The following is a 115,343-nucleotide window of genomic DNA, read 5'->3' on the forward strand; positions in this document are numbered from 1 at the left end:
TCACTTTTAATATGCGCAGCAAGATGATCGACAAACTGGGTCGTATCAGCATCCGTCAGTATGAGACAAAAGGCAGCGGTGGCATTAATGCACACTTGATTACCGATGTTGAAACGATCGATACGTTTATTGGTTCTACACTTAGTAAATTCTTAATCAGCCTACTGACAGTGATTGGCACAGCTGTCGTACTACTTTGGATTGAGTGGCGATTAGGGCTATTCATCTTACTCGTTAACCCTATTGTGATTTACTTTTCTCGCAAACTAGGCAGTAAGGTTAAACATCTTAAGAAACACGAAAACCAATCTTTTGAACGATTTCAAAATCGCCTAGTAGAAACGCTCGATGGCATATATCAACTTAGAGCCGCTAATCGAGAACGAGAATTCTTATCTGAACTTAAAGACCATGCGAACCAAGTGCGTGTAGATGCGGATAAATATGCATGGCAATCAGAAGCAGCTGGCCGAGTCTCTTTTTTGCTCTTTTTACTCGGTTTTGAACTGTTTCGCGCAGTAGCCATGTTAATGGTGCTATTTAGTGATCTGACGATTGGTCAAATCTTTGCGGTATTTGGTTACCTTTGGTTTATGCTCGGTCCTGTTCAAGAGTTACTTGGTATTCAGTTCTCTTGGTATAGCGCTAAAGCAGCTTTAACAAGAATCAATGCTTTATTAGATTTAGAAGAAGAACATCGCCCTATCAGTAAGGTCAACCCATTTACCAACGACAAGGAAGTGGATGTCTCTATTGAGCAGGTCAATTTTTCATATAATGATGAAGTGACGGTCCTCAAAAACCTCAACTTATATATTCCTGCAGGTAAGAAAGTAGCCTTGGTTGGCGCAAGTGGTGGTGGTAAATCAACGCTAATCCAGCTTTTAATTGGCGTTTATCATCAAAACTCTGGAACCATACGCTTTAATGGTCAGACCACCGATGACATTAGCTTTGACGTCATTCGTGAACAAATAGCCGTGGTTTTACAGCAACCTATACTATTTAATGACAGCTTAAGGCATAATCTCACTCTAGGTTCAGATTATGATGATTTATCTCTGTGGCGAGCTCTTGATGTCGCTCAAATGCAAGATGTCATTAGTCAACTGAGTGACGGGCTCGATACACAGATTGGTCGTAATGGTATTCGCCTTTCAGGTGGTCAACGTCAACGCCTTGCAATTGCAAGAATGATATTGAGCGACCCAAAATTCGTTATTCTCGATGAAGCAACATCTGCATTAGATACGGCAACGGAAGCAGCTCTGCACTCTGCATTGACAACTTTCCTCAAAGGTCGAACGACATTAATTGTCGCGCATCGCCTTTCTGCCGTAAAACAGGCTGATCTGATCTACGTTTTAGAAGATGGACAAGTAACACAGGCGGGGACTCATGGTGAGCTGGTGGAGCAAGATGGTTTATATCAAACATTGTATGGGAGCATTCAATCTCACGCATAAGCGTAGTGAGAGACTTCCTCATATTTGTAATTTGTCCAAGGTTCTCTCTCATTCATGAGCACTTCACTAATAAGTCATCAGAGCACAGCTAACCACATTCGCCTATGTCAGGGATGTGAGTTGGCTGTGGATGTCGTCGACGTCAAACAAGGCCGCAGCGCGTATTGTCCGCGCTGTGGTACCCAATTATATCGTGGGGGCAAACCATCATTATCTGGTAATCTGGCTGTCGCTATTACCTGCTTGCTATTGTTTATTCCCTCTCATTTTTTTGCATTCATCAGTATTCGTTTATTTGGTGTCATGATCCCAGCAACGCTACCCTCTGGCGTTTTCACCTTATTCAACGAAGGGTTCATCTTTCTTTCTATACTGATTTTCTTCTGTAGCTCTATTGCCCCATTGGCAGTCTGTAGTTCCGTCGTTTTTGCTCATCTAGCGCTTAAGTTTAATAATTTCCGTCTACTAAAAGTATCACTAGGGTTGATACAAAAACTTAAACATTGGGTGATGATTGACGTTTTTCTAATTAGTGTCGCTATCTCATGTTTTAAGCTGCAAGATTATTCCGATATTTTTGTCGGCCCGGGTCTCTATGGCCTGATTTTATTACAACTCTTTACGGTACTTTTAATCAGTCGCGTCAGCGTACGCCGATACTGGGAAGCTTACGATAAAGAAGAGCAACATCATTTCACTAAAAAAGAAGTTCATTGTGAAAGCTGTCACCTATCTCAACCTAATGGGGATAGTTGCGTTCGTTGTCACAAAGCTCTTTATCATCGCAAACCCGATTCGCTTCAAAAAACGGCCGCTTACTTGATTGCGGCAACCATCGCGATTTTCCCTGCAAACCTGATTCCTATTTCGATTCTTCTTACCAATGGTAAGCGACTAGAAGACACGATTTTTTCAGGTGTTGCGGCTTTAGTAAAAAATGGCATGACAGGTATTGCGATTATTATATTTGTTGCAAGTATTGTGGTTCCTGTCGCCAAAATATTAGGGCTGGGCTATTTGTTGCTTGCGATTAAATTTAAACGCCAAGTTTTCCATCGCCAACGTATGACCATTTACTTTGTGGTCAAGTGGATTGGCAAGTGGTCCATGATGGATCTATTTGTTATTTCCATCATGATGACACTGGTCGATCGTGGTCAAATCCTTGATTTTACACCGGGCTACGGAGCCGTTGCCTTTGGTATTGTGGTAGTGTTAACGATGCTCGCCGCGGAAAGTCTAGACCCGAGATACATTTGGGCCAATTATCCAGAATCTTCAAATAAAAAAGAGTCTTTGAATGAGTAATACATCGTCAAGTCAAACTTCATACTCACCTGACGTTAAAAGAAACAAGGGCATATCACCGTTATGGATTCTCCCTATCCTAACGATGATATTGGCCGGTTGGCTTGTTTTTAAAGCCATTCATGATGCAGGCCAACGCATTCAAATTCACTTTTCTGATGCGCAGGGCCTCATCGCGGGCAGAACCACGATTCGCTACCAAGGGCTTGAAGTGGGTATGGTTCGTGCGATCAACTTATCTGAAGATTTAGAAAGTATTTATGTTGAGGCGGATATTTATCCAGAAGCGACCAAACTTTTGTCTAAAAACACACGTTTTTGGATGGTGAAACCGACTGCTAGTCTATCTGGAATCTCTGGCCTCGATGCGCTCGTTTCTGGTAACTACATTGCTATACAACCGAGTGACCTTGCCGCTGAGCCTGAAACTGTCTTTACCGCATTAGAACAAGCGCCTACCGATCTGTTAACTCGCGATGGGCTTAATATTACGCTTAAATCACGTGATTTAGGCGGAATATCTATTGGTTCTCAGATCGTCTATCGCAAAATTGCCATTGGTGAAGTCTATGGTTACCAGTTAGATGAAAAAGCAAAAAACGTCATTATCCATGCTTCTATCAAAGACGAATATCGCAACATCATTACCGATGAAAGCCGATTCTGGAATGTCAGTGGCATAGGCGCCAATATCGGCTTCCAAGGCGTAGATGTTCGATTAGAAAGCCTGTCGGCGCTGATTGGTGGCTCGATTGCAGTGGACTCTCCAGACGGAGGTCAACCTGTAATGGAAAACACCCACTTCAAACTCTACCCAGATTTAAAAACCGCTGGCCGTGGTATTCCGATTAAAATCACCCTGCCCGACGACAGCAAGGTCAACCCATCAGGTGCACCGATCATGTATCGTGGCATTGAAATTGGTCAGGTCACCGATTTACAGTTCAGTGACAATCGTAGCGCAATTATTGCCTCAGCTGCGGTTCAACCCGCTTTCAGTGACATGCTAAACAACGGTTCTCGCTTTGTTCTTGAAGAAGCGCAAGTATCGCTATCCGGTGTTCATAACCTGACTAACCTTATCAAAGGCAACTTCCTAACGCTTGTTCCTGGTGAGGGCGACCGTTCTCGACGCTTTACTGCGATTCGTAAAAACGAATTTAAAAAAGAGCAAGCAGGTTCGATTGATTTGCAATTGAGCGCCGATAACTCATTCGGTTTGGATGTAGGCGCGAATATCCTGTATCGCGGTATTACCGTCGGTTCTATTACTAATGTGAGTCTAAATGGTGACAGCGTTCGCTTTAATGCGCTAGTCGATAACCACTATGCAGATCTTATTAAATCCAAAAACCGATTTTATGTCACTGGTAGTGCGAGTGCTGAACTCACCGAATCAGGGTTGAGCATTACTGTTCCACCAGCAAAACAACTATTAACAGGCTCAATCAGTTTTGTCAGTGAGGGAAGCCAAGACGTTCGTAGCGAATATACTCTCTATCAAAGTAAATCACTGGCTGAATTGGCTAAATATAACCTTTCTGGCTCGCAAACCGTGGTCTTGTATGCACCAGAACTGCCTCCAATCAGTAAAGGTAGCCCACTACTCTATCGAAACCTACAGGTCGGGAGTGTTTCAGATTTCAAACTGGTTGATGGTGGCGTCATCATTACGGCGAGTATCGAAAATCAATACCGCTACCTAATCACCGCACAAACGGTGTTCTGGAACCGTTCTGGTGTTGAAGTCGATGCGAGCCTCGCTGGAATCTCTGTCAAAGCAGCGCCACTAAAAACCATGATTCAAGGCGGCATTGCATTTGATTCATTACCCGGTGTAGAGAACAAACAAGCGAACAAATGGCTATTGTACAAAGATTTCAAGAGTGCGCGTAAATTTGGTGAAGTTATCACGCTACAAAGTGTTGGTGCAACTAGCCTAACCGCAGGGGCTGCAATCAAATATAACGGCGTTAAAGTAGGTGAAGTGACCTTAGTTCTCCCTAATTTCAACAACGACAATATTGAAATCAAAGCACGAATCTTGCCGGAGTTTACCGATAAACTGGCTCGTTCAGGAAGTTACTTCTGGTTGCCTCAGGCAGAGGTTGGTCTTGATGGCGTGAAGAATATTCAAAACCTGTTAACCCAATCTATTAATGTATTGCCAGGTAAAGGAGAACGACAACGGACGTTCGAACTTAACGATAGTCCTAAAGCGCCAACCGGGACTGTTTTTACTTTGCAAAGTGAGCGTCGCGGCTCCATAAGCAAAGGAACACCGGTGCTTTATCGCGAAATTGAAGTCGGTAGTGTCCTAGACGTTCGTTTAGGCGAATTCGCCGACCGTGTCGTATCGACTATCGTTATTAAGCAGGAATACGCCTACTTGGTTCGCCAAAATAGTGTCTTTTGGAATACTTCTGGTGTCGATGTCTCAATTGGTTTATCTGGGGCAAATATAAAAGCGGGAACTCTTGATAGTATCGTTCGTGGTGGTATCACTTTTGCCACACCGGAACAATCAACCTTAGAACCTCAAGCAAAAGCTCAACAAGCATTTTTCTTATACGCGACGCCTGAAGATAATTGGCTTTCCTGGCGCACTGCGATTCCGAAACCATAAATGACACTCCAATAATAAGCGACACTCTTATGTTAAAACGCAGCAACTTTGCTGCGTTTTTTATTTCGTATGGCCAAAAAGACGAGTGACTGCAACGAAGTTGTCTTCGCTATAAGTTGATTGCCGACTGAGATCCGATATAATTTGCCCCCCTTTCGATAATCGAGATAAAACCTTGCATCAGAATGTTTATCTACCTGCTCAATTTCTTACTGAGATAGAAGCCATTTTACCGTCTTCACTTAACATGAGTGATTTCATTGCCGCATGCCAACGACCTCTTCGTAAAAGCATTCGAGTCAATACACTTAAAATCTCAGTAGCTGAATTTTTAGAACGTGCAGAGAAAAACGGTTGGGCTCTTTCACCGGTACCATGGTGTAACGAAGGGTTTTGGATTGAGGCGGACGAGTCGGTAGTTCCACTCGGCAATACCGCTGAACATATGACAGGGCTGTTTTACATTCAAGAAGCCAGTTCAATGATGCCTGTCTCTGCTCTATTTCAAGATGAATCGGAATCTTATGCCGCTGTACTTGATATGGCTGCTGCTCCCGGTTCAAAAACAACGCAGATTGCTGCAAAAATGGGAAATGAGGGTGTCCTTGTTGCCAATGAGTTTTCTGCAAGTCGTGTAAAAGTACTGCATGCTAACATCGAACGCTGTGGCGTTCGCAACGCAGCTCTGAGTAATTTCGACGGTCGTGTTTTTGGTGGTTGGTTACCAGAGCAATTTGAAGCGGTACTCATTGATGCACCATGCTCGGGCGAAGGTACTGTTCGTAAAGATGCAGATGCGATGAAAAACTGGTCTAAAGATTCGGTTATCTCTATCGCTGAAACACAAAAAGATCTGATTGAGAGTGCATTCCATGCTCTTAAACCCGGTGGTGTAATGGTTTATTCAACTTGCACACTGAGCATTGAAGAAAACCAACAAGTTTGTCATCACTTAAAAACAACATTTGGTGATGCTGTCGAATTTGAATCTCTCACTCATCTCTTCCCTGGTGCAGAAAAAGCGATCACAGAAGAAGGTTTCTTGCATATTTTCCCTCAAGTTTATGATTGTGAAGGGTTCTTTGTTGCGCGTATCCGCAAGTTATCTTCTGTTGAATCTCCTAGTGTTAAGAAGCGATTGGGGAAATTCCCATTCACAAAAGCCACCGTTAAAATACAACAAGAGATCGCTGATGAGCTTGAAAAAACGCTGCATATCTCGTTACCCAACGAGAGCTCGGTTTGGCTTCGTGATAACGATGTGTGGCTATTCCCATTAGCACTAGAACCTATGCTCGGTGAATTTAGGTTCTCACGTATGGGCATTAAAATCGCAGAAACACATAAGAAAGGTTACCGTTGGCAGCATCAGATCGCGACAACCCTTGCGACTGGTCAAGAAGAATGCGCTGTAAACCTTACTATTGAAGATGCTCGTGAATGGTTTATGGGAAGAGACGTTAGACCAAACATCACCCCGGGTAAAGGCGAAGTGATTGTTAAATTCAACGATGATGTTATCGGATTAGGTAAATGGGTTGGAAACCGTATAAAGAATGGATTACCAAGAGAATTGGTTAGAGACAAAAATCTCTTTTAATCCGGATGGTTTAGTCGAAAATTTAGAGCCTGCTAGTAAATTCAATATGATGTACTACACTTTAATAACTGAGAAGTAGATAAATTTCATTCATTTAGCGCAGGCTCTTAATGAGCTATTCCCCTAGGCCCAAAGCAGGATAAGCAATGGGCCTCTTTTTTATCGACTTCTAAGTGCTCTCTTTAAAAGTGACGCACCTTAAAGAGGTGACAGGGTCACTCAATCATTACTCTCGTTGTTCTCAACAAGACGGATACCTTCCTTTTCGATAACCAATTTGCCTTGCTTGTACAAACCGCCAATCGTTTTCTTATAGGTACCTTTACTGGTGCGAAACGCAGAGAAAATAGCTTCTGGAGAAGACTTATCATTCAACGGCAAAAAGCCACCTTTCTTCTCTAATAACTCAAGTATTTTACTACTTAAGTCATCCATCTTCGCCACACCGATTTTTTGCAAAGACAAGTCGATTTTACCATCTTCGCGAATGGCTTTGATGTAACCTTTAAGACGCTTACCGACAAACAATTTACCAAAGACATCTGAGGTAAAAATCATTCCCCAATGTGCACCCTCAACAATCGCCTTATAACCCAAATCACTTCGCTCAGCGATCAATAAGTCTACTGATTGGTTAATCTCGTAGTTTGCTGGAGTTTGATCCATCAATTTATTAAATTTAGTGGTACCAACAATGCGACCTGATGCTTTATCAGTATAAACGTAGATAAGAATTTCTTGGCCTTCACGTAAGCGCCCACGCTGCTCGCTAAAAGGAATAAGAAGATCTTTCTCTTTAATACCCCAACTGGCAAATGCACCAATGCTGTTAACACCTTGAATGGTCATCAAGCCCCATTCACCGACTTGTGCAATTGGCGTTTCTGTTGTTGCTACAAGTTGGTTGTCGGAGTCGAAATACAAAAATGCATCAATCGATTGTCCTACTTCTGTACCCTCAGGTACAAAACGTTTTGGAAGTAATGCACTTCCATATTCGCCTGCATTTAGAAACAGACCAAATTCCGTTTGCTTTACAACTTCTAAGTGGTTTATCTGACCAACTTTAATCATTATTTTTCACTCTGTGACGCCTATTATTAAAAGCGATTATAGCGAAACTCTGATATGCTTTCGCGAGATAATTCGAACTTTTTTCAGGAGCTCTCCTTGCTCACCGTTGATAAACTAGACGGCATCACGCTTAAGATCTCTCATGCGATGGCTTTAACTAAGAAATCCAACCTAGATCTTTATTTTTTCATTCCCGGCGAATTAGGTCTGACACCAGATGTTTTGACGGAAAATGAGTTCTATTACAACGCGATAACCCAAAAACGTGCTTATTACAGTGACAAGACTTTACTTCCTTTAGTTCACAGTCGACTTGCTCAACGTGGTGGCTTATCTTCAACTCAGTATCGTGTGAGTTTGAGTCTATTTGCCTATCAATATGTCATTGCACTTGATAAAGCTGTCGTGCAGTTGAACAAACACGACAATGAATCCGTCACTACTGAAGAAGTGGATGCAGTCATTGAGCTCGCTTTAGATATTCTTAAAAAGTTAAGACGGAGTATTCCGTATGAAGAAGGCCTTAAGCGGTACTATGCCAATATTGACAACTACCTCTCTTGGTATACAGGACAGCGCTTCTTATCCTTAGTGGCTCACATGCCTCGTGACGGCGAATATAAAACCCTAAAAGACCGACTGATCACCATCGTCGAAAAAGAAGTCGCTCACCGTAAGCTCAATAATTACAACTCAAAAGGTGTACGTGACGATGTCACGCGAATGAGTAACAAGATGCGTTTATTACGTAGATTGATTGAACACCCTATTATTTTGAAAGAGCGTACAACTTCGCTTGGAAAAAATGTGAAACGTATGGTGAAAGGCCTTGCCACTGGTTTAGTGATGGTATTTGTAACCATGACTGTCATTGTTGCCCGAGACTATTGGGGAGAAATTACGATTTCTTTCATTATCGCGATGTCTTTCATTTATGCTCTGCGTGAGATTTTTAAAGACGATTTACGTGATGTACTTTGGCGCTGGTTCAGAAAAAACAAACCGAAGTGGCTTAAACGCTATATTGACCCAACCACCAACAAAGCTGTGGGTCAAAAATACGAGTGGCTTGATTACACCGCGCTTAGCAAGTTACCTGACAGCATTAAACGTATTCGCAAAAAGCGTATCGTTCAACGTGAAGAGCAAATTCTTCACTATCGTTCTCAGGTTGAAATGTCGACATCAAAGTTCATGAGTGGTTATGAAGAAACTCGTGAATCTATGGTTGTCAGTTTACGTGAACTCACTCGATTAATGGATAAAGGCTCAGACAAAGTCTATATGCTCAATAATGGCCAAGTTAGCCGAGAGTCTGTTGAAAAGCGTCACTTAATCAATCTGATTGCTAAAGAAGACAACCACAATGGCGAACCAAAATACTATCGCTGGAAGATAGTATTGAATCGAAACAAGATTGTGGCTATCGAACCTATTACTGTTGAAGAAATTAACAATCCTTTCTCTTTACTGAAAGAGTAAGCTTAAATTCCGCCATTGGCTCATCACCATGCAGTGTTGGGCAAATGGCGGTAATTGACACTTCTTGATTTACCCGTTCGCCTGTAGCAATCGTTTTATCTAGCATTTGATCGATCAAATCGCCATCTCGACAAATAAAATGAACATCGGCTTCCGGTCTTTTCAAAAACTTCCCCTCTACCTCCTTAAACGCTAGAGATATTTGTTCACCCCTTTGCTCAGCTTTACTCATCGCCATAAAACCACCAGCAACATCAGCACCCACTGCTAGAACTCCAAAATACATGCTGTTTAAATGGTTCTTTGTTCTACGTCTCAAGGGAATTTTCACCTCCACGTGATCAGCGTCGAGTTTGATAATAGATGGCCTAGATAACCAAATAAAAGGCACTTTAAAAAAACCAAACAATGAGAGATAGAAATTGGCTCTTCGGATAGGATTTAGCATTTTTCGCCCCAAAATTAACTAGTCAGACCAGTTAATCAACATGCAACGCAAATGTCAAAACATTGTTAACAAAGGTAAACACCCATCTCACTATGTGACAGCGTCACCCCTTACTAACATTAACGGCATCAATGTTGTAAATTATTTAACCTAATTCTTTAAATAATTTATCTTTTACGCCAATGATTATGGAGAAACGGTTTATTCCTATTAGCGTTTCCGTTATCTTTAACGCTTCGTAATAAAAGGACAGGCTGTGGTATGCCACTCAAAACCGATGAATTAAGAACCCAAGCATTGGGACCAATGCCGACACCGGCAGAGCTGGGAACCGCTCACCCTATTACAGACGATGTAGCAGAACGAATTGCCCTTTCACGTCGTCAAATTGAAAATATTTTAACGGGCAAAGATCAGCGTCTATTGGTGATTGTTGGTCCTTGTTCAGTACATGATACTGATGCTGCACTTGAGTATGCCGAACGTCTAGCTGCTATCCAAGAACAATACAAAGATCAGCTATTTATTGTGATGAGAACCTACTTTGAAAAACCACGTACTGTTGTGGGTTGGAAAGGTTTGATCACAGACCCAAATCTGGATGCATCTTATGCACTGGAAACTGGGCTGCACAAAGCACGCAAGTTATTGTTGGACGTCAACAAACTTGGTCTTGCAACAGCGACCGAGTTTTTAGATATGATTACTGGCCAATACATTGCTGATTTGATTACTTGGGGTGCGATCGGTGCACGTACAACCGAATCTCAAATCCACCGAGAAATGGCATCTGCATTGTCTTGTCCTGTTGGCTTCAAAAACGGTACTAATGGTAATATTAAAATTGCCATTGACGCTATCCGCGCATCGCAAGCGTCTCACTATTTCTATTCACCGGATAAACATGGTCGTATGACGGTTTACCGTACCAGTGGCAACCCATTTGGTCATGTAATATTGCGTGGTGGCGAAACAGGTCCTAACTACGACGCAGCTTCTATTGAAGCAGCTTGCAATCAACTTGCTGAATTTAATTTACCGGCTCGTTTGATCGTAGATTTCAGCCATGCTAACTGTGAAAAACAACACCGTAAGCAGCTTGACGTTGCTAAAGATATCTGTGAACAGATAAAATCAGGTAGCACCTATATCTCTGGTATTATGGCTGAAAGCTTTATTGTCGAAGGCAACCAGCCGATGAATGACCTCACTAACCTAACTTATGGTCAATCCATTACGGATCCATGCTTGGGTTGGGAAGATACAGAGATCATGTTAGAAATGTTGGCTGACGCTGTAAAAGCTCGCCCTTAAAAATTAGAGGAATAATAAATGCCATCTTTTGATATTGTTTCAGAAACTGATGCAGTTGAAGTACGCAACGCAGTTGACAATGCTACTCGTGAAATCGCTACACGCTTTGATTTTCGCAATGTAGAAGCAACGTTTGAATTACAAAAAGATGACTCAGTGAAATTGAGCTCGGAAGGTGATTTCCAACTTAAGCAGATGCGTGAAATTTTACGTGCAAACTTGAGTAAACGTGGCGTTGATGCGAATGCAATGGAAACAAAAGAGCCAGAAGCTACCGGTAAGAAATGGCATCAAATCGTGTTGTTTAAACAAGGCATTGATACTGTAACAGCAAAGAAACTTGTTAAGCTTATCAAAGATGCAAAACTAAAAGTTCAAGTTTCTATTCAAGGTGAAAAAGTTCGCGTTACAGGCAAGAAGCGTGATGACTTACAAGCAACTATCGCAACAATTCGCCAAGCTGAAATGAACCAACCTTTCCAATATGAGAATTTCCGCGACTAGGTTTCACCAAGACGCGCTCAATTTCAGATATAAACCGCCTTATATGGCGGTTTTTTTATGAGCGCTCACAACTTATTATAAGAGCTCATAACGTTGGTAATAACTATCCATCGCTTTTAACGAGATACTGGGAGAATCACCTTTAACGTTATCACTAAAAACATTTAGTCGATAAGAGAGCTTTATCCTTATAAAGCCCGCTTTGCTATACGCTAGACCTGCCCCAATTTAATGTGCAAATCATCGCCTCTTAACCATTGGTATGATGTCGATTTTTCAGGAACAAAAATACAAACACGTAATCCATTCTGATTTGCTTGTTCAAGTAACGCGGCTAAATCTGCTTCATCATGAAATTGACTTCTTTCGGCATCCCGACGAACTAAATCAACAAAACTAAATGGACACTGGAAGTGAAACAGTACCAATTCAGCTTGCTGCATCATTCTAAGCGCTTTGATTGGCAACAGCTCAACGTCATCACCAAATTCAATCCAAGTCACCCTAGCCTGCGCTTTGTTATTGTTCTCAAAACATTGGGCATAATGCAGCTCTAGCGCATCGCGAGAGATTGCTAGTTCAACCACCGCTGAATCAAAGAAACGTTCCCAAAATCGGCGTCTTGAATCGACATCGGGTAGACGACTCTTAATATCATTTCTCTTAGAGGCGGCAAACTCGGCCACCAAAGCAAGATTATGTGGCAAGACAGACTCAAGTTTCTCTCTAATATTACGTACTAGTACCGGTGATGCACCGCCACTGGAAATAGCTATTTGAATTCGTCCACGGTTTACCATTGAGGGAGTAATGAAATCGCAGTACGGCAGATCATCAACCACATTAACCAAAATGCCCAACTTATGAGCATCTTGATATACTTGGTGATTTAATGATGGATTATCTGTCGTTGCCCATACTTGAACAAAACGACGATCTAACATTTCTGCTGAATAAAAATTCTGAACCCAACGACACTCTTCTTTAGCAACCAAATCCACAAGATGTGATGCAATCTTTGGTGACACAATCGTAACATCAGCTCCGGCCCGAATGAGCCCATCAACTTTACGACAAGCCACCTCTCCGCCACCTACGACAAGAATTGACTTGTCTTTCAAATCCAAAAATATCGGGAAGTATTGCATAAATTCCTTGTTTTCTAATTTATCTATGCATGTTGATAGCGGAATAGCTATTAACTCGCAACACCATTTGCTGTCACAAACTATTTACAACTGAATTATCGCTGCTCTTCAGTTAATAACACTAAATATATGACATTTAGCATATCAATAACGCCAACCGTTAAACACTCTACACAGAATACATTCTATTCTACCAATAAGGTGATTTTGACACTATTTACATTTAACTAACATTTCGTCATTCTAAAATACGTCTAGTTTGTGATTCTAATCAAAAATCTTTTTAAATTATACATTTGAGAATCATCAATTCATTACCTAGGCTTATAACTGGTTGATTTAATTGGACGCAAAATACGCCGTTTTTATCAACTGACAACAAATAAAACATAACATTTTTTTTCTCGTTGTATCAGGTGTCACCTGGTTAAACATGGATCATACAGGAAGGATACACATGGCTAATAAACTAACTCTTCTTGCTTCAGTCGTAGCGGCATCTTCTGCTCTCATATCAACGCAAACTCTTGCAGCAGATAGCACTCTAGATAAAGTAATGAAGCAAGACTTCTTAACGTGCGGTGTAAGTACTGGTCTACCTGGGTTTTCTAACCCTAACTCTAAAGGTGAATGGGAAGGTATTGACGTTGAATATTGTCAAGCCCTCGCTGCTGCTGTTCTTGGTGACAAATCCAAAGTTAAATATGTACCACTAACAGCAAAAGAACGTTTTACAGCATTACAATCTGGTGAGATCGATGTGTTATCACGTAACACGACATGGACTCAACACCGTGATACGGCTCTTGGCTTAAACTTCGTTGGCGTCAACTACTACGATGGCCAGGGTTTCATGGTGAAGAAAGATCTGGGTGTATCAAGTGCCAAAGAACTTGATGGCGCGGCAGTTTGTGTTCAATCAGGTACAACGACTGAGCTAAACCTTGCAGACTACTTCCGTAATAGCGGGATGTCATACAACCCAGTGGTATTCGATACAGCAGCACAAACGTCAAAAGGGTTCGATGCTGGTCGTTGTGACGTACTAACCACTGACCAATCAGGTCTATACGCACTACGCTTGAATCTAAAAGATCCAAGTTCTGCTGTAGTACTACCTGAAATCATCTCTAAAGAACCGCTAGGCCCTGTAGTTCGTCAAGGTGACGATCAATGGTTCAACATTGCTAAATGGACATTAGCAGCAATGGTGAATGCTGAAGAATATGGCATCAATTCAACAAATGCGGATGACATGCTGAAATCAAGCGATCCAAATATCAAGCGTATTCTTGGTGTGGATGGCCCTAAAGGTAAAGGTCTAGGTATCCGTGATGATTGGGGTTACCAAGTCATTAAACAAGTTGGTAACTATGGCGAAAGTTTCGAGCGTACCGTTGGTAATGGCTCTCCACTAGAAATCTCTCGTGGTGTTAACGCATTGTGGAATGCGGGCGGCTTTATGTACGCGCCACCAATTCGCTAAGTAACACCAATAATAATAAATGGGCGGTTTAGCCGCCCTTTTTACAATAATTGGATTGAGGTTATAGCTGTATGAAGCCTGCTAATGTTGTAGCACCTAAACCGAGTAGTGGCGGTGCTAACCTATTTTATAATCCCACCTTTCGATCAGTCATTTTCCAAATCATTGCTGTTAGTGCGCTGGTCTTTTTCATTTACACCATAGTCAATAACGCATTAAACAACCTTGACGCCAGAGGCATCGCGACAGGTTTCGATTTTCTTAGCCAGGAAGCTGGCTTTGGGATTGGACTAACCTTAATTGAATACGACGAAACCTATTCCTATGGTCGTACGTTTTTCATTGGCCTATTAAATACGGCGCTTGTTTCGTTTCTCGGAATCATACTTGCCACTGTGTTAGGTTTTTTCATTGGTATCGCAAGACTGTCATCAAACTGGCTCGTCAGCCGATTTGCAGCGGTCTACATAGAAATTTTCCGAAATATACCTCTCCTTTTACAGATCTTTTTTTGGTATTTTGCGGTACTCCAAGTACTTCCGTCACCTCGACAAAGTATGAGCCTCGGAGAAGCTATATTTCTAAATGTTCGCGGTCTTTACTTACCCGCGCCAGTCTTTGAAGCTGGTTCATCTTTCGTGGTCGCTGCTTTTTGTTTAGGTATTGTCGCATCTATCATTATCAGTATATGGGCAAAAAACCGACAAAAGCTAACTGGCCGCCAAACGAAAATGGGTCGAATTATTTTCGGGTTATGTATTGTCCTACCAGTTATCGTTTACTTTTTAGCGGGTAGCCCGATCACGGCACAATATCCAGAACTAAAAGGCTTTAACTTCAAAGGTGGCATCAGCATTATCCCAGAGCTTGCTGCGTTACTTTTGGCGCTGAGTATCTACACCGCCGCATTTATTGCTGAAATTGTCCGTTCTGGTATTAATGCGGTAAGTCATGGTCAAACAGAAGCCGCTATGTCTCTTGGCATAACTCGCTCAAAAACGCTGAAACTAGTTGTGATTCCTCAAGCGTTAAGGATCATTATTCCACCGCTGACCAGTCAGTATTTGAACCTAACTAAAAACTCTTCACTCGCCATGGCAATTGGTTATCCTGATCTCGTTTCTGTTTTTGCGGGAACAACATTGAATCAGACTGGCCAAGCCATAGAAATCATTGCCATGACAATGGCCGTTTATTTAACCCTGAGCTTATTAACGTCAGCGTTGATGAATATCTACAACCGTAAGGTTGCATTGGTGGAGAGATAATTATGCAGACACATAAATTTCAACCCGACCTACCACCACCATCAAATACGGTAGGTGTCGTCGGATGGTTACGAAAAAATCTATTTAATAATGCCATCAACTCAGTTGTGACAGTAATCCTCGGTTATTTCGTCTTTACGACCCTTTGGAGCATATTTGATTGGGCAATATTAACCGCTGATTGGGTCGGAACGACACGAGATGCATGTACCAGTGATGGGGCGTGTTGGGTATTCATTAGTGTGCGCTGGGAACAATTCATGTATGGATTCTATCCACAAGAAGAATTATGGCGCCCACGTTTTTTCTACATAACACTGGCTATTTTTACCGCTTTACTTGCCTATGAAAAAACACCAAAGCGTACTTGGATTTGGTTGTTCTTTGTTAACATCTATCCATTTATTATTGCAGCGTTACTGTATGGCGGCGTATTTGGTTTAGAAGTTGTAGACACACATAAATGGGGTGGCTTACTGGTTACCTTGATTATTGCACTTGTCGGGATCGTTGTTTCCCTACCCATTGGTGTGGCATTAGCTCTTGGTCGTCGCTCAGAAATGCCAATTATACGCAGTATTTGTACTGTTTATATCGAGATTTGGCGTGGTGTTCCACTAATTACTGTCTTGTTTATGGCATCAGTAATGCTGCCCCTTTTCTTATCTGAAGGTTCAGAGACAGATAAGTTAATCCGAGCTCTGATTGGTGTTGTCATGTTCAGCGCAGCCTATATGGCAGAGGTGGTCCGTGGCGGTTTACAAGCAATATCAAAAGGACAGTATGAAGCTGCCGACGCATTGGGTCTGAGCTACTGGAAAAAGATGGGACTCATCATATTACCTCAGGCATTGAAAATCACTATCCCATCAATTGTTAACACCTTTATCGGCCTATTTAAAGACACCAGCTTAGTATTGATCATCGGTATGTTCGACGTTCTTGGTGTAGGTCAAGCAGCAAACACTGACCCTGAATGGCTTGGTTTTGCTACAGAAAGTTATGTATTTGTCGCGTTAGTGTTCTGGGTATTTTGTTTCGGCATGTCGCGTTATTCGATATGGCTAGAAAACAAACTTCATACCGGTCACAAACGATAATTAAAGCTCGAGGACGTATTATGACGCAACAAGATTATATGATTGAAATTCATGACATGAATAAGTGGTATGGTGAATTTCACGTTTTGAAGAACATCAATTTAAATGTAAAGAAAGGTGAAAAAATCGTTATTTGTGGTCCGTCAGGTTCAGGGAAATCGACCATGATACGCTGTATCAACCGTCTAGAAGAACACCAAAAAGGACAAATTATTGTTTCTGGTAATGAACTGACTGAAGACTTAAAAAATATCGAAGCGGTTAGACGTGAAGTAGGTATGTGTTTTCAACACTTCAATTTGTTTCCGCACTTAACCGTTTTGGAGAACTGTACTCTGGCTCCTATTTGGGTAAAAAAATTACCGAAACGGGAAGCAGAAGCAATTGCGATGCAATATCTTGAACGTGTAAAGATTCCTGATCAAGCAGACAAATACCCGGGTCAGTTGTCAGGGGGACAACAGCAACGTGTGGCCATTGCTCGTTCATTATGCATGAGCCCACAAGTTATGCTTTTTGATGAACCGACTTCAGCTCTTGACCCAGAAATGGTTCGTGAAGTATTGGATGTTATGGTGGAATTGGCAGACGAAGGGATGACGATGCTATGTGTAACTCACGAAATGGGTTTCGCTAAAGAAGTGGCCGATCGGGTAATATTCATGGATGCTGGTGAAATTATTGAAGAAAATAATCCCGTTGATTTCTTTGAAAACCCACAGTCAGATAGAACTCAAAACTTCCTAGCTCAAATTCTTCATCACTAAATTAAGTAATTGAAACTTAAGGAGGACGACAGTCCTCCTTTTTCTGTTATATTGTGTTACATCTTTACAGATACATAAATGGTTAGTTCTATTATCATTCTGACAATAAACAAACACATTGAGGCTTGATTTTTAGCGCATTCGGCCTCATAAATGTAGTTATAACCATAAGCCCTTCACGAGGAAGATTATGAACAGTCCTATGTTTACCCGTACGTCCACTCAAGAGAGTGCGTTACAAACCAATAAAGTACTACGTAATACGTATGCATTATTATCAATGACTCTACTCTGGTCAGCAGGAGTTGCTGGTGTTGCTATGGCATTCAACCTACCGCATCCTGGCCTAATCATCATGCTAGTGGGTTTCTACGGCTTACTATACTTAACTGAAAAGAACCGTAATAACAGTATGGGACTTGTTTTCACTTTCCTATTCACTGGCTTTTTAGGTTACACCATCGGTCCAATGCTTAACATGTACATTGGCGTAGGTATGGGTGACATTATCCTAACGGCATTAGGCGGTACTGCGCTATCATTTATAGCGGCATCAGCTTACGCTCTGACAACTAAACGTGACCTATCTATGATGGGCGGTTTAATGTTGTCACTATTTGTTGTACTTGTTGTCGGTATGATTGCAAGCATCTTTATCCAATCAACGATTCTACAACTTGCAATGAGCAGCCTATTTATTGTGTTCTCAACCATGGCTATTTTGATGACAACACAAGGCATCATTCGCGGTGGTGAAACTAATTACATTTCAGCGACTATTACGCTTTATGTTTCTATCTACAACATCTTCATCAGCTTGCTAAGCATTCTTGGCATCATGAATGACGACTAATTCGTCACGTTGAATAAAAAAAGCCCGAAAGGACATCCTTTCGGGCTTTTTCTTTTACAACATATTGAAGAACAAGTTGCTGCTGAGCTACCCTATAAAAATCACATTTTTTTGGATTTATTGTCATGTTTGAATACAAAGGCAAACAAATTGAGACTGACGCTCAAGGCTATCTTCTTGACCATACCCAATGGGAAGAAGGTATGATTGAAATATTGGCGCAAGATGAGGGCATCGTTTTAACGGATGCTCATTTGGAAGTGGTTCACTTCGTTCGTAAATTTTACGAAGAGTTCAATACATCCCCAGCTGTTCGAATGCTTGTTAAAGCAATGGAAAAAGCGCACGGTCCAGAAAAAGGCAATAGCAAGTATCTGTTTACGCTATTCAAAAAAGGTCCAGCAAAGCAGGCAACCAAACTTGCAGGGCTTCCAAAACCAGCTAAATGCCTATAACACCTGTTCCAATCTGACTTATTAGTTCATTCAGGCCTTATCACTGTATAAGGCCTGATTTTTGTTGAGTAATAAGCATTCTTTTGATTTCATCAAATCAATATTTACGATGCTAAAGAATCTCGAATGAGATGTATTCTTTTAATGAGATCGCTTCTTTATCTACCCTATCTACTCTTGAGGTTTTTGGGCCTGTTTGTAACCATTGCTCTAATTGTTCAAGCTGTTCAGGTTCGCCACAGGCGACCACTTCAACGTCACCATTGGCCAAGTTTTTAGCATATCCTGTAAGATGCAATTTCAGCCCCTCATTGCATGTGTGATAACGAAAACCGACACCCTGCACCACCCCAGAAACCATGAATTTCACACTTTTAATTGTCATTCACTCTCCTCCCTTGACCAAAGATCACCACCAATACCCTTATCTTGGCACGCTATCTTAAGAAAAATAGCGTGAAAGCGGCGAAAGATCCGTAACCCCGTTGGTATAATTTGATTTTATCTAGCACATCAATGAGAATACCTGCCTTTATAGCAATCAATCGAGTAAACAAATGAGCCCTGCAATTTATCTGGTCAAAGGCCGTGAAAAATCACTACGTCGTAAACACCCATGGGTATTTTCACGTGGTATCAGCAAAGTTGAGGGTGAACCTGAACTAGGAGAAACGGTTGATGTGTTTACTAATGATGGACAATGGTTAGCAAAAGCGGCCTATTCCCCTCATTCTCAAATACGTGCTCGCGTATGGAGCTTTGACAAACAAGCTATTGATAAAACATTCTTCGTTAAGCGCATTCAAGACGCTAACCTGCTTCGCCAAGATATAATTGAACGTGACGGACTCACTGGTTATCGTCTAATCGCAGCTGAATCTGATGGTCTACCGGGCATTACTATTGATAAGTACCAAAACTTTTTGGTGTGCCAATTATTAAGCGCCGGTGCAGATTATAATCGTCAAACATTAGTTGAAGCACTGCGTGAGGTATTCCCTGAATGCAGCATCTACGAACGTTCTGACGTTGCTGTGCGTAAAAAAGAAGGTTTAGAGCAAACCACTGGTGTGTTGTTTGGCGATGAGCCACCAAAATCAGTGGTTATTGAAGAAAACGGCATCAAGATCAGCGTTGACATTGTAGGTGGTCATAAAACTGGCTTCTATCTAGATCAGCGAGACAGTCGCCAACAGTCGATGAAATATGTCAAAGACAAAGAAGTGCTAAACTGCTTCTCTTACACTGGAGGATTTGGCTTATATGCTCTTAAGGGTGGCGCAAAACGTGTAATTAACGCTGATGTATCACAGCCTGCATTAGATACAGCGAAAGCGAATGCAGAACTCAATGGTTTTGATATTTCGAAAAAGCGTGGCGTATTCTTGAATGCGGACGTATTCAAACTATTACGCGAGTACCGCGATCAAGGGACCAAGTTTGATGTGGTCATTATGGATCCACCAAAATTTGCAGACAATAAGTCTCAATTAATTGGCGCTTGTCGTGGTTACAAAGATATTAATATGTTGGCAATGCAAATCCTTAACCCTGGTGGCACGTTATTGACGTACTCTTGCTCAGGCTTAATGGATCAAGTTTTATTCCAGAAAGTCATCGCTGACGCAGCTGTTGATGCAAACCGCCAAGTAAAATTCGTTGAACGTTTTGAACAAGCAGCGGATCACCCAACGGACACAGCTTATCCAGAGGGTTTTTACCTAAAAGGTTTTGCCTGTAAAGTTCTGTAACACGAATCTGATGACTAATTAAGACATATCAAACCAGAGCCGGATGATATGTCTAAAAAAGGGCCTTAGGCCCTTTTTTATTTGCTAGAAGACACTTCTATTTACTACCTGCAATTAGTCCGGCAAATGAATAAAGAGAGTCTCAACTAGAGACTTAAGTTGGTCATCAGTTATGTGCCCTGTAGCGATATCATTAAACTGTTTATTGTCATCGTTCAAAATTACTGTCACATTGGTATCGCTACCCTCACTCAATGTTATTTTCACATCAGTCGCCAACTTCTCTATCTCTATATTATCTAATATGTCATCCATCGTTAGAGCATCAGAAAATAGCTCTGAGATATCTATCTTATCTTTCCCTAATTCAAAGTCCAAGATTGTATCTTCTTCCGTTCTAGGTAACGCGAGTTTCTCCCATTTGAAGATATCATTTCCTAAATCACCCAGTAGCATGTCATCACCCTCGCCCCCCGTCAAAATATCATTGCCAAGTCCACCAACGAGAGTGTCGTCTCCACGATGACCATCTAAAGTATCATCGCCATTGTTACCGCGTAGATCATCATCAACATCCGTACCGACAAGATGATCATCACCACCTCGCCCGAATTCTGCATTGATTGGATTAACCACAATCGATAATGTTGCTTCCGCAAAAGCGCCATAACCATCTGTCACCTGATAACTAATAGTGGCCTCACCCGCTCTATAATTATCCGGTGTAAAACAAACAAAGCCATCAACTAATGCAATAGTACCACTTGTATTAAGTCCTAAATTAAACGAATAGTTGGCGATATAAAGATCATCACCATCTTCATCCTCAAAATATGCAAGTAGGTCATCTGCCGGAATTTTAATCGTTTCGCCTTGATTAACGGCATAAACACCATAAGGGCTGATATCAATGCCGCCAATGTAATAGTCTGAAGAATCTGAATTTCGGTTGTCCTGCGGGCCATTCGTATACTCCTGAGCAGAAAATACAATCTCATCAAAAGCTAATCCATTTGTATCAAGAGAAAAAGCGGTTGGGCGACCACTATCACTAACTCCTACGAACTCTCCTTGAGCAACAAAGCTACCATTTAAAAAGACTTGCCAACTGCCTTTTTCATGATTGCCATTCCCCTCATTGGCGTAGAGATTAGTGACAACAAACGTACCACCCGTTCCTGGTTTTTCTAACTTGATACTGATGGTTTCTGATTCCCCTGCATCGCGGTCAAACTGTAATTGGCGTGATGGTCCATCATTTGAAACACCATTAAGCACTCCCAATCGATCGTGGTCACTTCTGTCAACAACCACACCATCTTTATCTTGAAACGAAGCAGTGATTGACGAAACGTGCTCCCAGCCCACACTATTTAATATTGAATCTGCTTCTGCATCACCTTGCACCAATCTTCCGAACGATGGCTCACCAATCAGAGTTGGTGAGTGATTGTCGATGATTTCCCCCTCAGCAACATGAGTATTATTTAAGCTTAACGTATAGCTTTCACCATCCTCATTCTCTATTGAGTCTGATAAGGTAGGCAAGTGAACATCGAACTCTCTAACACCCGCTGGAACAACAAATTGCCCATTAACGACCGTAACACCATTGGTATAATAAAGTCCGCCTAAATTTACATCGCCTTCTGAAGCACCACCGCTTGGAAGCAATGTGTAATCAAAACGTGTTTCCTTAAACGTCACTTTATCAAGTTGAACATTGAAAACGAGCTCTTCTCCCTCACGCACCGAATTATTATATAAAGAGACACTCTCAACTTCAGCTTCGTTCGGAACCGCATTCACAATGACACCTATGTTAGCGCTCGATGTACCACCCCAACCGTCAGAGATGGTATAGGTCAATGAAACATCACCGCTAAAACCAGCTTCCGGCGTAAATTCAATAACTAAACCATCAACGGGATCATTCACAACCGGAACTGTTTGGGTATTTCCGTTCCGGTCAACGTATGTCACGCTCGTTATCGTCAGCTCATCACCATTAATATCGGTATCATTTGCTAAGATTTCAGCAACTGGAATTTTAATCGTTTCATTTTCATTGGTGGCATAAGTACCATAAGAGTGAACTTCGAGTCCCGCTATATAGTAATCTGAAGAATCAGCTTCGTTATCATTCTGTAGACCAGCACTATATTCGACCGCAGAAAATACAATTTGATCAAATGCGGCGCCATCTGTCTCTAGTTCAAATTCGGTGGGGCGTCCAAGAGTGCTACTACCGACAAATTCTCCACTTGCTACTGGTTGACCATTCAAATAGGCAATCCATACACCGGCCTCATGGTTGTCGCTTCCCTCTCCTTCGTTTGCAAACAAACCTGCGACAACAAACTTCCCACCTCGTGCTGGTTTATCTAATTGAATGGTAATCTTCTCTGATTGACCAGATTCTCTGTCATATTGCAACTGTCCTGCCGGCCCTGCAGATGGCGCTCCACCAACGACTCCCAGTCTGTCATGATTCGAGCTATCAATATTGACGGTTTGGCCATTATACGTTGCTGTTAAGCTCACATCTTGCCAACCGACGCTATGGAGAATCTGATTCGGAGAGATATCACCTTGAGTCAATGTCGCCAATTGTGGATCATCGTACGCAATTGGCGCAGTATTTAGATTAACAATAACACCTTGGTCAGAGGCCTCACTTAGCCCGGAAATCGAATCTTTCACGACAAATTCGTTTGTTGTTATCGCGGTTAGTGTGACAGTTTCACTAACTTCGTTATTATTATCAGAATTGATTTTGATGAACACATCTAACGCCTGGTCACCCGCAGCTATTACTAGGTCTGCCGCCGTAGATTCTCGATACCCCCCAACACCATCACCAACGAAAATGGTGTCAAGATAGTCAACTATCGATGTCGCCGTATCACTATTTTCGCCGAGCGCCAAACTAAGAATGACATTCTCAGATACTGTCTCATCAATTGAAATTGTAAATCGAAGATAAGCGAATTCCCCCTCTTGAACTGATTCACCTGAAATGACCGCTAGTTCAGCAACTTTCGGTATTGGGTCTGGCACTAAAATTGGAGGGAATGGCGAAACTGGAGATTGAGGCACTCGCGATAAATCAAATAGCGAAAGGCTTTCTGTCTCAGATAAGTTCAACGGCGAACTAGCTTGCGTGACGAAATCAGTCGTCGCAATTGTCTCGCTAGCTATTCGTTCGATCGTCCCAGTGAGAGAGACGCTAGACCCTGCGATTCCACCTGCGGCAGGAGCGGTGTCTTCATCAAACTGAGTAGGATCTTGACCTTGTTCGATGGCTGCTATGATGCTTTCTACATCAGAGTTTAGATCATTTAATGGCTGGTTAGGTTGTAAATTGGAATCATCTGAGGAGGGTTCATTACCTATGACCACTTCACCAGGAATGAGAGCTTCCCCCGGTTTTAACAACCGAACTTCACCCTCACTATTAATTACGATAACTTGACCGCCTGCTAAATTGGCTGCCGCAACACTCGTTCCAATTGCCATATTCAAACCTCAAAATAGTTCCATTTTATTTAAGGCAAACCATTGCCTCGATCATTGATGGCACTATATATGAAGAAATTTTATAAATTAACAAGTCAAGCAAAAGTAACCCACTTTTATGCCCATAGTATTAACAATGAGAAGTCGTTATTATTAAGTAATTACACAATAACTCACCTAGTTAGACAGCGAAGAATAGAGCATATATTAATCAACCAGCAAAAAGCGGCTACCTTTTCTCGTTGATATTTTTTAAGAAAAATTTCAATTAAGTAAAAACTATGTGAATTTGAATGTTGTTTTATTAGATCATTTAATAGTACCTTAGTGCCGGAGCGAAAATAATTCTCTGAAGTGAGATTAAAAAATGAGTACTATTTCTTCGCGTAAGATATTCCCAAGGAGAAGCAAAGTGAATTGGAATAAATTCAGTGTACTAACGGTCGCGTTAGCAACTAGTTTTGGTGCGCAGAGCCAAACGCTAGAACAAGCGGTATCTTTTACCATCACGACCAATCCCAATATTAAAGCATCCTATAATGAATTTATGAGTAAGGTTTACGATGCAGAAGCTTCTTCAGGGGCCTACTTACCTAAAATTGATCTCGACGCTGGCATTGGGTATGAAGCGGTTGATTTAGCAACGAGCCCTGAAACCGAGCTAACTCGAAAAGAAGCAACATTAAGTTTAACTCAATTAATTTGGGATGGTTCAGCAACATTAAATGATATGGATCGAACCTCTGCGGATGCAGAATCTGTTCGTTATCAATTATTAGCTGACGCATCGGATATTGCGCTAGAAGTTTCAAAAATATATTTAGACTCAACTAAAGCCTACGACATTCTTACTCTCTCGGAAGCGAACTTAGCCGTTCACAAAAAAATCTATCATGATATAAAACGACGCGTTGAATCAGGTATAGGTTCTACTGCAGATTTGACTCAAGTGGAAGGCCGACTCGCTAAAGCACACGGAAATCTGCTCGCTGCTCAAAATAATTTATTTGACGCGCACACTCAGTTTAAACGCATTGTTGGTCAAGCACCTCTTGGTTTGATCTTCCCTAGAGCTGACCAAAATTTCATTCCGTTAAGTATAGATTTAGCACTTAATGACGCTTATAAAAATCACCCAGTTATCAAGATAGCGGAAGTCGACATCGACTCTGCCCGATTCCAATACGACCAAACCAAAGGCGTCAACTACCCAACGCTCTCATTTGAAGCGGCGCAGACTTGGCGAGATGATGCGGGTGGTATTGAGGGTAGTAGCGATGAGCTTTCAGCAATGCTGCGATTACGCTATAACCTCTTTAATGGTGGTTCAGACCAAGACAGAACTGAAAGTGCCGCCTACCAGCTCAACATAGCAAAAGATTATCGTGATCGTGCTCATCGCCAAGTTGAAGAAGGCTTACAGCTTTCTTGGAGCGCTTTGGATCTAACGTTGCAACAAAAAGAATTCTTAGCTGATCACGTCGACGCATCATCCGAAACTGTTATTGCGTATGAAAAGCAATACAAGATCGGCAAACGAACTTTATTGGATCTCCTCAATACCGAAAATGAACTTTTCGAAGCTCGTAAAGATTACGTTGATGCAAAATATGATGAACAATACGCGAAGTATCGTGTTATGAACGCGACAGGCAACTTACTGATGGCACTTCGTGTCGATACACCTGAAGAATGGAACGAGGCCGTGGAGTACTAATATGTTCAAGCAATTATTTTTAATCACGGCATGTGCAGCAGCGATTTCAACATACGCAAATGCTGATGAAGAACAATATGATTACATAACAACGCCCGATGCGACACAAGTGGCTGATTTACTCGATGATGACAAAGACGGTGTCATCAACGCTCGTGACTTGTGTACAGGAACGCCACGAAACTCACAAGTGGACAATGATGGGTGTGGCGAAATCATTGAACTTGAAGAGAAGCTTGGTCTGCATATTCTATTTCCAAACGATTCAAGTGAAATTGAACCTTTGTTCAAAAATCAAATCGAGCAAATGTCGCGATTTCTGAAAGAGTTTCCAAAGACTTCAATTGAGATTCAAGGTTATGCAAGTAAAGTGGGTAAAGCTGAATATAATTTGAATTTATCGAAACGACGTGCATTAGAGGTTGAGCGAGCATTGGAGCAAAATGGTATAGCTAGCAACCGTATCACCATCGTAGGCTTTGGTGCGACAAATCTAGAAGCACAAGGTGATGATGAAGTTAGCCATGCACAAAACCGTAAAGTTGTCGCATCTGTAATTGGCCATAAAGGTAGTGTCAAAGAAGAGTGGACAATTTTTACTAAGAAAGCGAAATAACACGCTGACTATAACTCACTTAAGGGGGGCGGATTGCCCCCCTTTTTCTTGGTATATTGTCGGTGTAAGTGTTACTCTTACGCGAATTTCAATTATGAGAGCTATCCAATGAGCAAACTATCTGCTGATATTCAAGCAAACCTAGAGTTATTTGTTAAAGAAACAAAAGAAACCCAGCTAGTATGGGGTCTAAGAAATGACGAAGGTTGGTTATCATGCGAATCCACAGAATTTGAAGAAAGCGAAGTCATGCCATTTTGGTCTTCAAAATCTGATGCTCAAACTCACAACGTCGAAGAATGGGCTGACTTTGAAGTACTAGAGATCCCACTAGATATCTTTGTTGAAGATTGGCTTCTAACATTAGCTGAAGATGGTGTACTAGTTGGAACCAACTGGAATGATTCTCTTGACGGCAAAGAAATGGAACCAAGTGATTTAGCAAAACTTTATTTAGCTTAATCTCTCTCAGTCATTAAAAAACGCCTTAATTGGCGTTTTTTATTACCCACTATTCATAATTATGCGAGTTTACACTCACAAATGGCACAACCATAAGCATATTAATTGTTCTGTTTCAATATGATACATAGTATGGTATTTATGTAATTAGATATAATAAAATCCTATTGACAACAATGAAGCGCTCTTTTCTCTCCTCTATTATTATCTCATCCCTTTTATTTTCTAATGTTTGCTTAGCTGAAAATAACGATTTTATGTGGGAGAAAACCTATAAAAAAACACTAGCAACTAATCCTAGTCTGGCACTATCGATGCTGCAAGACAGATATAATTCATTAGAATCAGGGACTGAAAAGTTATACGTAAGCTCAAAGATACATAACTTTATGATGTTACAGGGACAACCCTATTATGGAAGTACCTCAACATTTGATCCTGAGCATTCCAGTCGAGAAAAGTTGTTTATTGACGCCATTAACTATGAGGGAAAGCTCAAATTTGATTTGGCTAAAAATAATTACTTACAGCTCCTTTCCTATGCTAATGAAAACAAAGATATCGACGGAAAAATTCTGTTCGAATATCATATGTGTCGTTTACTTAACAGACAAACACAATACCAACAAGCCAGTGTCTATTGTGAGGCTTTGCATGAAGATATTAATAATGCAGTATCCTCTGTTCTACCTAAATACGTTGCGCTTCGCATTGTTGCGAATAATCAGGAATTTGTCGGTAACTATGATGAGGCTCTTATTACCTATAAAGAACTACTTTCTATTATCCCGGTTTTTGAAGATGCATCAGGTGTCTATAATGATGCAGGCCTACTATTAAAAACCTTGGGAAATTATGATCAGGCAAAAGAGTACATCTCTATTGCATTAAAAATGCGTGAAAACTCCCCCTTACCACTCTTAAAGGCACAAACATATCACAGTATGGGAGCTGTACTATTCGAAACCGGTGACTATCAAAATGCTTTCGATCATTTTATGCAATCAAAAATCATTGTCGAACAATATCAATACCCTTATGGCCTTATGCATGCTCAATTAGGTTTAGGTAAAGCCATGATTGCAATGAAAAAATTTGAGGACGGCATTGCTCATCTATTAGGTGGTATTGAAACTGCAACTCAGCAAGGAAATTCAAAATTACGCGGTGATATTTATTTAACTTTAGCTGAAGCTTATCGAATTCAAAATAAATACAGTGTTGCAAACGACTACGCTAATCAAGCATTTGAGCTGGGTTCTTCAATAGAAAGTGAACGACTTATCGGCAGTTCACTAAAAGTGCTCGCCTCTATCGCTGAATCTCAAGAAGAATATGGCCTAGCACTCGACTATTATCAAAAATACGCTAATTCTGAACTCGCTAGAAGAAATATGCGTCACCAAAGTGCTTATATTGAATTAGAAACTGCACGTAAAGATCACTCAGATACAAAGCAAGAGTCTAAGCTGGTCACAACTATTCAAGAGAATAAGAAAAACATCGCTTCGCTAAAAGAAAAAACGCAAATATATCAAATTTTATTGGCGGTCTTAGCTGCACTTCTTCCTGCACTTTGGTATTTACGGAAAATAGAAATCGCGAGAGTCGAACTGGACTCCCTAACCGGGTTACTTAGCCGTGCGGCAGCTATTAGAAAAATCAAAAAACAACCAGAGCTTTGCAGTCATCATTTAAATCATGTGATTATCTTACTTGATTTAGATGACTTTAAACGGATTAACGATACTTACGGCCACCCAACCGGTGACCGAGCGTTAATACATGTGGCCAATATTCTTCAAAAAGAACTGAGTGTAGGAGAAATCTGTGGCCGTCTTGGTGGTGAAGAATTTATTCTACTATTAAGAAATGTTGACGACCTCGATATTCGAGATCGTGTTGAACATTTGCACTACGTTATTGCACATCAAACATTTATAGCTGAGGACAATACTCCTCTAACCATAACAGCGAGCTTCTCATTCTTAGCGACTTATAAGGCTCTAAGCGATTTTGACGCACTCTACTCTATTTTGGATCAAGCGCTTTACCAAGCAAAAAAGAATGGTAAAAACTGTATTGTTGATGCGTTTAACGACCCTATTCTGTTTCCGCCTGCTGCTTACGAATCAACGCAGTCATAACTTCTTGGGTATTTTGTAGGTATCGTTCTAGCCCAGCTTTGCGTAAATCACACGCTGGGCAATCACCACAACCATCACCAATAATACCGTTATAACACGTTAAAGTTCTTTCCCTAACCAATGCCAATGCGCCATTTTGGTCTGCCAACGCCCATGTTTCCGCTTTATCGAGCCACATTAATGGCGTTTTTATGGCTAATTTGGGCTTATCCATGCCCTGAACAAGCGCACTATTCATCGCTTTCACGAAATCATTGCGGCAATCAGGGTAACCAGAAAAATCCGTTTCACATACACCTGTAATGATAGAGTCAGCACCGACTTGATAAGCGTAAATACCTGCAAGAGTTAAAAAAAGAATATTACGTCCCGGCACAAATGAATTCGGTAAACCATTTTCTTGAAGCTCATGAGAGACCGCAATATCGTCACGAGTTAATGAACTAATTGCGAGCTCATTCAGTAAGCTCACATCCATGACCTTGTGCGCTTTCACACCTAATTCAACCGCTAGTTTTTGCGCGACTTCAATTTCTTGTTTATGTCTCTGTCCATAATCGAACGTAATGGCATGAACTTCATCGTAATCTTTCAATGCTTGCACTAAACAAGTAGTCGAATCTTGCCCACCACTAAATACAACAACCGCTTTGTTCATGTTACATCCTATGCAATATCTAAATATTTATGAGTTTGTACGGACAGACGCCAGTTTCTCTCAATACAAGTATCAATACATAACTGCGTTGCTCGCAGTTTTTGACTAATTGGTTGTAAGGCGATAATGGTTTCAGTTGAAACCATTGCACGCTCGATCAACAGATCAAGCTGCTCAATATCTTTTTGCGTTGCTACCGGATGCTTAATTTCATTGGCTCGCTGCAATGCCGAGTCCAAAATTGGTAACTTACCTTTCATCGCCACTTTAGGTGACACTGTAACCCATGTATTCGGTGTTGCTTGAATCGCATAAGTACCACTAGTTTCTATCTGACATTGACAGCCAATGGACTCAAACGCTTCAATCAAGGATGTTAGGTCATAAATACACGGCTCACCACCAGTAATAACAATGTGTTTTGCTGTGTAACCTTTTTGATGGTATTGCACGAGGATATCTCGAGTGCTCACGCGGCTCCAAGTCGGCGAATCCGATGATTTTACGAGTACTTCATTTAGTGACACTTCGTTCTCGGGGGCGGAGTCCCAAGTCTGCTGGGTATCACACCAAGCGCAGCCTACCGGGCAACCTTGTAACCTAACAAAAACTGCCGGTACTCCTGTGAATACTCCCTCACCCTGAATAGTCTGAAACATTTCATTTATTTTGTATTCAGTCACACTAGTCTCTCTCTGTTTCATCTATTTACGCGAACCTTAACGACTTCTCGAAACAAGATCAATCCTATGACTCCAAGTAGTTTGGGTATAGAAATACATCAAAAGTTTAATATGGATCGAAACTAAAAACACAATCTAGTGAAACCAGCATCTCTTTAGATACAACTTAATGCATATTTGATAGCATTTTCGGAACGTCATACCATTAATTGGGCTATTTAACCATGCTTAAGAAGTTGTCAATAAAACAAAAAATTACGATTCCTTTTCTCATTATCATACTTTCCTTTGCCGTCAGTTCGATACTCAATATCGTAGCTTCTACTCAACAAACAAAGTTAACAGCGTCTCTAAATGGCGTAATCGTGCCAGCCCTGTTTAAAATTGAAGATGGCTATCGAGATCTCTATCAAGCGACTTCCGCTGTTCAAGCAGTTGTTCTTTCTGACTCAGTGAGTGAACTCGAACATCATGTTTTCGAATATGAAGATAATGCTTACAAAGCCCTACCTCGCATGCAAGCGACTGGGGAAACCATTAGAGCTGGATTATTACCACTTTCTTCTCAAGGCGATGTTGATAGGTTAGCCGATGCCACAAAGAAATGGCTCGACAGTTACGAATATCTATTTTCGCTCCCACGCGATCAATGGATTGGACAATACAATGCTGACAAGTTGATTTACGACCAACAATTTATTGAAGTTCGTGAGTTGCTTAACGTGGTAAAAGACCAAATCGAGTCCAAGCAAAAAGAAGTACAAAATCAAATAGCTGCAGCGGCATTTCGAGCAGAAACAACATTAGAAATTGGTACCATTCTTGTCATTTTATTTGCAATCTGTATTGTTTTCTTCTTGGTGAAATCTATCGTCAAACCTATAGAAGAAGTTAGATCTGCCATGGAGAAAATAGCGTCAGGTAATGGTGACTTGAACCAGACTTTGACTGTCTCTTCAAACGATGAAATCGCCCAACTTGCCTTAGAATTCAATAAATTTATCAGTAAAATTCGCACCACGATAGAACGAGTCATTCAAACAACCCAAGCCGTTCGCTTGGAAATGGATAAGATCACTGAGATTTCTCACACCATTGCCAATCAAACCTCGCAGCAACAGCAAGAAAGTGAAATGGTATCAACCGCTGTGCACGAAATGCAAGAAACAAGCAATGTGGTTAGTGAAAACGCATCCATTGCTGCACAAGCCAGCGAAAGTGCGAACTTAGAGGTACAAGCAACGAATACCAATCTTGTCTCAACTGTGAATTCAATTCGAAATCTGGCATCGGATATCGATAATGCACGTGAAGTCATCCACACCCTCGATTCCGATGTAAGTAATATTGCTTCGATTCTTGATGTGATTAGAGGAATCGCTGAACAAACTAACTTATTGGCGCTAAACGCAGCGATTGAAGCAGCCCGCGCAGGCGAACAAGGCCGCGGATTTGCAGTCGTTGCTGACGAGGTGCGCTCTCTTGCAAGCAGGACGCAACAAAGCACTGGCGAAATTCAAGCTATGATAGAACGTTTGCAAATAGGTGCACGTGAAGCGGTAAACGTTATGGAATCGAGTAAAAGCAGTAGCGAAAGTACTATTGAATCGGCCAGCCAAGCTACCGCTTCGCTTACTGAAATACTTAATGCAATTAGTAAAATGAATGATATGAATAGCCATATTGCGACGGCAGCAAGCCAACAAACTAGCGTCAGCCATGAAGTGAATCAAAATATACAACGCATTGCTGCCAATAGCGGAGATATCGTCACTATTGTTCACACAGCTGAGGGTAGCGTCGCAGCCTTAGCAAATCAATGTGTCGAACTTGATCAGCTAGTATCCCAGTTTAAGTGCTAATATTTAAGCACATCAATTTAAACTCTATTTGATAAATGGGCTCATCAGAGCCCATTTATCTTATCCGAAACGAGTCGCTAAGCGAGCATAAGCACTGCTAACTCTCATCGCAATAGATATGTTATTTGATGATTTTCATTTGAATAGCGAATACGAAAACAAAAATAATCACTGGGTATCGTAACAACTCGACAACCAATGAGTGCACACTGCTGTCTGTCACCAAAAGCTTCGCGTAGTTGAATATTTCATTAATCAGTAACAAGGCTAATACGATAAAGATCAAATGCTTGATATCTATAACGCTGCCTTTTCCTTTAAACAAAAAGACCACCAATGCAATGCTGATGACTGTCGTTAGCCAAGCGGTAAAAACAGGTATTGGCCATAACAATGTCAATATCACGCAGCCAACAATTAATACTAACCAGATACCTACCGATGAAAGTAAAGCATTAATATCAAAACAGTCTCTCGCTTCTAAACGAATAAGATGCCACGCACACAAACTGCCTAACAACGCGCCGCCAATACTGTCGACTAAAAATGCTCCGCCCGTATAAAATTGTTCAAATATCATCCAAGACACAAGTCCGATAAACACAGCGAAATAACGGTTGAACCCCAACTTATTAGTCGTATTAAGCAGTAAGATGCCGACACAAAACCAAATAGCAGTGGCAAGGTTTGGAAAGCCATATCCATAACTTTGTGATAATTCAACAACTGGTAAATAATCATGAGGCCTTGGCAATTCAAATCCCTGTTGTGCCACCAAACTTATTAATGATGTCACCGTCACCGCAAACAGTATTTTGTACCCATATCCGGTCCCAAATTGCCAGAAAACAATCGGGAGCAATATCAGTAATAACGCTGGTTGGGTTAGAAGTTGACCATTTAAGATCATTGACTGGAAAATAACCATTGCAACATCAGACATTTGGGCCAATGATTGCTGTAGCGCGACCATCCAACTCAACTCTACCTGATTGTAGTATGGCGCAGCTTCGATCAAATGGCTGACATAGGTAATCTCTTGAATCGATGCCTCTTGAAATAAATTCAGCACCTCTTGCCAGCGCTGTGGATAGCGATACTGTTGAGACGCTATCTCATAAGGGTTAACCAACATCGCACTGGATACTTCCACACCATAATGCGGTGCGAACCATATAGGCAGTTCAAATCCATCAAAACTATTTTGAAATTCAAAAGCGACAATATTAGAGTCAGCAACACAGTCGAAATAAACCGTTCCATTCTTACGCCCTAACTCTTTTTGTGCCGAAACAATCAGTCCGGTTTCTTCCCATGCTTCTCTTTCGGCTGAATGTTGAGCAGATTCATTGTCAATCAAGCCCCCCGCTGGCAGCGATATTTTTCCGGTAATAATCTCATTGATCATGACCAGTTTGTCTTCAGCCCGAATTAGACATGCGGCACCCTTAATGTCCTCGTTATTATTTTTTTCAGCCGCTAATACGGGTAGTGACCCAATAATAGACAGGAAAAGCACGATGAAATAGTTCATGGATTATTCGTTTACTTTCATTTGCTAATTGGCTTTCTAAGCCAGTGAATATGCTTATCAAAGCCGTATTGTTGATAAAATTGCATCGCGTCTTCATTTGAATCCCAAACTTCAACAAAGACTTCTTTCACACCATACTCTTCAAAACGAGCTTCTAGCTTCATCGCTAATTGTTTTGCGATACCATTATGACGAAAATCTGGCTGAATATAGAGTTCATCTATACTACCCATTTGAACAGGTTGACTCACCGTAGAAACCAACTCACAAAAATGCCCAGTTATAAAACCTACGATAGTTTCATCAACATGTGCGACAAAGACTAAGCACTCAGGATCATCAAGATAGCGTGCGATACTTTTCTCTTGCTCGATTTCTTGGGCCGTTTTAAATAATTTAGGGTCACGGAGATGATGCTCATGGTGCAGTTCAAACATTAAATCATTGAGCTGTTCGAGGTGTGAATGTTGGGCGGGGCTAATTAAAAACTGCATCATTTCTATTATAGGTAACGAATAAAGGCACAGTGTGCTCGGAACTAGACAATTTATCAATAAAAAAGCCCCGAAGACGGGGCTATATGACAATGGCGAAGAGGCTCTTTAACTGTGCCCAATCGCTTTTTTAATTTCATCTAAGCTGCTTGGATCATCAATCGTTGAGGGAACCGTGTACGATTCCCCATCTGCAATCTGACGAATCACTCGGCGAAGAATTTTACCCGAACGAGTTTTAGGTAAACGTTCAACAACAAGTGCGTGCTTAAAGCAAGCCACCGCACCTATTTCGTTACGAACTTTACCGACCAACTGAGCTTCAAGATCCAGATCATCAATTTTCTGTCCATCTTTGAGAACCACGAAACCAAGCGGTAACTGCCCTTTAAGATCATCGTGGATACCGACCACGGCACATTCAGCTATGGCTGGATGACCACCAACGATTTCTTCCATCTCGCCAGTAGAAAGTCGGTGACCAGCAACGTTAATAACATCATCAATGCGGCCCATAATGAATAGGTAACCATCTTCATCTAAATAACCACCGTCACCAGAAACATAATAACCAGGGAACTGACTCAAGTAACCAGATTCAAAACGGTCATGATTGCGCCATACCGTTGGTAAACAACTCGGTGGTAATGGGCGTTTTAATGATACAAAACCTTGTTCATTTGGCCCCATCACCTCTCCAAGCTCATTAAGAATTTCAACTTGATAACCCGGAATAGGTTTGGTTGCAGAGCCAGATTTGATGGGCATTTTCTCAATACCCATCGTATTTCCGGCTATTGCCCATCCTGTCTCCGTTTGCCACCAATGGTCAATCACAGGCTTATCCGTATGACTTTCAACCCAATCGAGTGTCGGCGGATCGAGCCGTTCACCAGCCATGAAAATCGTTTTTAAATTCGACAAATCATAGTTGTTGAGGCATTCACCATCCGGATCTTCTTTTTTAATCGCGCGAAAAGCAGTTGGAGCAGAGAAAAGAACGTCAACATTGTATTCATGACATACACGCCAAAATGCGCCGGGATCTGGCGTTCGAACCGGCTTACCTTCGAACAAAATAGTTGTACATCCGTGAATAAGCGGCGCATAAACAATATACGAGTGCCCAACGACCCAACCGACATCTGATGCCGCCCAAAACACTCCATCCTGAGGCATGGCATAGATAGCATTCATTGAGTACTTCATGGCAACAGCATGACCACCATTATCACGAACAACACCTTTCGGTTTTCCTGTGGTTCCAGATGTATACAAAATATACAGTGGATCGGTTGCCAATACAGGTACGCAAGCATGTGGGAGAGCAGTGTCATAGGCCACTTGCCAATCGATGTCTCTCTCGTTTGTCAGTTCAGCAGTGCATTCGTTACGCTGAAGAACAAACACAGACTCCGGTTTCCAGCGACTGTCCATGATTGCCTTGTCAACTAAAGGTTTGTAGGGCAAGACCTTATTGACTTCCACACCACAAGATGCGGTCAAAATCGCTTTTGGTTCAGCATCTTCGATACGTACGGCAAGTTCATTGGGGGCAAAGCCACCAAAAACCACTGAGTGTATCGCGCCTAAACGGGCACAAGCTAGCATCGCCATCGCAGCTTCAGGGATCATCGGCATGTATATCACGACACGATCCCCCTTTTTTACGCCTTGCTCAGCTAACATACCCGCTATTTTGGCTACTTGATCTCTTAGTTCAATGTAACTGTATTGACGTTTCGAATTGGTTACTGGCGAGTCATAAATCAACGCAATGTTATCGCCACGACCTTGTTCACAATGATAATCTAACGCTAGCCAGCAGGTGTTCAATACACCATCACTAAACCAACGTTCAATACCATTTTCATCAGTTGATAGCATGGTGGTTGGTTCAATAAACCAATCAATATTTTTCGCTTGTTCGCCCCAAAATTCCTCAGGTTGGGTCTTTGCCCATTGGTATTGTTTTTGATATTCCGACATTATCTCGTCTCCATTATCCAAGCTTAGTGAGGGACTCTTACCCAACCTTCCATTAGAACTCGTGCACTTCTACTCATGCTCGCCTTAGTAACAACCCAACCTAAAGCGGTTTGCTCAGCTTGCGCCCCGACTTTCATCGTTCCTGATGGGTGACCAAATATCACCGATGGTTTTTCTCCGCCGCCAGCGGCCAAGTTAACTAACGTTCCGGGGATACTTGCAGCAGAAGCTATCGCCACCGCCGCTGTTCCCATCATGGCATGGTGAAGTTTGCCCATCGACATAGCTCGAACCAGGAGATCTACGTCTGTACTCGCGATCTGTTTGCCGCTGGAACTTTGATAGTTGTGCGGTGGCGCAATCATTACAATTTTGGGAGTATGCTGACGCGCCTTAGCTTGTTCAACATCCTCAATCAACCCCATCTTCACTGCCCCATGAGCTCGAATCGTCTCAAGCTTTTGCAGCGCAAGTGGGTCATTGTTTATGTCATCTTGCTGCTCTGAACCACTGTACCCAATTGATTCTGCATCGATAAAGATCGTCGGAATACCGGCATCAATGAAAGTCGCATTAAAACTGCCGACTTCAGGGACATGCAGTTCATCAACAAGATTTCCGGTTGGAAACATTGAACCATCACTATTAGCGGGCTCAACGAAATCGACCTGAATCTCAGCAGCAGGAAAGGCAACACCATCGAGCTCAAACTCCCCCGTTTCTTGCACTAATCCATCCGTAATCGGCACTTGAACCAACAAGGTTTTTTGGATATTCGCCTGCCAAACAGTCACGGTCACCGTGCCGTTCTCGGGGATTTTCGATGCTGGAATTAAGCCACTGTGTATCGCAAAAGCGCCAACAGCCGCAGTCAAGTTGCCACAATTACCACTCCAATCCACGAATGGCTTATCAATCGAAACCTGACCAAATAGATAATCAACATCATGATCCGGTTGTGAACTGGCAGAAACAATCACGGTTTTACTCGTGCTTGAAGTCGCTCCCCCCATGCCATCAATCTGTTTAGCATAAGGGTCAGGGCTGCCAATTACTCTTAACAGTAAATTGTCACGTGCTTCCCCCGCGACTTGAGCCTCTAGAGGCAAATCATCAAGCTTAAAAAACACGCCTTTACTGGTACCACCTCGCATGTAAGTGGCTGGAATTTTCAACTGAGTCATCACAAGTTCCTTACTGTGCGAGAAAGTCCTGTGCAAAGCGCTGTAAAACGCCACCAGCGTTATACACATTCACTTCATCTGCGGTATCGAGTCGGCACGTCACGGCAACATCGAGTTTTTCACCATTTTGACGGGTAATCACCAACGCTAATTCAGCTCCTGGTGTAATATCACCAATCACATCGTACAGTTCGCTACCATTCAGCTCTAATGTGTTTCTATCAACACCCGGCTTAAATTGCAGAGGCAATACACCCATACCGACTAGGTTAGTACGGTGAATTCGTTCAAAGCCTTCCGCGACAATCACTTCCACGCCAGCTAAGCGAACACCTTTTGCCGCCCAATCGCGCGAAGAGCCTTGCCCATAGTCCGCACCAGCAATGATGATCAGTGGTTGTTTACGTTCCATGTAGGTTTCAATCGCTTCCCACATTCGAGTTACCTTGCCCTCTGGCTCAACTCTCGCAAGAGAACCCTGCACCACTTCGCCATTTTCTTTTACCATTTCGTTAAACAGCTTAGGATTAGCAAACGTGGCTCGCTGAGCGGTAAGGTGGTCGCCTCGATGAGTCGCGTACGAGTTGTAGTCTTCTTCTGGAAGTCCCATTTTGCCTAAGTATTCACCAGCGGCACTGCTGCCTAAAATTGCATTCGATGGCGAAAGATGGTCAGTGGTAATATTGTCACCCAGAACAGCTAGAGGACGCATTCCAGAAAGCGTGCGCTCTCCAGCAAGAGCCCCCTCCCAATATGGCGGTCGGCGAATATAGGTACTCATTTCTCGCCAATCATAAAGAGGATCGCTGCGTTCAGTCGCATCGTCTAACTTAAACATTTGAATATAGACTTGCTTGAACTGCTCTGGTTTCACATGCTGATTCACCACTGCATCAATTTCTTCATCACTTGGCCAGAGATCATGGAGGAAAATTGGATTCCCTTGTTGATCTTTACCTAATGCATCACGCTCGATGTCGAATCGAATGGTTCCTGCTAACGCATACGCGACAACCAGCGGAGGCGAAGCTAGGAACGCTTGTTTAGCATATGGGTGAATTCGACCATCAAAGTTACGGTTACCTGATAATACTGCGGTTGAATAAAGATCACGCTCAATAATTTCTTGTTGAATCTTCGGATCAAGAGCACCACTCATGCCATTACATGTTGTGCATGCATAACCAACGATACCAAAACCTAACGCTTCTAATTCTGGTAATAAATTAGATTCTTCAAGGTAAAGCTTGGCCACTTTTGAGCCCGGTGCAAATGAGGTTTTGACCCAAGGCTTTCTCACTAAGCCAAGCTGATTCGCTTTCTTCGCAACTAATCCAGCAGCCACCACGTTTCTTGGATTACTGGTGTTGGTACATGACGTTATCGCCGCAATGATCACGGCACCATCAGGCAGTTCACCCTCTTTTTCTTGCCAATCACCCGCAATACCTTGCTTTGTTAACTCAGATGTCGGTAAGCGGCGGTGTGGATTCGACGGCCCTGCCATGTTGCGTTCAACCATAGACAAATCAAACTCGAGCACTCTTTCGTAAACGGCACTTTCTAAATCATCAGCCCACAAGCCCGTTTGTTTCGCATACTGCTCAACTAAGGCAACTTGTTCAGCATCACGCCCGGTTAACGTCAGATAGTTAATCGTCTGTTGATCGATGTAGAACATCCCGGCCGTTGCACCGTATTCAGGCGTCATGTTGGAGATTGTCGCTCGGTCACCAATGGTGAGATCTTTTGTCCCCTCGCCAAAAAATTCCAAATAGCATGACACTACGCGTTCTTTACGTAAAAACTCGGTAATGGCTAACACAATGTCCGTTGCAGTAATACCCGCTTTGCGCTCTCCAGTTAGCTTAACGCCAACAATATCAGGTAAACGCATCATTGATGGGCGACCAAGCATCACAGTTTCTGCTTCTAAGCCCCCAACACCAATTGCAATCACGCCTAATGCATCCACATGGGGGGTATGACTGTCGGTGCCGACGCAGGTATCAGGATAAGCAACGCCATCTTTGGCTTGAACAACCGGAGACATTTTCTCCAAATTGATCTGGTGCATGATGCCATTGCCTGCAGGGATAACATTGACATTTTCAAATGCCGTTTTACACCATTCAATAAAGTGGAAACGATCTTCGTTTCGACGATCTTCTATTGCTCTGTTCTTATCAAATGCTTGGGTATCAAAGCCGCCATGTTCAACGGCCAGAGAGTGATCAACGATCAATTGTGTTTCCACAACCGGATTAACCTTGGCAGGGTCACCACCTTGATCGGCGATAGCATCTCTAAGACCCGCTAAATCAACCAATGCGGTTTGCCCTAAAATATCGTGACAAACCACACGTGCCGGATACCAAGGAAAATCTAGGTCGCGTTTACGCTTAATAAGCTGTTCTAAGCTTGCGGTCAGCTGCGATGGCTCGCAGCGTCGAACTAACTGCTCGGCCAAAACTCGTGATGTATATGGCAAAGTTTGATAAGCACCTGGTGCAATATCTTCAACCGCTTCACGCGTATCAAAGTAATCAAGCTGAGTGCCCGGCAACGATTTGCGATATAAGCTGTTCATTTTAATCTTCATACTACTTACTCCGACTCAACTTAATCATTAATCGCGTTGCTCAATTGGAACCCATTCCTGATGCTCTGGACCATCATAATCAGCGCTTGGACGGATAATACGGTTGTTCTCTCTTTGCTCGTATACGTGAGCAGCCCAGCCAGTTAAACGGCTCATCACAAAAATTGGGGTAAATAACTGCGTTGGGATATCCATGAAGTGGTAAGCCGATGCATGGAAGAAGTCAGCATTACAAAATAGGTTTTTCTCGCGCTTCATAACGGATTCAACACGTTCGGAAACAGCGTATAGCTGAGTGTCATTAACTGACTCTGCTAACACTTCAGACCAACGTTTAATTAACGCATTACGAGGGTCGCTTTCGCGATAAATTGCATGACCAAAGCCCATGATTTTGTCTTTATTCTCAAGCATCTGCATAATGTTTTGCTCAGCTTGCTCTGGCGTTGGCCAATCTTGGATCATTTCCATAGCCGCCTCATTTGCACCACCATGCAATGGACCACGGAGCGTACCAATTGCGGCTGTGATACATGAATGAATATCTGACAACGTAGATGCACATACACGAGCAGCAAAGGTCGACGCATTAAACTCATGCTCTGCGTAAAGAATCAATGAGCAATGCATGACTTGCTTGTGTAATTCACTCGGCTCTTTGTCGGTCAGCATTTTGAGGAAATAGCCACCAAGTGAGTCTTCAGAATGGTCTTGTGTATCAATACGTACGCCGTCATGGCTAAAACGGTACCAATAACAAATAATCGCAGGGAATAACGCTAACATGCGCTCTGTCGCATGTTCTTGCTCAGAAAAATCCATTTCCTGTTCAATATTACCCAACATTGAACAACCAGTACGCATAACATCCATTGGATGAGCGCTTGCTGGAATCAGCTCAAGTGCATGACGCAATGGAAGCGGCAGGCCGCGCAAGCCAACTAAACGTGTCTTATACGCATCCAATTCTTTTTGATTAGGCAAGTGACCGCGTAACAATAAGTGCGCGACCTCTTCAAATTCAGCGTTATTCGCTAGGTCTGTAATATCATAACCACGATAGGTCAGACCGGTCCCCGACTTCCCGACAGTACATAATGAGGTGCTTCCAGCGCTTTGACCACGTAAGCCTGCGCCACTCAAAGATTTGTTTTCGTTTGAAGGCATATTGAACTCCTTTTCAGTTTGGCATTGGCTTTCTCCGAGCCGGTGGTTTGCCAAACAATTTCTCGTTATGGATTTAAAATGTAATTGTCTATTTGCAGCTTAAACAACACGACTCATTTGTAGTCGGTGCTTTTCGCCTGAAATAGCGACTATTTATCTAAGAAGATGACTTCTCGTCTGAGAACAAGCGATCAAGTTTATTCTCGTAGTCGTGGTAATTTAGGTGATCGTACAGTTCGGCTCGGGTTTGCATTGAAGTCAGTAATGCTTCCTGATTACCTACCTCTAGCAAATGCTTGTAAACCATTTCAGCCGCTTTGTTCATCGCTCGAAATGCACTTAATGGGTAAAGCACCATGTCGACATTGACTTGTGACAATTGCTGACCACTGTAAAGAGGGGTTTGACCAAACTCAGTAATATTGGCCAAAATAGGAATGTGTTTTCCCGTGGCTTTAGCCAATTCCGTCGAAAAGTATTGATACTGTTCGAGTTCATTCATTGCTTCTGGGAAAATCATATCAGCGCCAGCTTCAACACAGGCAATAGCACGCTCTAATGCACTATCAATTCCCTCAACCGCAAGCGCATCGGTACGCGCCATAATGACAAAATCACTATCCGTTTTCGCATCAACAGCGGCTTTAACGCGATCTGCCATCTCTTGCAGACTCACAATCGCTTTATTAGGACGGTGACCACAACGTTTTTGCGCCACTTGGTCTTCAATATGAACGGCTGCTGCGCCCGCTTTTTCCATCGCTTTGACTGTTCGAGCAATATTAAATGCCCCACCAAAACCTGTGTCGATATCGACCAACAGAGGAAGATCACACGCGTTAGTAATACGCTCAACATCAACCAAAACGTCATTCAACGTAGTGATACCTAAATCAGGAAGACCGTAAGAAGCATTTGCAATACCGCCCCCTGACAGATAAATAGCTTGGTGGCCCAAGTTCTTCGCCATCATGGCGCAGTAAGGGTTGATAGTGCCCACAATTTGTAGCGGATCATTTTGTTCTACGGCGAGTCTAAATTTCGCCCCCGGTGATAAACTCATGACAGTTTCCTTCTGGTCATTTTGGTTTGCCGCAACTTATTTGCTGCAACTTACTCGTCTAGCAAGCATTAAGTAACAGTCGAATCGACTAAATTAATTGTTGTTGAATCAATGCTCGACTTCCTGAGATATGTCGACGCATTAACATTTCTGCGAGTTCTTCATCGCGATTACGAATCGCCTGAAGAATAAATTTGTGTTCGTCTAAGGCCTCGATAGGTCGAGATTGTGAACGAGGCGACTGATAACGATACATGCGTAATAAATGGTAAAGCTCATCGCACAACAGAGTGATCAGTTTGCTATTACGACTGGCTTGAATAATGCGGTAATGAAAGTCGAAATCACCGTGTTGGTGAAAATAAGATGCACCTTCGACAGCATCGATATGGCGAGAATGTGTCGACAACAAGGTTTCTAAGCCAGAAAGTTCCTCTTCGGTGATATGTCGTGCCGCTAAACGAGCAGCCATTCCCTCTAATGCTTCTCGCACTGCATAGAGTTCTATCAACTTTTCTGGTGAAAATGTGGTAGCACGAGCACCAACGTGGGGAATTCGTTCGATAAGACCTAGCCCCTCTAAACGCATCATTGCTTCACGAAGTGGGCCTCGGCTGACCTGATAATGTCGGGCTAGTTCAGGTTCAGAAATTTTACTTCCCGGTGCAATTTCGCCACTAACAATCGCTTCAACCAAGGATTCCGTTAGGTTTTCTGACTTAGTATTTTCTTTCATCTGCATCGGTGTTTTTAAATTCATTGTTGCCCCTGACAGTCATATTTTAGTGCACATAAACACACAAATTGTCAACAATTGTGCAACACAAGTTCAATATAGACCAGCAAGACACCCAAAATCAAGAAGATTGTCGACAATTTAGACTAAGGTGGTATGAATTGTGAGCAGGGAACGCTGCATTTTATAATCTTGCAGTTATTTTAGAGAGGCGCAGTTACTTTTCTCATTCGCCCAATCTTGTGAAGTGAACGACAAAAAATAAAGCCGATGCAGAAATGTGATGCTCTATTTGTCGCCATCAAGAACCTCGAACCTCCCTTTCAACATTCACGCCTGTAATAAAAGTAAATCTTTCATAACGAAGTCGATGCTCCTCTTTTTGTAACACAGCACTAGTTCGTTAATCTCGCTGTGAACTTTATGAACAAAATTCTCAGAATGTCCTTTATTGTTTTTATCGCCACATTAAAGACATTTCTTAACATTGCTGTAACTTTATATTCATCAGCTGTGTTGTTCCCTCCATCACTCCTGATTCATTGGCAAATAGTCACAACAATATGGTTTCAGTAATAACGACAGCCATATAAAAATAACGACGATTAAAAAGCTGAGTGAAACAACAAGTGGTTTGTCACCCTCAGTCTTTTAATCGTGGATAACAACACTTTTATAGAATTGCTTTATAACATTGCTTTATATCAATAAGTTAACGAAAGCATCTTACATAAGGAACGTGAATCATGTTTAAGGTACTTAAACCAACACTTGCAGCGTCAATCATCGCAGCCTCTTTCTCTTTTAGTGCTTATGCGGCTGATCTAGACAAAATCCATTTCATCATCCCTGGTGGTGCCGGTGGTGGTTGGGATATGACTGCTCGAGGAACGGGTGATGTACTCGTTAAATCTGATATTGTCGACAATGTGTCTTTCCAAAACTTGTCTGGCGGTGGTGGTGGTAAAGCAATCGCTCACCTTATCGAAACAGCAGAGCGTCAAGAAGATACTCTGATGGTTAACTCTACCCCTATCGTAGTGCGTTCACTGACTGGTGTATTTCCGCAATCTTTCCGTGATTTAACACCCGTTGCAGCGACTATTGCTGATTACGGCGCTATCGTAACAACGCCAGATTCACCATACCAATCATGGGAAGAAGTGGTTGAAGCATTCGGAGAAAACCCTCGTGACGTTAAGATTGCCGGCGGATCTGCACGTGGCAGCATGGATCACCTAGTGGTTGCAGCTGCATTTAAAGGCGAAGGTTTTGACGCTAAAAAAGTTCGCTATATCGCTTACGATGCCGGTGGTAAAGCTATGGCGGCATTACTTTCAGGTGAAACGCCGTTACTTTCTACAGGCCTAGGCGAAGTCCTTGAGATGTCAAAATCAGGACAAGTTAAGGTCCTTGCTGTAACAGCGCCTAAGCGTTTAGAAGCGGCGCCAAATATCCCAACACTAGTGGAGTACGGTAATGAAACTGTATTTGCAAACTGGCGTGGTTTCTTTGCAGCTCCTGGAGCAAGCCAAGAAAAGATTGATGAATGGAATACGGCTCTAACAAAAATGTACGCAACTGATGAATGGCAAGTCGTGCGCGACCGTAACGGTTGGATTGACAACTATAAAGCAGACAAAGAGTTCTACACATTCTTAGAAGACCAAGAAAAACAAATGGGCGATCTTATGCGCGAGCTGGGTTTTCTAAAGTAACAGCTACATAAGGTTGTAAGCGCAACCTTTCCTCTGGCTTGCTTGTTACTTAACTGATTAGTTAGTTTGCTTACGTAATGAGTCATTAAGGTCACGTAAGCCAGAAAACACCCTCTTTGCCGTATTTGGGAACAACATCTTAATCTCCTTTGTTTATTTAATTAATAAACATCTAAGTCGCGTTGACTAGCAGCAATCGACTTTTGCTCGGCTTCCTTGCCACAACAGCGTTGTTTTTGTTGGGCTGAGTTTAGCGAGTTTAGTTGATGTCAGCCTAGTGGTGACATCAGCGCCCAAATACGGCCTTTTTATTCCTTATTACCACCAATTCTGGAGTCGGGTATGTCGAACTTGCCAAACAAGTTTTTCAGCAAAGAATATCTCCTTTGCCGTGATCGCGTCGGTGCTTTAATCTTTTTGCTCGTTTGCTTATGCTACGGCTACCAAACCACGCTTATTCCCCTTTTTCCGGGCGATGAATACGAACCGTTCACTGCTCGAACACTTCCCATTTTATTAACATTTGCTGGCGTCGCACTGTCTCTCATGTTGCTGGTGACTGGGCAGCCTGATAGCGAACAAGCATCCGTAAAAGGTTTGAACTGGAAATTGCTGATTGGCTTCTTAATTCTCATGGCGTTGTATGGTGTTGGCCTAACTTATTTAGGATTTGTCATCGCCACCAGCCTATTTCTTCTAGCCGGTTTTTACATTTTAGGTGAACGTCGTAAGAAAGTACTTTTTGGTGCCTCTTTTCCATTCGTGGGAGCGTTTTACCTGCTATTAACGCAAGGACTGGATGTTTATCTAGAGCCTGGCATCATTTTCACCCTGTGGTCATAATTTAAAAGGAATCAGATTATGTTGGATGGAATCTTACAAGGTTTATCAACTGCAATCATGCCAATGAATATTATGATGGTTGTGGTGGGTTGCTTCGTCGGTACCTTTATCGGCATGTTACCTGGGCTTGGGCCTATTTCAGCAATTGCTTTAATGATACCGATTACTTACGGGTTAGATCCCTCATCAGGACTAATCCTGATGGCTGGTGTTTATTATGGTGCTGTTTTTGGTGGCTCGACATCTTCAATTCTTATCAATGCACCAGGATGTTCATCAACGGTGGTAACGGCATTTGATGGCTATCCAATGGCCCAAAAAGGCATGGCGGGTAAAGCTCTCGCACTGGCGGCATACTCATCTTTTACTGGTGGTACTCTCTCTGCAATTATGTTGTTAGTGGCGGCCCCTGCTCTAGCAACCGTCTCACTCAGTTTCCAATCTCCTGACTATTTTGCCTTAATGGTGCTAGGTCTCTCGGCGGTCGCAGCATTTGCCGGTAAAGGTCAAGTCATCAAAGCGTGGATGATGACCGTTCTAGGATTAATGATTTCAACGGTTGGAATCGACAAAGGTGTCGGCGTCGAACGCTTTACATTTGGCCTAACGGATCTAATGGATGGGTTTAGTTTCTTATTGCTTGCTATGGCGACATTTGCACTGGGTGAAACCTTAATGGGTATCTTAAAACCAGAGCAAGACACGAGTAGCGAAGAAAAAGAGCGTATGAGCAACATCGGCAGCATGAAAGTGACCAAAGAAGAGTTCAAAGAAGTCGCTCCCGTTTCAATTCGTTCCTCTATCCTTGGTTTCTTCACTGGTGTATTACCGGGCGCCGGAGCCACAATTGCGGCATTTCTAAGTTACGGTATGGAGCGTAACCTTGCGCCCAAAGATAAAAAAGAAGAATTTGGTAAAGGCAGCATCCGTGGACTCGTTGCCCCAGAATCAGCGAACAATGCGGCATCAAGTGGTTCATTTGTTCCTTTGCTTACTCTAGGTATTCCTGGTTCAGGGACGACCGCTATCATGCTCGGCGCTCTAATCGCTTATGGTATTCAACCTGGTCCACGTTTGTTTGTTGAGCATCCGGAAGTATTTTGGTCTGTCATCATATCAATGTACCTAGGTAATATCGTACTGGTTATTTTGAACTTGCCATTAATCCCTTATATTTCGCGCTTACTGGCGGTCCCAAGAACGGTTCTACTTCCTATGATTCTGTTCTTCTCGATTACTGGTGTTTATTTAGTTTCATTTAACACCATGGATGTCTTTATCATGTTGCTGGTGGCGATGGCAGCGATTGCACTAAGGTTGGCAAACTTCCCACTTGCTCCACTATTGCTTGGTTTTATATTGGGTGGGCTAATGGAAGAAAACCTACGTAGAGCCTTAATGATCAGTGATGGTGAACTGAGTTTCTTGTGGGAACGTCCTATTACATTGACCTTTACCGTATTGGCCGTGTTAGTTCTATCGAGTCCTATATTGGTAAAAATCTATCAAAAATTGCGTCCAAGCATGAAAAAAGTACCGCAATAGAATAGACTTGAATTTCCTAAACCTTTATTAAACGGAACCTTTTTAGGTTCCGTTTTGTTTTTTAATAAGTTGATAACATAATATCTAGAGTTTATACTCTAATTATTATTCTACCTCTAAGTGATTGACCATGTTGATACATCCCCGCTCTTTGCTCATTGGCTGCATGAGCCTCTACCTGCCCTTTGCACAAGGTGCAGCGATCAGCTTCGATGAAGCTTGGCTTCTACTGCAAGACAACAATAACTCTCTTGCAGCGCAACGAGCGAATCTAGACCGTTATCAACATTTAGAAAACGCCACTGATAATCTTAACTTGCCGCAAGTTTCAATTGGGGCAAATTACACTCGCTTAGATAAAGATGTCACTGTCTCTGGCAAACAGCTTTTTGATAGTACTGGAGTCCCTTTACCAAACCTCGGTCCAAAAATAGGTCAGGTTCTATCACAACTAGGTAATGTGACTTCAACTATTAGCGAACGCGATCTCTTTACCTCTTCAATCCGTGCTGTATGGCCAATCTTTACCGGTGGTCGAATCAATGCAGCTCAATCGGCTGCAGAGGGTAAAAAAGAGCAAGCGAAAAGTGAACTTGCGATGGAAACCCAAGCTCGCTACGAAGATCTCAGTAAATACTATTTTAGTGTATTGCTCGCCAAGGAAGTACTCAACACTCGCAACCTCGTTGAACAAGGTTTAACTAAACATAGAAATAACGCGGTGAAATTGGAGCAACAAGGCCAAATCGCACGCGTTGAACGACTCCAAGCCGATGCCGCTCTCGACAAAGCGACTGTTGAGCGCAAGAAAGCACAAAAAACGTTAGAAATTGTGCAGTCAGCATTGACTGAGATCCTAAGCCAAAACGAAACCGTTGAGCCTCGTGACGCACTCTTTATTAATACGACGCTTCCTCCGCTGAGCGCTTTTGTCGATCAAACTCTCAACACCTACCCTGGTCTTGATTTACTCGACGCAAAACATAAGCAAGCATCAAGCCTTATTAAAGCCGAGCAAGGTAAGTACTATCCTGAAGTCTTTCTTTACGGTAATTACAGCCTACATGAAGATGACTCTCTCGCTAGCCAGATGAAACCAGATTGGCTCGTGGGTGTGGGTGTCAACATCCCATTAATCGAATCAACAGGACGAAGCGATCAAGTCAAAGCCGCCCAAAGTGCCGTGACTCAAGTAAACTATCTTAAGCAGCAAGCAAAACAAGATTTACGCGTCTTAGTACAAAAAACCTATTTGGAAGCGCAACAGGCGCAAGAAGAAGTATTGGGACTAAAATCCAGCATTGCACTGGCTGAAGAAAATCTTAATTTACGCCAGAAGGCATTCACTCAAGGGCTATCTACCTCGACTGAGGTGGTCGACGCTCAACTCTATCTTGCCAGCGTTCAGACTCAAAAAGCTGCTGCGAGTTTTAACTACTTGTTATCGCTTTCTAAACTGCTTGCGATCTCCAATGAAATGAACGCATTCAGCCAGTATCAACATAACTCCATCACCATTTCGACATTGTAAGGTTTCAAGATGAAAAACGTTAAGCCATTAGTATTTACCGCGGCGGCCATTGCGATCGCATCTTGGGTGGGTTACAGCTTTTACCAAGCTTATCAACCAAAACCGTTACGCTTACAAGGTCAAATTGAGTCGCAGCAGTACAGTATTTCTTCGAAAGTCGCTGGCCGCATCGATCAGGTCATGGTGAGAAAAGGTGACATGGTTGAAAAAGGTCAAATGATCTTCACCCTACACAGCCCTGAAATCGAAGCCAAACTGGAACAAGCAAAAGCCGGCGAAAAAGCCGCTGGTGCTCTAGCCCTTGAAGCAGAAAAAGGTGCTCGAATCCAACAAATTCGCGCGGCGCAAGATCAATGGCAAAAAGCCAAAGCCGCTGCTGATTTAATGGAGAAAACCTACATCCGTATTAACAATCTGTACAATGATGGTGTTGTCGCAGAGCAAAAACGAGACGAAGTTAAAACTCAGTGGGAAGCGGCAAAATATACAGAAAGTGCTGCGTACCAAATGTATAAAATGGCGAAAGAAGGTGCTCGTACAGAAACCAAAGTTGCCGCGGCTGAAAAAGCACGCATGGCGGCAGGTGCGGTAGCCGAAGTGGAAGCCTATGCCAAAGACACCAAAATCAACAGCTGGTTTAATGGTGAAGTCTCACAAGTGCTGTTACAAAGCGGTGAACTTGCTCCACAAGGCTTCCCGGTTGTAACAGTCATCGATACCAAAGATTCTTGGGCAGTACTCAACGTTCGTGAAGATTGGCTAAAACACTTTAACCAAGGCAGTAAATTCAACGCTTATTTACCGGCATTAGACAAAACCATCGAATTCACCGTTACTCATGTGGCCGTGATGGGCGATTTTGCCACTTGGCGTGCAACTGATGCGTCGAAAGGATTTGATTTACGTACCTTTGAAGTCGAAGCTCGTCCAAGTGAGCCTCAATCTGGGCTGCGCATGGGTATGAGTGTTGTGGTTGAGCTATAACCATGGAAGCTTCTATCCTATCTCAATGGAAAATTATACGGCGTGACAAATGGCTTTTGTCATGCCTAACTTGGATACCTGTTGCCTTATCTGTGATGATTTGGGCAATATTCTCTCAAGGTATCGCCCGTGACTTACCCGTTGGAGTGGTTGACCTCAACCACTCTTCATTATCGAATCAATTTACTCGCTACCTCGATGCTTCTCCAACCATGGCAGTGACTCACGAGTTCACTAGCATTACCGAAGCAGAACAAGCGTTGGTTGAAAGCGAAGTCTATGCCTATGTGGTTCTGCCATATAATCTGGAAGAGAATATCTACAAAGGCTTTGCACCGCAAATTTCAGCTTTCTATAACAGCCAAACTATTTTGATCGGTAAATTACTCAGTTCGGCGATCACCCAAGTACAGGGCACGTTCAACGCACAAATATCGACGGTTCAAACCCTATCTCGTGGTAATACAACGTTTGCTGCGGCAATGGGCAATGCCGTTCCAGTACGAACCCAAATCACACCGTTATTTAACAAGAACTCCAACTACGCCCAATTTTTGGTTACCGCCATCGTCCCTGCACTATGGCAAATCGTGGTTGTGGTCGGGACAATTTTGGTTCTGGCGGCTAATTTACGTTTGCGAGGTTTACAGCCGTGGCTAGGCAATCGCACCTTGTCGAATTTAGTACTGACCCTACGCCCATATTTTGCCGTTTTCCTGCTTCAAGGCTTTGCCTTTTTATGCTGGTTCTTTCTCGGATTTGAATGGCCCCTTAACGGCAGTTTGCTCGCTATGGTCGCAGCGCAAGCTGTTATGACGCTCGCCTGTATGATTATGGGTTGTTTCTTCTTTTTCATGACTCTCGATGCTGCGCGAGCAATGAGCTTTGCCGGAGCATTTACTGCGCCAAGTTTTGCATTCATGGGCATTACATTCCCAGTAAGTGACATGAATCCGTTGGCCCTATTTTGGCGCAGTCTACTTCCTGTCAGCCACTATATTGAAGTGCAAATCCATCAAGCCAATTATGGTGAACCTTGGACGCATTCTCTGCAATATTTGTTGCCAATGCTTGGCTATCTACTTCCGCTTGTTCTCACGGTACTGTTAATCCGTATACACCTTACCAAGGAGGGCGCATTATGACGCTATTTAACTTGGTCAAAGCTGAATTAAAAGCTCTCATCACTAACCCTGTCGTGGTATTGACGGTCTTTGGTGGCGTTGTATTTTATTCCGTGCTTTACCCTCTCCCATATAGTCAGCAAACGCCACGGGAGCAACACATAAGTGTCGTCAACCTTGATGGTAGCCAAGCCAGTTTTCGTTTAGAACGTATGGTCGATGCCACACCACAAGTGCATATTATGCAGCGTGACTTCTCAATAGCTTCAGCTCAACAAGCGTTTATGCAAGGTGATATCAGTGGTTTCCTTGTTATCCCAGAACACTTCTATAAAGATTTGTTACTCGGTAAAAGCCCGACACTTTCTTACGCCGGCGATGCTTCCTATTTCTTAGTTTATGGCACAATCATTGAGGGATTAGCGCATGCTGGGGGAACTCTTGCGGCGCAAAGTACCGTTTCAAAATTGGTAACAAAAGGCGAGCCAATGGCCCTAGCCTCACAACAATACTCCGTTACTAAACTGAATCTCAAACCTACATTTAACCCAACCGTCGGATACGTTAACTATGTGGTCCCCGCCGTGTTTGTGTTGATTTTGCAGCAAACACTTGTGATGGCTGCCGGGCTTATGGTTGGAACGCAAAAACATGGTAAAGGTTACTGGAATAGCATACCAACTGCGACGCTTATGGCTGTGCGAGTTTCTGTTCTCGTCGGTGTTTATTACCTACTTGGCATGTTCTATTTTGGCGCAAGTTTTACCTCTCATGGTATAAGCCAACTGGCCGATGCGGTTCAATTGCTAACCCTTATGTTGCCATTTCTATTAGCTTGCTGTGCGATCGGGATTTGGCTCGGTGCAATCACACCAAGACGAGAACTCGTGACTTTAGTGGTATTAATCAGTTCAATGCCTTTGGTATTTAGTGCTGGCTTTGTGTGGCCAATACAATCTATCCCCTCTTCCATCGTGATGGCATCGCAACTGTTTCCATCCACACCGGGAATCCAAGGGTTTCTTGCTCTAAACCAAATGGGGTCGGACTGGAATCAAATCGCGCCACAATGGACATTACTTTGGTTACAAACTCTTTTATGGGGTTCACTGGCTTACTATCAGTTCAATAAGCAACGCCAGCAGCCTGTTTATTCCGACTTAAATTAATCTCATTGGTCTTTCCTTGAACTCGCTTTAACAGCTTCACTCAAAAAGAAAGCGTAAGATTACCGTTAAGCGGAGAGGCAAATCGCTTCTCCGCTTAATTGAAAAACTTCAGAATAGGTTATTTGGCGCATAAGAGTAATGGAAAAACAATCAGGTTAAACTGCTTTTTCAGTAAACATTTGCTTATAGGATTTTGTCTGTAGATCAAATGACGTTAAACCGAATTGCCCCGCCAACGCTTCAAGTTCAACTTTGTAACTCGACAACATCATCTCTTCGTCTGTCATGATGGCAAATTCAGCAAAGTCACCAATATCCGCTAAAGAATCTACCGTAATATGGAATTGACCTACAAAGTAGATACTGCGCATTTTTTCAGCTTTAAGAATCACTTCATAACCCATAGTTTCAAGCATACTTTTCGCATTGTTGGCATCGGTAATATTAGTGGCTTGACATCGATCAGTTTCAGGCCCTTTAACAATCCACAACTTGATTCCTGACGGCTCCATTGTACGGATGCATAGGCTTTTATTTTGCCCTTGTAGCTCTCGTTTTGGTGAATCAAAATACCAATCAGATTCAACGTTATCTAACAGCATAACTTCATGAGGGATTTGATTTAATATTTCTAAAAATTGAGCTTTTGACTCAAGGCGATACTTCAACTCAACCTCAAACTTACCTTGAAAATGATTCGCACTCATACTTCCATTCCATATAAAAAACCTAACGACATATTATGCGCTATAAGGAGTGTAAATGTATGGGATGAGAGTGTCATTTATAGACATAACAACAGCTATGATGTGAGTTTTTGAAAGATATGTAGGCAGCCAACTGTTGTCATAGTTGATGTAAAGCTGATTGTTTGAATATGATTATACTCAAACTGCTTAGAGGAAAATAGGAGACAAAATAGAAGAAAGAGTGGCAATTGAACAAGTGAACCAGCTTCCCCATACACCTAGATATACTAGGTGATGGGGTTAATAAGTGCAGCTAATACCGCTGCGACTTCAAATCGGTAAGGGAGATAATGTCAAACGAATCTATACTTAAAATGATTTTAAATTCTTATTTAGCCCCACTATCTGGACTGGTGAGCTAAGTAAACTGAGCAAATTTAAATTATTTTCTCATCATTATAAAAAATGATCGTTTATAAACACTAAATCTTATTGCTTATTGACAAATCGCTCTGCACTAGCAAAAAGCATATCGCACTGTTTTTGTTGTTTGATGAACTCATCAGTGCCTGGTGTCATTGATTCTAGCTCTTCTTTAGCTTTATTATATTCCGCAACCATATGTGCAAATTTTTCTTCGAATTCGCCTTTATTCATTTTTTTGCTGAATTTTTTGCCGCTTTTCTTAACTGGTTTTTTCATACTTGCCTCTTATAATCAAAGATCTAATAGTTTTTGTTGCTCGCGCTCTAATAAGATATCTTCGATTTTTCTTCTTACTTGATGAATGTTATTTTGTTTATCATCTCTAGTATCATCTTTGTCTTTGCATGACTTTGAGGTGGTGACTTTACGTTTCATGACTTAATTCTCATTTTGGCTAAATATAACAGCCACATAACGACTCATCAGACTACATGTACTGATAGAATATCGAAGTAAATAGACTGTTTAACAATTAGGATTGCAGCGGTAATTTCCAAAATCAATAAAGACACTCATACTTTTCAGGATATATTTCTTTAACTGCAACACTGTTTTCTTTTCGTATTCATACACACTCATACCATTTATCTATGGTATAGATATGGATAAAAACACTAGCACTACAATTATCCTGAACAATAATCTAAAGCATTTTATTAATTCATTTACTTAAGAATTAAATCAAGCTATTTGACGATGGTCGCTATTTTATTTAACGTCTATAATTTAATGAAAATAAACGTTAAAATAACGAAAATTGTGTCAAAACCAAAAACCATCTCGGGATAAACATAACGGGTCGATTCAACACAAAAAAGGAAATATTCAGTTAAATAATTCCTAAATAGTTCGACCACTTTAACGTCAGCAACTATACACTTGGTATGGATAATAGATAGTCATTTCTGTTTTTATTTTTATTTCAATTAAAAACAAACAGTTATGAGCTACCCATCAAATCGAACTGATGATAGTTCTTGAGCAAAGTTCATCTTATCGTTCAAAAAACAAGCAAAACAACTGTTTACAGTATGTATACCTAAGTGACTTCAAAATGCAAGATTCAGAGCGATCTCATCGTGTTGAGTTTGTTTGGATATAAAATATCGAATTTCCCATAAAAGGGAAAATATGCAGGCAAGAATCAGGTGACTTAGCGTGAGTCTAGATAAATTAGGCTATTGAACTAAATTAAAAGCCATCAATTCTACTAGCTATTGAAAATAGGCCGGATATTTAAACAAACATAGTATTTAAATTGATAGACACAATTCTATTTCGCGACCAGCAACCAAGTTTCCGGTTGGAATGAATCCACAACGTCGATAAAAACCAAGAGGACTCCCCTCGCCAGAAATCACACTGGTAAAGAGTTCTGAAATACCAAATTCTTTTTGTAACGCTACGACCAGTATCTGTATCGCGTTACGACCTAACCCTTTAGATTGGCAGGATTTATCGAGCATGAAACGCCACAACATGAATGTATTGGTACTGACATTTGCATCGACAAGAATGAAACCAATCGGTGCATTATTGAGATAAATAGCACGAAACCACGCAAACTCCATGAAGTTCGCCTCGGCCAATGAGATCGCATTGCTATCAATGTGACACTCTTGTTCAGGATTAACTTCTAGTTGGCAAATCGAGTAGAAATTCTCGCTGTTGATTTTTCTTAGTTCTAAGTCCATTTAAGATCATTATCCTTAAAATCCTGTTAGTTTCTTCAATTACCAAAATCCCAAAAGCAATTGCACGCTCACCTTGATGCGTGGGATTTGTTTTATAACTTTAAGCACTGTTTAGAAACGACTTTTGGAGTGATGGTATCAACTTCCGCTCTCAATTTTGCTAATGAATATTGACTAAATACTTTGATCTCATGTTGCTCTAATAGCGCTGCTGTTACCCCTCGCCCAGCAATCTTATGTCCACTGAATGTTCCATCGTATATTGTGACACTACCGCAAGATGGGCTGCTTTCGGCTAAAATGGCATAACGAATTTGGTTTTCTAAACAAAGCTTTAACGTATTATCCGCACCACTAAGGAATAATTCCGTTACATCAACGCCGTCATTACCAACAACGCGAGCATTATTCTCCAGCACATCTTCTCCTACTCCTCCTATAATTTCTGCAGGTGGTCGTGGCGTGGGTAAACCAGAAGAGACTTCTGGGCAGAAAGTTAACACATCAAAACTGGAGAACAGCCAGTCCCTATCTGCATTATCTAGAGATAGGCAACTTCCATTGTATCTCACGGAATTTCCAACTAAGCATGAACTCACTAAAATTTTTTCCACAAAATCATCCAAATCGTCAATAATGATTATTTAATAGACGACTTAAGCCAGAATATAATCGGCATAGCTTAAATCGTATTACATTTCTATTTCCACGAAGAGTGGTTAAGGCGCTAGCCTATCTCTTTTGTTTAGTGATTAACTAACGCTTCGTTCTACCATACAGTTGATTAAAATTTGGTATATTCCCTTCCCAAACTGGTAAATCCTCGCCAATAATAGAAATGAGCACATCAATAAATAACTTGGTTTTTATAGGGGCATCTCGGTGTGGATACACCGCATAAAAAGTGCCGAAATCCTCTAGATTCAAATGTGTCATAATAGGAATCAACTGACCATTCTTGATTTCATTTTGAATCATCTGAGCCGTAACAACGGCTAAAGTATTACCTGCCAGCACACTCTTTACTACCATCTCCACGTCATTCACTTTATAGGCAGCATTAAGTTGAAAATATTGCTCACCACCTTTTTCATCTAGATAAGCAAACTTATCCAGTAACAAGCCTGGAGTTGAGTAAATAGTCGCGGGAAGTGATTGCAGCTTTTCAATAGTATCAATCTCGCCATACTGTTGGATAAAATCAGGAGCAGCAACGATGAGTATTCGGCTACGCGCTATTTTGCGACTAATTAAGCTCGAGTTTTTTGGCTTGCCAATACGAAAACCAATGTCAAAACCCTCTTGGACAATATCGACTATACGATCTTCTAATCGTAGCTCGCAGTTAACTTCAGGATACTGCTTCTGAAACAGAGAGATGGCGTCTTGTACATACTGGCGACCAAACATCATTGAACTCGTTATTCTCAATGTCCCCCTAGGTTCTGAGTGGTAATTTTGCGCCAAGCGATGGGTGTTACTTATTAATTCACGCAACTGTTTCGCTTGACTGACCATTTCATTCCCTGCCGCCGTTAACGACAACGAACGTGTAGTACGATTGAGCAGTCGAACTCCTACCTCTTTCTCTAGCCGGCTAATCTGTTTAGATATGACCGAGCGATCAAGGTTTTTCTGTTCAGCGACATTAGTAAAAGAGCCGAGCTCTATGACTTCGAGAAGTAAAAGTAAACGGGTAGAAAAATCCATCTCAACCTCTCCAAGGTTTTATGATTTATTGATGCCAGAATAGCACCAATATTATCTAAATAGTTTCATGTTTAACAACCAGTCTTAGCGATGTAGCGACTGCACTTAAAGAGCGATCTAATCAAGTAGCGACTTAAGTATAAGTACAACAAATATCATTGGCGGAGGCAGCATAGAAAAATGAAAAACCAAACCTCATCCTACCGTTTTCACATGACTAACCACGTCTAAATTAGGACAGTTCGACCTGTGGGTAGATGCTCTAAGCGATCGCCCAAAACAGACTTCAACAATTCAAACGCTTTCATTCCGGTACAATGCCCTGTGTATAGCTTATCTATTGGGTATCGTGATAATGCTTCCCCAATAGCTTTAATTTCTTGTTGAGTACCACCAATGCTATTTAATACGGGTAAACCAACAAGATGAAAACCGCCCACTACGGCTTTAATTCTGTGATTTGGGAACAATTCAAGAGCGGTTTGAACCATATTTAAAACGCCGCTATGAGCACATCCTGTAAATACCACTAACCCATCATCTTCTTTAATAACAAGCATCAGCTCATGATCAAAAACATCTAATTCATAATCACCGTTGGATTGGGTATAAAGGTATTGGTTTCCTTTAGGCTCTGGATATCTTTTATTGATTTCAGTGATCGCAAAAACATTGGACGCAATTTCAGTCTTTTGGTCTACAAAAACCAATCGATCATTCGCTCGTTCCAAGAGTTTTTTATCAATACCAACATCACTCTTGAAACCAAATGCTCGAAAATAGTAGTTTTTATTTTCACAGTTTTTTAAGTACACATTTGCTTTAGCGTTGTTGTCCAAAAAGTGAGTAATGCCATTACAATGGTCGTGATGACGATGAGATATAACTGCAACATCAATATCCTGGATATTAATATCTAACAAAGACGCATTCTTACAAAACGTATCGCTACTCCCAGCATCGAATAGAACCTGACTCCCCATCGTCTCGATATGAAGTGACAAGCCACGTTCAACAGAAAGATCCGGACGACTATTTAATCTTGTATTGTCTACCAACGCAGTCAATTTCATCATCTCATCCAATAAGTAAACGTGCTAGCACAAGCACTACAAAGACTTCAATAAAGTTCATAAGTCCATGATTTCAATTCAAAAACACCCTAACGGTAGCAATTTAAAGCGTTATAGCTTTACGATAATCTCATCCGAGATCAATCGCCCCAATTTTTCCTAAATTGCTTAGGCGTGATGCTTTTTTGTTCAGAGAATATTTTCGTAAAATAAGATGGGTTGCTAAAACCAACTTGCTCTGCAATTTCTTTAATAGATAGCTCTGTTGATTGTAACAACAAGCACGACTTCGCTACTCGCAGCTTATTTAAATAAGTAATAAAGTTTTCGCCTGTTTTATTTTTAAAGAAACGACTAAATGACGATGAGGTTATTGAAAACTCCTCTGCGATCGCATCTAACGTCAACTGCTTCTCACTATGGGTATTTATGTAGTCGATAATGCTATCAATTTTTTGCGTATTAACGTTACCGGGTTCCATTAATACTGCGTTTGACGACAACAGACGTCTTTCATGATGTTCTGACATTTCATAAATAAGGCGTAAAAACGTACCTACACGATTCAATCCGCTCTGATGCTGAAACTCAGCCATCAAAGCAACAATATGTGTAATGTTACCTAAAAACTGAACGCCTCGGTTAGCTTGAGCTAAAAGCTTAAATTGATTATCGCCACATGGAAATGTAGCGAATATGGTATTAATTAACTCAGGATCAAAAACTAATGCCCAACTACGTTCACGGCAATAAACGCCCTCAGGAAGAGATGATACCCAATTGTGAGGCAAGTTAGGTCCAACAAGTACAAGTTGACCCGGCTCAAATTTACCAACATGGTCACCGATATAAACAATACCATTGGTATCACGAATGTAGTGAAGTTCGTATTGTGGGTGGTAATGCCAGCGAATGATTTGATCAGGAGCGCCATGAGCACGAAAGAACAGATCGTCGTCTAAATCAATTATCTCTCGGTAAATCATGTGTTGCTTTTTTCTAGATTGCTTTACCACAATATTACTATGACTCTAAATAGTATGCTGTGTTAAAGCCCTCAAAATGAGGGCTTTCGCCAAAGACATAAATTAATGACTAAACATTGATCATAACTTTCACGTCTTTGTTGTCACTTGATGCCGCATATTCAAATGCTTCAACACAACGTTCAAAGCTAAATTTTGTACCAATGAGTGTATTTACATCAAATTTCTTCGCGGCTAGCAATGAAATAGCCTTAGGATACATATTTCGATAACGATAAATGGTTTTGAACGTTAATTCTTTGGTCTGAGCATGAACAATATCTATCGCCAATTTATCCATTGGGCAACCTATTAGCATAACCGTAGCTTGTGCGCAGGTTAGTGGCAACGCAATATCTAATGCGGCTTCAACTCCACAGCAATCGAAAATGATATCGACACCATTACCATAGGTTTGCTGTTTAACAAACTCTGCCATATCAACGCGAGATGGATTAAGAGTGACAATCCCATCAAACTGCTGAGCCACTGCAAGCTTTTCATCAAACAGATCGGACAAAATCACTTTGGCACATCCAGCATTTAAAGCTGCGATCGCGGTAACAATACCAATTGTCCCAGCTCCTAAAACCAATGCCGTATCACCTGGTTTTACATGCGCTTCTGTTGCAGCATGAAGTCCTATTGCCAACGGTTCTATGAACGCTCCCTCATCAAAAGAAACGTTATCAGGTAATTTGAAGCATAATGCAGCGGGATGATTTACCTTCTCAGCCAAACACCCATCGATTGGTGGTGTCGCCCAAAAGCGAACACTAGGATCTAAATTATAACAACCAGCGAGTGTTTCTTTAGAATGAAAGTCAGGGATTCCTGGCTCCATACACACTCGATCACCTACTTTAAGATGCGTTACTTTATCGCCAATTTTTATTACCTCTCCAGAGGCTTCGTGACCAAGAACCATTGGAGCGTTTACTACAACATTACCAATCCGTCCGTGCTTATAAAAATGCACATCACTTCCACAAACACCCACTGATTTTAGTGCAACTTGAACTTCATCCTCTCGTGGTTCAGAAATATCCTGAACATCCATTAACGATAAGTTTAGAGCAGAGCTAAGTACTGCAGCCTTCATATCACTACCTCATAAATACAAATTTATTAAAGAATTACTTAAAGAGCTAAATCTATTTACATAATAATGCTGCGCCAAATACACCGGAGCTATCGCCAAGCTCTGGCTTTATTATTTTCGCGTTAAATTGATGGTTAAATATTTGTTTCTCTATTTTCTTTGCAGATAATTCATAGAGTTCATCTATATTTCCCACGCCACCACCAATTATAATTACATCAGGGTCGATGATATTGATAATCGGAGAAATAGCTTTGGCGAAACTGTCGATGAGATGGTTCAAACTATTTTTACTCTGTTCATTTCCGTTCCGAGCTAAAGTTACGATTTCTTTAAGCGATAGACTCTGCCCATGCGTCTCATTATGATAGCGTTCAACACCCGTTCCCGATATTATCGTTTCGACACAGCCTCTCTTCCCGCAATAGCAAGGTATGCCATTTTCCTCTAAAACGTTATGCCCCCACTCTCCAGCGATACCGTGATGACCATTTATGACTTTGCCATTAATTACGATGCCCGCACCACACCCTGTGCCCATAATCACTGCAAAAACCACTTCAGGTGTATATCCCAAATTCGCGACAGCCCCCATAACGCTCTCTGATAGAGCGAGGCAATTGGCATCATTAGTTAGAATTGCGTTAATGTTCAAGCTCTGTTCTAAATCGGTTTTGAGCGGCTTATCATTAAGTTGAGTGCTGTTACAATTTTTCATCACTCCAGTTTGAGGATCTAACGAGCCAGGAGTACCAAAACCAATCAGCTTAGGAAAATAGCCCATTTTGTCAGCACACATTTCTACAACCAACTTTATCCGTTGTAATATGTGCTCATATCCTTTCTCTCTTTCCGTCGCTACTCGCTCTCGAACTAATACATTCATTTGATCATCAATGACTGCACATTCAATTTTCGTCCCACCTAAATCAACACCCCAAAAATGATTCTTCATTGTTATAATCCCTTTTTCTGTTTTAGTGACTCAAGCATTACAGCAAATATAATAATAATCCCTTTAATTACTTGTTGGTTATAACCGGAAACATTTATTAGATTTAAAATATTTGAAATCACACCCAATATCATAACGCCGAATAAACAATTGATTACAGTGCCGCGACCTCCTGATAAACTTGCACCTCCGATAACCACCGCTGCGATTGCATCTAATTCAAAACCAATGCCTAAAATTGGGCTACCAACGCCAGTTCGAGTCGCTGAGATAAGCCCGGCAAGTGCAGCTGTGAAGCCACTAATGACATAAACTGCAAACTTTACTTTCTTCACTGAAATCCCCGCAAACTTCGTCGCAGTCTCATTGCTACCAACCGCAACCACAAGACGGCCAAAGATAGTTCGATGGAGGACAAAGTAACCCAATCCATAAATGACGAACATTGCTAACACTGGGTATGGAATGGCTAGAAATGAATTTGTACCGAAAGCTTGAAATAACGTGTCATCTACAAATATTGGTTGACCATTGGAAAAAATAAGACTCAAGCCACGAGCAATTGTCATTAGTGCCAATGTCGCGACAAATGCAGGAATACCTAGGTGAGAAACCAAACCGCCCGACACAAAACCGATCGCTATACCAGTTATCGAACCAATAAATAGCGCCCCACTTAATCCCCATTCAGGGATTAAGAGTGAAGTGACAATGGAAACCAGCGCCATTACCGAACCAACTGAAAGATCAATACCGCCAGTGATAATCACAAATAACAGCCCCAGTGATACTATGCCTAGCGGTACACTTTGTTTTAATACGTTAAGTATATTCACCTGCGTATAAAACTTATCGCTAATTAGACCAGCGACTATTAACATGAGGATGAATACGATAATCGTAGTATGTTTCAATAAAAAGTTAACCATTTGGTTTACACTAGTATTAGCTTTGATCGTGTTATTAACTCGTATTAATTCTGACATTTCATTCTCCTACTGAACCGCCAATCTCATTATCATTTCTTCGTTTTTTGTATCACCAGATACTTCACCTACGATCGTTCCTTGACTCATTACATAAATTCGCTCACAAGTACCAATCAATTCCGACAACTCCGATGACACCATCAGAACGCCACATCCTGAATCAGCTATGGTGTTGATCACGTTGTAAATCTCTTTTTTTGCTCCGACATCAACGCCACGCGTCGGTTCGTCGAGTAGATAGAAATCACAGTCAGAATGTAGCCATTTCGCCATAACCACTTTTTGTTGATTCCCACCACTTAGCGTGTTTACAGAATCTGAGTGATGACCGAGCTTAATGTTCAAAAGTTGAGAATAGTGCTGTGCAATGGCTTGTTCTTTCTTCGTATCGATAACGACCCCAAAATCCAAGCTTTTGTTTCTCGCTACATGAGTAATGTTTTCAGATATTGCACAGTCAATGATAAGTCCTTGCTCCTTGCGACTTTCAGGGATCATTGCAATTCCGGCTCTAATTGCGTCTTTTACATCTCCTAATTGAAGTGGTGTCCCGTCTTTCTTTATTGAGTAAGAAGTGACTTGCCGAGCACCAAACAGACTTTGAACTAATTCAGTACGACCCGAGCCAACCAATCCTGCTAAACCTACGATTTCACCTTTCTGCACATTCAGCTTTATATCTTTAAGTAGAATGCCATCGGATAGCTGCGTAATTTCTAACGCCATATCCCTCAAGCGGCTCCCCTTTCGTTCAGGAAAATAATCACCCAGTTCTCGACCAATCATTCCTCGTACCAACTCATCTTTCGTCACTGTTCTTGCATCAAAAGTGGCGACTGAACGACCATCTTTAATAATGGAGATTTCGTCAGAGATGCGTAACACCTCCTCTAATCGATGAGAGATATAGATAATTGATACCCCCTCATTTCTTAGCCTAAAAAGAGTCTCAAACAAAACTTCGACTTCTGAACCAGCCAAGACAGCCGTTGGCTCATCAAGAATTAGAACCTCACTATTACGACTTAATGCTTTCGCTATTTCTATCATTTGTTGGCAAGCCACACTTAAGTTCCCAGCTCTGGCATTGGGGTCAATATCGAAACCGAACTTAGTCAATAATTCCTGACTTTTTTGGTTAATTAATTTACGGTTAGTCAGAAACTTAAAAAGTGATTGTTCATATTCATCCTTACTGCCTATAAATATATTTTCAGCGACGGTGAGATCTGGGATTATTGCCAGTTCTTGATGAATAATAGAAATTCCGTTTTCGATTGCTTCTTTTGGTCCTAAAAAATCAACCAGCTTACCTCGATATAATAATTTCCCGCTATCTTTCTTATGAATTCCGCTAAGGACCTTCATAAGCGTTGATTTACCCGCACCGTTTTCACCACATATGGAATGAATAGAACCATATTTAACTTTGAAACTTACTCCATCAAGCGCTTTTGTTCCGCCAAAATATTTTTTAATATTATCAAATTCTACTTTTATATTATTTTCACTCATAGGGAGACCACATCGAATCGAGCGTAATTAAGGAAGCACTAAATTTGGGCAATACGAACAATAACTTTACGTTGTACTGCCCAAGTGTCAAATAACACCTAGAACATGGCATTCTCATCGTAATATTGTTTGACGTTTTCCTTGTTCACTAAAACTGCTTTGGTTCTACTGTAATTTTGGAACTCGGTTTCGCCTTTTTCCAAAGCATTAATGACCTCAATAACCTTTTTGCTCAGTTCTGTTGGACTGTTCATGGCCGTAGCTTGTAGTTGGCCATCAATAATTGCTTGGTAACCTTTCTTACTGCCATCGTAAGAGTAAACGCGCACCTCTTCAAAGCTCTTACCTGATGCACGAATAGCACGGATAGCACCTAAAGCCATATCATCATTTTCTGCATATACAGCATTTAAGTCAGGTTGCGAAACAAGTAGATCTTCCATCGCTTTTAGGCCACCAATTTGGTCCCAGTTGCCCCATAGTTGACCAACTATTTGCATACGAGTTTCATTGTGATCGCGTAATTGTTGACTGATAACTCCGTTTATAAAGTTATCACGACGAATCTTGCCGCCAAGGTTACCTTGATTACCGCTGATTAGAGCAAGCTTGACCTCTTGATCGCCAAACTGCTTCGCTGCCATTTCTCCAATCATTACGTTGTTTTTCTCGTCCGCAGGTTGAACACGAGTAACAACTGGCGCTGTTTCAGAAATATGACTATCCACTGTGATAACTTGCACACCCTTACTATTCGCAATACGTGTCATTTTTTCGCCAGCAAGTGGATCCTGTGGATCTAAAATCAAATACTTAATTCCTTTTGATAATAGGTCCTCCACATCAGAAACTTGTTTGTTTATATCGCCACGAGCATCTGTCGAATATACTTTATAACCATTTTCTTCACCAGCCATCTCAATATGATGAGTTAGTGCATTGAAATAAGGACCATTCATAGTTCGGTTTGCAAAACCAATTTCCACTTCATTTGCATTAACGAATATTGGGAGTATCGAAATTGTAGAAGCTAATACCGTAATACTAGCAATTCTTAATCTATTTATTGTTGTCATATTCTTTCCTTCGCTATTGGATAAACTTTGAAACGTTATCTTCTCCGGTGAAGTAAAAGTAATATATTGGGAATGTATGGTGCTATTTAAATAGCATTTTTATCACGACAATTCTAAGTCAATCACGATGAACCCCAATAAAATCATTAAAAAATACAAATATTTTGTCACTTTGACAGCATCAAACTGTATGAGTTTTAGTAGTAAACATGGGGGTGCCAATGGGCAACTCAGCTTATCTACATCACACTTCCAGAGCAGTGACCTTTATCATCTCAGGAGAGTCAATGGAGAATGCTAGAGCCTAAATCTTTAATAACCTCGCTATGCTGATTTACTCCATCTTTCCAAAATATCAATGTAACGCTTTAGATGTCGACCTACGCGTCGTTAGAAAAAGGTTGTTGGAAACTATTTCTCATTAATTTCAAATTCTTAACAAAGTGAGTAGTTATTTATACCAACAAAGATACTAGGTTGTGGATGAATAAACCAAATTCAAGCAAAATATCAAACATATGCACTTATTTTATATTTTGCAGTTGTATCAATAACTACATCTTGGTTAGGGTAAAGAACATCAAGGGACAGACGTTCCTCGGTTACTTTCTATATTAAGGATCTCTCATGTCAGCTATTGCGCAATTACAATTCGCATTAAAATGCCCATCAGGCGTTGCTGCTTCGATCCTCCTGCTCACTCTGAAACTGATTCAGGGCTGACAGGCTATATCTACAATTTCTGTCGGCTTGATAAGAAGCTGACAGGAACGCTCCACAAACTCTCCTATTCCTTTCAGTTTCTTTTAAGCAAAACTTAAGAGGAACAACAATGTTAAGCGCACGCAACATCGCCGCTTTAGGCTTTATGACTTTCGCCATGTATTTAGGTGCTGGGAACCTGATTTTCCCTCCATTTTTAGGGTACCAAGCAGGTGAACACTTCCTAAGTGGTATGTCAGGTTTTCTCTTAACTGGAGTTGGGCTTCCAGCCCTGGCACTTGTTATGGTGGCCATCGTTAACGGCTCAGATAAATTGACCGTAGCTTTACCTAAGCCATTAGCAACCAGTTTTTGGGTATTGGTGTTTATCGTTATTGGGCCAGCATTTGTTATTCCACGTGCAATCACAGTGGCTTATCAATTTAGCTTTGCTCCCTCTTTCGGTGAGACGGCACTAGTGCCATTTACTGCCGCTTTTTGTGTAGCCACAATTATGTTCGCGATCTACCCGGGTAAATTGATTGATAACTTAGGCAAAATATTAACGCCAGCGTTAATGGCTATCTTGGTCATCATGTCGGTAACAGCGTTGGTTTATCCTGCGGGGGATCTGACAACAGCAAGCGGGCCATACATCAATGGTGCGTTTGCGGAGGGGCTAACACAAGGTTATATGACAATGGACGCGCTGGGTTCAATTGGATTTGGGTGGATTATTTTTCGAGCTATTCGCAGTATGGGCGTGGAATGCCCGAAAGCAACAGCAAAATACACTCTAATCGCCGCTTTAATGTATGCAGTTGCGATGGCGTTTGTTTACATTTCACTTTCTTACATTGGTTCGACAAGTTCGTATTTGGGCTCTGAATTTACCAATGGTGGTGACATTCTAACCGCATTTACGTTTGCTCATTTTGGCGCTTTTGGTTCAGTATTGTTAGGAGCAGTCATGGTACTTGCCTGCTTGACCACCGCGATTGGTGTGACTACAGCGGGTAGCGAATTCTACGACAATACTTTTAGCAAGTTGAACTACAAGGCTTGTGTTATTGCGACCATGGCTCTTGCAGGATTCATTGCCAATATTGGCCTAGAACAACTACTTGCCATTACGTTACCAGCAGTCGTTATATTGCACCCCGTCGCGATTGCTTTAATGCTCATGGCTCCGGTTCGACATAAAATGTCACAAGTCATGGTTGTCACTACAGCTTTAACCGCACTTCTATTTGGGGGCGTCGACGCTTTGCATATCTTGGGTTATATGCCAGAAACAATTGACTTGTGGCTGAATCAAAATATGCCGCTCTATTCTTACTTTGCCAGTTGGATTATTCCGACATTCAGCATAATTTTAATGGGTATGATAATGAATAGACTCGCGTCGAATCAGCCTACATTTGCGACAAAATCATGAATAAGTCATCAATCTCGTAATGTAAAATAGAAACCATACAAACGAAAAAGGCGTTAGCAACTTTAACTTGCTAGCGCCTTAAATACTAAACAATAACGTTAAGCATGGTTAACATGCTTAAGCTTAATCATTACGCTTGGCTTGATTCTTCATCAACGTCACAACCAGTACAGCTTTGTAGCGCGATTTCGTGCTCAAACACAGCAGAATCGTTACCACCAGCTAGCAATTCAGCGATTTCATCAGCAACTTCTTGCTCATCTTCCGCTTCAACTTGATTCGCTAATTCCTCTTCTGCGTAACCGTAGAAATTTAGTAGTAAGTAATCGCGAGCTTCTTCTTTAGTACAAGTGACGTTTACCGAAAGATCTGGCTCAACGTTGCCTTGTTCGATGATTGCAGCTACTTGCGCTAAAACTTCTTCTTTCATCGCAGCAGTTAACCAGCCAAGATCAGTATTCACTGTGGTTTTTTTACAGTTAAAACAAGGTAGTTGATGAAAGTAGTATTGAAAATCAGACATAGGTAATTTCTTAATTTAGGTTTCTGTATCGCAAGATTATAGCAAGAAAAGTACCGCACCTTTCAGTAATAAAATGACTGATATGAGATAAAGTTTGCGCTGGTTGAGCATTAAGGCAACTTTCTCCTCATAGACCATAGTCTGACAATCATTCAAACGTTAGCATGACCAAATCAAAGGCAAGCCAAATTCGTATTTAGATTAAGCTATCAATAATTAAGAAACGATCACCACATCAGATTCAACAACAGAAACGGCATTAGCTCGCTCAATGACTTTTAATAATGTTGTCTGCATTACTTCACTTTCTCTCGCATCGGTTTGAGTAGAAAATCGCTCTTCTTGTACCTCAGCATCTTCATCTAGCTTGAATTGAATGACGACCTCTGTAGCGCAATCTTTGCTATCACCGTAGTAATCAATCGAAACGAGTGGATAACCTTTAAAGCCCTTTTTAACGTGTTTCGCTATTCTTTTTTTTGCTTTATCCAAGTTCATAAAACTTCCTATCTTTTTTAGAACAACAATTACGCTGATAGTGAGAGCGTTTCCATCTAACTAATTCATCCTATGAAGCATTGTGCCATAAGCATTTCAACCAAACTTTGAGCTGAAGCTGTCAAATAATAGATTCTGTTTACGACTTAATAACTAAAACCAACAACGAGCTAACCTCACCAATAGGTATTTATTCTTTAGATGTATTTTCTAACTAACATTACGTGCAATCATCAAGACTTCATCCGCGGAATATAGATTGGTAATAGTAGCCTCAACTTCTGCCCCTAACGTCGATTTATACAATTCTTGCGCAAAATTATCCGCTCTGGTCGTAACAAAAATATGTTTTAGAACCGAATTATTCTCAGCCAACCTCATCTTGACTAGTGGTAAAGAGTTAACGATCAAACTGCGGCCCACTCCTTTGCCTTGATGCTCAGGAGAAACTGCGAGTTGTTCAATTTCCATGACGACCTCTGGGCGGAAACCGCTTTTCTGAGTCCAAATAATATAGCCAACCACTCCACTAGAATCTTCGGCAACAAAACACAGAACTCGCGGAAAAGCATTAAAGTTACAAACTAACCATTCATAGGATTGCTTCTGCCTAACAAAAGCAAATTTATGCACTTCTGCTGCCGCGTTTAAATCGGCTTGTTCCATCAGTCTTATTTTCATAACCACCTCTCTTTACGGAAAAATTCTTAACAACAAAACAAGAGTTACAGATCAAGGTTAAAAAGACTTATATAGCGATACTTTTCGACATGTAATAAAACCTATCGTCTTCTTTATCGACGGTAAAACCGGTTCGCTTATACAGTTCATATGCAGGGCTAATCTTGAACACGCGCAATCTAAGATGAGCGACTTCTGCTTTACAAGCCAACCTTTGAACTTCACTAAGGGCTGCCGCACCAATTCCTTTATTTTGGAATTTCTCGCTGACTTGTAAATCACGTAAATAGCAGCCATCCTCGTCATAGGCTAAACGAATAGCTCCAACAATAGCTTCGTTATAGAGCACATCCCAATTTTCTAAACTTTCGATTTGCTCCTGTATTTTGTTCAACTCCCAACTTACAGAATAATGCTGATAATATGGATGCATATTGCCAAATGTGAGTTCCGCCGAAGCTAACAAATCGACTGTTGGTTTAAATGAAATCACTCTGCTCACTACTTTTTTGCAAACAATTCTTGATTCTCAGATTCTACAACGCGCACTTAAAAATCAATGCTGGTAGATTCACAAAAACGTCTATTGCTGAACACAAGCCCGATAGTGGTGTTATTTCTCATCAAACAAACCATGTCCTGAATTGAGTAACATTGAGATAAGTCGATCGTTATCTAAAGGTTCACCGGACATCACACTTGCCAAGATTTCACTACCGAATAACAAAGGAGAGAGCACAACATCCGCTTTAACCTGTTTGACTTTATTCATGTTTTTAGCATCATTTACCGCCAATACCGTTTTCACTTCTGGAAAAAGATCACGTGCGGATAAAACAATAAATGCATTATCAGCGTCATCATCAGTTAGCGCCAATAATGCTCGACTATGTTCAATACCCGCCAGTTTCAATACAGAATCATCGGTACAATCACCCGACATAATATCGACTTTATTTCCAATACGTTGCTGAATTTTAGGGAAGTTTTCTTCCGGTTCCACGGTTAATATGGTGACATTAAGTCCACGAACTAGCAGTTGATTTGTCGTCGCGATGGCTAATACTGAGGTGCCGCAAACAATATAGTGATCTTTTCTATTCATTTGTTGTTGATTACCTTTAACGAGTCTATTCAATCCCCCTTTGATTAAGGGACCAAAGACAGTAGTGAGTGAGGTCGCAAACACTGTAATACCAGCAATAATAACCGACACAGTAAATAAGCGAGCAGGTTCCGTGATCGGTACAATATCGCCATAACCAACCGTAGTCATGGTCACAATAGAGAAGTAAAACGATGTGGTTAAATTGGTTATTGCCGGTTTGAAATCTTGTCCAAAATAAAGAGCACCGTAGCTCGAATAAAATAGCAATACCGTAAAGCTAATAAATGCAAATATACCCCCTGCGGTCGCACTAGAACGATCAAAGTCTTTACCCAAGAGTAGAAGACTTATCAAGGTAGCAACGCTCCATATTAAACTATGCGTTAGTTCCGGGAAGAAGTGCCAAGTAAAAACTAACGAAATCAACAGTAGAATGATGCTGACCGCCCACGCAATTCTGGCTCGAAATAACAATCCGAATGCATTGAGCATCAAGAAAATCCCGAGCAAAAACCATGGACCATTCGCTATATTAGCCCAATTTATCGATGAAAAATTGTGGATGTGAAACAACCCAAGAAGATTGCTCGATTTTCCCCATACGCTTTCAAGAATGATTAAACCATTGATGAATACCGCTAAGGCGACAATGCTATGACGCAATGTTAACCAAAATGTACGCCATTTTTGCCAAAGGAGAGATGAAATACTCAAGGCTACGTTCCACCAATAAAATGTATAAAATCTATTCATACCGCCACGACAGCGATACCATATCTGCTAATATTTATGAACAAAGTGCTTTGTCTAAATTTTATCACCGCTTAGGTATCTGTAAACTAAACACTTTGTCATAAAAAACGCCGCTATTTTTTGTATTGCGCTTTTGAACACCTAGCTTAAATATTCTATGCGCTCTAATGGCTACTGAGGATAAAAATGCCCATAATTACCCCATTAAAAAGTCATTTATCTAACAATATCAATGATAAAACAAAAACCTGCTGGATAGATGTCGATCTCTCTAAGCCTGACGATCATCATTGGTTAACCTCTCAAAGTGACCTATCGGAAGACTTGATTGCGTTTTTGCTACGAGAAAACTTCGTCAATCATAGAAACTTACACGATGGTAGTGTCTTAATTGCGTTAAAAGTCAGTGGCGAACAGCCAACTATCAATTCTTTAGGCTTAGTTGACTTAAAAATATTCATCGATGCCAACCGCATTATCACCATCAGATATCATCCTGTCATGGCCATCGATAAAACTTACACCTACCTAGAAAGCTTAAAATCTGACAGCACAGATACTCATAGTTTAGTTCAGGAAGATTTAATTCAGAAAAGCTTAGTTCAGAAAACGGAAAAACATGAAGCTAAGGTCATTGATGTGTTTTGCCACATCATCAACAATTTGACCGACCATATTGAAAAAGTAACGTTTACGATGTCAGACCAAATCGCCGTACTCGAAGATCAATACTTTGATACCGGTGAGACTTTTGACGCGTCTCTATTACTCAAATTACGCGGTGATATCTGTAAAACTCGTCGAATATTGACGGTATTAAAGAATACCTTGTTTATCCGAATTGAGGAACCGACGTTACTGACAAATGGCGAAGACAAAACGATCCTCGTTCGAGCATCTAGCCATGTAAAACTGCATTTAGACAACTTAGACGATCTACTCTCACGTATCGACATGTTACAAAATCTGGATGATTCGAAACTTTCGGAGGCGATGTCCGAATCCAGTTTTAATCTCACCATTGTAGCTACGGTGTTTCTGCCGTTAACTTTCGTATCGGGTCTTCTTGGCATGAATGTGGGGGGAATTCCAGACACCCATAACCCATGGGGATTTTGGGGAATAACTTCTGCGATGATTCTCTTAGCGATTTCGCTTTGGGTATATCTCTATCGCCGCCTGAGACTGATTCGCTTTGGGCGCTAGATTCAAATTTCACTTGGAGGGGATTAAAAGGAGATTAAGAGGACAGCCCCCCAATCTCGAGACAAACTCAAAGCAGATCAAGATGCTTGGTTGCGAAATCTGTGTAATAGCTAATCGTTAAGCGAGATAGCTTTTCAATGCGTAGAATACGATGAGCGTATAATAGACCAATACGCTCACCCTATTTTACATGGAGGTAAAATGCTAAAGCCGCTTGTTGCATTGAGTCATGCAAACAAACTTTTTGTGGATGGTAACGAAACCCATGGTGTATTAAATAACATCGACTTTTCTTTACTGCCCAATACTAGTATTGCGCTCACTGGCGCAAGTGGCAGTGGCAAAAGTACCTTACTTAATATCATCGCGGGTTTTGAACCACTCACCAGTGGAAAATTACTATTGGACGGCCATGACACCGCATTATGGAAAGATCCACAATGGAGTCACTTTCGCCACCAGCAGTTGGGTGTTGTCTTTCAACAATTTAACCTGTTAACACCATTAAACGTAAAGCAAAACATCGCATTTCCTCTCAATTTAAACCAGCAATCTTGGAATAGTTGGTGCGACCACTTAGTCGGCACGCTCGATATTGGAAAACTACTCGAGCGACACGTTTCTTCTCTATCCGGAGGGCAACAACAGCGCGTCGCCATCGCTCGCGCGTTGGCGCATCAACCAAAACTTCTTCTGGCCGACGAGCCAACTGGCAATCTAGATCAACAAGCTGGATTAGAAGTCATGAAACTACTGACTGAAATAGCCAGCCAAGGCAACACCGCCATCATTCTGGTTACTCACAGCTTAGAGTGTGCCGACTTTATGCAGGCTCGTTGTCACTTGCAAAACGGTCACTTTATCTCCACGCCATGAACCGCAACATGAAACAGACTAAGCTCACGCACATTAGGCTTACTCTGCAACTGTTTGCTGCCCATTATCGACAAGCGCCGCTGCAAGCTGCCGCCATTTTGATCGGTGTCGTACTGGCTGTTACCTTGTTCGTTGCCGTACAGACCATCAACCTTAATGCCAAACGCAGTTACGCCGAGTCCTCAGAATCACTGAGCACCCAAGCAACAAATTTTATCATTCCCCCCGCTGGTCAACGTTATTTGTCAGAATCACTCTACTTCTCGTTACGTCAGGCCGGATTAAGCCGTGCTCTTCCCATTATTGAGGGGCGTGTACGAGATGAACAAGGGCGACGCTGGACAATACAAGGCAGCGAATTAGTCGTTGCAATGACAACTCGGCTTCACGATACCAATCAACAAGAAAATGCTAACGAACCTCATGCTGTTTCCCTGTTTAATGCTCATCTCCCTCTTGCGCAATTGATGGCTGGTAAGCCACTAGTGATGATGAGTCAATCACAACACTCAAATATGGGCGAAGTCACCCACTTAATATTGGATAAGGTGAAAACCGAGGTCGTTGTTGTACCTGATGAGTGGAAACTTGGCAGTAGAATGCTCATGGACATTGGTTTTGCCCAACAATTGCTCAATAAACAAGGCGAGCTCAGTTACATCGCGGTGCTTGAAACGAGCCAAGCGAAACTCTCTCACTGGCAAGAGATCATTGGCAAACAAGGTCAGTGGATGACTAATACTCAAAGTACCGATCTTGGGGCTCTCACCGATAGCTTTCATCTCAATCTCACTGCGATGAGTTTACTCGCTTTTGTGGTCGGCTTATTCATCGCCTACAACGGCGTAAAATACAGCTTAATGAAACGCACCCGCCTTTTAGTACAAATTCAGCAAGCTGGCATCGCTTCAAACATCGTATTTATTGGCTTGCTTATCGAACTGACCATTCTGGTGACACTAGGCGCAACCCTAGGTTTCGTACTCGGTATACAGCTTAGTCATTGGTTACACCCAACGGTCGCTCTCACCTTAGAACAACTTTATGGTGCAACCTTACTCCCTGGCACCTGGCATTGGCAGTGGTGGGGGCAAGCTCTATTGTTTACGTTATGCGCGACATTCATTGCCTGCTGGCAACACTTTAAACAACGAGTACACCAACCGCTTTCTTCACATGGTGGATTCTACCAAGCACCAGAAGCATCGAATAAGAATCAACTATTAGTTCTTGGTAGTGTTCTAACCCTATGTGCGTTGGCGGGATTATGGTTTAGCGAGCATCATCGTTTCACCATGGTATGGCTCGGTGTGTTGGTGATTTCAATTCCCTTATATCTACCTAAGTCGCTCAGTGTTTTGGCTCAATGGTGTGAAAACCACTCGGCTCCCGGCCTACTACAATACTTGTTTGCCGAGTTGAGAGAGCTGATTGCGCCTCTCTCATTAGCTATGATGGCATTGCTTTTAGCCGTCACGGCCAATATGGGAATGAATACGTTAGTTGGAAGCTTCGAATCCACTCTTAAACATTGGCTAGAACAGCGTCTACATGCGGATATCTACGTCAGTCCAGCTCAAAGTGAAATCGCCAATGTAGCATTGGCTCTAGAGCACTTTGATAACGTTGAAACTGTCTACAAGCAGTACTACATCGACGATAATTTACAAGGCTTGCCGATTTTACTCGGTACTAAAGATAATGACACGTTAGAACAAACCATGGTGTTTCATTCACAGGTAGAAAACTTCTGGCCTCGTTTTTACCAAGGTGAGTTGGTCGCCATCAGTGAACCTACCGCTGTAAAACTTGGTCTATCGCTTGAAAGTGAACTAGAACTCGACGCTCTCCAAGAGGCAACGCCGATAGTCGGGGCTATTTTCTATGATTACGGTTCGCCAAATGGCGAAGTGTTACTTGCTCCCAAGCTATGGTTTGAAAGCGGCTTTACCAACATACCGACCAGCCTTGGAATTAAAGTGACTGGCGAACCACACGCTGTGTACGATCAATTACGCGATAAGTTAAACCTCCACTCAAGCCAACTCTACGATCAGGCACAAATCAAATCCATCGCCTTAGATATCTTTTCACAAACATTCGCCATCACTCGCGCACTAAACGGGGTAACCTTGATGGTTGCCGTGATCGGCCTATTCAGTGCTTGCTTCATGCTGCTCGACGCGCGCAAAGCCGCCATCGCGAGGTTATATGCACTTGGCATCAGCCGTCGCAAGTTAATGACGATGGTGGTGGGGCAAATTGTCGCTCTGGTCAGTTTCACTCTGATTATCGCCTTACCTTTGGGTGCAATGGTCGGCTATGTACTGACAGATATCGTCACCTTACGGGCTTTTGGCTGGAGCTTAAATTACCTCTGGAATTGGAGTGACGCACTCAGCATTGCTGCTATCACAATCTTAGTCGCAGTGGTGGCAACGTTGATCCCACTTTGGCGTTTAGTGAGTAAGCCAGTTGTGTCCAGTTTGCAAAGCGAGGTGTTGTAATGCGAGATATTTTAATGCGACATATTGTAATGAAACCCATTTTACGAACTTTTACCCTCGCCCTCAGCGCCATAGCGCTGCTAGGATGCGAACCATCACAACCTCAAAAAATTAGCAGTATTCTGGGTGATAATATCGCACAATCTGGCAGCAATCAGAAATTCACACCTGTAGTGCACGGCATCGATATCTCCTTTCCTGCTGATCACCGAGCCCATGAAGACTTTCGTCACGAATGGTGGTACTTAACCGCCAACTTAGTTGATGAAAACGGCAATGCGCTCGGTGTGCAATGGACCCAATTTCGTTTTACCACCGCCCCGAAAAATCGTGACCAGTCGACCAAGAAAACCGCATGGCAAAGCGATCAAATTTACATGGCACACAGTGCTGTGACGACGCCACACAAACACTACGCCGATGAAAAGTGGTCTCGCGGACAAGAAGAATTGGCAGGAGTAGACTCGTCTCCATTTCGCGTTTACCTTGATGATTGGCAGTGGAGTTCTGCCACCAATGACCTATTCCCAGCGACACTCAACGCAAGATCTAAACAATTTGCCTACTCACTTAGACTAACCAGTGATTCTCCTTACCAGAAACAAGGTCAACAAGGCTACAGTACGAAAAGTGCCGATGGTCAGGTGGCCTCGTATTACTACAGCCAGCCGTTTATTGATGTCTCTGGCAAAGTGATCATTGACGGAAAGATACATAACGTCTCAGGTAAAGGTTGGATAGATAGAGAATGGAGCTCACAATTTCTACTCGACTCGCAACAAGGTTGGGACTGGTTTGCGTTAAGGCTCAGTGATGAAACTAGCTTGGTCGTTTTCCAACTTCGTGATTCGGTCACCGGTGGCTCCAGTTATGCTCACGCACGATTAATGCAGCAAGATGGATCTGGAATCGCCATTGAGCAGAAAGAGATAGCCTTAACTGTCATCAAACAAACTAAAATTCAACAACGTAACTACCCGACCAAATGGCAAGTTTCTATCCCAAGCCAGCAAATCGATGTTACGGTTTCAGCCCTCAACCCCAATGCCAAGATGCCTCTATCGGTGCCTTACTGGGAGGGCCCTGTCACCATTCAAGGTTCACATTCAGGCAGTGGGTATATGGAATTAACTGGTTACTGAAGACGTAGTGGCTGCAAACAATAAACTGCAGCCATTATTGTCTCTAAAAATGTAACTTAGCTAAGTTAGCAACATTCACTTCAGACTGATCTTGATTAAAAAGAGGAAGACTAAGGATAAAAAAGCTTTCCTTTGAGTCATAGTCAAAACTCAATGATTTAAACTCCTCCAAGTTAGCAGGCAATTCTGGATAAACTAGCCCCTGGAGCACTCGCTTATTTTTGTATTCTTCTTTGATAGAAATTGCTCGCCTGTCACGCACTAACTTCAATACATCCGTTTCGACTATTTGTGAATATTGAGTGATTTTTTTCCACTTTGAGTCCAATACTATGACTAGGTCGTTATCATTGATGCTGACTAAATGGTCAGGCCTATTGTCATGGGTAGAAAGTACCGTAGGCTCTGATTCTTGACCATCTTCATTAAACAGTTGCAGGTTGGACTGTATAATCGGTTGGTTTTTAACACTATAGTCACTAGACTGATTTAGCAATCTTTCGACATGCATTTCAAACATGATTTCAGGTGAAAAATACAGTGAAATCAGGTTAGTTATCTTTTTGTCAGCGCTATCTATTGTGTCACCACAAACGAGTGTCAGCAGATTAGTATAGAGTTTGTTTTTATCGCTACTATTTTTAAACAACTTCCTGATATTAGGTCTAACCAATGAATGGATTTGGAAGTACTTGTTGTCTATCTTAAAACGCTTAACGACATGCCTTTTTAGAAATCCACTCAGTTGTTTAATCTCTTTATCTATTGCTTCACAGGCACCAAGCATTGGCTGTACTTGTTTGCGGAAATGATTAAGGCAAACATAAGCAACATTCGCGATTTCCGAATAGTTAAACTCAACCTCATTGTATTGATGAATCTTAGATTTATTAATTTCTAGGATATTTTTCTTAATATCAATCGCGTTGGAAATAGAGCTGGAGTGAAAGTTATTCCTCTTATTTGAGACAGACTTATGAGAATGAAAGAACCTCTTGATCTCTTTAAGCGACTGCACATACTTGATTTTCATCGCACCATCAAGATCCGTCACATCATTCAGGTTGAAGTCACGGATGTTGTCATCCAGTTGCCTTTTTCCTTTATAACCCTCTTTGACCAAATCTCGATACAAGGACATGTATTTAACAAACAATAAATCCATGTCCTCCTGAGAACAGTTATAAATATCGCAAAACTTGGGAACTGTAATAATCGTATTATACCCACCTCCCTCGATAGCAAACTGATAGGCACCGATCAAATTGTTGTTGCTGTTTCGCTGGATCTGCTTTAACGCCTCTCGCGGTACATGAAGTCCACGAATATCACTAATATTCGTGTTTTCATGGATATAGTACCTATCCCCTAAACCTTGTTTCTGCTTGAACTTCCTAAAGCGCGGTTTATCAGCCATAGATTAACCTTGCGTGTCGAATAGTTTTAATATCGTGTCTACGGCGGGCGTTGATACGCTTTCGTCAAAGAAATAGAAGCGCTGAAGCTCTGAAGTCAGTTTTGCGTAGTCATACTGTTCAATTTCATTATTGAAGAACAGGGTTTGCTCAAGAATTCCCATAAAATCTTCCCAAGCGATATCTTTGATATCTTTAAAATCGACAATTAACTTGACCAAGGCTCTCGCAAATGTTTTCGCGTCATTGACATCGATCCAAATAGCATGACCTACCTGAAATCTATCAGGGTGCACCTCTTGCTGCTCGGTAAAATAACTATTAATCGCTACATTCAGTCGGTCAAAAAAAACCTTAGTGACATCATGTATAATTGGCAAGCTAGATGGGTAAATCTCAATAACTTCAAAACGTCTCAGTAGGTTATCCCCCATGATTTTCTTATCATCGCGATAGTTTGAAGTGCACAAAAAATAGAGGTTCTGCGGTATAGTCAGGGTAATCGACTCTTTGTTGCTCACCAAGCTAGGTAAATTGACTTTATTCATACCTGCTTTTTGATTCACCAGTTCAGTGATAGCACTGTTACTACTTTTTTCACCATTAATAAAGTCTTGATCAAAGCACACTCTACGACTCTCTTCGATCAAGAAAATCAGATCACCAATTAACTTATTGAGTTCATTTTCCTGGATCTCTTCCAGAACGATCACAAACGGCAAAGACGGATTGAGTATGGCTTTAATAATATGATTGAGAATTAAGCCCTGCTTTTCAGAGTATTCTATCTGGCCATGTGGGTTAGTGTTAACTGAAATGCCCTGCATCAGATCAGAGTTACTAGTTGCAGAGTGAATGTTGATTCTCAGAACATTGGATGAAATAACGTCGCTGATGGGAAGACAAACACTTGGCTCAGCTCCATCTTTCACCTTAAATATCTTGTCAAGAATGATCTCTTCAATGTAGCGACTCTTACCCGTTCCCGGCACGCCTTTTAACAATAGATTTTTATAAGGGAAATCGTTTTCGATAGCCTCTGATGTTTTCTTTAACTCATCACTAGAGATGCTTTTTTCTGCAGGGAACACTAGGCTATCCTCGTCATTCATGTTGTAAAGGAAATCGTAATAATGGCTATCTTTCTCTGGAATACTATAAAAAGCAGTGATTTGGTTTTGAATTGCTCCTAGATCAGCTTCTGAGGATAAGCGAATATTTTTATTACTTTTGTCGTATGTAACATATTCAAAATATTGATAATCGCCGATCAAAAGGTTCCAACTGTCCGAAGTAAACCTATCACTTGCATCAGTTAAAACCTCATTAAGCTCCTTAAAATCATGTACTCTATTTGCTTTAAGAAGTGCGATATGATCATCAATTTCAGAACGATTTTTTATGCTCGTAGCAAACAGAATATACTCCCCTACTGATATAGGGCCGTCTATTTTTAATAAAAACTCTAGTGTTATCCAGTATGGATAAACTTCAATCCCATCACTTTTTCCAGCGGCATTCCAAATTAACGGAAATTTCCATTTTTTAATTTGATTTTGAATCAAACGAAAGCCCGAAAAGCATGGACTTAGAAGAGCATGGCCACTCTTAGTTATCTGCTCTTCTGATTTGACTCGCTCATCTTTGAGGAACCCCAAATTTTTTAAATAGCCCGCACGCCTTTTCAACGTTTCGTTATCTGGTGTGCAGTTATTCTGTACGTAGTGTAAAACATCAATTAATTGTTCAATGCTTTGACCTTGGTTCGGGAAAGTAAAATATTGCGGGCGCCTAGCTTGCTCCCCAGCTCTACCTGTTCTGGTAATTTTGTGTATTTTATCTATAAAATCAACTGGATGCATATTAACGCTCTATTATTCTGAGTTTTAGCATTTTTATTGTGTTAGGGAGTTCTGAATTAATCCGATCACCTGTATCAATATCAAGCAATACAGCAGTACTAAAACATGAAAATCAATTGACGATTACTTGATGTTTTTCATTGACTTAAGTAACCTGAAATAATTGCTTTATATTAAAGCTACTCTGTAGAAAAACAATCGATTAATTTGCCTAATTACCAACATCCTGAAAAGCCTACACAGCTGATAGAGCTCTATTTACTCACTTGTAAATCTATCCCCTGCACACCAAAAGCGTTAAGATTAAATCGTGTTCAATGATAGGCGTATGATGATGGCTCAACCTCCTATTCTGTATTCACTACTGAACTGTCCGTATGCTATGCGCGCTCGAATTGCTCTCTTCAAAGCAGAACAAGTGGTGCGAATTCGTGCTATCAAGCTCAATAACAAACCAGATGAGATGCTCCTGGTTTCCCCTAAAGGAAGCGTACCTGTGTTGGTCATTCAAGAAGACCGGACTCATTCAACAAAAATTATTGAGGAAAGCTTAGAGGTGATGCTTTGGGCACTGTCTCAAAATGATCCAGAGAACCTATTACACCTAGGTGATAGCAGTGCATTACCCGCCATGGTGAAATTAATTTTAGAATTTGAACACGATTTCCTACCTGCCTACAACGCTTATAGCTGTGCTAAACGTTACCATGACGGCAATGAGGTGATATATCGTCAAGCCTGTGAAATGCACTTGAAAAAACTCGAAGGATGTTTGTCTCAACATTCTTATCTATTTTCAAATAAAGAAAGCTTAGTGGATATTGCGCTACTGCCTTTTTTACGTAAATTCGCCCGCATCGACAAACGATGGTATAGACAAAGTCCCTACCCTAAACTGCATGCATGGCTAAAGCGCTATCTAGATAGCTCCATGTTTTCAAAGGTGATGGAGCAACATGAGCTATGGCTCGATCACCGCAAAGATATTTATTTGGGGCACTCCAATACAAAAAATGAGTGAAAGCCATCTCGGTTCACTCATTATGTTTTTGAACAATTAAGCTATTCGTGAAAACTGATCTATTCACGAAAACTAACGGCTATCAACCATGACTCCCATAGCAATAGCACAGGTTGAGTTTATCAATTAGAACGCTTTCAGCAATCCGGAATGGTAGGTACTAACATCTAGTGTTACACCATACTCTTCCACCCAGCGGTCAAGTTGCGCTTGCGCTTCATTAAGGCTACTCATCGTGATGGTGTTATCATCTAACTGCCACAGTTGACGTGAGCCATCATAACTAAACTGAAGCGCTAACATCGCATCGGCATTTCCTTGTTTTGCCGCAGCGAGTAGCTTTCTATTTTTTCGATAGATCAAATTTAGCGCCTGTTTTAAATCCCATACATACGCTACTTCTTGCATTTTAGGGTGTGTTTTCAGTTTGAGTAGCACCATGATTAACCCGATCGCGCTGATAACGACCCCAAGTAAATTCCAGTGAAAATTCGAGCCTGACTCAGATGGAAAGAGTTGTATCAAGATCTGAGCAATCGCTAAACTCGACACCGTCAAACTGGCAATACAAGCAACAATCACGATATTCAAACGTGAACGATATAATTGCTTGTCGATAGTTTTCAATTGCATTCATTACTCCATGTATTTCTGTTATCTACCAAATGATGATAGTCGTGAGCCTGACTATATTACATGCCAAAAAGCCAGATCATGTTTTGAATATCCTGATTAAAATCCGCGCTGTTTCCAAAACTGCGCTTCATCGGGCAAAAACACAGTAAACGTCTTTTCTGCAATGACTCGGCTGTCTAAGGACAATGTCATTCGCCACTTACCGGCTTTATCGTCCAACGGCTCCCAAATAGTATCACCGAGATAAAAATCCCAATCGTTACTATTAATGTGTAGTTCACCAGTAAACGCTTCGAGCAACTGGCCTTTTTTATTAGTAATGCCGGGGTGATCAATACAGTATTCGATCACAGCTCCTTTGGCTTTTTTAATATTAACGACAAAACCAAATTCAATATCAACTTCAGCAGGAACCTTAGTGGTGAATTCTTGGATCTTAGGTAAATGTTTAGATTTTGAATCCCACTGGCTGTAAATACCGTAAGAGGAAATTTCTACTATTGGCGATCGTTTTGCCATGTTTGCCACCGCTTTTTCATTGTTGTTATAACCGACGCATCGACACCATGAATATTGCCATAATCTCCCTGGCATTCAATGATTTCAAATTGAGCTCGGTACTGCTTTGCTAGACGCCAATAAGGCACAATTTCCCAGCGTCGAACAAACGTGTTGGAAACCACAACATTTTGCTTTGAACGTAACCCTTGTTCTGTTTGCTGCTGGCACCATTGATGCGCGTTTGGCAACTGACTGGGATCAAAGTGATATTCACCTTGGGAGTTAACAAAATACATATCAGCTTCTAGATGAATAGTGTTAACACCATCCATCGCCAGTGCTTTTGCTAACGTGCTTTTTCCTGAACCGGGTAAGCCACGAATTAAAGTTAATTTGAATGTCATGAAAGGCGTACTGAATCTAAAGTCCAGTCAGTTTACCGTAGAACGGACTAAATTGGCTATCGACAACGCCAATGGATTGGGTTAAGTTTGGAAGTATAGACGTCTGAAATTAAGCTTAGGGAGAAAGCTGTGCCGATTAAGATCCCCGATCAACTACCTGCATCTGACGTATTACGACAAGAGAATATCTTCGTGATGCTAGAGTCTCGCGCATCAACTCAGGGAATTCGTCCGTTAAAAGTGTTGATCCTCAATCTTATGCCGAAGAAAATTGAAACTGAGACTCAATTCTTACGGTTGCTGTCCAATAGTCCACTACAAGTCGATATTGAACTGCTAAGGATCGATGACCGACCAAGTAAAAATACGCCCACTGAACACCTTGATAATTTCTATCGTCAATTCGAAACGATCAGACATCGTAACTTTGATGGGCTAATTATTACAGGTGCACCACTCGGCTTAGTCCAGTTTGAGGATGTTATCTATTGGGAACACTTACAAACCATCATGTCTTGGGCAAAAGAGCACGTCACTTCAACTTTGTATGTTTGCTGGGCTGCTCAAGCGGGATTAAAACTGCTCTATAACTTGCCGAAACGAACTCGCAAAGACAAGTTGTCTGGGGTCTACCAGCACGAAATTCATCACCCTCACCACCCTATTTTACGTGGTTTTGATGACTCATTTTTAGCGCCCCATTCCCGCTATGCGGACTTTTCATCTGAATACTTATCTAAACATACCGATTTGGATATATTAGCTACCTCAGATGTCGCTGGTGTATACCTTGCTAGCACCAAAGATAAACGAAATGTTTTTGTCACTGGTCACCCTGAATACGATGCTCACACTTTGCATCACGAATACATTCGCGATCGAGACGAGGGAATGGAGCCAGTAATACCCGTCAATTATTACCCAAATAACGATCCGGAACACAAACCTAACGCGAGTTGGCGCAGTCATGGACACCTTTTGTTTGCCAACTGGCTAAACTATTGCGTTTACCAACAAACGCCTTACGATCTCGAACACTTTAGTGAAGCCAATTTCACCAAAGACGACTAATTTGAATATTTCCCACGGCTTACCACAGAGGAAGCCGTGGAGAAAACTAAGATCAATAGCTTAAAACAGCAAGCCAGTCGGTATAAAAGCCTCTTTGCAACATCCCTCGCATCATCTTATTACAACGCTCTGTTCGTCTCGCCTGTCACAATTATACTCGTAGCACTATCGAGGAGGCGGCTATGCAGACATTCATCTTATTTATTCTAATTTTGTCACTCACCGCCTGTGTTACCAGCAAAACAACGTCTGAACACTCTCTTCCACCAGCCGATCCAATTACCCAAGCCCAAGCGCGTATTGCACTTGGTGTCGGTTACCTAGAACAAAACAAACTGGCCAAAGCACGAGAAAACTTCGAAAAAGCCTACTTTCATGCGCCGCACTATTATCCAAGCCAACTGGCACTAGCCCATTACTTTGAATCCGTTAGTGAATACTCTTCAGCAGAGCAACTGTATAAAAAGTCACTGCGGGACCATCCACACAATGGCAATATTATGAATAACTACGGTACTTTTCTTTGTAAACAAGGAAAATATGAACAAGCTGATACTCTGTTTAATAAAGCCGTTGAACAATCTGACTACTATTCTGTCTCTTCGAGTTATGAAAACGCCGCATTTTGTTCATTGAAAGCTGGCAACACACAATCTGCGATCCAGTATTTTAGACGTGTTCTTGATCATGAACCGGAACGAAAACGTGCAATTCTTAATTTAGCTAAGCTCGAAATTGATATTAATGCATTGGCAGAAGCAAGAACCAGACTTGTGGAATTTCATCATAATTACGGGGTAACAAAGCCCTCATTAGAACTATTAACAGAACTAGAAAAGAAAACAGGAAATCCCGATCTATATCCAACTAACTTGAAGGTGCCGATAAACGGCAAGCCAAAAAGCCACTAAACATAATTGGACGATGTGATTGAACAATCTCATTGATGCGTAGCAATTTAGCTAGTGGCTAGTCGATCTCACCACCAATAAATGACGAGTTAACTCTTTGGTTTTTTGCCCTAATCACTGTTAGAATCTAGGTTCTTTCATCTCTTAAGAGCACTTAAATGGCAAGGCCTAAGAAAACTCGTCGAATTTGCAGTCGTGCCCCTTTTTCCTGTTTTAAGCCAAATGGAATCCCAATGACGGAGCTAAAAAGCGTCGCGCTTTTACCTGAAGAGTTGGAGGCGTTACGTCTCGCGGATATGGAAAGCATGAGCCAATTAGAGGCGGCACAGCAGATGAACGTTTCTCGGCAAACATTTGGTAATATCGTAAAAAAAGCGCGCGAAAAAGTCGCGCGATGCTTGGTCGAAGGTCATGCTCTCACGTTTAGTGACTAATGAAGAGCCGCACAACCGTCCATATTTTCGTTCTATATTTTAGCTGTTACGCCTTGGGTTCTTGAATTTGATAAAGCTGACGACGATGCTCATCGCAAACATCCTCACAATTACATTCCCGTTCAACACCTACAGTTGCTAGGCCGCCACAACTCCCTTTGATCGGTTTACCAGAGAACATCACGCCAAGAGCCATCAACACGACTAGTGCGATAAACAAAACAAACGCTAGTAAATAAGTCATTTGTACGCTCTCAAACTCAAGATTGGATGGCTACGCAGTTCACTCACTGGTAAATGACCGCGATGAGATGAAAGCAGTGATGTTTTACGACCTCCACATTGAGGATGGCTATCACCGCACTTTTTCTTTGCTTTCGGTGGGATTTTCCCATAACTAATATCGGTTACCTGAGTCAAATTTGATGGGTGTAGATCATCAAAATCAATACGCTTTGAGGCTGAATAAACTTCTATTTGATTATTAAACAAGGCACTAAGCATATTCTCACCAATAGAGCGTGCAATAACAGCCTGTACCTTGTACTGCTTAAACAGTGCCAACAGCTGTTTTTTGTTACCACAGCTCGAGGTTGACTCAGGGGCACTCAACAATGTTTTTTGACCAGTCTCGTCATTAATAATCATCCAACGAGGAGCTTTAGAAAAGTGTGCGCTTAATGCTGCGCGTGCATAGGGTATCGCAAATATCATCGTAGATTCTCTACTTGAGCTTAGATTGGACAATATTACACCTAGTTATTGGCATATGCCAATAACTAGGTGTAATAAATGTGCCTAACGCTGCACAACTTCAAGTAAGACGGGAAATACCTAGTTAACTCCGAGTGGCTAGGTATAGATCATCGATAAATAATTATTAAGAAAATAAATAGCCATTAAGAAAATTGATTAATGTGGTCCTGCTCCCCCTGAATATAACTCCCCAAATGGACACTAAACTGTTGTGACCTCACCAATTGAATAAGATGGGTCATGTCCGCTGGATAGGTCCTTAAATGCTTAACTTCATCAATAGCTACCCACTCAATTCCCTGAATAAAATCGGCATCATTGAGTCCCACAAGATTGCTAAGATGTGGAGCCCCATCAAACTCAACAATGTGATAGAAAAACTCTGCGTTATAGCGATTCAATCTTGTTTCTAAAAACTCTCGGACACAAATAAGCTCACCGACTTTCACTGCCAGCCCAGCTTCCTCGAAAAATTCACGTCTTAAACACTCTTTAGTCGTGAGATCTGTTGCTTCAAAACCACCACCCGGTGGAATCCAATACTCGCCACTTTCATCTTGGACATGAAGCAGCAGTATTGAGTTGTTTTCAATTAGGATCCCGGCGGAACGAATACGATGCTGCATAAGGTAACTCCTTTACTCTAACAGCGGTCTATCTTGCCGACTTGAAACGATTATTGAACTAGCTTGTTCAATTCTTGGCATTCCGGCGTCTCATTTTCTTTTTGCAGATCGCTACAATTTTGTGCATTCATGCTTTGAAGACAGGCTACAGCGGCTTTCTCTAATTGTGGGGAGGGTGGCATGGCATTGAAATCGCTAATCATCGCCTGACAGCTTTTCTCCAATACACCCTCTACCATTTTCTTCATCTAATTATCAGCAGAAAGCCCCTCTAACTGACCTGATGTGCATTGCTTCATTTTATCGCAGAATAGTTGAACCTCATTGTTAAGTTCGCTATTCATTTGTGCGGATACTGGCAGTGCTATTACAACGCCCATCGCACTAATAAGAATCCCTTTCAAAACTGGCTGCATCGTCATTCCTAATTGATTGCTTACAAAACAAACATACAACCAATTTAACAAGTTAGCAACCTAACACAACTACTGAGACAAGAATATAATCCATTATAAAACAATAAGATAAACACAAAAACACAACTATCAATGACAAAAAGAAATCGTTTCAATTCTTACTATTTCAATATAAGCAAAAATATCTCATCATTTTCAACTCGTCATTTCGCCTATTCACCCGTTATACCTTAGGATATGGTAACGTTGAAACAACGACACAAGATGTGATGTAAGAATAGATAGGAAATCAACTCACTCATTTGAATTATTATTACCTGAATGGTTTTAACCGAATGAGCAGCAAAAAGGAGTCACGACAATGAAACTTGTAGTAGGAATTTTAGCAGCAGCCCTATTAACAATAACGACGGCACATGCGAACAATGGATTAATCAGTGTAAAAAGTTCCCATGACGTCACCACGACTGCAAACAAACTTGAAGAAGCACTAGGCAATAAGGGAATGAATGTTTTTGCCCGAATTGATCATGCCAAAGCAGCAAACGAAATATCTATTCCGCTTCGCCCTACTCTTTTAGTGATTTTTGGAAACCCAAAAGTTGGTTCACCACTAATGGCCTGCGAGCAGAAAGTAGCCATTGATCTTCCTCAAAAAGCGCTCATATCGGAAGACGCCCAAGGTGATGTTTGGTTAACCTACAATGACCCTCAATACCTTGCCACAAGACACGAGATAAAAGGATGCGATCAACTGATAGGAAAGATTGGAAAAGCTCTCGCTTATTTTGCAAAAGCGGCCACCGAGCCTTAAATTTTTTATTGAAAACTATCTAGCCCGCATATCTAACCCGCAATAAAAAAGCCAGTTGCGACTAAGCAACTGGCCCTTAAAACAGTAACGTATCTATTGGATACTATTCAGCAGTATTGTAATACGCTTCAACTGTACCTTTTAGCGTGATCAGAAGTGGTTGGCCACGACGATCTAGCGCTTTAGGTGAAGGGATTTTTACCCAACCTTCACTGATGCAGTATTCTTCAACATCAAAACGCTCTTTGCCGTTCAAACGGATACCAATGCTGTGTTCAAAACATTCAGCAACATGGAAAGGGCTGCGTGGGTTACCTGCTAGGTGATCTGGCAATTCTGGACGTGAAGTAGTCATGTTCATTACTATAATAAATAAAAAAGTGCGCTATTGTAGGCGTTATAAGCCTAGCGCTCAAGAGATGCTGTAATAAAACCTACAACTCCGTCAGCGAATGTTAGTTTTTAAACCAATCTTGACGTTCTTCCGCTGTTTGGAAAGTCCAAGCCATAAAACGACTGATTTTCTGTCCTTGGCTCATTTCAACGATTTTCACTTCTTTAGCGCCAACTTTTTCAAGATTTTTACGTAACCAGCGAACATTCTCTTTCTTAGAAAGCAATGTGGTAAACCACAATACTTGTTTAGCAAAATCTCGACTTTCAAAAGCTAAGTTTTTAACAAATTCAGCCTCACCACCAGGGCACCAAAGTTCAGCTTTCTGACCGCCGAAATTAAGAGCGGAAGCAGCCTGCTTGGTACTACTCTCTTTTTGCATCGGTGCAGGCTTTTGGCCTCGCTTTTGTCGGTTGGCATTTAGGTTATTAATCTTACGCTCTGTCCCTTGTCGAGCCTCTTCCAATGACTTATGAAATGGCGGATTACACGTTGTGACGTCATATCGCTCATTCTCTTGGATAATACCTTTAAAGAAGTGACGGCTCTGTGCTTGTAGGCGACACTCAATACGCCCTTGCAACACAGCATTATTGGTTGCAATCGCATTCGAATTAGTCACAGATTGCGGGTCAACATCACTGCCGACATAGCGCCAACCATATTGAGTCGTTGCAACAATTGGGTAGATACAGTTTGCGCCTACACCAATATCTAAAGCTCGAACTTGGGTTTGATCAAGCTGAGGAAATTCTTTATTCAGCAGTTCAGCTAAACGATGAATATAGTCAGCACGTCCCGGAATTGGCGGACAAAGATACCCTGCTGGAATATCCCAATGAGTGACACCGTAATGATGTGCTAATAACGCTTTATTTAACAGTTTGACAGCCAGTGGATCGTCAAAACGAATACTCTGCTCACCTCTAGGATTACGTATCACGTGAGCAGCAAGCTCTGGCAGCACCGCAACCAACTGAGTAAAATCATAACGCCCTTGGTGTACGTTACGTTTATGCAAGCCAACGGGGCTATTAACCGTCACCACTTTCATTGTGCTGTTTGACTGCTCTGAATTCTGTTTTTTCTTCGCTGAAGTTTCGTTCTTTGCCTTGCTCCTTTCACCACGAGTATTCGCAACCGATGTATGAATCCCGCTAGCGGATTTCTTGGAGTTCGCGTCAGAAAACTTAGAAGAACGCCCCGCTTTTTTTTCGGCTTGTGCTGGGTTAGCTAGATCATTTTTTTTGCCCTGACTAGACTTACGGCCCGCGTGAGGTTTGTTGCTTGAATTAGACTTATTGCCCGGATTGAATTTGTTGAATGGGTTCATAACAGCCACTATTGTTTGTTCTTATTGTTTGTTTCTAAATACATCATAAACAGACGAGCATCTAATTCGAGCTGATGGTAATCCGGTTCCATATGGCAACAGAGTTGATAAAATGCTTTGTTGTGATCTTTTTCTTTCAAGTGGGCCAACTCATGAACAACGAGCATACGTAGCAACGGTTCTGGCGCGTTTTTAAACACACTTGCAATGCGAATTTCATTCTTAGTTTTGATTTTTCCGCCATGTACTTTTGCTACATAGGTATGTAAGCCAAGGGCGTTGTTGATTAAGTGAATTTTATTATCATAAACCACTTTGCTTAGTGGCGACGTTTTCTTCATATAACGATTTTTATACCCCATCGTATAATCAAATAACGCTTTTTCACTTTTAATGGTGTGGTTCTCCGGATAACGCTTTTCAAACCATTGCGTTAAGCGATTCGCTTCCACCATTTGTCGCACAGGTGTCGTAATGTGCTCTGGGTAGCCTTGGATATATCTTAGTACTGGATTCATCATCAATAACATTAAAAAAATTCGCGCTAAGTCTACCCCAATCGCGCTACTCAATCATCGAATTTATTCTGTCGCGAGTTGCAAAGAACCCCCCAAAGTACTTAGGTAAACACGTCAAACTTTGGTGAACAAGGGATATGTCCCTATAACAAAATCGTGTTTTTCAGCCTGTCGCATCTAGCGAAATCGATGATTTACGATTAAACTTCTCGACCATTTCGAACAATCCCCTATGAGCACACGTCCATCGACGTCATACTCATTGGCAATATGTTCCTATAAGAAATGAGCGTGGTCCGAGTCACTTTTTTATATGAATTACTCTATAGAATAGAGTCGTGCCCACATGGTCAGCATACATAGCGCGACCTCATTTCGAAAAAAGCACCTATCGTTTATGCTGTTTAAAGACATAAAGCGTAAACGTGAAGAAGAGAAGAAATACCATGAAAAGAGTTGTTTTATACGTCGCTGACAAGTGTCCACATTGTAAAGACGCGCAACGTTACCTTGATTCTAAAAAGATCGTTTACAGATTAACGAACGCAAAAATGCAAAGAGGCCGTAAGGAACTTCAAGCGATGGGCGCTCGTTCTATTCCTGTGTTAAAGATTGGCGACCAAGTGATGGTGGGTTGGAATCAGAAGAACTTCGATAAAATGTACAACAGTTAAACATTGCACCAATATTCAACGGCTTCGTTTATGATCACTCGAAGCCGCTACTGCTTTACTACCTCAACTTTTCGCCACTATATTTTGTTAAAGGAAGTTTTGTTAAATGAAGCTTTGCTAAACGAAGCACCACGAGTCTGGCTTTTAACGAAATCGATAAACGTTCTATCAGCGATCGATAAATAGCCTTCTTTGCGCCACGCTAAATCCAAGTCAAGTTTCACTCGTTCATCAAACGGGACTGCTACGACCTCTTTTTCATGTTCTGCAACTAACGCTAATAATGCCGTAATTGCATACTCTTGCTTCACTAAACTTAAAATCACCGGTAATAAATTGGTTTCAAAGGAGAACTGCAATGAACAGTCAATCTCTTTGGCTTTCTTCTCGATAAAGTCGCGGTGAAAGTAGCCGGATTTAAACATGACCAGTTCATGCTGGAAAAACTCTTCAAAACTGATGCTTTCACGGGTAGCAAATGGATGCTCTTTACTTACAATTGCGACCATTTCTGAACGATAAAGATGATCCGTTTCGAGATCTTCTGGAACATTTTCATGATCGATAACGCCGATATCAAGTTCACCCGCCAGTAGCATCTGTCGAATGGAACGGGTTCCCGCATCCACTAATGTTAGCTTTAAGTTCGGGTACTGACTTTTGAATGCCATCAAGATTTGAGGGAAAAAGTAAGACCCCATCATACTTGGTGCACCTAAACGAACCTCTCCTTTCTCCAAACCACGTAGTTCATTCATCGCCAATTCTGCATCATCAATTTGTTGCAAAACGCGTTTAGCATGCTCAAGCAGCACTTCCCCTTCGTGAGTCAGTTGCACCTTGCGATCTTGGCGACGAAACAACTCTAAGCCGAGTTGCTGTTCGAATTTCTTAATTGAGATACTGAGTGCAGGCTGTGCAATATGCAACGCTTTGGCCGCTTTAGTAAAGTGACCATGCTGGGCAACCATAGCAAAGTGTTTAAGTTGTTTAGAGTCCATATGGCCTTGATACTAAATTTATATTGAGATGATATTTTTAATATATTTTATTTATCCACCATACACTGATAATTTGATCACGTTCTCACTTTCTACGAGCTTAAAAATGATTGAATTAGGCAGTAATGAATATCGTCGTGTCACCTTTGCCCTCGCTCTTGGCTCGTTTCTGGTATTTTGTAACCTTTATCTTTTCCAACCAATGCTGCCTTTCATGGCCAACCATTTTCAGGTTTCTGAAACCCAAGTAAACTGGATTTTTGCTGCCAGTACCTTAGTACTTGCCGTCGCACTTGTTCCTTGGGCGGTAGGGTCTGAATCTATAGGTCGACGCAAAGTAATGCTTATCGGGCTTATCTCAATGCCTTTTATCGGCCTAGGCATGTTGTTGTTTGATTCACTGATTATGCTGGTCATTATGCGAGCCTTAATGGGGCTTGCTCTAGCTGCTTTTGCTTCTGTTGCTGTCGCGTATATGGTCGAGGAACTCTCTAGCAAAGCATTTGGACAGGCCATTGGCGGCTATATTGCAGCGAATTCACTCGGCGGTATCACAGGGCGTATTCTTGGCGGTACACTGACCGATGCACTCGGGTGGAAACCCGCTGTATTGACTATGGCGATCCTAACATTGGCAGGGGTACTTGTTGTTGCATGGCTGCTACCCGCGCAAAAACACTTCAAACCGCAGCGTGGTATGCTTCGTTACCACAATCGCACCATACTAGAGCATATGAAAAACCGTTCAATTTGGATTGCGATGCTGATTGGCGGATTGAACTTCGCCCTATTTGTTAATCTCTATTCAGTGATGGGGTTTCGTCTAGTCTCTGCACCTCATTCATTGCCGGTCGGGTTAGCATCACTGATCTTTTTATGTTACTTAGCCGGTACTTTGAGTTCCAAACTTACCTCTGTATGGAATCGTCACTACAGCGCTCCACAGGGTATTATCGCCGGCTCCATTATTAGCATGTTGGGAATGCTCGTCGCCTACGTCGATCAACTTGCTTTCATGGCTCTTGGTCTAATGTTAATCAGCTTTGGTGCTTTTTTTGCCCATACCCTTGCCTATGCATGGGTAAGCCAAAGAGCGACACATGCGAAAGCAACCGCAACGGCTCTATATCTTGTTCATTACTATATAGGTGGCAGTCTTGGCGGTTTCTTCTTAATCTATTGTTGGCAACATGGGGGCTGGGGAAGTGTTATCGCTGGCGGTTCACTGATTTACCTCACACTTTTCATTCTTTGCTACAGACTGACTTTGCAGCCAGATGTTTCACAAAAAGAGCATGCGCAGTCATAAGTTAGCCCTCACAAATCAACGCTAAAACGGTGATATCAGTAAAAATAGACTCTGTATAGGGTGTTGTTCTTAGCGTTGATACGAAATGAGGCGAATTGAAGCGCCTTGAGGTCGCATAGGTATAAAGGATATCATTGAGCAAAATATAAATTTGGAAAACAAATGACAAACCAAAGCTCAACACTTAACTTATCATCAGACTCAACTGCAAATAATGAGCTCATCATCCAGCAAGTCGATCAGTGGCTTAACGATGTGGTAATCGGACTCAACCTTTGTCCATTTGCGGCAAAACCTCAGCGTAACAAGCAAATCGAGATTGTTGTAAGCAATGCGCAAAGTGAAGACTTATTGTTGGAGGATATTTTCCAACATCTAATGCGACTCGATGAAACGCCAGTTAAAGAACTCGAAACCATTTTGGTCGCAGTACCTGATATGTTGCATGATTTTTTCGACTACAACATGTTTATCGGTTGGATTGAAGCCTTAATCCACGAACAAGGTTGGGATGGTATCTACCAAGTCGCCACATTCCACCCTGATTACTGCTTCGCTGGCGCACTACCAGAAGATGATGAGAATTTAACCAATCGTTCGCCATACCCTGTCTTTCACCTTATCCGCGAAGAGAGCATGGAAAAAGTACTAAAACATTACCCAAACCCAGAAGCTATACCTGATACCAACATCGCACGCGTTGAATCACTCACGGCAGAAGAGCGTATCAAGTTATTCCCTTATCTATTTCGTGAATAACCGAAACGATTAAAGTCACAATTAAACAGCCAGTTACTATACCCATACAACTTGAAGATGCAGGTTGACGACCTATAAACAAAACCTCTAAACATAGATGAACGATGTGATGAGGATTGAAAATACCAGTCAACTTCAAATAAGAGATGAAGCTGTTTAAATTGGAAAATAATGATTATTTTCCTTTCGTTCGTAGCGCCCAATCGGGCGCTTTGTTAATATTGCGCGTATCTCCACTTTTGGACCTCGACTTTCAGGCCTTTACTTTCGGAATAAGCGCAATGCAACTATCTCAACTTACCCAAACCATTTTTGACCATCTTTACCGCGATATTTCAGAATTCCGTAGTACATTTGATCTTCCTGTCGCATCACCAACTAGCTTAGATGAGAAAGCCGATACTCTTCACACTTCACTGATCATCGAAGAGTTAACTGAACTGGCTGAAGCTGACAATAAAACCGAGCAAGCTGATGCCATCGTTGATAGTGTTTACGTATTGATGGGCCGTCTTGTTCACCTAGGTGATAGCAAAGTTGAAGACAACTTAGCAATTAGCTACCTTGTTGACCTACTACTGAATGTTGCTGTGAATCGTGGTATCGACTTCCTACCATGTTGGGATGAAGTTCACTCAAGCAACATGAGTAAAGTGTGCCGAAGCGAATCTGAGTACGCTGATACTGAAGCTTTCTATGCAGAGCAAAACATCAAACTGATGGCGGTTCAAAAAGGCGATTACATTATCGCTAAGTGCGCGGAAGATTTTGTTTCAGAAGCAAAAACAATCCGCCAAGGTAAGGTTTTAAAATCAGTGTATTACCGTCCAGCTGATCTAGCGCCGCTTACTAAGTAATACCTTATTTTAATAAGGCTCGCTTCTATAACACTTGTTATAAAAAACAGAACATAAAACGCCGCTTTTGTATGAGCGGCGTTTTGTTAAAACAAAGGAATGTTGCCTTTCTTGGCTACCCATTCAAGCAACTGTTTTGCCGCTTTTGATAAGATTTGATTTTGACGAACCACATAGCCAAAATCTGTGGTGGGAAACATCGTTAAAGGGGTCACTTTCGCAGTTTCTGACAGTTTGGTGTTCACAGAGAAATCCGGCACAATTGCCGTTCCAAAACCCGCTACCGCCCAATCTAGTTGCGCCTCGACACTCCCAACTTCAAAGACGCGATACTTTTTAAGTTTGAGTAATGGCAATGCCGCATCAATCAGTTCTCGAGTTCGCGTATCATGACCCAACAAGATTAGTGTCGGGATCTCATCACGTTCACCCCACTCGGTAATATTTTCACCATACGCCCACCATTGCACCTCAGCGAGTGAGGTAAATTGTAACTGCTGACTCTCTTTGTGTGCGATAACAAAACCGATATCCGCTTTCGCATCGCGAACCAAATTCGCCGCTTGGCTCGATGTGGTATTAAATAACGTTAAATCCAGCCCCGGAAACTGCTGTTTAAACTTTTGAATCGGATCTATCAGCATTCGGCGTGACACAATATCGCTGGCAGCAATAGAAAGTTTACCTTGGAGTAAGTCACTCATTGCATTTAAGTCATGCTGACAAACATCCAATTCTTTTAATACCAATTTGGCCGTTTTAAGTAAGCGCTCCCCTGCTTGGGTCAATTGTACAGGGTTTCGCTCAATCAACCGAGTTCGAGTTGCTTGCTCTAATTGCTTGATCTGCAGGCTAACATTCGGTTGTGTCATGTGTAAGGCTTGACCTGTTTTTCCAAAATGTTTCAACTCAGCTAAGGTTGCAAACGTTTTTAACCAATGAATATCTAACACAACCGCCCCATATGGAATTCTTATCAAGGTTATTAGTATAATTAATTTCTCTTATTTAGTCAGCATAGATATGATGATTTTCCAAACCTGTGGAGAGAAATATCATGACATCAATCGTTGTTGTTGGCGCAAACTGGGGTGACGAAGGCAAAGGCCGTATCGTTGACTTTTTAGCAAATGATGCAGCTGCAAGTATCCGTTTCCAAGGCGGTAATAATGCCGGCCATACTGTGGTAAACGACCTTGGCACTTTCAAGCTTCACCAATTACCAAGTGGTGTTTTCAACCCAGGTTGTCTAGCGGTTCTTGGCCCAGGTATGGTTATTAGCCCTGAAGCACTTTCAATTGAATTGGCAGAAGTACAAGCCGCTGGCGTTGATGTGAACCTTTGCATCTCTGATCGTGCAGTATTATGTCTACCGATTCACGCTCTTGAAGACACACTTGAAGAACAACGTCTTGGTGATGCAGCTTACGGCTCAACTCGTCAAGGTATTGCACCAGTGTACGGCGATCGCGTAATGAAAAAAGGCATTTTGGTTGGTTGGTTAAAACAGCCAGAAGTGCTACGTGAGCGTTTACAGTTCATGCTTGATTGGAAATTACCGCAGCTACGTGCTCTATACCCTGATCACGAATTCACAGAAACTGCTGAAGAAATCACTCAGTGGCTACTTGAAGTCTCTGCACCGTGGCGCGATGCAATTTGCAACGTAACAACACCACTAAAACAGATTCAAGAACAACAACAAAACCTATTGTTTGAAGCACAACTTGGTGCTGGCCGCGATCTTATCTACGGCGAATACCCATGGACAACTTCATCGAATGTTGTTTCTACTTATGCTGGTATTGGTGGTGGTCTTCCTGCTCTTCGCCTTGACCGCATCATCGCAGTAGCAAAAGCTTTCAGCTCATCAGTAGGTACAGGTACACTGATCACTGCAATGGAAGAGCAAGATGCATTCCGTGAAGCATCAAACGAGTTTGGCGCAACAACAGGTCGTCCTCGCGATATGGGTTATTTCGATGCGGTTGCGACACGTAACGGTGTTGATATCCAAGCGGCAACAGAAGTCGCATTGACTAAGATCGACTGCTTAACTGGCCTTGAAGATCTAAAAATCTGTGTCGCTTACGATGGTGACCATGCTGAAAACCCAATTTGGCCACAAACTGCTTCTCTAACACCAGTTTATGAGCAAATGGAAACATGGCATGAAGACATCACTGGTTGTCGTGAATTCGACCAACTACCTAAAGCAGCACAAGCGTACGTATTACGTATTGAAGAGCTAATGGGTGTTCCAGTGAAAATGGTTTCTGTAGGCCCAGGTCGTGAACAGATGATCATGCGTTAATCACACTTAAAAAATGACTGATGACAGCCCTAATTTGAATAAAGTTAGGGCTGTTTTTGTATCTGCACTACCCTATCTATCTTGCGAAACCCCAGTTCCTCTCGCTCAAATCCCCCCCTGCGTTTCTAGGTATGTTTCTAGGAGTTAACGCTAGTTTTAAAAAACCAATTAGCACTAAGTATTAGAAACATAGTTTTCAGCAATCCAATTTTCTTTGTCATTTCATAATATTGAGCGTAAGTTGTTCTATGATAACTATTAACCCAGCCACCACTGCCGTGATAGACGGTTCGAAAGGTAAGACAACATTATGAAAAAGACCTTATTGGCATTGCTGTTCGCATCTTGTTTTAACTACAGTGCGAATGCGTGTACTGGAATTACCCTTTCCACGACGGATAACGACCATATTCAAGCCCGAACCATTGAATGGGGCCACAATGACTTAAACAGTAAATTGATCATTTCACCAAGAAATCACACGTTTACCTCTACTATGCCAGACCAAAAATCAGGCTTAAGCTGGACAAGCAAGTATGGATTTGCGGGTATTTCCGTCAGTGACGATCGCTTTATTGCTGAGGGCATAAACGAACAAGGTCTTAGTGCCGGTTTATTCTATTTCAAAAACTATGGCTCTTTAGCCAAATATGATCCGAATAAAACAGACAACAACATTACTGACATGGATTTTGTCCGTTGGATGCTAAGCCAATTCAAAACCGTTGCTGAAGTTGAAGCTGCTCTAAACAAGATTAAGATTGTGACGGTTTATTTTGATGCACAAGGCAATCCATCACCAACGGCACACTGGCGTGTATCCGACAAACAAGGCAATAGCATCGTGATTGAAATTATGGATCACGGCAAGATCAATATTCATAAAAATACAGCTAAAGTGCTCACCAATGCCCCTGATTATAATTGGCAAGTCACCAATCTAAACAACTATATCAATCTCCATCCAGGCAGCAGTCCTGCACAGAAAATCAATGATGTCGATGCATTTTCATTCGGAGTTGGTTCGAGCTTCGTCGGTCTGCCCGGTGATATTTCGCCACCATCGCGTTTTGTCCGTGCTGCGTTTTACGTGAATAGCGCCCCTAAACCACAAACATCGCAACAAGCGGTTTCTCAGGCATTCCATATTCTAAATAACTTCGATATTCCTATTGGTAGTGAGTTTACCGATAAAACACATATTCCAGATTTACCGAGCGCGACCCAATGGACATCCGTTATTGATCAAAATAATGGCTTGTTGTTCTATAAAACCATGCACGACAGCACCATCAAACGCGTCGATTTGAACACGCTTAACTTTGATGCAAAACAAGAAGTGAAACAGAAATTGGATAATGGCAAATTCCATTACCAGGATGTAACCGTAAAATAAGAACTTACCATTACGGGTGAGTGTATAACTATAATGAGCGATGACATTCGTCGTCATCGCTCATTGATCTAGCATTTAATTTTAGTTTTAGTAACAAGAGAACTACCTGATGTAGATTCACTATGTGAACAGGTGGAATCCTAGTGCTGCTATTACTGTTACTATTACTGTTACTATTACTGTTACTATTACTATTACTATTACTATTACTATTACTATTACTATTACTATTACTATGTTTAGTATGACTGATATGGCTTAATCGAACAGTAAAATAGATTGCCCTTTCACCATCACTCTTTCTACTTGCGTATGATAAACCCGAGATAAAAGCTCTGGGTCTAATACACTTTGTACTGGTCCTTCCGCTTGCATTACGCCTTTATCTAATAGTACCGCTTTATCTGCGTATTTCGCGGTTCGGTTCAAATCATGATTAGACATAATCACAGCAATTCCCAAGCTCGATACATGTTGAATTAATTGATAAAGCAACCCCTCCTGACCAATATCTAGCGGTGCTGCTGGCTCATCTAAAATCAATAATTTGGCAAATGGGTTCAGGCTTGGCCACACTTGTAAACAGATCGCGCACAATCGAACACGCTGCCACTCCCCGCCCGACAAATGGTGAATCGAACGATGAAGTTTATCTTCTAATCGCAACAATCCTGTTAGTTCATTAACCACGCGATTGATTTCTGACGCATTGATTTTTGACGCATTGATTTCTGACGTTTTGGCGTCCAAGGAATTGATTTTTGATGCGTTGCCTTTCGTCTGATTGGGAATCGAAAGTGAAAGGTATTGCGCCACATCAAGGTTAAAAGCAGGACGGTCTGACTGACTGAGCATCGCACGGTAGGAAGCTAAAGTTTCAAGAGACGCCGACGCTACATTCAAATCAAAAATTTCAACTTGACCTTTATAAGGCAATAGTCCGGCAATCGCACTAAGTAAGGTACTTTTACCGCTTCCATTTGGCCCAATCACATGGATGATTTCCCCCGCTTTACATTGAAAAGATAGCGGTAATAAGCGTGAACTAACAGAAACGCCATTAACGTGAATCATGATTTTTCACCAACATCCAAATGAAAACAGGAGCGCCTAAAGAAGTCGTGACCACACCTAAGGGAAGTTCCGCTGAATTGAGTGCGGTTCGAGCGACAATATCCGCAACCGCTAATAGCATCGCGCCAAACAGAGCCGACAAAGGCAGTAAAAAACGATTTTCACTACCCAAAGCAAGGCGCAGAAGGTGAGGAACGACCAAGCCGACAAAACCGATAACGCCACCTAAAGCAACTGACCCACCCACCAAAATAGAAATTGCGAGAATCAATTTCCAGCGCACCGCTTCGACATCGACACCTAGTTGCTTCGCATGAAGCTCGCCCATCATTAACTTATCCAGTAATTGCCCTTTGGCGCATAACCACACCACCAGCGGCAACATTACCAAAGTAACGACATGCTGATACCAACTCGCACCACCAAGGCTTCCCATCAACCAATACATCAACTGACGCAGGCTTAAGTCATCACTAAAATAGAAAGCCCAAGTCACCACAGCGCCAGTTAAAATCCCTAACGCCACACCAACCAACAACAAACGTGTTGTGGTTAAGCGTAGAGCCCGAGCCATGGAAACAAGCAATAAAGTAAACAGCAATGCTCCGATAATAGCGGCAATCATAAAGCCAATCGGCGTTGCAAAGGCTGGGATAAAGAATAAAACGATCACCATCATGACGCTGGCACCCCCAGAAATCCCAAGCACTCCGGGTTCTGCCAATACATTGCCGAGCATCACTTGCAGTACTGCTCCTGACACGGCCAAGGATGCACCTATGGTTAGCGCGGCAAGTAAGCGAGGTAAACGAAGCTGTAGAATCAACTGCTGCTGAAGCTGGGTCAGTTCTGAAAATGGCGATATGAAGACCTCACCAACCATCAAATAGACGGCGCTGATGATAAATAGCAAAGCCAGTAGCGTCCAAGTAACGCGCCGCCAACGAGTGTGCTTACGAATGATTAACTCAGTGAATTCCATGAAAATACGAAGCGGATGGTTAGCCAGCTTTAAAGATAGGAAAAATAATGGCTCAACGATACCGTCAAGCCATTAAAATAGAAAGCAATTATAAGAACTCGTCTAAAAAACGTTGTATTACTACAAAGCCTGAGACTTTAATCGTATACAATTTGATCGTCTTCGTAACGAATCTTGACCGGGCAGACCATTAATGCGGCTCGCTGGCCTATAGCTACATTTCGATTTGGAAAAACAATCGCTTCGCTTTCGTTTTTCGCCATCAAAGGTTTATCGCCATCATGACCAAAAACTTCACCGTGTTTAAAGGAAGTAAAGTTTTCAACATTCTCATCAAACATAAAGTCAAAATCATCGTGCAGACGAACAATCGTACGGCTCACTCGATATAACACAGGTTGACGAGGCAAATGTTCAGCTTCTGCTGAAGAGATTAAATCGCGAAGTGCTAAATCAAAGGCAACCAATTTTTCAAGTTGATTCTCCCCTAGACGCGCAACACGGCCTAATTCAACCGTCAACGCTTGTGCACTGTGTACCTCAGCACTAAACCAACTGAAAGTGCTCGATGGCGCATTAGAAAACAACACAGCATCAAGGTGTGCACTTTGCATAAATTGCATCAACGCCTTGCTTCTGACTGGATGTCGAGTTTTAGGGCTCACTGCAAAGGTGTAATGTTTAGATAAACGGATCGCACAATGTAAATCGAGATGCCAGCGATTTTCTGGCTTAACATCGGAATAGAACTGCGCCACCATCGCTTTCAAATTGCGGGCAATGGCCAATTCTTTATCTTCAGGGTGCGTCTTTTCATCAAACAAGCGGTTTAGGTTTGATTCGACAAAGCGAGTATGTGCGTTAGTCGCTTCAGGGTGGGCAATGATAAACAGTAAACGCTGTGTCACTGGCTGAAAACCAGACTGAATATCCTCGACGATTTTATCCACTAACTCCATCGGGGCCGTTTCGTTACCATGAATACCACAGGAAACAATCACGTGCTTACTATCTGAGGTTAAATTCGCAGGACAAACTTCCAACACACCACGCTGGTGAATAATAAATCGCGTACCGGCGGCAACGACAGTGTCGTTCGCTGGCATCTCTTGCTCTAAATCCAGACTATCAAAAAGAAATGATTGGCGAAAAAAGCTCTTCGTCATGCGCTACTCCTTTATTGCACAGCGAGTATGTTAATGAATTGTTCCAATAATTATTGTTGTTACGATCCCACTTATTAACACCAACCTGGGGGAATCGTCGTAAAAACAAGAATTATGACGCCCAAGACTGTCGCCAATATTGGGATAGAAAGCGAACGCTGCGCGGTTTTCTGAGTACTTACTCAATGTGGAAATAATATCACATCTATTTCAATATTTTTCTTGATCTTACAACACGCAAGATCAAGAAATCGAAACAGCTCACAATATAAATCCAAAGCTGAATGCTATGGCTTCATACTCTGATTTTGAACATCAGCTTTGAGCTAATAACTGTTCAAATTGCTCAACCTTAACATTAATATTATCAATGCTTTGCTGCCAGAAATCAGCCTGACCTAATTCCATTCCTAAATGTTTCGAAACCAGCTCTTCGGCCATCATAGTGCCGGTATCGCGCAGCAAACACACGTAATCTTGATAAAAGGCTTCACCTTTCGCTTCTCGTTGCGCGTAAACACCTTGGCTAAACAAATAACCAAACAGGTATGGGTAATTATAGAAACTGACTTGAGAGATAGAAAAATGGAGTTTACTCGCCCAGAAATAAGTGTCAGGTTCACTCATGGAATCGCCATACCACTCAGACCATACTGAACTCATCAGTTCGCAAAGTTGAGTTGCGCTCAATTCTCCATCTCCACGCTGTTCATAGAACTGTTTTTCAAACTCAAATCGCACCGGAATATTCACAAGCAACGCATAACAAGACGAAAGCTCCTCCCAGAGCATTTCTAGTTTCTCTTCTCTGGTTTGCGCTTGTTCCAACAAATAATCACGAACTATGTTTTCTGCAAAAATAGATGCGGTTTCTGCTAGCGTCATTGGGTAACGTGTTTGTACCAATGGCATATCGCGCATAATCCAGTTATGGAAAGCATGACCAAGTTCATGTGCAAGCGTCAGCAAATCAGAGCGACTGCCACCCCAAGTCATAAAAACCAATGGTGAACGTGTGGCAGCAAATTTTGTGCAATAAGCGCCTAAGCGGCGGTTTTCCGATGGTGCAGCATCAATCCAACCATTTTCAACCATCAGATCAACAAAATCCGCCATCTCTTGGTCAACTTTTGCAAACGCCGCCTTAATCACTTCGATACCCTCATCAAAGCTGTAAACCTTAGGTTCTACGTCCGTTAAACTTGGCATACCCGCCATGTGATTCCATGGTTTCATCGAATCTAAGCCATGCACTTTAGCCATCAACTGCCCAGCTTTTTGGCCCACATTACGATTTTGTTTGGCGGTGTTCATCATCGCATCCAGTGTTTCACTCGAAATACGGCTATCGTGGAGACTTGGTTCTAGGAAATGAACAGGGCGATGATAAGAACGTTTTTGATATTCACTTAAACGCCAACCAGAAAGCGCATTCAATATCGAAGCAAAACTTTCTTGATGCAATTGCATTGCACCTTGAATCGCTCGCCATGCTGGTTCTTGTTGAGAAAAATCCGTACCGTACAGCAGGCTTGCTGCCTGTGAGAATCCGACTTTTTTTGACGAATCAGATGACAACTCAACTTGGAGCGAACCGGTCAAGTTATCATACAAGCGTCCCCAAGCATCGCGCCCATCCACTTTCATCGCGGCGAGTAACTGCTCTTCTACAACGCTTAACTTGGTGTCCGAAACACGACGTGCGCATGCAATTTGAAAAGCTTGCCCATAAATGTCACCACTTTCATGGTCTAACACTTGCGTCACAAAATCGATTGGCGCATGGGTCAGAGTATCTTCATAAGGGGTGTAAGCTTGTACCAGTTGAGAGCTTAACTTCGCTACTTTACCAATGAATGCTTTCGCTTCTTGATGTGTCGCGTCGACAGAAGCATAACAATTTGCAAAAGTATTAACCGTAGATAACAACTGCCCCGCTGCTTCATTGGTTTGAATGGCATTTTGCATCACAGTCACCGCATCGCGGCGGTCAACGTAACTGTTTAAAACATCAATACACTGCTCGATTAAAGCAATATCTTGCTGAATTTTGTCATCTTGTAAGCTTTGATATGCGATTGAAAGATCCCAACTTGGCGTTGTCATTTTTATGTTCCTTTTCGCGATGGTTGCCTGTCATGATTCGATTGTTGAACAGCCTAATTATGTACTGATTAACGACGACACTGACCCATTTTTGTACTCATTATTTTCATGAGATATTAATTCTATACAATATTCACTTCGTGCCATTCAGCATTGTAACGATTTAGCATGTCATATGGTATCTATTGCACTTATCGGCCGCCCAATCGATCGAACTCGAAAGTACTGTTTATCTGTGAGCGTTATATGTGTCAGAGATTGATTATCAATACTCAATACAGAATATAATGATGGGTTTTGCCAATCCATCCCCAATATCGATGCCAAAATCATACGAATAGTTCCACCATGACACACCACGAGCGTGTCTTGTTCCGCGTGACGACATAATGCTTTCCATGCCTGAGTTATTCGGACATGAAATTCGCCAAGTGACTCAGCATTGGGCAACGTAACCTGTGCAGGCTGAGTCCAAAACTGTTCTAGCGTTGACCACTGCTCGGTGAGTTCATCAAACGGAACGCCATCGACATCACCAAAGTGCATTTCTTGGAAATCATCAATCACGGTTAGAGGAATATCTAACGTTTGGTGCAATAGATCAGCAGCGACACGGCATCTTTGCAATGGTGACGTAACTATGGTCTCCACACCTAACTGAAGCGCCTGTACTCCGTTACAAATTGCGACTTGGATGTCAGTTGCAACCGCAACATCGGTTCGCCCATATAAGGCCGGAAGCCCCGATGTCTTTCCATGTCTAAGTAAGTAGATATTGATGGTTTTCATTACGAGTCGCTCTCAGGCTCATTCTTCAAACTCATCGGTAACCCTGCTGCCACAAACGTCACTTGTTGCGCTATGCGCGCTATGCCTTGGTTCATCCATCCCGCGTGATCCACAAACAGACGCGTAACTTCACCCATAGGGATAATGCCTAACCCGACTTCATTCGACACGAGAAAAAGATGGGCGTGACTTTGAGTTAATGCCTCAATGAGTTCTTGAACGTGACGTCTAATCTCGCTCTCACTGGCTTGTTCACCTTGAGTAAAAATCACGTTGTTCAACCATAACGTCAAGCAGTCAACCAGCACGACGTCACCTTGTTGAAAATTCATAAGTGCTGATGCTAAATCCAGCGGACATTCATACAATTGCCAGCGATCATCACGAGAACGTTGATGATGCTCAATACGTTGCTGCATTTCATCATCGGTCGACATCGCCGTTGCAATATAGTGACGAGAATGGTCACCAGCTTGCAACACGGCCTGAGCTTCAGCAAAACTCGATTTACCCGAACGAGCCCCGCCCAATATCAAATGCACACTCATACTTACACTAATCTCGCTATAAGAACCAAATAACAAAGCATTTCCATTACCTGCTGTGCGCCACCTAGACAGTCTCCTGTGAAGCCACCTAAGCGCTTCATAAGCCAAGCTTTAAATAAGTAGCGAAAAACTGTAGCTACAAGCAGTAAAATAAATGCGGTATCTAAACCAAACAAGAAACAAGGCAAGATACCTGTCAGCGCTAAAATCAATAACTCGCTTTTTGATTGCTGGCTGGCGAGAGGCTTACTCTTGCTGGTGTCGATGTCGGAAACATAAGGCATATCATAAATGAGTGATGCCGCGACCGCTCGGCTTAGAGTGTAAGATACCAGCAGAACAAACAACATATTAGATGTCGGAGCCAATTGACTGAGCAAAACATACTTACCCAGCAACGCCATCACTAAAGCACTCGCGCCATAAGTACCAATGCGACTATCTTTCATGATGGTTAAACGGCGCTCTAAAGTCATGCCGCCGCCAATGCCATCGGCCATATCCGTTAAACCATCTTCATGAAATGCCCCGGTTAGCAACAAGCTAAACACCATCATCAAGAAAATCGCGATATCGAGACCAAAAAGCAGTTTCGCAACGCTATATACGCTAAAACAGAGTAACCCTAACAATACACCCACTAAGGCAAAATAGCGTCCAGCCTGATTCATTCGCTCTTCACTATAAGGGGTATTTTTAGGTATGGGTAAACGAGAAAAGAAACCTAACGCTAACCAAAATAATTCCAACTGATGCTTTGCTCGGCTCGTCATTACACCGTGACTCCCGCTTCTTCAAAGCTAGCCATCGTATTGTAAAATTCAGCAGCAGCACGAATCAGTGGAACCGCCAGTACAGCGCCTGTCCCCTCGCCCAAGCGTAATGAAAGATCCAGCAGTGGCTGAGCTTCTAATTCTTGAAGCAGATACTTATGTCCAGCCTCATGAGACTGATGAGCAAAAATCATATAATCACGACATAGCGGATTAATCTTCGCAGCCACGTAAGCTGCAGCAGTAACAATAAAACCATCGACAATCACAGGTGTGCGATGTTCACATGCACCTAAAAACGCGCCGACCATCTGCACGATTTCAAAACCGCCGACTTGTGCAAGTACCTCTTCGACACTTTGTCCCAAACAGCGAGCAACGCCTTTTTCCACTACTGCTATTTTCTTAGACAACTGTTGGTCACTGATTCCTGTACCACGACCTACACACTCACTTGCTGAGCGCCCTGATAATGCGCAAAGAATCGCAGAAGCACTGCTGGTATTGCCAATACCCATTTCACCAAACATCACCAAGTTACAGCCTGATGCCACAACATTCGCAACAATGCTCTTGCCGTAGCTAAGACCTTGCTCGACTTGCGTTTGGCTCATCGCAGCTTGCTGGGCAAAGTTTTCTGTTCGCTGACCAAGGCGTTGAATAACAAAATCTGCATTGTCGCTTTCAACCGGTAACAATATTCCTGTATCAATCACTTTCATTGCCACATGATTGGTTCGACAAAAACAATTGATCGCCGCACCACCTGCGAGAAAGTTAAGTACCATTTGCTGTGTTACCGCACTCGGCGCAATACTCACACCCTCATCGGCCACACCATGATCGCCCGCGAACACTAAAACAGTAGGTTGCTCGATATTAATTTCAGTGACAACGTCACTTTTGTTTATGCTTTGAATCAGCGCAATTTGATGGGCAACCCGTTCTAACTGGCCTAAAGCACCTATTGGCTTGGTTTTTTGGTTGATTCGATGCCATATCGCATCGGAGAAAGACTGCTTTTGCATAATTTGCATAGTTTATTGCCGTGATACCAATTTATGACTGTACTGACAGTCACTTAATGCTGCGACTGCCCAGATAAAAACGCCCTGCTATGTTACAGCAAGTCACAATGTTCAACACGATAGATTATCTCTTACATATCGTTGATATCGTAATTTATCACTATCAATCCGACATCAAACATGCCAAGTGTAATATGGCTCATCATTTTCCCACCCAAACTGAATTGCAAATTGAGAATATCAACGGCAACTGCTCGCTGTTTCACTATCTATTCTGTTCCGACTTCCTCTAAGGCATTGATAATTGGTAGCTATAGATTGGAGACATACTTGGCATAAACCATGCTTAATCTATTTTGTTGTTTGTTGTATTAAGGAGATCTTATGTTTGCTAATCAAAAAGCCAAAAAACGGAAGCAAAATAAGGCCAGACCCAAAACATCTCAGAAAATCCCGTTGTCCCTTACCTAACGTACTATCATAAACCTTTTTCTTAACCCAAATCCCGAAAGCATACACTTGTCGTCAACGTTCAACTGTCAATTTGGCCTCTATTTAAGAGGCCGTTTTTTTATATTCATCACTTCATCCTCTCATTTTATACTCAAGACGCTAGAATATGCTTAGGTACCCGTCAGCTCCTAAGCATCGATTCCCGATATGGTTGAGTTGGATAAATCTAGGCAACATCGCTGTATCTTCAACCATGACGAACATACTTTGTTCCAAATCACAGAATTATCGACGACTTTATTTAATGCTATGCTCAAACGATACAACGACCTAAGGACTCTTGTTTTGGGCACAGATTCAAAAACTACGGTAATGATTGCAGGCGGAACGGGCTTAGTTGGTACAGAGTTGGTCAAACTTCTCCTTGAGAAATCACCAATAGAGCAAATTTACGCGCTGACACGTAAACCGCTGCCCTTTCATCACACCAAGCTAACGTCCATCATTCAAGCTGATTTGACCATCCATGATTGGGATGAGAGCATGGCCACGCCTACCATTGGGTTTATCTGCCTCGGTAGCACTCGTAAACAAGCCAAATCCAAAGCCGAGCTAGAGCGAATCGATTACCATCTGGTGTGTTCGGTTGCTCAACAAATGAAAGCGATTGGAATCAAAAAAATCGCAGTTGTTTCTAGCTATGGGGCATCACTACGTACTCCATCTCACTATTTGCGCTGTAAAGGCAAAATGGAATTCGCGATAGAGAAGATGGGGTTTGAACAAGTCACCTTTGTTCGTCCTGGTCCATTAAAAGGCTTAAGAGATATACCAAGAAAAGACGAAGCCATTGTGCAATCAGTACTAAACGCTTGTCGCCCAATCCTTATCGGCCGTCTTGCTAACTTTATTCCGATTACCGCCACTGAAGTCGCCCAGTCGATGCTATACAGTACATTTAGCCATCACCCTATCACGCACAAGCCTAAAACCGTGCAGTATTTGAATAGTATTGATATGCGCTTGCTGCTGAAAAAGTATCAATAATCTACTCTATCTCTATCGTTAATGGCGAAATTACCAACAAAATCAGTTTTTAATAACTAAAACGCATATCAAATAGGTAATTCTTCTTTCATTCAGACATATAGAATCATTACTCTAAATTACAGAACAGAATCTTTATTGCATTAATTTTGCGATCTGATTCACATGTAATTATAAGGTTCAGCCATTATGTCCGTTGCTATTATCGCCTCTCTTGCTGTTTTTGTTGGTATTGTTTTCTTCCTACATTATCAACAAAGACAAGCCCACACTCTTTCTCGTTTAGTTCTACTTGGGCTGATCTTAGGTAGTGCATTTGGTCTTGGGCTCCAACTCATTTTTGGTGAGCAAAGCCCGATTATTAGCCAAACCTTAGAATGGGTGAACATTGTTGGCAGTGGTTATGTCGGCCTATTAAAAATGGTGATCATGCCGTTAGTGCTAGTTTCAATGATTGCCGCTGTTGTTAAGTTAGAGAAAGGCGGTTCGCTGGGCAAAATTTCAGGCATAACCATCAGTATCTTGTTGCTCACCACAGCGATCGCTGCCCTAGTTGGTATTGTCGTGACCAATGCCTTTGGCCTGTCTGCAGAGGGTTTGGTTGAGGGCTCGCGTGAAACGGCTCGAATGACACTACTGGAAACTAACGTAGCTCAAGTGAGTGAACTTTCTATCCCTCAGATGCTGATTAGCTTTATCCCAACCAATCCGTTTGCAGATCTAACCGGCGCACGCTCAACTTCTATTATTGCTGTGGTTATTTTCGGCGTATTAATGGGGATTGCCGCACGTAAAGTTATGGCAGAAAAAGCCGAACTTGAACAACCGATTCGTACCTTTGTCGAAGCGATTCAATCAGTGATTATGCGTTTAGTAAAAATGATCATGGCTTTGACACCTTACGGCATTGCAGCGCTGATGGCGAAAGTGGTCGCGACATCAAATGGTTCTGACATTCTTAGTTTGCTGGGTTTCATCGTTGCTTCGTATGTTGCCATTTTCCTGATGTTCATTGTGCATGGTGTTTTAGTTTCGCTCGTTGGCGTCAGTCCAAAAACGTATTTCAAAAACATTTGGCCAGTACTGACTTTTGCGTTTACTTCACGAAGCTCAGCGGCTTCAATTCCACTTAATGTAGAAGCACAAATCAATAAACTGAGCGTACCGCCTGCTATCGCGAATTTATCCGCTTCGTTTGGGGCGACAATTGGTCAAAATGGTTGTGCTGGTATTTACCCAGCTATGCTCGCGGTGATGGTGGCGCCAACAGTAGGCATTAACCCACTGGATATCAATTTCCTACTCTCTTTAATCGGTATTATTACGATTAGCTCATTCGGTATTGCTGGCGTAGGCGGCGGTGCGACATTTGCAGCTCTGATTGTATTACCAGCAATGGGTTTACCTGTCACGATTGCGGCATTATTGATTTCAATCGAACCATTAATCGACATGGCTCGCACCGCGCTAAACGTTTCTGGCGCCATGACAGCTGGTACTGTCACTAGTCGCCTGCTTAATAGCAAAGCAAATCAAGAAATGGCCCAACTGAACTCTTAGATAAACGATCTGTAGTAACAATGAAACCGTCGATGAAGCGTTGCCTCATAGCCACGCTTTTTGCGTTCTCAGATAAACAAAAATCAGGACTCTATGCCTTGCGACAACTGCATTCATCTTAAGAAAAATGCTAATGCAGCCACCCGTCTGAATCAGATCACACAATTTACTTATATAGAGCCTCGAACTTGTTCAACACTCGGGATTTAACGCTGACTGCGCAGCGCTTAATCCTTATCTGTTATGTGTATTCATCAACACGCACCAGACTGAGGTTTTCCCTAACTGTTGGTGCTTCAAAATACTGGGTTACGTGATGAAATACCGCCTCTGTGTCGAACTTAGCTCTTTCGGGTTGCTCACCCCGACGTTTAGCGACTTGGGATAAACATTTTTCATCAGTGACGTCTAAATAACAGAGCTCATGCTCACTGTTGACTTCGGAACATAGTGACACAAACCAAGCTCGTTGTTTTACAGTATTAGCAGGGAAATCCATGACAACATTAACCCCCACGTTCAGCAAGTTTTGAACGTGATTTTTGACGAATGGCTTAATGATGTTTGAGTACTTAATGTAGTCATCAAACGTCTGAATTTGTAATGAATAATGAGCTGACAACCAATCATCTTCTGAAATTAAGACTGCATTATTTTCAGCAGCTACAATCTTTGATTTAGTCGATTTTCCTGCTCCCATCTTGCCACAGAAGAAGAATAGCTTTCCCTTATTTCCCATGTTTCCACCATTTACATATAACGAATGACATGGATTCCCCCTACGGTGGTTCTACCACACTTAAGTGGTCCCCATTCGCACTGGAGGCACCATATCGATTATTCTTTTTACGGTATCGACCTGCCGAAAAACCACTTTAGTTTTCATCCAGTAAAACAAAATAGTAAAGCCCTATTTCATAAGTCGGTTACTCGCCCTAACCAACTGACTACAATAGCAAATATGCCTCTCATGCGTATAGAGATTGAAGCGTGTGGTGATGCATATTATTGGGCAAGGACATAACAACGAACAACAAAGTTGCTTACACCTAGGTTGAGCCTGGAGATAACTGAAAAACAACTATTTAACCATTTTTTGAATAGTGTCTGCTGGGGTTAACCAATAATGATTGGCAACGGAGAGATCGCAATAAGAGATCCTCAATATGTATTTATTGTAAGCAATGCTTAATGACCGAAGTGACAAAGCTAAGTAGATAGCGTTGGTGTTCGAAGAATATTGGCTGCTCACGCAGCCAATAGGATGTTATTGTCGATTGGCAGACAGAAAACTCATATATGTATGGATAATAAGCATTCTACTCGGGGGAGCTGTATTTTACTTTCACTACTACCTTTTTGATTAGGGAACTCTCTAACTCATAGCAACCCGGTTTGTGTGGTTCTCCAGGGAAAAACACTGCGAACATACCAGAAACTAATTTGACTTTCTGCTGGTTTAAGATACTTTCACAGAACTGAAAATCATTTTCTGTATCCATTTCAGTCTTATCGTTAGCGCTATCCACAGTGCCAAAATGAATAATTTCTTCACCTTCTATTAGCAATTGAATATCTATATATTCTTGATGAATTTCAGCCTTCGACTCGACTTCATTCTTAGTTGTAAAAGACATGACATTCATAAAAGTATGCTCATCTTCTATCACGTATTTTCCACTCTCGATTTCTTCGAGATTATGGGATAGCGCCTGATGCAAAGCATAATGAAGAGCATAAGGTAACTGTGCTAAATCTAGATGTTCAATATGACCTAGTATCATGCTATTTCCTTATTATTAAGTGCTGAATTAACAGCACTTAATAAGTGTCTATATTTTTATTGAGTAAAATATAACCCATATTAAACAGTTACATTTTTCACCTTTTGTTTCACAATTGCCCCGCTAAAAGGCTTACCATCAATAGCATCATGAGTTCTAAGTACCTCTGGGTAAATCCAACGCTGAACACGTGAAGGCATATCTAAACCAACCATTAAAATAACCGCAAACGTCAAACCAAATGACAAAGAAGCGATAGCAGTACCTAAGCTTAGATGCTGCGCGATCGTAACCCCTATAATCGGAGCTAAAGCACCACCTAGCGCACCAACGTTATAGGTGAAACCCAAGCCAGCCGCACGCTGCTCAGTATCAAAATAACCACCTATAAGTTTTGGCATGATACCGGCGATACCTTGGCCTAGCATTTGCTGAACGAATAACAATGCTCCAAGCATCCAAATATTGCTACCACCTACGGTAAACACCGGAATGATTACTAACTGTGAACCAAGCAAACCATAAACATATGCTTTACGAGTACCCAACCAGTCCCCTAAAAACCCACCTAGACAGCAACCAACTGATGTACCAAAACCAGCGAAAGTTAATACTGTTGCTACATCTGTCGGATCAAAAGCTAGATCTGATTTTAGATATGTTGGCAATAACGCCTGAATAGGCCACGAATATAGGAAAGCTAGCAGTACGAATACCATCAGCGTAACTCCAGTAGGCCAACGTTTACCGGTACTTTGCATCATAAAACTAACAAAGACCCCTGCGCAGAATAATCCTAAAACCGTTATAATTATCGGGTTGCCCACATTACCAGCGAAACATAACCACAATGCAGCGGCGGTCGCGATAGAAAGCGCAGTATTTAGTACTTTGTTTTTACCTCGGTATAGAATATCGACCATCGTTGGTGCTGGTGTTTTCCCTTCACGCAACTCTTCCCAATCTTCTGCTTCAGGAATGTTCTTACGCAGCCAAAGAGCAAATACAATTGGAAGAATGCCAATAAAGAAGAGTGAACGCCAGCCAAGAACTGGTACAACTATGCTGTATGTTTGAGCGGCAATAACCGCACCAATAGAGAAGCCTGAAATCAAGAAACCACTTGCCTTATTACGCATGTGTTTTGGCCAGCTTTCTATTACGTAAGTAGCACTTGCACCAATTTCACCGGCCATACCCATGCCGATCATTAAACGTGCGACAAATAAAGTCATGTAGCCTGGTGCAAAGCCACATAATAATGTACCCACTGAAAATAGTACGATACTGGTTACCATAGCTAAACGACGACCGTACTTATCGCCCATCGCACCTAACAACAATCCACCAAACCAACGAGATATAAACGCAGCAGAAATAAGGCTTGCAGCTTCTACAGTCGTCAAGTTAAAATCTGTTTGGATTTCCGTTAGTACTAACGTAATCAATACAAAATCAAAACCATCTAATAAATACCCTAACCAAGCGGCTGAAAATGCTTTCCATTGGGATCTATTAAGTTGGTTATACCACGGGACGTTTTGTGTTTTCGTACTCATAGAACACTCCCACGTTTGGTTCGCCAAACGCGATATTAATGTGATAATTCGGCTTGATTGCAACTCATGCCGGAGTAAATATTGAACGCTGGACCTTATAAATCAACGTTGAATATTTTTCATGTTCGAATGCTTCTCATATCTATAAATCAAGGTTTGCAACACCTTAATTTATAGATATGAGAAGCTATTTTTTTCAAGCATTTGATAGCAAATGCGCTGACTCCTCTTTGAATTTTAATTTCGCATCATCAGTTAATGCACTTGGAAATGGTGCTTTACAGTATCCAGATTCCACACCTTGGAGTGAAAGTGCATATTTTAGGCAAGGGAACAAACCGTATCCCAACACCATTTCAATCAACTCATTGCATTCACCTTGCAGTTCTCTTGCTAATTGATTATTCGAAGATTGATACGCTTGGTACAAACGATTCGCTCGTTCTCCATTAAAGTTATAGGTTGAACCGATGCCACCATCGACTCCAATTGATAAAGCAGGAAGAAGCATTTCATCAAATCCAGCAAACAACAACTTAGACGGGAATTTTCTTTTAAGCTGCTCCATCATATAGAAGTCACTATTGGTAAATTTAACGCCAATAATTTTTTCATGTTTGTATAGCTCTTCAAATTGCGCCAAAGTAAAAGAAGCGCCCGTTAGATGGGGAATGTTGTAAATCAACATATCCATCTCTGTTTCGTCACAAACGCGATGATACCAATCGCAATATAATTGATAAGAGACTTTAAAATAAAAAGGAGGTACAGAAGAAATTGCCGTATATCCGAGCTCTTTCGCCAATTTACCTAAATAAATAGACTCATCAATATTGGTTGCCCCTACATGAGCAATCAAAGGAACTTGCCCTTTCACTTCATCTGCCGTAAATCTTAAAATTTCTTCTTTATCTATAATTGATAAAGAAGAACACTCGGCGGTTGACCCTGCAACAAATAGTCCTGAACACCCCATTTTATCAATGTTATGACGAATAATTTGTCTAGACCCATTTTCATTGACAGCACCATACTCATCAAGCGCGATAGCCGTTGCTGAAATAATACCTTTAATATCAGTCATATTTACTCCTATGTTATAGTTTAAACTTATTTCCAACTAAAATTTTCAGGGAAAAATATATCGAACCCTGTTGATATACTTTGTGTTTTCTTCTCTTTTTTCACTAATAGTTCAAACATCAACTCACCGGCTTTATATGATTGCTCATATCCCTTTTCCACTACCGCCGCATTGATACTTCCATTTTCCAAGTGTTTAGATGTCAGATTATTCAAACCTGTCGCAATTGACTTTTCCAATTCAATATCGAGCTTAAACAACTCTTCAAATATCTCACTAATGTAACGATTACTAAATAAAGAAGAACAACCACTATTCGCAAAAGATTTTGTTATTTCACCCATACTTTCAAATATATTTAAATAGTAATGTGGACCATCTAACTGGATACTCTTCTCTGTCAAACCATCCAAAAAGCCTCGATATTTCATCTCCGATGAAACATGGTCATTTTCAGTTTCCACAAGAAAAATCATGCTATCCTTTGACAACATTTGAATCATGATATCCGCTGATAGTCTACCCATTCGGTAGTAATCAGGCCCCACATGCAATACTTCATCACAAATCTTTACACCAAGTGAGATAAAGCGCGTACCAGAACTCTTTAGAATGATTTTTTGTGTTTTTTCTTTATCTAAAGCAGTAATAATAATCCCATCGGGTTTTTGTTTTAAAATCTCTTTTAATGCCTTAATCTGCCCATCAGAATCATTGATGTCAGTTTTTATTATCTGCAATTCAAAATTGAACGATTTTACTTTTTCAGAGAATTGGACGAGGCCATCATAAATATCTTTTGAATATATATCTGATGCATCTGACTGAACGATAAACGCATATACTTTCTTTGCTTGATTTGCTCTTAACGCACTACTTACATGGTTACGTACATATCCCATTTCATTAGCTGTTCTTAATACTAACGCTTTGGTTTCTGCTTTGATATGCGACGAGTCATTTAATGCTCTGGCTACAGTTGTTCTCGTTATATTTAGTTTTTTAGCTATATCTTCTTGCTTCACCATACCAATTGTTCTCGTGAACATTTTTTAGGAATCATAACCATTAGAATAAATTAAACAATTAGATACTCATTAATTTGTGATCAATTACTAAATTAATTTTCTTGAAATTTAACTCTAATGGCAGATTTAAAGACGATATCCATTAGGATTCCATGTACAAATCGATTCGGTTTTCAATAGTCTGTGAAGACTTGACTCATTTCGTGATTGAACGCGACTTTAAGTTGATTATGGGTGAACAGATAGCGAGCACAAGATAGCAAGGACACACACTAAAGTAACCAATAACTGGAAAATATCTGTTTAACCATTTTTTTGAATAGTGCCTGCTGGGGATGTCTAGTGACCCACCAATAATGGTTGGCAGCGGCGAGACTGCAATAAGAGGTCCTCAATATGTGTTTATCGTAAACATTGCTTAATGACCGAAATGACCAAACGAAGTAGATACTTTGTTGTTCGAAGAGCATTGACTGCTCGGACAGCCAACAGGATGTTATTGCCTATTGACAGGCAGAAGGCTCATATGTGTTAGAACACCGGGTTCTGCTGACGACAGTTGCGAACCGTCAAAATGCGAATTTCAAGGCCTAAACTGTAAATTATACGATAGTGACCAAACTACTTTCATTATTTAATACGTCCCAGAACTTGAGCTCGAGTATCTTCATTAGACACACCTGACCCCGAAGCTAATTGTGCTTCTGCTGTTCCCATTTCTTCCAGGAACTCGATTTTTTCCTGCATTGATTCATACTCTGCAACGTCGAGTACAACTGCAACATCCTTACCGCGCTGAGTAATCACTAAAGGTCGGCGTGTCTCATTGATTTGTTTAATGAATGAGGTTACACCTGCACGAAACTCAGAAAGAGGCTGGATATCTTGATCGAAATGAATACGACTCATATTGAATACCAAATAGTACGAAATAATGTACAAATAATAGTTCGAATGCAATGTTGGCGCAAAAAGTCAATTAGGTGTACTAACGGTCAATTAAGGTGATGAGATGGTCTCCCCCTACCACTTCACATGACCATCAGCCATGCTTGGAGTGTTGAGCTCCCAAAGCAAAAGGAGAAGACCATGACTCAGCATAAAACAACATACACCACCACCCCTTTGCAAAGTACGTAGTGAGATGAATAACAGGATAAATCCTACACGTTGAAAACCTTGTGCTCACGCTGGC

107 protein-coding genes and 1 pseudogene (1 of these 108 only partly in view) are annotated in these 115,343 nt (G+C 41.7%); 45 read left to right on the forward strand and 63 right to left on the reverse strand.

Going from position 1 to position 115,343, the window contains the following annotated elements:
- The 4 genes from DZ860_RS06655 to rsmF all read left to right on the forward strand — a co-directional run.
- A protein-coding gene (locus DZ860_RS06655; RefSeq protein ID WP_120030157.1) for an ABC transporter ATP-binding protein crosses the window boundary here: on the forward strand, positions 1-1,466 show its 3' portion. 331 nt of this gene lie to the left of the window's left edge; 1,466 of the gene's 1,797 nt are visible here — the last part of the coding sequence; its start codon lies beyond the left edge, outside the window; its stop codon occupies positions 1,464-1,466.
- Positions 1,467-1,520: 54 nt separating this feature from the next.
- The gene (locus DZ860_RS06660) at positions 1,521-2,774 is read left to right on the forward strand and encodes a paraquat-inducible protein A (RefSeq protein WP_120030158.1); all 1,254 of its coding nucleotides are present in this window, start codon (positions 1,521-1,523) and stop codon (positions 2,772-2,774) included.
- Complete coding sequence (locus DZ860_RS06665; RefSeq protein WP_120030159.1) at positions 2,767-5,400, forward strand: MlaD family protein; 2,634 nt, start codon at positions 2,767-2,769, stop codon at positions 5,398-5,400. The genes DZ860_RS06660 and DZ860_RS06665 overlap by 8 nt, the downstream gene beginning before the upstream one ends.
- A 175-nt stretch (positions 5,401-5,575) precedes the next feature.
- A complete protein-coding gene (gene rsmF / locus DZ860_RS06670; protein ID WP_120030160.1) occupies positions 5,576-7,000 on the forward strand; it encodes a 16S rRNA (cytosine(1407)-C(5))-methyltransferase RsmF in 1,425 nt (474 codons plus the stop codon).
- A gap of 219 nt (positions 7,001-7,219) precedes the next feature.
- On the opposite strand, the gene DZ860_RS06675 is transcribed toward rsmF, so the two are convergent.
- Entirely contained in the window at positions 7,220-8,074 is an 855-nt protein-coding gene (locus DZ860_RS06675; protein WP_120030161.1) for a CvfB family protein, read from the reverse strand.
- A gap of 96 nt (positions 8,075-8,170) precedes the next feature.
- Here DZ860_RS06675 and DZ860_RS06680 point away from each other — a divergent pair, with 96 nt between their 5' ends.
- Positions 8,171-9,556: a hypothetical protein gene (locus DZ860_RS06680; protein WP_120030162.1), complete on the forward strand. Its 1,386-nt coding sequence runs from the start codon at positions 8,171-8,173 to the stop codon at positions 9,554-9,556.
- Here DZ860_RS06680 and DZ860_RS06685 read toward each other — a convergent pair.
- Positions 9,525-10,004 (reverse strand): PaaI family thioesterase, encoded by a 480-nt coding sequence (locus tag DZ860_RS06685; RefSeq protein WP_120030163.1) that lies wholly within the window; start codon positions 10,002-10,004, stop codon positions 9,525-9,527. The two genes, DZ860_RS06680 and DZ860_RS06685, sit on opposite strands and share 32 nt — an antisense overlap.
- A gap of 261 nt (positions 10,005-10,265) precedes the next feature.
- On the opposite strand from DZ860_RS06685, the gene DZ860_RS06690 reads away from it, so the two are divergent.
- Positions 10,266-11,318, forward strand: coding sequence for a 3-deoxy-7-phosphoheptulonate synthase (locus DZ860_RS06690; RefSeq protein ID WP_120030164.1), 1,053 nt, complete (start codon positions 10,266-10,268; stop codon positions 11,316-11,318).
- Positions 11,319-11,336: 18 nt separating this feature from the next.
- The gene (locus DZ860_RS06695) at positions 11,337-11,822 is read left to right on the forward strand and encodes a YajQ family cyclic di-GMP-binding protein (protein ID WP_120030165.1); all 486 of its coding nucleotides are present in this window, start codon (positions 11,337-11,339) and stop codon (positions 11,820-11,822) included.
- 212 nt (positions 11,823-12,034) lie between these two features.
- On the opposite strand, the gene DZ860_RS06700 is transcribed toward DZ860_RS06695, so the two are convergent.
- Positions 12,035-12,970, reverse strand: a complete 936-nt coding sequence (locus DZ860_RS06700) for a precorrin-2 dehydrogenase/sirohydrochlorin ferrochelatase family protein (protein WP_120030166.1) — start codon at positions 12,968-12,970, stop codon at positions 12,035-12,037.
- Between the two features lie 457 nt (positions 12,971-13,427).
- Between DZ860_RS06700 and DZ860_RS06705 the strand changes: the two genes are divergently transcribed.
- The 6 genes from DZ860_RS06705 to DZ860_RS06730 all read left to right on the forward strand — a co-directional run bounded on the left by DZ860_RS06705 (position 13,428) and on the right by DZ860_RS06730 (position 18,899).
- Positions 13,428-14,456 (forward strand): amino acid ABC transporter substrate-binding protein, encoded by a 1,029-nt coding sequence (locus DZ860_RS06705; RefSeq protein ID WP_120030167.1) that lies wholly within the window; start codon positions 13,428-13,430, stop codon positions 14,454-14,456.
- Between the two features lie 71 nt (positions 14,457-14,527).
- Positions 14,528-15,724 carry an amino acid ABC transporter permease gene (locus DZ860_RS06710; protein ID WP_120030168.1) on the forward strand — a complete coding sequence of 399 codons (1,197 nt, stop codon included), beginning with the start codon at positions 14,528-14,530 and terminating at the stop codon, positions 15,722-15,724.
- A gap of 2 nt (positions 15,725-15,726) precedes the next feature.
- Entirely contained in the window at positions 15,727-16,824 is a 1,098-nt protein-coding gene (locus DZ860_RS06715; RefSeq protein WP_120030169.1) for an amino acid ABC transporter permease, read from the forward strand.
- A 20-nt stretch (positions 16,825-16,844) separates the two neighbouring features.
- Positions 16,845-17,591 carry an amino acid ABC transporter ATP-binding protein gene (locus DZ860_RS06720; protein ID WP_207890604.1) on the forward strand — a complete coding sequence of 249 codons (747 nt, stop codon included), beginning with the start codon at positions 16,845-16,847 and terminating at the stop codon, positions 17,589-17,591.
- Between the two features lie 190 nt (positions 17,592-17,781).
- Positions 17,782-18,444 carry a Bax inhibitor-1/YccA family protein gene (locus DZ860_RS06725; protein ID WP_120030170.1) on the forward strand — a complete coding sequence of 221 codons (663 nt, stop codon included), beginning with the start codon at positions 17,782-17,784 and terminating at the stop codon, positions 18,442-18,444.
- 125 nt (positions 18,445-18,569) lie between these two features.
- Positions 18,570-18,899, forward strand: coding sequence for a TusE/DsrC/DsvC family sulfur relay protein (locus DZ860_RS06730; protein ID WP_120030171.1), 330 nt, complete (start codon positions 18,570-18,572; stop codon positions 18,897-18,899).
- A 112-nt stretch (positions 18,900-19,011) separates the two neighbouring features.
- Here the strand turns inward: DZ860_RS06730 and yccX are convergent, their stop codons facing one another.
- Entirely contained in the window at positions 19,012-19,284 is a 273-nt protein-coding gene (yccX, locus tag DZ860_RS06735; RefSeq protein ID WP_120030172.1) for an acylphosphatase, read from the reverse strand.
- A 172-nt stretch (positions 19,285-19,456) separates the two neighbouring features.
- Here yccX and DZ860_RS06740 point away from each other — a divergent pair, with 172 nt between their 5' ends.
- Positions 19,457-20,650, forward strand: coding sequence for a class I SAM-dependent methyltransferase (locus DZ860_RS06740; protein ID WP_120030173.1), 1,194 nt, complete (start codon positions 19,457-19,459; stop codon positions 20,648-20,650).
- Between the two features lie 114 nt (positions 20,651-20,764).
- Here the strand turns inward: DZ860_RS06740 and DZ860_RS06745 are convergent, their stop codons facing one another.
- Positions 20,765-24,169 carry a cadherin-like domain-containing protein gene (locus DZ860_RS06745; RefSeq protein ID WP_120030174.1) on the reverse strand — a complete coding sequence of 1,135 codons (3,405 nt, stop codon included), beginning with the start codon at positions 24,167-24,169 and terminating at the stop codon, positions 20,765-20,767.
- Positions 24,170-24,581: 412 nt separating this feature from the next.
- Between DZ860_RS06745 and DZ860_RS06750 the strand changes: the two genes are divergently transcribed.
- The 4 genes from DZ860_RS06750 (at position 24,582) to DZ860_RS06765 (ending at position 29,111) form a co-directional block, all read left to right on the forward strand.
- Positions 24,582-25,886 (forward strand): TolC family outer membrane protein, encoded by a 1,305-nt coding sequence (locus DZ860_RS06750; RefSeq protein WP_120030175.1) that lies wholly within the window; start codon positions 24,582-24,584, stop codon positions 25,884-25,886.
- 1 nt (position 25,887) lies between these two features.
- The gene (locus tag DZ860_RS06755) at positions 25,888-26,502 is read left to right on the forward strand and encodes an OmpA family protein (RefSeq protein ID WP_120030176.1); all 615 of its coding nucleotides are present in this window, start codon (positions 25,888-25,890) and stop codon (positions 26,500-26,502) included.
- A gap of 108 nt (positions 26,503-26,610) precedes the next feature.
- Positions 26,611-26,964, forward strand: coding sequence for a DUF2750 domain-containing protein (locus DZ860_RS06760; RefSeq protein ID WP_120030177.1), 354 nt, complete (start codon positions 26,611-26,613; stop codon positions 26,962-26,964).
- A gap of 389 nt (positions 26,965-27,353) precedes the next feature.
- Positions 27,354-29,111, forward strand: coding sequence for a GGDEF domain-containing protein (locus DZ860_RS06765; RefSeq protein WP_243641824.1), 1,758 nt, complete (start codon positions 27,354-27,356; stop codon positions 29,109-29,111).
- Here DZ860_RS06765 and queC read toward each other — a convergent pair.
- Both queC and queE read right to left on the reverse strand, forming a co-directional pair.
- A complete protein-coding gene (queC, locus tag DZ860_RS06770) occupies positions 29,068-29,769 on the reverse strand; it encodes a 7-cyano-7-deazaguanine synthase QueC (protein ID WP_120030179.1) in 702 nt (233 codons plus the stop codon). The two genes, DZ860_RS06765 and queC, sit on opposite strands and share 44 nt — an antisense overlap.
- 8 nt (positions 29,770-29,777) lie before the next feature.
- Positions 29,778-30,428 (reverse strand): 7-carboxy-7-deazaguanine synthase QueE, encoded by a 651-nt coding sequence (gene queE / locus DZ860_RS06775; protein WP_165862868.1) that lies wholly within the window; start codon positions 30,426-30,428, stop codon positions 29,778-29,780.
- Positions 30,429-30,676: 248 nt separating this feature from the next.
- On the opposite strand from queE, the gene DZ860_RS06780 reads away from it, so the two are divergent.
- Entirely contained in the window at positions 30,677-32,314 is a 1,638-nt protein-coding gene (locus tag DZ860_RS06780) for a methyl-accepting chemotaxis protein (RefSeq protein WP_120030181.1), read from the forward strand.
- 121 nt (positions 32,315-32,435) lie between these two features.
- On the opposite strand, the gene DZ860_RS06785 is transcribed toward DZ860_RS06780, so the two are convergent.
- The 8 genes from DZ860_RS06785 to DZ860_RS06820 form a co-directional block, all read right to left on the reverse strand.
- The gene (locus DZ860_RS06785) at positions 32,436-33,848 is read right to left on the reverse strand and encodes a bifunctional NUDIX hydrolase/phosphatase PAP2 family protein (RefSeq protein ID WP_120030182.1); all 1,413 of its coding nucleotides are present in this window, start codon (positions 33,846-33,848) and stop codon (positions 32,436-32,438) included.
- A gap of 17 nt (positions 33,849-33,865) precedes the next feature.
- Positions 33,866-34,345 (reverse strand): GNAT family N-acetyltransferase, encoded by a 480-nt coding sequence (locus DZ860_RS06790; RefSeq protein WP_120030183.1) that lies wholly within the window; start codon positions 34,343-34,345, stop codon positions 33,866-33,868.
- A gap of 105 nt (positions 34,346-34,450) precedes the next feature.
- Positions 34,451-36,331 carry a propionyl-CoA synthetase gene (locus DZ860_RS06795; protein ID WP_120030184.1) on the reverse strand — a complete coding sequence of 627 codons (1,881 nt, stop codon included), beginning with the start codon at positions 36,329-36,331 and terminating at the stop codon, positions 34,451-34,453.
- 23 nt (positions 36,332-36,354) lie between these two features.
- On the reverse strand, positions 36,355-37,515 hold the full coding sequence (gene prpF, locus DZ860_RS06800; protein ID WP_120030185.1) for a 2-methylaconitate cis-trans isomerase PrpF: 1,161 nt from the start codon (positions 37,513-37,515) through the stop codon (positions 36,355-36,357).
- Positions 37,516-37,525: 10 nt separating this feature from the next.
- Positions 37,526-40,117 (reverse strand): Fe/S-dependent 2-methylisocitrate dehydratase AcnD, encoded by a 2,592-nt coding sequence (acnD, locus tag DZ860_RS06805; RefSeq protein ID WP_120030186.1) that lies wholly within the window; start codon positions 40,115-40,117, stop codon positions 37,526-37,528.
- Between the two features lie 27 nt (positions 40,118-40,144).
- Positions 40,145-41,284, reverse strand: a complete 1,140-nt coding sequence (gene prpC, locus DZ860_RS06810) for a bifunctional 2-methylcitrate synthase/citrate synthase (protein ID WP_120030187.1) — start codon at positions 41,282-41,284, stop codon at positions 40,145-40,147.
- Between the two features lie 157 nt (positions 41,285-41,441).
- Positions 41,442-42,347, reverse strand: coding sequence for a methylisocitrate lyase (gene prpB, locus DZ860_RS06815; protein WP_120030188.1), 906 nt, complete (start codon positions 42,345-42,347; stop codon positions 41,442-41,444).
- A gap of 88 nt (positions 42,348-42,435) precedes the next feature.
- The gene (locus DZ860_RS06820; protein ID WP_120030189.1) at positions 42,436-43,107 is read right to left on the reverse strand and encodes a GntR family transcriptional regulator; all 672 of its coding nucleotides are present in this window, start codon (positions 43,105-43,107) and stop codon (positions 42,436-42,438) included.
- A gap of 722 nt (positions 43,108-43,829) precedes the next feature.
- Here DZ860_RS06820 and DZ860_RS06825 point away from each other — a divergent pair.
- From DZ860_RS06825 to DZ860_RS06855, 7 genes are all read left to right on the forward strand, one after another.
- The gene (locus DZ860_RS06825; protein ID WP_120030190.1) at positions 43,830-44,801 is read left to right on the forward strand and encodes a tripartite tricarboxylate transporter substrate binding protein; all 972 of its coding nucleotides are present in this window, start codon (positions 43,830-43,832) and stop codon (positions 44,799-44,801) included.
- Positions 44,802-45,143: 342 nt separating this feature from the next.
- Positions 45,144-45,644 (forward strand): tripartite tricarboxylate transporter TctB family protein, encoded by a 501-nt coding sequence (locus tag DZ860_RS06830; RefSeq protein WP_120030191.1) that lies wholly within the window; start codon positions 45,144-45,146, stop codon positions 45,642-45,644.
- Positions 45,645-45,662: 18 nt separating this feature from the next.
- Positions 45,663-47,189: a tripartite tricarboxylate transporter permease gene (locus DZ860_RS06835; protein WP_120030192.1), complete on the forward strand. Its 1,527-nt coding sequence runs from the start codon at positions 45,663-45,665 to the stop codon at positions 47,187-47,189.
- 130 nt (positions 47,190-47,319) lie between these two features.
- Complete coding sequence (locus DZ860_RS06840; protein ID WP_120030193.1) at positions 47,320-48,720, forward strand: TolC family protein; 1,401 nt, start codon at positions 47,320-47,322, stop codon at positions 48,718-48,720.
- Positions 48,721-48,729: 9 nt separating this feature from the next.
- Positions 48,730-49,704, forward strand: coding sequence for an HlyD family secretion protein (locus tag DZ860_RS06845; protein WP_120030194.1), 975 nt, complete (start codon positions 48,730-48,732; stop codon positions 49,702-49,704).
- Between the two features lie 2 nt (positions 49,705-49,706).
- Positions 49,707-50,849: an ABC transporter permease gene (locus DZ860_RS06850; RefSeq protein WP_120030195.1), complete on the forward strand. Its 1,143-nt coding sequence runs from the start codon at positions 49,707-49,709 to the stop codon at positions 50,847-50,849.
- Entirely contained in the window at positions 50,846-51,997 is a 1,152-nt protein-coding gene (locus DZ860_RS06855; protein WP_120030196.1) for an ABC transporter permease, read from the forward strand. The genes DZ860_RS06850 and DZ860_RS06855 overlap by 4 nt, the downstream gene beginning before the upstream one ends.
- A 155-nt stretch (positions 51,998-52,152) precedes the next feature.
- Here the strand turns inward: DZ860_RS06855 and cyaB are convergent, their stop codons facing one another.
- The 13 genes from cyaB to DZ860_RS06915 all read right to left on the reverse strand — a co-directional run bounded on the left by cyaB (position 52,153) and on the right by DZ860_RS06915 (position 64,311).
- Entirely contained in the window at positions 52,153-52,704 is a 552-nt protein-coding gene (cyaB, locus tag DZ860_RS06860; protein ID WP_120030197.1) for a class IV adenylate cyclase, read from the reverse strand.
- Positions 52,705-53,175: 471 nt separating this feature from the next.
- Positions 53,176-53,388, reverse strand: a complete 213-nt coding sequence (locus DZ860_RS06865) for a hypothetical protein (protein WP_120030198.1) — start codon at positions 53,386-53,388, stop codon at positions 53,176-53,178.
- Between the two features lie 15 nt (positions 53,389-53,403).
- The gene (locus DZ860_RS24390; RefSeq protein WP_165862861.1) at positions 53,404-53,547 is read right to left on the reverse strand and encodes a hypothetical protein; all 144 of its coding nucleotides are present in this window, start codon (positions 53,545-53,547) and stop codon (positions 53,404-53,406) included.
- Positions 53,548-54,425: 878 nt separating this feature from the next.
- Positions 54,426-54,866, reverse strand: a complete 441-nt coding sequence (locus DZ860_RS06870) for a GNAT family N-acetyltransferase (RefSeq protein WP_120030199.1) — start codon at positions 54,864-54,866, stop codon at positions 54,426-54,428.
- Between the two features lie 92 nt (positions 54,867-54,958).
- Positions 54,959-55,480: a 2-thiouracil desulfurase family protein gene (locus tag DZ860_RS06875; protein WP_120030200.1), complete on the reverse strand. Its 522-nt coding sequence runs from the start codon at positions 55,478-55,480 to the stop codon at positions 54,959-54,961.
- Between the two features lie 142 nt (positions 55,481-55,622).
- On the reverse strand, positions 55,623-56,576 hold the full coding sequence (locus DZ860_RS06880; protein WP_120030201.1) for a LysR family transcriptional regulator: 954 nt from the start codon (positions 56,574-56,576) through the stop codon (positions 55,623-55,625).
- Positions 56,577-56,803: 227 nt separating this feature from the next.
- Positions 56,804-57,649 carry an MBL fold metallo-hydrolase gene (locus tag DZ860_RS06885; RefSeq protein ID WP_165862869.1) on the reverse strand — a complete coding sequence of 282 codons (846 nt, stop codon included), beginning with the start codon at positions 57,647-57,649 and terminating at the stop codon, positions 56,804-56,806.
- Positions 57,650-57,789: 140 nt separating this feature from the next.
- Positions 57,790-58,635, reverse strand: a complete 846-nt coding sequence (locus tag DZ860_RS06890; RefSeq protein ID WP_120030203.1) for an AraC family transcriptional regulator — start codon at positions 58,633-58,635, stop codon at positions 57,790-57,792.
- Positions 58,636-58,744: 109 nt separating this feature from the next.
- Positions 58,745-59,776 carry an NAD(P)-dependent alcohol dehydrogenase gene (locus DZ860_RS06895; RefSeq protein ID WP_120030204.1) on the reverse strand — a complete coding sequence of 344 codons (1,032 nt, stop codon included), beginning with the start codon at positions 59,774-59,776 and terminating at the stop codon, positions 58,745-58,747.
- 52 nt (positions 59,777-59,828) lie between these two features.
- Positions 59,829-60,731 carry an ROK family protein gene (locus DZ860_RS06900; RefSeq protein ID WP_120030205.1) on the reverse strand — a complete coding sequence of 301 codons (903 nt, stop codon included), beginning with the start codon at positions 60,729-60,731 and terminating at the stop codon, positions 59,829-59,831.
- A gap of 2 nt (positions 60,732-60,733) precedes the next feature.
- Complete coding sequence (locus tag DZ860_RS06905; RefSeq protein ID WP_120030206.1) at positions 60,734-61,717, reverse strand: ABC transporter permease; 984 nt, start codon at positions 61,715-61,717, stop codon at positions 60,734-60,736.
- A 9-nt stretch (positions 61,718-61,726) separates the two neighbouring features.
- Positions 61,727-63,235, reverse strand: coding sequence for a sugar ABC transporter ATP-binding protein (locus tag DZ860_RS06910; RefSeq protein WP_120030207.1), 1,509 nt, complete (start codon positions 63,233-63,235; stop codon positions 61,727-61,729).
- A 98-nt stretch (positions 63,236-63,333) separates the two neighbouring features.
- The gene (locus DZ860_RS06915; protein WP_120030208.1) at positions 63,334-64,311 is read right to left on the reverse strand and encodes a substrate-binding domain-containing protein; all 978 of its coding nucleotides are present in this window, start codon (positions 64,309-64,311) and stop codon (positions 63,334-63,336) included.
- Positions 64,312-65,143: 832 nt separating this feature from the next.
- On the opposite strand from DZ860_RS06915, the gene brnQ reads away from it, so the two are divergent.
- Positions 65,144-66,451, forward strand: coding sequence for a branched-chain amino acid transport system II carrier protein (gene brnQ, locus DZ860_RS06925; protein ID WP_120030209.1), 1,308 nt, complete (start codon positions 65,144-65,146; stop codon positions 66,449-66,451).
- Positions 66,452-66,581: 130 nt separating this feature from the next.
- Here the strand turns inward: brnQ and DZ860_RS06930 are convergent, their stop codons facing one another.
- The 5 genes from DZ860_RS06930 to kch all read right to left on the reverse strand — a co-directional run bounded on the left by DZ860_RS06930 (position 66,582) and on the right by kch (position 69,975).
- The gene (locus DZ860_RS06930) at positions 66,582-66,974 is read right to left on the reverse strand and encodes a hypothetical protein (RefSeq protein ID WP_120030210.1); all 393 of its coding nucleotides are present in this window, start codon (positions 66,972-66,974) and stop codon (positions 66,582-66,584) included.
- Between the two features lie 216 nt (positions 66,975-67,190).
- Positions 67,191-67,472, reverse strand: a complete 282-nt coding sequence (locus DZ860_RS06935; protein WP_120030211.1) for a hypothetical protein — start codon at positions 67,470-67,472, stop codon at positions 67,191-67,193.
- 210 nt (positions 67,473-67,682) lie between these two features.
- Positions 67,683-68,138, reverse strand: a complete 456-nt coding sequence (locus tag DZ860_RS06940; RefSeq protein WP_207890607.1) for a GNAT family N-acetyltransferase — start codon at positions 68,136-68,138, stop codon at positions 67,683-67,685.
- A gap of 82 nt (positions 68,139-68,220) precedes the next feature.
- Positions 68,221-68,646 carry a GNAT family N-acetyltransferase gene (locus DZ860_RS06945; protein ID WP_207890606.1) on the reverse strand — a complete coding sequence of 142 codons (426 nt, stop codon included), beginning with the start codon at positions 68,644-68,646 and terminating at the stop codon, positions 68,221-68,223.
- A gap of 120 nt (positions 68,647-68,766) precedes the next feature.
- Positions 68,767-69,975 carry a voltage-gated potassium channel protein gene (gene kch, locus DZ860_RS06950; RefSeq protein ID WP_243641825.1) on the reverse strand — a complete coding sequence of 403 codons (1,209 nt, stop codon included), beginning with the start codon at positions 69,973-69,975 and terminating at the stop codon, positions 68,767-68,769.
- Positions 69,976-70,200: 225 nt separating this feature from the next.
- Between kch and DZ860_RS06955 the strand changes: the two genes are divergently transcribed.
- The 4 genes from DZ860_RS06955 (at position 70,201) to DZ860_RS06970 (ending at position 75,745) form a co-directional block, all read left to right on the forward strand.
- Complete coding sequence (locus DZ860_RS06955) at positions 70,201-71,220, forward strand: CorA family divalent cation transporter (protein ID WP_120030214.1); 1,020 nt, start codon at positions 70,201-70,203, stop codon at positions 71,218-71,220.
- Positions 71,221-71,421: 201 nt separating this feature from the next.
- Complete coding sequence (locus DZ860_RS06960; protein ID WP_120030215.1) at positions 71,422-72,096, forward strand: ABC transporter ATP-binding protein; 675 nt, start codon at positions 71,422-71,424, stop codon at positions 72,094-72,096.
- Positions 72,093-74,603 carry an ABC transporter permease gene (locus DZ860_RS06965; protein WP_439333108.1) on the forward strand — a complete coding sequence of 837 codons (2,511 nt, stop codon included), beginning with the start codon at positions 72,093-72,095 and terminating at the stop codon, positions 74,601-74,603. Before DZ860_RS06960 ends, DZ860_RS06965 begins: the two co-directional genes overlap by 4 nt.
- Before the next feature lie 29 nt (positions 74,604-74,632).
- Positions 74,633-75,745, forward strand: coding sequence for a lipocalin-like domain-containing protein (locus DZ860_RS06970; RefSeq protein WP_120030308.1), 1,113 nt, complete (start codon positions 74,633-74,635; stop codon positions 75,743-75,745).
- 43 nt (positions 75,746-75,788) lie between these two features.
- Here DZ860_RS06970 and DZ860_RS06975 read toward each other — a convergent pair whose 3' ends face one another.
- Both DZ860_RS06975 and DZ860_RS06980 read right to left on the reverse strand, forming a co-directional pair.
- Complete coding sequence (locus tag DZ860_RS06975; protein ID WP_120030217.1) at positions 75,789-77,162, reverse strand: hypothetical protein; 1,374 nt, start codon at positions 77,160-77,162, stop codon at positions 75,789-75,791.
- Between the two features lie 3 nt (positions 77,163-77,165).
- Complete coding sequence (locus tag DZ860_RS06980) at positions 77,166-79,022, reverse strand: 5-methylcytosine-specific restriction endonuclease subunit McrB (RefSeq protein ID WP_120030218.1); 1,857 nt, start codon at positions 79,020-79,022, stop codon at positions 77,166-77,168.
- Positions 79,023-79,356: 334 nt separating this feature from the next.
- Between DZ860_RS06980 and DZ860_RS06985 the strand changes: the two genes are divergently transcribed.
- Positions 79,357-80,043 carry a glutathione S-transferase gene (locus tag DZ860_RS06985; protein WP_120030309.1) on the forward strand — a complete coding sequence of 229 codons (687 nt, stop codon included), beginning with the start codon at positions 79,357-79,359 and terminating at the stop codon, positions 80,041-80,043.
- A 126-nt stretch (positions 80,044-80,169) separates the two neighbouring features.
- Here DZ860_RS06985 and DZ860_RS06990 read toward each other — a convergent pair whose 3' ends face one another.
- From DZ860_RS06990 to DZ860_RS07000, 3 genes are all read right to left on the reverse strand, one after another.
- Positions 80,170-80,676, reverse strand: coding sequence for a DUF3087 domain-containing protein (locus DZ860_RS06990; RefSeq protein ID WP_120030219.1), 507 nt, complete (start codon positions 80,674-80,676; stop codon positions 80,170-80,172).
- Positions 80,677-80,775: 99 nt separating this feature from the next.
- Positions 80,776-81,198, reverse strand: coding sequence for a DUF3859 domain-containing protein (locus DZ860_RS06995; RefSeq protein ID WP_120030220.1), 423 nt, complete (start codon positions 81,196-81,198; stop codon positions 80,776-80,778).
- Complete coding sequence (locus DZ860_RS07000; protein ID WP_120030221.1) at positions 81,177-81,584, reverse strand: ATP-binding protein; 408 nt, start codon at positions 81,582-81,584, stop codon at positions 81,177-81,179. The genes DZ860_RS06995 and DZ860_RS07000 overlap by 22 nt, the downstream gene beginning before the upstream one ends.
- 129 nt (positions 81,585-81,713) lie before the next feature.
- Here DZ860_RS07000 and metA point away from each other — a divergent pair, with 129 nt between their 5' ends.
- The 3 genes from metA (at position 81,714) to DZ860_RS07015 (ending at position 84,000) form a co-directional block, all read left to right on the forward strand.
- Positions 81,714-82,655, forward strand: coding sequence for a homoserine O-acetyltransferase MetA (metA, locus tag DZ860_RS07005; protein WP_120030222.1), 942 nt, complete (start codon positions 81,714-81,716; stop codon positions 82,653-82,655).
- A 182-nt stretch (positions 82,656-82,837) separates the two neighbouring features.
- A complete protein-coding gene (pilW, locus tag DZ860_RS07010) occupies positions 82,838-83,566 on the forward strand; it encodes a type IV pilus biogenesis/stability protein PilW (protein WP_120030223.1) in 729 nt (242 codons plus the stop codon).
- A gap of 158 nt (positions 83,567-83,724) precedes the next feature.
- Complete coding sequence (locus DZ860_RS07015) at positions 83,725-84,000, forward strand: DUF134 domain-containing protein (RefSeq protein ID WP_120030224.1); 276 nt, start codon at positions 83,725-83,727, stop codon at positions 83,998-84,000.
- 46 nt (positions 84,001-84,046) lie between these two features.
- Here the strand turns inward: DZ860_RS07015 and nqrM are convergent, their stop codons facing one another.
- The 5 genes from nqrM to DZ860_RS24395 all read right to left on the reverse strand — a co-directional run bounded on the left by nqrM (position 84,047) and on the right by DZ860_RS24395 (position 85,798).
- Positions 84,047-84,244 carry a (Na+)-NQR maturation NqrM gene (gene nqrM / locus DZ860_RS07020; protein ID WP_120030225.1) on the reverse strand — a complete coding sequence of 66 codons (198 nt, stop codon included), beginning with the start codon at positions 84,242-84,244 and terminating at the stop codon, positions 84,047-84,049.
- The gene (locus DZ860_RS07025; protein WP_120030226.1) at positions 84,241-84,714 is read right to left on the reverse strand and encodes a NifB/NifX family molybdenum-iron cluster-binding protein; all 474 of its coding nucleotides are present in this window, start codon (positions 84,712-84,714) and stop codon (positions 84,241-84,243) included. Before DZ860_RS07025 ends, nqrM begins: the two co-directional genes overlap by 4 nt.
- A 185-nt stretch (positions 84,715-84,899) precedes the next feature.
- Positions 84,900-85,382, reverse strand: coding sequence for an NUDIX domain-containing protein (locus DZ860_RS07030; protein ID WP_120030227.1), 483 nt, complete (start codon positions 85,380-85,382; stop codon positions 84,900-84,902).
- A 50-nt stretch (positions 85,383-85,432) separates the two neighbouring features.
- On the reverse strand, positions 85,433-85,630 hold the full coding sequence (locus tag DZ860_RS07035; RefSeq protein WP_120030228.1) for a hypothetical protein: 198 nt from the start codon (positions 85,628-85,630) through the stop codon (positions 85,433-85,435).
- The gene (locus DZ860_RS24395; RefSeq protein ID WP_165862862.1) at positions 85,631-85,798 is read right to left on the reverse strand and encodes a hypothetical protein; all 168 of its coding nucleotides are present in this window, start codon (positions 85,796-85,798) and stop codon (positions 85,631-85,633) included.
- Between the two features lie 361 nt (positions 85,799-86,159).
- On the opposite strand from DZ860_RS24395, the gene DZ860_RS07040 reads away from it, so the two are divergent.
- Positions 86,160-86,612 (forward strand): DUF302 domain-containing protein, encoded by a 453-nt coding sequence (locus DZ860_RS07040; protein ID WP_120030229.1) that lies wholly within the window; start codon positions 86,160-86,162, stop codon positions 86,610-86,612.
- Between the two features lie 103 nt (positions 86,613-86,715).
- Here the strand turns inward: DZ860_RS07040 and DZ860_RS07045 are convergent, their stop codons facing one another.
- The 3 genes from DZ860_RS07045 to DZ860_RS07055 all read right to left on the reverse strand — a co-directional run bounded on the left by DZ860_RS07045 (position 86,716) and on the right by DZ860_RS07055 (position 88,857).
- A complete protein-coding gene (locus DZ860_RS07045; RefSeq protein WP_120030230.1) occupies positions 86,716-86,973 on the reverse strand; it encodes a DUF3297 family protein in 258 nt (85 codons plus the stop codon).
- A gap of 94 nt (positions 86,974-87,067) precedes the next feature.
- The gene (rlmF, locus tag DZ860_RS07050; protein WP_243641827.1) at positions 87,068-88,060 is read right to left on the reverse strand and encodes a 23S rRNA (adenine(1618)-N(6))-methyltransferase RlmF; all 993 of its coding nucleotides are present in this window, start codon (positions 88,058-88,060) and stop codon (positions 87,068-87,070) included.
- A gap of 287 nt (positions 88,061-88,347) precedes the next feature.
- Positions 88,348-88,857, reverse strand: a complete 510-nt coding sequence (locus DZ860_RS07055) for a M48 metallopeptidase family protein (protein ID WP_120030311.1) — start codon at positions 88,855-88,857, stop codon at positions 88,348-88,350.
- A gap of 446 nt (positions 88,858-89,303) precedes the next feature.
- On the opposite strand from DZ860_RS07055, the gene DZ860_RS07060 reads away from it, so the two are divergent.
- Positions 89,304-89,531 carry a glutaredoxin family protein gene (locus DZ860_RS07060; protein WP_120030231.1) on the forward strand — a complete coding sequence of 76 codons (228 nt, stop codon included), beginning with the start codon at positions 89,304-89,306 and terminating at the stop codon, positions 89,529-89,531.
- Between the two features lie 77 nt (positions 89,532-89,608).
- Here DZ860_RS07060 and DZ860_RS07065 read toward each other — a convergent pair whose 3' ends face one another.
- Complete coding sequence (locus tag DZ860_RS07065; protein ID WP_120030232.1) at positions 89,609-90,532, reverse strand: LysR family transcriptional regulator; 924 nt, start codon at positions 90,530-90,532, stop codon at positions 89,609-89,611.
- Positions 90,533-90,638: 106 nt separating this feature from the next.
- Between DZ860_RS07065 and DZ860_RS07070 the strand changes: the two genes are divergently transcribed.
- The 3 genes from DZ860_RS07070 (at position 90,639) to DZ860_RS07080 (ending at position 93,457) form a co-directional block, all read left to right on the forward strand.
- Positions 90,639-91,841 (forward strand): MFS transporter, encoded by a 1,203-nt coding sequence (locus DZ860_RS07070; RefSeq protein ID WP_120030233.1) that lies wholly within the window; start codon positions 90,639-90,641, stop codon positions 91,839-91,841.
- A 162-nt stretch (positions 91,842-92,003) separates the two neighbouring features.
- Positions 92,004-92,600: a DUF1415 domain-containing protein gene (locus tag DZ860_RS07075; protein ID WP_120030234.1), complete on the forward strand. Its 597-nt coding sequence runs from the start codon at positions 92,004-92,006 to the stop codon at positions 92,598-92,600.
- A 281-nt stretch (positions 92,601-92,881) separates the two neighbouring features.
- Positions 92,882-93,457: a nucleoside triphosphate pyrophosphohydrolase family protein gene (locus tag DZ860_RS07080; protein ID WP_120030312.1), complete on the forward strand. Its 576-nt coding sequence runs from the start codon at positions 92,882-92,884 to the stop codon at positions 93,455-93,457.
- An 86-nt stretch (positions 93,458-93,543) separates the two neighbouring features.
- Here the strand turns inward: DZ860_RS07080 and DZ860_RS07085 are convergent, their stop codons facing one another.
- Positions 93,544-94,410 carry a LysR family transcriptional regulator gene (locus tag DZ860_RS07085; protein WP_120030235.1) on the reverse strand — a complete coding sequence of 289 codons (867 nt, stop codon included), beginning with the start codon at positions 94,408-94,410 and terminating at the stop codon, positions 93,544-93,546.
- 104 nt (positions 94,411-94,514) lie between these two features.
- Between DZ860_RS07085 and DZ860_RS07090 the strand changes: the two genes are divergently transcribed.
- Both DZ860_RS07090 and DZ860_RS07095 read left to right on the forward strand, forming a co-directional pair.
- A complete protein-coding gene (locus tag DZ860_RS07090; RefSeq protein ID WP_120030236.1) occupies positions 94,515-95,771 on the forward strand; it encodes an adenylosuccinate synthase in 1,257 nt (418 codons plus the stop codon).
- A 310-nt stretch (positions 95,772-96,081) separates the two neighbouring features.
- Positions 96,082-97,167, forward strand: a complete 1,086-nt coding sequence (locus DZ860_RS07095) for a linear amide C-N hydrolase (RefSeq protein WP_120030237.1) — start codon at positions 96,082-96,084, stop codon at positions 97,165-97,167.
- Between the two features lie 258 nt (positions 97,168-97,425).
- Here the strand turns inward: DZ860_RS07095 and DZ860_RS07100 are convergent, their stop codons facing one another.
- From DZ860_RS07100 to DZ860_RS24880, 9 genes are all read right to left on the reverse strand, one after another.
- Positions 97,426-98,241, reverse strand: coding sequence for an ATP-binding cassette domain-containing protein (locus DZ860_RS07100; protein WP_120030238.1), 816 nt, complete (start codon positions 98,239-98,241; stop codon positions 97,426-97,428).
- Positions 98,228-99,223, reverse strand: coding sequence for a vitamin B12 ABC transporter permease BtuC (gene btuC, locus DZ860_RS07105; protein WP_120030239.1), 996 nt, complete (start codon positions 99,221-99,223; stop codon positions 98,228-98,230). The genes DZ860_RS07100 and btuC overlap by 14 nt, the downstream gene beginning before the upstream one ends.
- 137 nt (positions 99,224-99,360) lie before the next feature.
- Complete coding sequence (locus DZ860_RS07110; protein WP_120030240.1) at positions 99,361-100,389, reverse strand: succinylglutamate desuccinylase; 1,029 nt, start codon at positions 100,387-100,389, stop codon at positions 99,361-99,363.
- 315 nt (positions 100,390-100,704) lie between these two features.
- The gene (locus DZ860_RS07115; RefSeq protein ID WP_120030241.1) at positions 100,705-102,495 is read right to left on the reverse strand and encodes a M3 family oligoendopeptidase; all 1,791 of its coding nucleotides are present in this window, start codon (positions 102,493-102,495) and stop codon (positions 100,705-100,707) included.
- A 171-nt stretch (positions 102,496-102,666) separates the two neighbouring features.
- A complete protein-coding gene (locus DZ860_RS07120) occupies positions 102,667-103,284 on the reverse strand; it encodes a histidine phosphatase family protein (protein WP_120030242.1) in 618 nt (205 codons plus the stop codon).
- Positions 103,284-103,832 (reverse strand): bifunctional adenosylcobinamide kinase/adenosylcobinamide-phosphate guanylyltransferase, encoded by a 549-nt coding sequence (gene cobU, locus DZ860_RS07125; RefSeq protein ID WP_120030243.1) that lies wholly within the window; start codon positions 103,830-103,832, stop codon positions 103,284-103,286. Before cobU ends, DZ860_RS07120 begins: the two co-directional genes overlap by 1 nt.
- Positions 103,833-103,834: 2 nt before the next feature.
- Complete coding sequence (locus DZ860_RS07130) at positions 103,835-104,605, reverse strand: adenosylcobinamide-GDP ribazoletransferase (RefSeq protein ID WP_120030244.1); 771 nt, start codon at positions 104,603-104,605, stop codon at positions 103,835-103,837.
- Positions 104,605-105,633 (reverse strand): nicotinate-nucleotide--dimethylbenzimidazole phosphoribosyltransferase, encoded by a 1,029-nt coding sequence (gene cobT / locus DZ860_RS07135; RefSeq protein WP_120030313.1) that lies wholly within the window; start codon positions 105,631-105,633, stop codon positions 104,605-104,607. Before cobT ends, DZ860_RS07130 begins: the two co-directional genes overlap by 1 nt.
- Before the next feature lie 131 nt (positions 105,634-105,764).
- Positions 105,765-105,899, reverse strand: coding sequence for a hypothetical protein (locus tag DZ860_RS24880; protein ID WP_279386831.1), 135 nt, complete (start codon positions 105,897-105,899; stop codon positions 105,765-105,767).
- A gap of 496 nt (positions 105,900-106,395) precedes the next feature.
- Here DZ860_RS24880 and DZ860_RS07140 point away from each other — a divergent pair, with 496 nt between their 5' ends.
- Both DZ860_RS07140 and DZ860_RS07145 read left to right on the forward strand, forming a co-directional pair.
- Complete coding sequence (locus DZ860_RS07140) at positions 106,396-107,133, forward strand: NAD(P)H-binding protein (RefSeq protein WP_120030314.1); 738 nt, start codon at positions 106,396-106,398, stop codon at positions 107,131-107,133.
- 189 nt (positions 107,134-107,322) lie between these two features.
- On the forward strand, positions 107,323-108,693 hold the full coding sequence (locus DZ860_RS07145) for an L-cystine transporter (RefSeq protein WP_120030245.1): 1,371 nt from the start codon (positions 107,323-107,325) through the stop codon (positions 108,691-108,693).
- A gap of 241 nt (positions 108,694-108,934) precedes the next feature.
- Here the strand turns inward: DZ860_RS07145 and DZ860_RS07150 are convergent, their stop codons facing one another.
- Positions 108,935-109,432, reverse strand: a complete 498-nt coding sequence (locus tag DZ860_RS07150; RefSeq protein WP_120030246.1) for a P-loop nucleotide/nucleoside kinase family protein — start codon at positions 109,430-109,432, stop codon at positions 108,935-108,937.
- A 45-nt stretch (positions 109,433-109,477) separates the two neighbouring features.
- On the opposite strand from DZ860_RS07150, the pseudogene DZ860_RS07155 reads away from it, so the two are divergent.
- Positions 109,478-109,714 (forward strand): annotated as a pseudogene (locus DZ860_RS07155) (hypothetical protein); the annotation flags it as partial.
- 298 nt (positions 109,715-110,012) lie between these two features.
- Here the strand turns inward: DZ860_RS07155 and nanQ are convergent.
- The 5 genes from nanQ to DZ860_RS07185 all read right to left on the reverse strand — a co-directional run bounded on the left by nanQ (position 110,013) and on the right by DZ860_RS07185 (position 115,057).
- A complete protein-coding gene (gene nanQ / locus DZ860_RS07160; RefSeq protein WP_120030247.1) occupies positions 110,013-110,477 on the reverse strand; it encodes an N-acetylneuraminate anomerase in 465 nt (154 codons plus the stop codon).
- Between the two features lie 80 nt (positions 110,478-110,557).
- Entirely contained in the window at positions 110,558-112,036 is a 1,479-nt protein-coding gene (locus DZ860_RS07165; protein WP_120030248.1) for an MFS transporter, read from the reverse strand.
- 196 nt (positions 112,037-112,232) lie between these two features.
- Complete coding sequence (locus DZ860_RS07170) at positions 112,233-113,120, reverse strand: N-acetylneuraminate lyase (RefSeq protein WP_120030249.1); 888 nt, start codon at positions 113,118-113,120, stop codon at positions 112,233-112,235.
- A 26-nt stretch (positions 113,121-113,146) separates the two neighbouring features.
- Positions 113,147-114,148 (reverse strand): substrate-binding domain-containing protein, encoded by a 1,002-nt coding sequence (locus tag DZ860_RS07175; RefSeq protein ID WP_165862863.1) that lies wholly within the window; start codon positions 114,146-114,148, stop codon positions 113,147-113,149.
- Between the two features lie 630 nt (positions 114,149-114,778).
- Positions 114,779-115,057: a type II toxin-antitoxin system Phd/YefM family antitoxin gene (locus tag DZ860_RS07185; protein ID WP_165862864.1), complete on the reverse strand. Its 279-nt coding sequence runs from the start codon at positions 115,055-115,057 to the stop codon at positions 114,779-114,781.
- Between the last annotated feature and the right edge of the window lie 286 nt (positions 115,058-115,343).

This window comes from Vibrio sinensis, assembly GCF_003605645.1.
Taxonomy (GTDB): domain Bacteria; phylum Pseudomonadota; class Gammaproteobacteria; order Enterobacterales; family Vibrionaceae; genus Vibrio; species Vibrio sinensis.

Bases quoted from the DNA above. Each gene is read 5' to 3' on its own strand.
- prpF (WP_120030185.1), bottom strand. From the start codon at position 37,515: ATGACTCAGTTGAAAATTCCAGCCACTTACATGCGAGGTGGTACCAGT.
- DZ860_RS07095 (WP_120030237.1), top strand. From the start codon at position 96,082: ATGAAAAAGACCTTATTGGCATTGCTGTTCGCATCTTGTTTTAACTAC.
- DZ860_RS07015 (WP_120030224.1), top strand. From the start codon at position 83,725: ATGGCAAGGCCTAAGAAAACTCGTCGAATTTGCAGTCGTGCCCCTTTT.
- DZ860_RS06855 (WP_120030196.1), top strand. From the start codon at position 50,846: ATGACGCTATTTAACTTGGTCAAAGCTGAATTAAAAGCTCTCATCACT.
- DZ860_RS07065 (WP_120030232.1), bottom strand. From the start codon at position 90,532: ATGGACTCTAAACAACTTAAACACTTTGCTATGGTTGCCCAGCATGGT.
- cobU (WP_120030243.1), bottom strand. From the start codon at position 103,832: ATGAGTGTGCATTTGATATTGGGCGGGGCTCGTTCGGGTAAATCGAGT.
- DZ860_RS06820 (WP_120030189.1), bottom strand. From the start codon at position 43,107: ATGAATTTAAAAACACCGATGCAGATGAAAGAAAATACTAAGTCAGAA.
- rlmF (WP_243641827.1), bottom strand. From the start codon at position 88,060: ATGAAAGTGGTGACGGTTAATAGCCCCGTTGGCTTGCATAAACGTAAC.
- DZ860_RS06790 (WP_120030183.1), bottom strand. From the start codon at position 34,345: ATGATGCAGTTTTTAATTAGCCCCGCCCAACATTCACACCTCGAACAG.
- DZ860_RS07090 (WP_120030236.1), top strand. From the start codon at position 94,515: ATGACATCAATCGTTGTTGTTGGCGCAAACTGGGGTGACGAAGGCAAA.
- DZ860_RS06685 (WP_120030163.1), bottom strand. From the start codon at position 10,004: ATGCTAAATCCTATCCGAAGAGCCAATTTCTATCTCTCATTGTTTGGT.
- DZ860_RS24390 (WP_165862861.1), bottom strand. From the start codon at position 53,547: ATGAAACGTAAAGTCACCACCTCAAAGTCATGCAAAGACAAAGATGAT.
- DZ860_RS06740 (WP_120030173.1), top strand. From the start codon at position 19,457: ATGAGCCCTGCAATTTATCTGGTCAAAGGCCGTGAAAAATCACTACGT.
- DZ860_RS07120 (WP_120030242.1), bottom strand. From the start codon at position 103,284: ATGAAAACCATCAATATCTACTTACTTAGACATGGAAAGACATCGGGG.
- prpC (WP_120030187.1), bottom strand. From the start codon at position 41,284: ATGCCTTCAAACGAAAACAAATCTTTGAGTGGCGCAGGCTTACGTGGT.
- DZ860_RS07170 (WP_120030249.1), bottom strand. From the start codon at position 113,120: ATGACTGATATTAAAGGTATTATTTCAGCAACGGCTATCGCGCTTGAT.
- DZ860_RS06940 (WP_207890607.1), bottom strand. From the start codon at position 68,138: ATGGAACAAGCCGATTTAAACGCGGCAGCAGAAGTGCATAAATTTGCT.
- DZ860_RS07055 (WP_120030311.1), bottom strand. From the start codon at position 88,857: ATGAATCCAGTACTAAGATATATCCAAGGCTACCCAGAGCACATTACG.
- nqrM (WP_120030225.1), bottom strand. From the start codon at position 84,244: ATGACTTATTTACTAGCGTTTGTTTTGTTTATCGCACTAGTCGTGTTG.
- DZ860_RS06695 (WP_120030165.1), top strand. From the start codon at position 11,337: ATGCCATCTTTTGATATTGTTTCAGAAACTGATGCAGTTGAAGTACGC.
- DZ860_RS07060 (WP_120030231.1), top strand. From the start codon at position 89,304: ATGAAAAGAGTTGTTTTATACGTCGCTGACAAGTGTCCACATTGTAAA.
- DZ860_RS07150 (WP_120030246.1), bottom strand. From the start codon at position 109,432: ATGGGAAATAAGGGAAAGCTATTCTTCTTCTGTGGCAAGATGGGAGCA.
- DZ860_RS06900 (WP_120030205.1), bottom strand. From the start codon at position 60,731: ATGAAGAATCATTTTTGGGGTGTTGATTTAGGTGGGACGAAAATTGAA.
- DZ860_RS07115 (WP_120030241.1), bottom strand. From the start codon at position 102,495: ATGACAACGCCAAGTTGGGATCTTTCAATCGCATATCAAAGCTTACAA.
- DZ860_RS06745 (WP_120030174.1), bottom strand. From the start codon at position 24,169: ATGGCAATTGGAACGAGTGTTGCGGCAGCCAATTTAGCAGGCGGTCAA.
- DZ860_RS06785 (WP_120030182.1), bottom strand. From the start codon at position 33,848: ATGAACTATTTCATCGTGCTTTTCCTGTCTATTATTGGGTCACTACCC.
- DZ860_RS06660 (WP_120030158.1), top strand. From the start codon at position 1,521: ATGAGCACTTCACTAATAAGTCATCAGAGCACAGCTAACCACATTCGC.
- DZ860_RS06675 (WP_120030161.1), bottom strand. From the start codon at position 8,074: ATGATTAAAGTTGGTCAGATAAACCACTTAGAAGTTGTAAAGCAAACG.
- btuC (WP_120030239.1), bottom strand. From the start codon at position 99,223: ATGGAATTCACTGAGTTAATCATTCGTAAGCACACTCGTTGGCGGCGC.
- queC (WP_120030179.1), bottom strand. From the start codon at position 29,769: ATGAACAAAGCGGTTGTTGTATTTAGTGGTGGGCAAGATTCGACTACT.
- DZ860_RS06845 (WP_120030194.1), top strand. From the start codon at position 48,730: ATGAAAAACGTTAAGCCATTAGTATTTACCGCGGCGGCCATTGCGATC.
- DZ860_RS07045 (WP_120030230.1), bottom strand. From the start codon at position 86,973: ATGAACATGACTACTTCACGTCCAGAATTGCCAGATCACCTAGCAGGT.
- DZ860_RS24395 (WP_165862862.1), bottom strand. From the start codon at position 85,798: ATGCAGCCAGTTTTGAAAGGGATTCTTATTAGTGCGATGGGCGTTGTA.
- DZ860_RS06870 (WP_120030199.1), bottom strand. From the start codon at position 54,866: ATGGACTTAGAACTAAGAAAAATCAACAGCGAGAATTTCTACTCGATT.
- DZ860_RS06835 (WP_120030192.1), top strand. From the start codon at position 45,663: ATGTTGGATGGAATCTTACAAGGTTTATCAACTGCAATCATGCCAATG.
- DZ860_RS06970 (WP_120030308.1), top strand. From the start codon at position 74,633: ATGAAACCCATTTTACGAACTTTTACCCTCGCCCTCAGCGCCATAGCG.
- DZ860_RS06990 (WP_120030219.1), bottom strand. From the start codon at position 80,676: ATGCAATTGAAAACTATCGACAAGCAATTATATCGTTCACGTTTGAAT.
- DZ860_RS06665 (WP_120030159.1), top strand. From the start codon at position 2,767: ATGAGTAATACATCGTCAAGTCAAACTTCATACTCACCTGACGTTAAA.
- DZ860_RS06850 (WP_120030195.1), top strand. From the start codon at position 49,707: ATGGAAGCTTCTATCCTATCTCAATGGAAAATTATACGGCGTGACAAA.
- DZ860_RS06935 (WP_120030211.1), bottom strand. From the start codon at position 67,472: ATGAACTTGGATAAAGCAAAAAAAAGAATAGCGAAACACGTTAAAAAG.
- DZ860_RS07080 (WP_120030312.1), top strand. From the start codon at position 92,882: ATGCAACTATCTCAACTTACCCAAACCATTTTTGACCATCTTTACCGC.
- DZ860_RS06705 (WP_120030167.1), top strand. From the start codon at position 13,428: ATGGCTAATAAACTAACTCTTCTTGCTTCAGTCGTAGCGGCATCTTCT.
- DZ860_RS07070 (WP_120030233.1), top strand. From the start codon at position 90,639: ATGATTGAATTAGGCAGTAATGAATATCGTCGTGTCACCTTTGCCCTC.
- DZ860_RS07175 (WP_165862863.1), bottom strand. From the start codon at position 114,148: ATGGTGAAGCAAGAAGATATAGCTAAAAAACTAAATATAACGAGAACA.
- queE (WP_165862868.1), bottom strand. From the start codon at position 30,428: ATGTTTCAGACTATTCAGGGTGAGGGAGTATTCACAGGAGTACCGGCA.
- DZ860_RS06965 (WP_439333108.1), top strand. From the start codon at position 72,093: ATGAACCGCAACATGAAACAGACTAAGCTCACGCACATTAGGCTTACT.
- nanQ (WP_120030247.1), bottom strand. From the start codon at position 110,477: ATGATACTAGGTCATATTGAACATCTAGATTTAGCACAGTTACCTTAT.
- DZ860_RS06795 (WP_120030184.1), bottom strand. From the start codon at position 36,331: ATGTCGGAATATCAAAAACAATACCAATGGGCAAAGACCCAACCTGAG.
- DZ860_RS07165 (WP_120030248.1), bottom strand. From the start codon at position 112,036: ATGAGTACGAAAACACAAAACGTCCCGTGGTATAACCAACTTAATAGA.
- brnQ (WP_120030209.1), top strand. From the start codon at position 65,144: ATGTTAAGCGCACGCAACATCGCCGCTTTAGGCTTTATGACTTTCGCC.
- DZ860_RS07025 (WP_120030226.1), bottom strand. From the start codon at position 84,714: ATGATATTTGCGATACCCTATGCACGCGCAGCATTAAGCGCACACTTT.
- DZ860_RS06830 (WP_120030191.1), top strand. From the start codon at position 45,144: ATGTCGAACTTGCCAAACAAGTTTTTCAGCAAAGAATATCTCCTTTGC.
- DZ860_RS07035 (WP_120030228.1), bottom strand. From the start codon at position 85,630: ATGAAGAAAATGGTAGAGGGTGTATTGGAGAAAAGCTGTCAGGCGATG.
- yccX (WP_120030172.1), bottom strand. From the start codon at position 19,284: ATGACAATTAAAAGTGTGAAATTCATGGTTTCTGGGGTGGTGCAGGGT.
- DZ860_RS06890 (WP_120030203.1), bottom strand. From the start codon at position 58,635: ATGATTTACCGAGAGATAATTGATTTAGACGACGATCTGTTCTTTCGT.
- cobT (WP_120030313.1), bottom strand. From the start codon at position 105,633: ATGCAAAAGCAGTCTTTCTCCGATGCGATATGGCATCGAATCAACCAA.
- DZ860_RS07110 (WP_120030240.1), bottom strand. From the start codon at position 100,389: ATGACGAAGAGCTTTTTTCGCCAATCATTTCTTTTTGATAGTCTGGAT.
- DZ860_RS06980 (WP_120030218.1), bottom strand. From the start codon at position 79,022: ATGCATCCAGTTGATTTTATAGATAAAATACACAAAATTACCAGAACA.
- DZ860_RS06905 (WP_120030206.1), bottom strand. From the start codon at position 61,717: ATGTCAGAATTAATACGAGTTAATAACACGATCAAAGCTAATACTAGT.
- pilW (WP_120030223.1), top strand. From the start codon at position 82,838: ATGCAGACATTCATCTTATTTATTCTAATTTTGTCACTCACCGCCTGT.
- DZ860_RS06895 (WP_120030204.1), bottom strand. From the start codon at position 59,776: ATGAAGGCTGCAGTACTTAGCTCTGCTCTAAACTTATCGTTAATGGAT.
- DZ860_RS06910 (WP_120030207.1), bottom strand. From the start codon at position 63,235: ATGAGTGAAAATAATATAAAAGTAGAATTTGATAATATTAAAAAATAT.
- DZ860_RS06885 (WP_165862869.1), bottom strand. From the start codon at position 57,649: ATGAAATTGACTGCGTTGGTAGACAATACAAGATTAAATAGTCGTCCG.
- DZ860_RS07130 (WP_120030244.1), bottom strand. From the start codon at position 104,605: ATGACGAGCCGAGCAAAGCATCAGTTGGAATTATTTTGGTTAGCGTTA.
- DZ860_RS06780 (WP_120030181.1), top strand. From the start codon at position 30,677: ATGCTTAAGAAGTTGTCAATAAAACAAAAAATTACGATTCCTTTTCTC.
- DZ860_RS07040 (WP_120030229.1), top strand. From the start codon at position 86,160: ATGAAACTTGTAGTAGGAATTTTAGCAGCAGCCCTATTAACAATAACG.
- prpB (WP_120030188.1), bottom strand. From the start codon at position 42,347: ATGAGTTTATCACCGGGGGCGAAATTTAGACTCGCCGTAGAACAAAAT.
- DZ860_RS06865 (WP_120030198.1), bottom strand. From the start codon at position 53,388: ATGAAAAAACCAGTTAAGAAAAGCGGCAAAAAATTCAGCAAAAAAATG.
- DZ860_RS06725 (WP_120030170.1), top strand. From the start codon at position 17,782: ATGAACAGTCCTATGTTTACCCGTACGTCCACTCAAGAGAGTGCGTTA.
- DZ860_RS06995 (WP_120030220.1), bottom strand. From the start codon at position 81,198: ATGGCAAAACGATCGCCAATAGTAGAAATTTCCTCTTACGGTATTTAC.
- DZ860_RS07140 (WP_120030314.1), top strand. From the start codon at position 106,396: ATGCTCAAACGATACAACGACCTAAGGACTCTTGTTTTGGGCACAGAT.
- DZ860_RS06880 (WP_120030201.1), bottom strand. From the start codon at position 56,576: ATGGATTTTTCTACCCGTTTACTTTTACTTCTCGAAGTCATAGAGCTC.
- DZ860_RS07100 (WP_120030238.1), bottom strand. From the start codon at position 98,241: ATGATTCACGTTAATGGCGTTTCTGTTAGTTCACGCTTATTACCGCTA.
- DZ860_RS06715 (WP_120030169.1), top strand. From the start codon at position 15,727: ATGCAGACACATAAATTTCAACCCGACCTACCACCACCATCAAATACG.
- DZ860_RS07000 (WP_120030221.1), bottom strand. From the start codon at position 81,584: ATGACATTCAAATTAACTTTAATTCGTGGCTTACCCGGTTCAGGAAAA.
- DZ860_RS06700 (WP_120030166.1), bottom strand. From the start codon at position 12,970: ATGCAATACTTCCCGATATTTTTGGATTTGAAAGACAAGTCAATTCTT.
- DZ860_RS06960 (WP_120030215.1), top strand. From the start codon at position 71,422: ATGCTAAAGCCGCTTGTTGCATTGAGTCATGCAAACAAACTTTTTGTG.
- DZ860_RS06755 (WP_120030176.1), top strand. From the start codon at position 25,888: ATGTTCAAGCAATTATTTTTAATCACGGCATGTGCAGCAGCGATTTCA.
- DZ860_RS06955 (WP_120030214.1), top strand. From the start codon at position 70,201: ATGCCCATAATTACCCCATTAAAAAGTCATTTATCTAACAATATCAAT.
- DZ860_RS06975 (WP_120030217.1), bottom strand. From the start codon at position 77,162: ATGGCTGATAAACCGCGCTTTAGGAAGTTCAAGCAGAAACAAGGTTTA.
- DZ860_RS06915 (WP_120030208.1), bottom strand. From the start codon at position 64,311: ATGACAACAATAAATAGATTAAGAATTGCTAGTATTACGGTATTAGCT.
- DZ860_RS06710 (WP_120030168.1), top strand. From the start codon at position 14,528: ATGAAGCCTGCTAATGTTGTAGCACCTAAACCGAGTAGTGGCGGTGCT.
- DZ860_RS06930 (WP_120030210.1), bottom strand. From the start codon at position 66,974: ATGTCTGATTTTCAATACTACTTTCATCAACTACCTTGTTTTAACTGT.
- DZ860_RS06825 (WP_120030190.1), top strand. From the start codon at position 43,830: ATGTTTAAGGTACTTAAACCAACACTTGCAGCGTCAATCATCGCAGCC.
- DZ860_RS06760 (WP_120030177.1), top strand. From the start codon at position 26,611: ATGAGCAAACTATCTGCTGATATTCAAGCAAACCTAGAGTTATTTGTT.
- DZ860_RS06720 (WP_207890604.1), top strand. From the start codon at position 16,845: ATGACGCAACAAGATTATATGATTGAAATTCATGACATGAATAAGTGG.
- DZ860_RS07145 (WP_120030245.1), top strand. From the start codon at position 107,323: ATGTCCGTTGCTATTATCGCCTCTCTTGCTGTTTTTGTTGGTATTGTT.
- DZ860_RS06840 (WP_120030193.1), top strand. From the start codon at position 47,320: ATGTTGATACATCCCCGCTCTTTGCTCATTGGCTGCATGAGCCTCTAC.
- DZ860_RS07185 (WP_165862864.1), bottom strand. From the start codon at position 115,057: ATGAGTCGTATTCATTTCGATCAAGATATCCAGCCTCTTTCTGAGTTT.
- DZ860_RS07075 (WP_120030234.1), top strand. From the start codon at position 92,004: ATGACAAACCAAAGCTCAACACTTAACTTATCATCAGACTCAACTGCA.
- acnD (WP_120030186.1), bottom strand. From the start codon at position 40,117: ATGAAGATTAAAATGAACAGCTTATATCGCAAATCGTTGCCGGGCACT.
- DZ860_RS07030 (WP_120030227.1), bottom strand. From the start codon at position 85,382: ATGCAGCATCGTATTCGTTCCGCCGGGATCCTAATTGAAAACAACTCA.
- DZ860_RS06690 (WP_120030164.1), top strand. From the start codon at position 10,266: ATGCCACTCAAAACCGATGAATTAAGAACCCAAGCATTGGGACCAATG.
- DZ860_RS06730 (WP_120030171.1), top strand. From the start codon at position 18,570: ATGTTTGAATACAAAGGCAAACAAATTGAGACTGACGCTCAAGGCTAT.
- DZ860_RS06765 (WP_243641824.1), top strand. From the start codon at position 27,354: ATGATGTTACAGGGACAACCCTATTATGGAAGTACCTCAACATTTGAT.
- DZ860_RS06985 (WP_120030309.1), top strand. From the start codon at position 79,357: ATGGCTCAACCTCCTATTCTGTATTCACTACTGAACTGTCCGTATGCT.
- cyaB (WP_120030197.1), bottom strand. From the start codon at position 52,704: ATGAGTGCGAATCATTTTCAAGGTAAGTTTGAGGTTGAGTTGAAGTAT.